Annotated in this window: 98 protein-coding genes, 11 tRNA genes, 1 rRNA gene, 1 pseudogene and 1 riboswitch (1 of these 112 cut by a window edge); of the genes and pseudogenes, 76 read left to right on the top strand and 35 right to left on the bottom strand. The window is 41.2% G+C overall.

Annotation, left to right across the window (positions count from 1 at the left end; all coding sequences use genetic code 11):
- Positions 1 to 117: 117 nt before the first annotated feature.
- The 4 genes from N1I86_RS07590 to N1I86_RS07575 all read left to right on the top strand — a co-directional run bounded on the left by N1I86_RS07590 (position 118) and on the right by N1I86_RS07575 (position 6441).
- Entirely contained in the window at positions 118 to 2040 is a 1923-nt protein-coding gene (locus tag N1I86_RS07590; RefSeq protein ID WP_341095782.1) for a S8 family peptidase, read from the top strand.
- A gap of 234 nt (positions 2041 to 2274) precedes the next feature.
- A complete protein-coding gene (locus N1I86_RS07585; RefSeq protein ID WP_341095780.1) occupies positions 2275 to 3267 on the top strand; it encodes a C40 family peptidase in 993 nt (330 codons plus the stop codon).
- 273 nt (positions 3268 to 3540) lie between these two features.
- Positions 3541 to 5577, top strand: coding sequence for an S-layer homology domain-containing protein (locus N1I86_RS07580; protein ID WP_341095778.1), 2037 nt, complete (start codon positions 3541 to 3543; stop codon positions 5575 to 5577).
- Positions 5578 to 5787: 210 nt separating this feature from the next.
- Positions 5788 to 6441 (top strand): carboxymuconolactone decarboxylase family protein, encoded by a 654-nt coding sequence (locus N1I86_RS07575; RefSeq protein ID WP_327796681.1) that lies wholly within the window; start codon positions 5788 to 5790, stop codon positions 6439 to 6441.
- Positions 6442 to 6553: 112 nt separating this feature from the next.
- On the opposite strand, the gene murJ (N1I86_RS07570) is transcribed toward N1I86_RS07575, so the two are convergent.
- On the bottom strand, positions 6554 to 8068 hold the full coding sequence (gene murJ, locus N1I86_RS07570) for a murein biosynthesis integral membrane protein MurJ (RefSeq protein ID WP_341095775.1): 1515 nt from the start codon (positions 8066 to 8068) through the stop codon (positions 6554 to 6556).
- Between the two features lie 195 nt (positions 8069 to 8263).
- Entirely contained in the window at positions 8264 to 9373 is a 1110-nt protein-coding gene (gene csaB, locus N1I86_RS07565; protein WP_341095773.1) for a polysaccharide pyruvyl transferase CsaB, read from the bottom strand.
- A gap of 696 nt (positions 9374 to 10069) precedes the next feature.
- Here csaB and N1I86_RS07560 point away from each other — a divergent pair.
- From N1I86_RS07560 to N1I86_RS07515, 11 genes are all read left to right on the top strand, one after another.
- Positions 10070 to 10363 (top strand): S-layer homology domain-containing protein, encoded by a 294-nt coding sequence (locus tag N1I86_RS07560; RefSeq protein WP_341095771.1) that lies wholly within the window; start codon positions 10070 to 10072, stop codon positions 10361 to 10363.
- Positions 10360 to 13212, top strand: a complete 2853-nt coding sequence (locus N1I86_RS07555) for an S-layer homology domain-containing protein (RefSeq protein WP_341095770.1) — start codon at positions 10360 to 10362, stop codon at positions 13210 to 13212. The genes N1I86_RS07560 and N1I86_RS07555 overlap by 4 nt, the downstream gene beginning before the upstream one ends.
- A gap of 302 nt (positions 13213 to 13514) precedes the next feature.
- Positions 13515 to 15044 (top strand): YifB family Mg chelatase-like AAA ATPase, encoded by a 1530-nt coding sequence (locus N1I86_RS07550; RefSeq protein WP_341095768.1) that lies wholly within the window; start codon positions 13515 to 13517, stop codon positions 15042 to 15044.
- Positions 15045 to 15049: 5 nt separating this feature from the next.
- Positions 15050 to 15598, top strand: coding sequence for a transposase (locus tag N1I86_RS07545; RefSeq protein WP_341095766.1), 549 nt, complete (start codon positions 15050 to 15052; stop codon positions 15596 to 15598).
- Positions 15599 to 15830: 232 nt separating this feature from the next.
- On the top strand, positions 15831 to 16151 hold the full coding sequence (gene tnpA / locus N1I86_RS07540; RefSeq protein WP_003352856.1) for an IS66 family insertion sequence element accessory protein TnpA: 321 nt from the start codon (positions 15831 to 15833) through the stop codon (positions 16149 to 16151).
- Complete coding sequence (gene tnpB, locus N1I86_RS07535) at positions 16145 to 16501, top strand: IS66 family insertion sequence element accessory protein TnpB (protein WP_003352857.1); 357 nt, start codon at positions 16145 to 16147, stop codon at positions 16499 to 16501. Before tnpA ends, tnpB begins: the two co-directional genes overlap by 7 nt.
- A gap of 61 nt (positions 16502 to 16562) precedes the next feature.
- Positions 16563 to 18140 carry an IS66 family transposase gene (tnpC, locus tag N1I86_RS07530; RefSeq protein ID WP_341095296.1) on the top strand — a complete coding sequence of 526 codons (1578 nt, stop codon included), beginning with the start codon at positions 16563 to 16565 and terminating at the stop codon, positions 18138 to 18140.
- A 174-nt stretch (positions 18141 to 18314) separates the two neighbouring features.
- Positions 18315 to 19715, top strand: coding sequence for a hypothetical protein (locus tag N1I86_RS07525; RefSeq protein WP_341095764.1), 1401 nt, complete (start codon positions 18315 to 18317; stop codon positions 19713 to 19715).
- A 109-nt stretch (positions 19716 to 19824) separates the two neighbouring features.
- Entirely contained in the window at positions 19825 to 20058 is a 234-nt protein-coding gene (locus N1I86_RS16725; RefSeq protein ID WP_341288812.1) for a DUF2188 domain-containing protein, read from the top strand.
- Positions 20059 to 20244: 186 nt separating this feature from the next.
- A complete protein-coding gene (locus N1I86_RS07520; protein WP_341095762.1) occupies positions 20245 to 20403 on the top strand; it encodes a hypothetical protein in 159 nt (52 codons plus the stop codon).
- Positions 20404 to 20437: 34 nt separating this feature from the next.
- Positions 20438 to 20626, top strand: coding sequence for a hypothetical protein (locus N1I86_RS07515; protein ID WP_341095760.1), 189 nt, complete (start codon positions 20438 to 20440; stop codon positions 20624 to 20626).
- Positions 20627 to 20714: 88 nt separating this feature from the next.
- On the opposite strand, the gene N1I86_RS07510 is transcribed toward N1I86_RS07515, so the two are convergent.
- Together N1I86_RS07510 and N1I86_RS07505 are read right to left on the bottom strand one after the other, a co-directional pair.
- Positions 20715 to 21760, bottom strand: a protein-coding gene (locus N1I86_RS07510) for an IS630-like element ISBs2 family transposase (protein ID WP_076611651.1) whose coding sequence is annotated in 2 segments (ribosomal slippage) — positions 20715 to 21254 and positions 21257 to 21760 — 1044 coding nt in all. Because the reading frame shifts where the segments join, the coding sequence is not laid out codon by codon here.
- A 123-nt stretch (positions 21761 to 21883) separates the two neighbouring features.
- A complete protein-coding gene (locus N1I86_RS07505) occupies positions 21884 to 23065 on the bottom strand; it encodes an IS701 family transposase (RefSeq protein WP_003353085.1) in 1182 nt (393 codons plus the stop codon).
- Between the two features lie 756 nt (positions 23066 to 23821).
- Here N1I86_RS07505 and N1I86_RS07500 point away from each other — a divergent pair.
- The 6 genes from N1I86_RS07500 to N1I86_RS07475 all read left to right on the top strand — a co-directional run bounded on the left by N1I86_RS07500 (position 23822) and on the right by N1I86_RS07475 (position 30388).
- A complete protein-coding gene (locus tag N1I86_RS07500) occupies positions 23822 to 25141 on the top strand; it encodes an AAA family ATPase (RefSeq protein WP_341095758.1) in 1320 nt (439 codons plus the stop codon).
- Positions 25142 to 25143: 2 nt separating this feature from the next.
- Entirely contained in the window at positions 25144 to 25575 is a 432-nt protein-coding gene (locus N1I86_RS07495) for a hypothetical protein (RefSeq protein WP_341095756.1), read from the top strand.
- Positions 25576 to 26422: 847 nt separating this feature from the next.
- Positions 26423 to 26929: a hypothetical protein gene (locus N1I86_RS07490; RefSeq protein ID WP_341095754.1), complete on the top strand. Its 507-nt coding sequence runs from the start codon at positions 26423 to 26425 to the stop codon at positions 26927 to 26929.
- A gap of 79 nt (positions 26930 to 27008) precedes the next feature.
- Positions 27009 to 27620 (top strand): hypothetical protein, encoded by a 612-nt coding sequence (locus N1I86_RS07485; protein WP_341095752.1) that lies wholly within the window; start codon positions 27009 to 27011, stop codon positions 27618 to 27620.
- A gap of 857 nt (positions 27621 to 28477) precedes the next feature.
- Positions 28478 to 29482 carry a nucleotidyltransferase gene (locus N1I86_RS07480; RefSeq protein WP_341095750.1) on the top strand — a complete coding sequence of 335 codons (1005 nt, stop codon included), beginning with the start codon at positions 28478 to 28480 and terminating at the stop codon, positions 29480 to 29482.
- 6 nt (positions 29483 to 29488) lie between these two features.
- Positions 29489 to 30388 carry an S-4TM family putative pore-forming effector gene (locus tag N1I86_RS07475; protein WP_340436138.1) on the top strand — a complete coding sequence of 300 codons (900 nt, stop codon included), beginning with the start codon at positions 29489 to 29491 and terminating at the stop codon, positions 30386 to 30388.
- A gap of 636 nt (positions 30389 to 31024) precedes the next feature.
- Here N1I86_RS07475 and N1I86_RS07470 read toward each other — a convergent pair.
- The gene (locus N1I86_RS07470; RefSeq protein ID WP_341095748.1) at positions 31025 to 31321 is read right to left on the bottom strand and encodes a hypothetical protein; all 297 of its coding nucleotides are present in this window, start codon (positions 31319 to 31321) and stop codon (positions 31025 to 31027) included.
- A gap of 53 nt (positions 31322 to 31374) precedes the next feature.
- Between N1I86_RS07470 and N1I86_RS07465 the strand changes: the two genes are divergently transcribed.
- The 7 genes from N1I86_RS07465 (at position 31375) to N1I86_RS07435 (ending at position 37271) form a co-directional block, all read left to right on the top strand.
- Entirely contained in the window at positions 31375 to 31650 is a 276-nt protein-coding gene (locus N1I86_RS07465) for a hypothetical protein (protein ID WP_341095747.1), read from the top strand.
- Between the two features lie 522 nt (positions 31651 to 32172).
- Positions 32173 to 33150, top strand: a complete 978-nt coding sequence (locus N1I86_RS07460) for a potassium channel family protein (protein WP_341095744.1) — start codon at positions 32173 to 32175, stop codon at positions 33148 to 33150.
- Positions 33151 to 33354: 204 nt separating this feature from the next.
- Entirely contained in the window at positions 33355 to 34242 is an 888-nt protein-coding gene (locus tag N1I86_RS07455; RefSeq protein ID WP_341095742.1) for a C39 family peptidase, read from the top strand.
- Positions 34243 to 34744: 502 nt separating this feature from the next.
- Positions 34745 to 35314 carry a hypothetical protein gene (locus tag N1I86_RS07450; protein WP_003353007.1) on the top strand — a complete coding sequence of 190 codons (570 nt, stop codon included), beginning with the start codon at positions 34745 to 34747 and terminating at the stop codon, positions 35312 to 35314.
- Complete coding sequence (locus N1I86_RS07445) at positions 35307 to 35768, top strand: protein-export chaperone SecB (RefSeq protein WP_003353006.1); 462 nt, start codon at positions 35307 to 35309, stop codon at positions 35766 to 35768. The genes N1I86_RS07450 and N1I86_RS07445 overlap by 8 nt, the downstream gene beginning before the upstream one ends.
- 1 nt (position 35769) lies before the next feature.
- The gene (locus N1I86_RS07440) at positions 35770 to 36510 is read left to right on the top strand and encodes a hypothetical protein (RefSeq protein WP_341095739.1); all 741 of its coding nucleotides are present in this window, start codon (positions 35770 to 35772) and stop codon (positions 36508 to 36510) included.
- 116 nt (positions 36511 to 36626) lie between these two features.
- The gene (locus tag N1I86_RS07435) at positions 36627 to 37271 is read left to right on the top strand and encodes a Bax inhibitor-1/YccA family protein (protein WP_003353004.1); all 645 of its coding nucleotides are present in this window, start codon (positions 36627 to 36629) and stop codon (positions 37269 to 37271) included.
- 840 nt (positions 37272 to 38111) lie between these two features.
- Here the strand turns inward: N1I86_RS07435 and N1I86_RS07430 are convergent.
- Positions 38112 to 39443, bottom strand: a complete 1332-nt coding sequence (locus tag N1I86_RS07430) for an IS4 family transposase (RefSeq protein ID WP_341094487.1) — start codon at positions 39441 to 39443, stop codon at positions 38112 to 38114.
- A 208-nt stretch (positions 39444 to 39651) separates the two neighbouring features.
- Here N1I86_RS07430 and N1I86_RS07425 point away from each other — a divergent pair, with 208 nt between their 5' ends.
- Positions 39652 to 40299, top strand: coding sequence for a hypothetical protein (locus tag N1I86_RS07425; protein WP_341095737.1), 648 nt, complete (start codon positions 39652 to 39654; stop codon positions 40297 to 40299).
- Positions 40300 to 40453: 154 nt separating this feature from the next.
- On the opposite strand, the gene N1I86_RS07420 is transcribed toward N1I86_RS07425, so the two are convergent.
- Entirely contained in the window at positions 40454 to 41650 is a 1197-nt protein-coding gene (locus tag N1I86_RS07420; RefSeq protein WP_341095734.1) for a hypothetical protein, read from the bottom strand.
- Between the two features lie 87 nt (positions 41651 to 41737).
- Here N1I86_RS07420 and N1I86_RS07415 point away from each other — a divergent pair, with 87 nt between their 5' ends.
- From N1I86_RS07415 to N1I86_RS07400, 4 genes and pseudogenes are all read left to right on the top strand, one after another.
- The gene (locus tag N1I86_RS07415) at positions 41738 to 42424 is read left to right on the top strand and encodes a glycosyltransferase family 2 protein (protein WP_341095732.1); all 687 of its coding nucleotides are present in this window, start codon (positions 41738 to 41740) and stop codon (positions 42422 to 42424) included.
- 15 nt (positions 42425 to 42439) lie between these two features.
- Entirely contained in the window at positions 42440 to 42823 is a 384-nt protein-coding gene (locus tag N1I86_RS07410) for a DUF2304 domain-containing protein (RefSeq protein ID WP_003352999.1), read from the top strand.
- A complete protein-coding gene (locus N1I86_RS07405; RefSeq protein WP_341095730.1) occupies positions 42810 to 43178 on the top strand; it encodes an EamA family transporter in 369 nt (122 codons plus the stop codon). The genes N1I86_RS07410 and N1I86_RS07405 overlap by 14 nt, the downstream gene beginning before the upstream one ends.
- Positions 43179 to 43257: 79 nt before the next feature.
- Positions 43258 to 43532, top strand: a pseudogene (locus N1I86_RS07400) (Bax inhibitor-1 family protein); the annotation flags it as partial.
- A gap of 160 nt (positions 43533 to 43692) precedes the next feature.
- Here N1I86_RS07400 and N1I86_RS07395 read toward each other — a convergent pair.
- From N1I86_RS07395 to murJ (N1I86_RS07375), 5 genes are all read right to left on the bottom strand, one after another.
- Positions 43693 to 44211 (bottom strand): PTS sugar transporter subunit IIA, encoded by a 519-nt coding sequence (locus tag N1I86_RS07395; protein ID WP_048624186.1) that lies wholly within the window; start codon positions 44209 to 44211, stop codon positions 43693 to 43695.
- Positions 44212 to 44326: 115 nt separating this feature from the next.
- Positions 44327 to 45115, bottom strand: a complete 789-nt coding sequence (locus N1I86_RS07390; RefSeq protein WP_003352996.1) for a MurR/RpiR family transcriptional regulator — start codon at positions 45113 to 45115, stop codon at positions 44327 to 44329.
- 110 nt (positions 45116 to 45225) lie between these two features.
- Positions 45226 to 46560: a 6-phospho-alpha-glucosidase gene (locus N1I86_RS07385; protein WP_341095727.1), complete on the bottom strand. Its 1335-nt coding sequence runs from the start codon at positions 46558 to 46560 to the stop codon at positions 45226 to 45228.
- Positions 46561 to 46787: 227 nt separating this feature from the next.
- Positions 46788 to 48383: an alpha-glucoside-specific PTS transporter subunit IIBC gene (locus N1I86_RS07380; RefSeq protein WP_341095725.1), complete on the bottom strand. Its 1596-nt coding sequence runs from the start codon at positions 48381 to 48383 to the stop codon at positions 46788 to 46790.
- Positions 48384 to 48855: 472 nt separating this feature from the next.
- Positions 48856 to 50373, bottom strand: a complete 1518-nt coding sequence (gene murJ, locus N1I86_RS07375) for a murein biosynthesis integral membrane protein MurJ (protein ID WP_341095724.1) — start codon at positions 50371 to 50373, stop codon at positions 48856 to 48858.
- A 565-nt stretch (positions 50374 to 50938) separates the two neighbouring features.
- On the opposite strand from murJ (N1I86_RS07375), the gene N1I86_RS07370 reads away from it, so the two are divergent.
- The 5 genes from N1I86_RS07370 (at position 50939) to N1I86_RS07350 (ending at position 57588) form a co-directional block, all read left to right on the top strand.
- Positions 50939 to 52222, top strand: coding sequence for a nucleotide sugar dehydrogenase (locus N1I86_RS07370; RefSeq protein WP_003352990.1), 1284 nt, complete (start codon positions 50939 to 50941; stop codon positions 52220 to 52222).
- 16 nt (positions 52223 to 52238) lie between these two features.
- On the top strand, positions 52239 to 52955 hold the full coding sequence (locus tag N1I86_RS07365; RefSeq protein ID WP_048624553.1) for a WecB/TagA/CpsF family glycosyltransferase: 717 nt from the start codon (positions 52239 to 52241) through the stop codon (positions 52953 to 52955).
- Between the two features lie 55 nt (positions 52956 to 53010).
- Positions 53011 to 54108 carry a glycosyltransferase family 4 protein gene (locus N1I86_RS07360; RefSeq protein ID WP_341095723.1) on the top strand — a complete coding sequence of 366 codons (1098 nt, stop codon included), beginning with the start codon at positions 53011 to 53013 and terminating at the stop codon, positions 54106 to 54108.
- 367 nt (positions 54109 to 54475) lie between these two features.
- Positions 54476 to 55933: an O-antigen ligase family protein gene (locus tag N1I86_RS07355; protein WP_341095722.1), complete on the top strand. Its 1458-nt coding sequence runs from the start codon at positions 54476 to 54478 to the stop codon at positions 55931 to 55933.
- Positions 55934 to 56421: 488 nt separating this feature from the next.
- A complete protein-coding gene (locus N1I86_RS07350) occupies positions 56422 to 57588 on the top strand; it encodes a glycosyltransferase family 4 protein (protein WP_003352984.1) in 1167 nt (388 codons plus the stop codon).
- 245 nt (positions 57589 to 57833) lie between these two features.
- Here the strand turns inward: N1I86_RS07350 and N1I86_RS07345 are convergent, their stop codons facing one another.
- Positions 57834 to 58946, bottom strand: a complete 1113-nt coding sequence (locus N1I86_RS07345) for an RNA-guided endonuclease TnpB family protein (RefSeq protein WP_003353982.1) — start codon at positions 58944 to 58946, stop codon at positions 57834 to 57836.
- A gap of 87 nt (positions 58947 to 59033) precedes the next feature.
- On the opposite strand from N1I86_RS07345, the gene N1I86_RS07340 reads away from it, so the two are divergent.
- The gene (locus N1I86_RS07340; RefSeq protein WP_003352379.1) at positions 59034 to 59174 is read left to right on the top strand and encodes a ribbon-helix-helix protein, CopG family; all 141 of its coding nucleotides are present in this window, start codon (positions 59034 to 59036) and stop codon (positions 59172 to 59174) included.
- A gap of 133 nt (positions 59175 to 59307) precedes the next feature.
- Here N1I86_RS07340 and N1I86_RS07335 read toward each other — a convergent pair whose 3' ends face one another.
- From N1I86_RS07335 to N1I86_RS07325, 3 genes are read right to left on the bottom strand one after another with little or no spacing between them, the layout of a single operon-like run.
- Positions 59308 to 60399 carry a glycoside hydrolase family 3 N-terminal domain-containing protein gene (locus N1I86_RS07335; RefSeq protein WP_341095720.1) on the bottom strand — a complete coding sequence of 364 codons (1092 nt, stop codon included), beginning with the start codon at positions 60397 to 60399 and terminating at the stop codon, positions 59308 to 59310.
- Positions 60387 to 60644 carry a hypothetical protein gene (locus tag N1I86_RS07330; RefSeq protein ID WP_341095718.1) on the bottom strand — a complete coding sequence of 86 codons (258 nt, stop codon included), beginning with the start codon at positions 60642 to 60644 and terminating at the stop codon, positions 60387 to 60389. The genes N1I86_RS07335 and N1I86_RS07330 overlap by 13 nt, the downstream gene beginning before the upstream one ends.
- Positions 60644 to 62050: a zinc ribbon domain-containing protein gene (locus N1I86_RS07325; protein ID WP_004439492.1), complete on the bottom strand. Its 1407-nt coding sequence runs from the start codon at positions 62048 to 62050 to the stop codon at positions 60644 to 60646. The genes N1I86_RS07330 and N1I86_RS07325 overlap by 1 nt, the downstream gene beginning before the upstream one ends.
- Positions 62051 to 62237: 187 nt before the next feature.
- On the opposite strand from N1I86_RS07325, the gene N1I86_RS07320 reads away from it, so the two are divergent.
- The 5 genes from N1I86_RS07320 (at position 62238) to N1I86_RS07300 (ending at position 66610) form a co-directional block, all read left to right on the top strand.
- Positions 62238 to 62726 (top strand): zinc ribbon domain-containing protein, encoded by a 489-nt coding sequence (locus N1I86_RS07320; RefSeq protein WP_004439489.1) that lies wholly within the window; start codon positions 62238 to 62240, stop codon positions 62724 to 62726.
- A 14-nt stretch (positions 62727 to 62740) separates the two neighbouring features.
- Entirely contained in the window at positions 62741 to 64231 is a 1491-nt protein-coding gene (locus tag N1I86_RS07315; RefSeq protein ID WP_341095712.1) for a zinc ribbon domain-containing protein, read from the top strand.
- Between the two features lie 336 nt (positions 64232 to 64567).
- On the top strand, positions 64568 to 64702 hold the full coding sequence (locus tag N1I86_RS07310) for a hypothetical protein (protein ID WP_004439483.1): 135 nt from the start codon (positions 64568 to 64570) through the stop codon (positions 64700 to 64702).
- A gap of 311 nt (positions 64703 to 65013) precedes the next feature.
- Positions 65014 to 66231 (top strand): ammonium transporter, encoded by a 1218-nt coding sequence (locus N1I86_RS07305; protein ID WP_004439481.1) that lies wholly within the window; start codon positions 65014 to 65016, stop codon positions 66229 to 66231.
- Between the two features lie 25 nt (positions 66232 to 66256).
- Positions 66257 to 66610 (top strand): P-II family nitrogen regulator, encoded by a 354-nt coding sequence (locus N1I86_RS07300; protein WP_040341414.1) that lies wholly within the window; start codon positions 66257 to 66259, stop codon positions 66608 to 66610.
- 162 nt (positions 66611 to 66772) lie between these two features.
- On the opposite strand, the gene N1I86_RS07295 is transcribed toward N1I86_RS07300, so the two are convergent.
- Entirely contained in the window at positions 66773 to 68104 is a 1332-nt protein-coding gene (locus N1I86_RS07295) for an IS4 family transposase (protein WP_341094487.1), read from the bottom strand.
- A gap of 234 nt (positions 68105 to 68338) precedes the next feature.
- Entirely contained in the window at positions 68339 to 68827 is a 489-nt protein-coding gene (locus tag N1I86_RS07290) for a C40 family peptidase (RefSeq protein ID WP_004439475.1), read from the bottom strand.
- A gap of 364 nt (positions 68828 to 69191) precedes the next feature.
- Here N1I86_RS07290 and N1I86_RS07285 point away from each other — a divergent pair, with 364 nt between their 5' ends.
- Both N1I86_RS07285 and N1I86_RS07280 read left to right on the top strand, forming a co-directional pair.
- The gene (locus N1I86_RS07285) at positions 69192 to 72401 is read left to right on the top strand and encodes an efflux RND transporter permease subunit (RefSeq protein WP_341095709.1); all 3210 of its coding nucleotides are present in this window, start codon (positions 69192 to 69194) and stop codon (positions 72399 to 72401) included.
- A gap of 482 nt (positions 72402 to 72883) precedes the next feature.
- On the top strand, positions 72884 to 74671 hold the full coding sequence (locus N1I86_RS07280) for a M3 family oligoendopeptidase (protein ID WP_341095707.1): 1788 nt from the start codon (positions 72884 to 72886) through the stop codon (positions 74669 to 74671).
- Between the two features lie 104 nt (positions 74672 to 74775).
- Here N1I86_RS07280 and N1I86_RS07275 read toward each other — a convergent pair whose 3' ends face one another.
- The 6 genes from N1I86_RS07275 to N1I86_RS07250 all read right to left on the bottom strand — a co-directional run bounded on the left by N1I86_RS07275 (position 74776) and on the right by N1I86_RS07250 (position 80219).
- On the bottom strand, positions 74776 to 74970 hold the full coding sequence (locus N1I86_RS07275; RefSeq protein ID WP_004439467.1) for a YbdD/YjiX family protein: 195 nt from the start codon (positions 74968 to 74970) through the stop codon (positions 74776 to 74778).
- A 4-nt stretch (positions 74971 to 74974) separates the two neighbouring features.
- Positions 74975 to 77050: a carbon starvation CstA family protein gene (locus N1I86_RS07270; protein WP_341095705.1), complete on the bottom strand. Its 2076-nt coding sequence runs from the start codon at positions 77048 to 77050 to the stop codon at positions 74975 to 74977.
- Between the two features lie 361 nt (positions 77051 to 77411).
- The gene (locus tag N1I86_RS07265; RefSeq protein ID WP_341095703.1) at positions 77412 to 78161 is read right to left on the bottom strand and encodes an ABC transporter ATP-binding protein; all 750 of its coding nucleotides are present in this window, start codon (positions 78159 to 78161) and stop codon (positions 77412 to 77414) included.
- Entirely contained in the window at positions 78158 to 78925 is a 768-nt protein-coding gene (locus N1I86_RS07260; RefSeq protein WP_341095701.1) for an ABC transporter permease, read from the bottom strand. The genes N1I86_RS07265 and N1I86_RS07260 overlap by 4 nt, the downstream gene beginning before the upstream one ends.
- Positions 78922 to 79212, bottom strand: a complete 291-nt coding sequence (locus N1I86_RS07255) for an MTH1187 family thiamine-binding protein (RefSeq protein ID WP_004439438.1) — start codon at positions 79210 to 79212, stop codon at positions 78922 to 78924. The genes N1I86_RS07260 and N1I86_RS07255 overlap by 4 nt, the downstream gene beginning before the upstream one ends.
- Positions 79209 to 80219: an ABC transporter substrate-binding protein gene (locus N1I86_RS07250; RefSeq protein ID WP_341095699.1), complete on the bottom strand. Its 1011-nt coding sequence runs from the start codon at positions 80217 to 80219 to the stop codon at positions 79209 to 79211. The genes N1I86_RS07255 and N1I86_RS07250 overlap by 4 nt, the downstream gene beginning before the upstream one ends.
- A gap of 139 nt (positions 80220 to 80358) precedes the next feature.
- A riboswitch (TPP riboswitch) is annotated at positions 80359 to 80468 on the bottom strand.
- Between the two features lie 226 nt (positions 80469 to 80694).
- Here N1I86_RS07250 and N1I86_RS07245 point away from each other — a divergent pair.
- The 3 genes from N1I86_RS07245 to N1I86_RS07235 all read left to right on the top strand — a co-directional run bounded on the left by N1I86_RS07245 (position 80695) and on the right by N1I86_RS07235 (position 81384).
- Complete coding sequence (locus N1I86_RS07245) at positions 80695 to 80910, top strand: DUF1659 domain-containing protein (RefSeq protein ID WP_004439433.1); 216 nt, start codon at positions 80695 to 80697, stop codon at positions 80908 to 80910.
- A gap of 21 nt (positions 80911 to 80931) precedes the next feature.
- Positions 80932 to 81150 (top strand): DUF2922 domain-containing protein, encoded by a 219-nt coding sequence (locus N1I86_RS07240; protein WP_004439431.1) that lies wholly within the window; start codon positions 80932 to 80934, stop codon positions 81148 to 81150.
- Between the two features lie 90 nt (positions 81151 to 81240).
- Positions 81241 to 81384, top strand: coding sequence for a YvrJ family protein (locus N1I86_RS07235; protein WP_004439428.1), 144 nt, complete (start codon positions 81241 to 81243; stop codon positions 81382 to 81384).
- 147 nt (positions 81385 to 81531) lie between these two features.
- Here N1I86_RS07235 and N1I86_RS07230 read toward each other — a convergent pair whose 3' ends face one another.
- Together N1I86_RS07230 and N1I86_RS07225 are read right to left on the bottom strand one after the other, a co-directional pair.
- On the bottom strand, positions 81532 to 82812 hold the full coding sequence (locus tag N1I86_RS07230; RefSeq protein ID WP_341095698.1) for an ArsB/NhaD family transporter: 1281 nt from the start codon (positions 82810 to 82812) through the stop codon (positions 81532 to 81534).
- Positions 82813 to 82998: 186 nt separating this feature from the next.
- Positions 82999 to 84333 (bottom strand): hemolysin family protein, encoded by a 1335-nt coding sequence (locus N1I86_RS07225; protein WP_040341409.1) that lies wholly within the window; start codon positions 84331 to 84333, stop codon positions 82999 to 83001.
- A gap of 448 nt (positions 84334 to 84781) precedes the next feature.
- Here N1I86_RS07225 and N1I86_RS07220 point away from each other — a divergent pair, with 448 nt between their 5' ends.
- Positions 84782 to 85351, top strand: a complete 570-nt coding sequence (locus tag N1I86_RS07220; RefSeq protein WP_004439420.1) for an FAD-dependent oxidoreductase — start codon at positions 84782 to 84784, stop codon at positions 85349 to 85351.
- A gap of 32 nt (positions 85352 to 85383) precedes the next feature.
- Here N1I86_RS07220 and N1I86_RS07215 read toward each other — a convergent pair whose 3' ends face one another.
- Together N1I86_RS07215 and cls are read right to left on the bottom strand one after the other, a co-directional pair.
- Positions 85384 to 85566: an SE1832 family protein gene (locus tag N1I86_RS07215; RefSeq protein WP_004439417.1), complete on the bottom strand. Its 183-nt coding sequence runs from the start codon at positions 85564 to 85566 to the stop codon at positions 85384 to 85386.
- A gap of 129 nt (positions 85567 to 85695) precedes the next feature.
- The gene (cls, locus tag N1I86_RS07210) at positions 85696 to 87147 is read right to left on the bottom strand and encodes a cardiolipin synthase (RefSeq protein ID WP_341095695.1); all 1452 of its coding nucleotides are present in this window, start codon (positions 87145 to 87147) and stop codon (positions 85696 to 85698) included.
- Between the two features lie 391 nt (positions 87148 to 87538).
- Here cls and N1I86_RS07205 point away from each other — a divergent pair, with 391 nt between their 5' ends.
- Positions 87539 to 87682 carry an Lmo0850 family protein gene (locus N1I86_RS07205; protein ID WP_004439410.1) on the top strand — a complete coding sequence of 48 codons (144 nt, stop codon included), beginning with the start codon at positions 87539 to 87541 and terminating at the stop codon, positions 87680 to 87682.
- 151 nt (positions 87683 to 87833) lie between these two features.
- Here N1I86_RS07205 and N1I86_RS07200 read toward each other — a convergent pair whose 3' ends face one another.
- The 3 genes from N1I86_RS07200 to mgtE all read right to left on the bottom strand — a co-directional run bounded on the left by N1I86_RS07200 (position 87834) and on the right by mgtE (position 92620).
- Positions 87834 to 89192, bottom strand: a complete 1359-nt coding sequence (locus tag N1I86_RS07200; RefSeq protein WP_004439407.1) for a hemolysin family protein — start codon at positions 89190 to 89192, stop codon at positions 87834 to 87836.
- 461 nt (positions 89193 to 89653) lie between these two features.
- A complete protein-coding gene (locus tag N1I86_RS07195; RefSeq protein ID WP_341095692.1) occupies positions 89654 to 90967 on the bottom strand; it encodes a hemolysin family protein in 1314 nt (437 codons plus the stop codon).
- A gap of 294 nt (positions 90968 to 91261) precedes the next feature.
- A complete protein-coding gene (gene mgtE / locus N1I86_RS07190; protein WP_341095689.1) occupies positions 91262 to 92620 on the bottom strand; it encodes a magnesium transporter in 1359 nt (452 codons plus the stop codon).
- A gap of 295 nt (positions 92621 to 92915) precedes the next feature.
- Between mgtE and N1I86_RS07185 the strand changes: the two genes are divergently transcribed.
- Complete coding sequence (locus N1I86_RS07185) at positions 92916 to 93689, top strand: hypothetical protein (protein ID WP_004439400.1); 774 nt, start codon at positions 92916 to 92918, stop codon at positions 93687 to 93689.
- A gap of 210 nt (positions 93690 to 93899) precedes the next feature.
- On the opposite strand, the gene N1I86_RS07180 is transcribed toward N1I86_RS07185, so the two are convergent.
- Both N1I86_RS07180 and N1I86_RS07175 read right to left on the bottom strand, forming a co-directional pair.
- A protein-coding gene (locus N1I86_RS07180) for an IS630-like element ISBs2 family transposase (RefSeq protein WP_076611651.1) occupies positions 93900 to 94945 on the bottom strand; the annotation gives its coding sequence in 2 pieces (ribosomal slippage) (positions 93900 to 94439 and positions 94442 to 94945; 1044 coding nt in all).
- A gap of 213 nt (positions 94946 to 95158) precedes the next feature.
- A complete protein-coding gene (locus N1I86_RS07175; protein WP_341095687.1) occupies positions 95159 to 96328 on the bottom strand; it encodes an MFS transporter in 1170 nt (389 codons plus the stop codon).
- 801 nt (positions 96329 to 97129) lie between these two features.
- Between N1I86_RS07175 and N1I86_RS07170 the strand changes: the two genes are divergently transcribed.
- From N1I86_RS07170 to N1I86_RS07160, 3 genes are all read left to right on the top strand, one after another.
- The gene (locus N1I86_RS07170) at positions 97130 to 98197 is read left to right on the top strand and encodes a D-alanine--D-alanine ligase (protein ID WP_341095685.1); all 1068 of its coding nucleotides are present in this window, start codon (positions 97130 to 97132) and stop codon (positions 98195 to 98197) included.
- Between the two features lie 62 nt (positions 98198 to 98259).
- On the top strand, positions 98260 to 99633 hold the full coding sequence (locus N1I86_RS07165) for a UDP-N-acetylmuramoyl-tripeptide--D-alanyl-D-alanine ligase (RefSeq protein ID WP_341095683.1): 1374 nt from the start codon (positions 98260 to 98262) through the stop codon (positions 99631 to 99633).
- Positions 99634 to 100365: 732 nt separating this feature from the next.
- On the top strand, positions 100366 to 101787 hold the full coding sequence (locus N1I86_RS07160) for a DEAD/DEAH box helicase (RefSeq protein ID WP_004439389.1): 1422 nt from the start codon (positions 100366 to 100368) through the stop codon (positions 101785 to 101787).
- 92 nt (positions 101788 to 101879) lie between these two features.
- Here N1I86_RS07160 and N1I86_RS07155 read toward each other — a convergent pair whose 3' ends face one another.
- Positions 101880 to 102473 carry a rhomboid family intramembrane serine protease gene (locus N1I86_RS07155; protein ID WP_341095681.1) on the bottom strand — a complete coding sequence of 198 codons (594 nt, stop codon included), beginning with the start codon at positions 102471 to 102473 and terminating at the stop codon, positions 101880 to 101882.
- Positions 102474 to 102623: 150 nt separating this feature from the next.
- Between N1I86_RS07155 and acpS the strand changes: the two genes are divergently transcribed.
- The 8 genes from acpS to N1I86_RS07115 all read left to right on the top strand — a co-directional run bounded on the left by acpS (position 102624) and on the right by N1I86_RS07115 (position 111682).
- Complete coding sequence (gene acpS, locus N1I86_RS07150; protein ID WP_004439383.1) at positions 102624 to 102989, top strand: holo-ACP synthase; 366 nt, start codon at positions 102624 to 102626, stop codon at positions 102987 to 102989.
- Positions 102990 to 103170: 181 nt separating this feature from the next.
- Positions 103171 to 104181, top strand: coding sequence for a LolA family protein (locus N1I86_RS07145; RefSeq protein ID WP_341095678.1), 1011 nt, complete (start codon positions 103171 to 103173; stop codon positions 104179 to 104181).
- A 175-nt stretch (positions 104182 to 104356) separates the two neighbouring features.
- Positions 104357 to 105532 (top strand): alanine racemase, encoded by a 1176-nt coding sequence (gene alr / locus N1I86_RS07140; RefSeq protein ID WP_341095676.1) that lies wholly within the window; start codon positions 104357 to 104359, stop codon positions 105530 to 105532.
- Positions 105533 to 105699: 167 nt separating this feature from the next.
- On the top strand, positions 105700 to 105981 hold the full coding sequence (locus tag N1I86_RS07135) for a CopG family ribbon-helix-helix protein (RefSeq protein ID WP_004439375.1): 282 nt from the start codon (positions 105700 to 105702) through the stop codon (positions 105979 to 105981).
- A 4-nt stretch (positions 105982 to 105985) separates the two neighbouring features.
- A complete protein-coding gene (gene ndoA, locus N1I86_RS07130) occupies positions 105986 to 106336 on the top strand; it encodes a type II toxin-antitoxin system endoribonuclease NdoA (protein WP_004439372.1) in 351 nt (116 codons plus the stop codon).
- A 1353-nt stretch (positions 106337 to 107689) separates the two neighbouring features.
- Positions 107690 to 108160, top strand: coding sequence for an anti-sigma B factor RsbW (rsbW, locus tag N1I86_RS07125; RefSeq protein WP_341095673.1), 471 nt, complete (start codon positions 107690 to 107692; stop codon positions 108158 to 108160).
- On the top strand, positions 108138 to 108929 hold the full coding sequence (sigB, locus tag N1I86_RS07120) for an RNA polymerase sigma factor SigB (protein ID WP_341095671.1): 792 nt from the start codon (positions 108138 to 108140) through the stop codon (positions 108927 to 108929). The genes rsbW and sigB overlap by 23 nt, the downstream gene beginning before the upstream one ends.
- A gap of 599 nt (positions 108930 to 109528) precedes the next feature.
- Entirely contained in the window at positions 109529 to 111682 is a 2154-nt protein-coding gene (locus tag N1I86_RS07115) for a Tex family protein (protein ID WP_445662275.1), read from the top strand.
- A gap of 43 nt (positions 111683 to 111725) precedes the next feature.
- On the opposite strand, the gene cmpA is transcribed toward N1I86_RS07115, so the two are convergent.
- Positions 111726 to 111866, bottom strand: coding sequence for a cortex morphogenetic protein CmpA (cmpA, locus tag N1I86_RS07110; RefSeq protein WP_147542788.1), 141 nt, complete (start codon positions 111864 to 111866; stop codon positions 111726 to 111728).
- A 287-nt stretch (positions 111867 to 112153) separates the two neighbouring features.
- Between cmpA and N1I86_RS07105 the strand changes: the two genes are divergently transcribed.
- The 13 genes from N1I86_RS07105 to N1I86_RS07045 form a co-directional block, all read left to right on the top strand.
- Positions 112154 to 112627, top strand: a complete 474-nt coding sequence (locus tag N1I86_RS07105) for a SprT family protein (RefSeq protein ID WP_004439361.1) — start codon at positions 112154 to 112156, stop codon at positions 112625 to 112627.
- 267 nt (positions 112628 to 112894) lie between these two features.
- Positions 112895 to 112969: transfer RNA gene (locus N1I86_RS07100), tRNA-Asn, on the top strand.
- Between the two features lie 9 nt (positions 112970 to 112978).
- Positions 112979 to 113071: transfer RNA gene (locus N1I86_RS07095), tRNA-Ser, on the top strand.
- A gap of 4 nt (positions 113072 to 113075) precedes the next feature.
- Positions 113076 to 113147: transfer RNA gene (locus tag N1I86_RS07090), tRNA-Glu, on the top strand.
- A gap of 46 nt (positions 113148 to 113193) precedes the next feature.
- A tRNA-Asp gene (locus N1I86_RS07085) sits at positions 113194 to 113269 on the top strand.
- A gap of 8 nt (positions 113270 to 113277) precedes the next feature.
- Positions 113278 to 113352, top strand: a tRNA-Gln gene (locus N1I86_RS07080).
- Positions 113353 to 113362: 10 nt separating this feature from the next.
- Positions 113363 to 113435: transfer RNA gene (locus N1I86_RS07075), tRNA-Lys, on the top strand.
- Positions 113436 to 113441: 6 nt separating this feature from the next.
- A tRNA-Leu gene (locus N1I86_RS07070) sits at positions 113442 to 113526 on the top strand.
- Between the two features lie 56 nt (positions 113527 to 113582).
- Positions 113583 to 113665, top strand: a tRNA-Leu gene (locus N1I86_RS07065).
- A gap of 9 nt (positions 113666 to 113674) precedes the next feature.
- Positions 113675 to 113751, top strand: a tRNA-Arg gene (locus tag N1I86_RS07060).
- Positions 113752 to 113773: 22 nt separating this feature from the next.
- A tRNA-Pro gene (locus tag N1I86_RS07055) sits at positions 113774 to 113847 on the top strand.
- A gap of 9 nt (positions 113848 to 113856) precedes the next feature.
- Positions 113857 to 113930, top strand: a tRNA-Gly gene (locus tag N1I86_RS07050).
- Positions 113931 to 114011: 81 nt separating this feature from the next.
- Positions 114012 to 115343, top strand: a 16S ribosomal RNA gene (locus N1I86_RS07045) (it continues 223 nt past the right edge of the window).

The following is a 115343-nucleotide window of genomic DNA, read 5'->3' as shown; positions in this document are numbered from 1 at the left end:
CTAACCAAGGAATCGGGTTCATGTCTTCTTTTTTGTTTGGTTGTAAATTTATGTTAGCGAATTTGCTCATCTACAGTATAATAAAGAAAAAGTTTAAGAGAAAGGGTAGGCTGCTGGATGAAAAACACGAAATGGCTATTTTTTTTCTTATTTTTGCTGGTCATTTTGCCTTTCAAAGCATATGGTGCGGAATCGGATGAATATATGATTCTCTTTCGCCACCACGTAGATGCTGGGATTTTGAAAAAATACAATATTCATGCACAGAAAAAATATGATACCATCCCCACTGTTTTAGCCGAACTGGATAAGAGCCAAGTCGACAAATTGCGCAATGAACCGGAGATCGCCAAAGTTCAAGCCAATAAGACATATAAGGTTCAGAGCCAAATAGAAACGTGGGGCTATAAAAAAATTTACGAGGACAGCCAATATCGATCTCCTTTTACGGGAAAAGGGGTGAAAGTGGCTGTTATCGATACGGGTATAGCGACGAACCATCCTGATTTGAAGGTGAAAGGAGGAACATGCGTCATCCGCTCCGACTGCGGCAAAGGATATAACGACGACAACGGCCACGGAACCCATGTAGCGGGAATCATCGGTGCTTTAGACAACGGCGTCGGTATTGTTGGAGTCGCACCGGATGCGGATCTTTACGCGGTCAAAGCTTTTGACAAATTTGGAGAAGGGTCGACCAGTTCGATTACGGCAGGGGTGGATTGGGCCATTCAGCATCATATGGACATTATCAATTTAAGCGTGACGACCGTATCCGACGACCCGGTGTTAAAGAGTGCTTTGGATAAAGCGTATAACGCCGGTATTCTGATTACGGCGGCAGCCGGAAATGACGGGGATTCGGTCGGATCGAAAAATACCATTCTCTATCCCGCCAAATACAGCAGTGTCATTGCGGTCGGCAGCGTCGATAGCCGCTTGCAGCGTTTGCCTTTCTCGGCGACGGGGCCGGAGCTTGAAATTGTCGCTCCCGGACAGTATGTGTTCAGCACCTTTCCGATCAATCTGGATACAACCGACGGCAAAAAGGACGGTTATACGGCCTTGTCAGGAACATCGATGGCTACCCCATTTGTCACAGGGGTGCTGGCAGAGCTGAAACAGCAGTATAAAGACAAATCGGCAGCGGAAATCCGCAAAATACTCGATCAAAACGCCAAAGATTTGGGGAAATCCGGAAAGGATTCGCTTTACGGCTACGGATTGGTGCAAATTAAAACGTTCCAACCTACGCTGTCATCCGATATGGCCGTCAAGGCAGTAAAGGCCGACAACGGCCTCGTGGAGTTCCAGATCGATAAGCCCGATTCCATTCAAAAAATCTACGTGAAAAGAATAGGAGGAATGGAGGGCGACATTACAAAACAAATAACCGGCAGCATTTGGGATGATTATGTGCCGGCCGGAACTTATTATTATTTCTTTACATTGACGGACTCCCAAGGCCGCGAGTACCAGACACAAGTGAAAGTGACGATGAGCAAACCGCAGATCGAAGATGTCTCTGCCTACGACTGGTTCAGTGAAAAAATGCTTTATCTCTATCATCGCTCCATTTTAAAGGGCGATCACAGCGGCCAATATCTATGGCCGACGAAGAACATTTCAAGAGGCGAGGCAGTGGCGCTTGTCGGCCGGGCGCTTGGATTGGACGGAACGAAAAGAAATACCGCTTTTAAAGACGTTCCGAAAGATTATTATGCTTCAGGATATATTCAGAGTGCTTTAGAGCAAGGAATCATTAAAGGCTACCGCAACGGCACTTTTCATCCAACGGAACCTGTAACAAGGGCCGAAATGGCGGTTTTGATCAGCCATGCCTATCGTCTGACGGATAACGGAACCAATCATTTTCAAGATGTTACAACAGGCATGACAGGTTACAAAGAGATCAATGCTCTGGCGGATGCCGGCATTACCAGCGGCTATTCTAACCATACTTTTGCACCGTATAAACCGATTTCCAGAGCCGAGTTTTCCGTCTTTTTAGCCAAAGCGGAAAACCCGCTTTTCCGATAATCCTACTCCTCATAAATAGAAAGCTGGAAAGCCCGACTCTTTTCGAGCGTTTTCGAAGAGAGCGGGCTTTTTGTTTGCAAAAAAAGAGAGACTTTGATGATTTTGGATAATTTAACAGAAATCATGCTGGAAAATGGCTAAATTTGTTACATAAATGTAATATTGCAGCAAAAAAACTGTCTTATTATTCTGATAGACTATTATTTGGAAAAATAAGAATAATGAGGAGTGACCATGAAAACAGGAGGGAAACTGATCAAAATAGTCTTTTTTGCTTTTGTTTTATTGCTTGCATTTCCGTTTAAGCAAGCATTTGCCGCTTCTTTTACAGGATATCAAGTAGTAGATTATGCAAAAAATTTTTTAGGAGTACGATATGTCTACGGGGGAACGACTCCTAACGGCTTCGATTGCTCAGGATATACATCGTATGTATATAAACATTTTGGCATTTCGCTTCCACGCACATCGGGAGGCCAATTTTCGACCGGAAAAATCGTATCTAAATCTTCTTTGCTGCCGGGAGACTTAGTGTTTTTCAAAAATACATATCAATCAGGCATTTCCCATGTCGGAATCTATGTCGGCGATAACAAGTTCATTAACGCGGCATCATCCGGCGTGGAAATAGACTCTCTCAGCAATTCTTATTGGAGCAGCAAATATGCGGGGGCCAAGCGGGTGCTGTCTCAGCCGGTAGGAACCCTTTTCAAAGATCTTGGCGATACCCATCCGGCGTTGGTTGCCATTAAAGAATTGAACAGTGAAGGGATTATCAAAGGATATTCCAATGGACTTTACCATCCAGACGATGAAGTTACACGCGGACAAGCAGCTGCTATCATCAATCGAGCGCTTCATTTAGCGGCGCCGTCATCCGCAAGTTTTAAAGATGTATCTTCTTCTAATCCGTTTGCAAAAGATATTGCCGCCATTGAAAAGGCCGGCATTATTAACGGCTACAGCGACGGTACTTTCAGACCTTATGATCCGATGACAAGAGCGCAGATGGCTGTGATTGTGACAAAAGCCTTTAAAAAGAATGTGGCATCCGTGTCATCATCCCAACCCGCTTATCAGGATGTTCCATCCAGTTATTGGGCTTTTGCCGAAATTAACACTATCCACAATATTGATAAAACAACGGTCTATCAAACGAGCAAATACCGCGCCGGCGACGAAACGACCAGAGCAGATTTTGCAGCGGCGATTTACAATGCCAAATAAGGAAATAGACAATCGAGGCCATAAAGAATGGTTTCGATTTCTTTTTACCCATTTATCGGTGAGGGGTCGTCGGTCGGGAAGTTCGTCCTCTTTGATGAGAGGGAAACGTACGGACAGGATCGCTTTCGATCTTGACCTGCTTGCTGCGTGAAAGCAGATTTCGGGAGAATCTGAAATCAGTGGAAAAGCTTCTATATAAAGGAACCAGCTGTGATGAATTATATTTCGCACAGTTTTATATATAAAAAGATTACTAGTGTAGGAGGAAACTAGATGAAAATGCGAAGACGCATGCTGTTTGTAATGATGTTTCTCCTTATTTTTTCGGTTGCGGTCCCGCCTCAGCCGTCCAGAGCGGCGAGCGATGACATTTCGGGGATTACGCTGGAAAAGGAAATGAGAGATTTAATTGCCAGAGGGATCATTTCCGGTTATGGAAACGGCAGCTACAAGCCGGGCCAAAAGGTGACAAGGGGAGAATTTGCCAAGTTTATAGCGAGTGCGCTGAATCTCGATATGACCAATACGTCCAATGTCTTTAAAGACGTATCTCCTAATTCGGCATTGGCGCCGGGCATTAATGCGGCTGCCAAAGTGAACATTATCAAAGGAAGAACTGACGGAACCTTTCATCCGGACGATACCATTACGCGTAAAGATATGGCGCTCATGATTAAAAGAGCCATTCAATATTTGAATGTCCCTTTGGAAACGGGAAGCACGAAATTCACGGACATTTCCAATTTGAATGATGAATACAAAACAGCGATTGCCGAAATAGCTCAAGCCAATATAATCCACGGCTATCAAATAAATGGACAATTGAAATTTCAACCTAATAATGAAGCCACAAGAGCGGAAGCGGCAGCTTTTATCAGTCGGATGCTGGCCTTTGTAGAACAGTATAATAACAAACCGGCTCCTGTTAAAAATCCTTATGAAACGGCTGTCGTCTCCAATCATGAAGTCAAGCCGACCGGAAATTCTTACAAAACGTTTAACGATGCGAAAAACACCGTGGATGCCGGTCAATCGGACGCTGTCACTTATAACGGCCGAGTCGTGTATATGAAAAGCGGGATTGTCGTACCTGACAGATCTACTTTGAAGGATGTAATCAAGTTTTATTCTGATTCTAATTTAAAAAATAAATATACTTATGTTTCACCATTAGCTACATATTCCTCTGAAATGAAATATATCACTTCCACCGAGAAATACGTCAAAGTGGAAGCAGGAGGCAAACAATTATACGTTTCTCCACAAGATGTCCTTTTGGAGCCGGACGGCGCGGCGCCGGGGCAAAACTACTATCAAGCACAAAACGGAGAGCTGGTCCATTATTTGTACGTCGACACAGGGAATAGCAGCTACTACACATCTTATACAGTCGGAAAAGCGCCTAGCTTTTTAAAGGAAGGGCAGCCTTATTACAGCTGGGACGGCTATACGTTTTATGATGCCAATCATCGAAAAGTCGGAACGGCCTACCAATATTTTCAATTTTTATCGGCGAGAACTCCGACAAGCTATACCGCTGCACAGCTGGATCAAGCGATTATGACCAAATTGGCGGAACTGGAAAAACTGTATCAACAAAATCCAGACAAATACGCCAAATATAAAGATGCGACGAAAAGAAGCAAGCTGATCGGCCTCGGCAGCCATTTGAAACAAGTAGAATCAGAGAAACATATTAATGCGTTGTTAATTCTAGGATTGGCGTTTAACGAAAGCGATTATGGATTAAGCCCAAAAGTTCAACAAAAAAACAATTTATTCGGCTATGGTGCCGTCGACAGCAATCCGAATCAGGCCGATGTCTTTCCATCACCTAAAGATTGTGTTGATGCGCTGGCGGATAAATTCAATTACACGTATCTCGCTGTTAATAACAAAAAAACTCCCCCAGGTGTAGATGGTTGGGCAGCAAACGGTGCTGTTCCGGGCAACAAGGGAACGGGCTTTAATGTCAAATATGCTTCTGATATGTTCTGGGGCGAGAAACTGGCCCGCCATATGTATAGCATCGATAAAATGCTCGGCGGCAAGGACTTCGGGAAATATTCAATCGGTTTGACGGATGGCTATGATCCAAATGACGGATTAAATGTCCGATCCCAACCGAAAGTTTCTTCCAGCACGCTGTTATTTGAATACAATAAACTGGGAATGCCGGTGACAATTATCGGAACATCCGGCTCTTGGTATAAAATCTATTCCGATGTATTGGATTATGCAAAACAATATAAAGACGGCGTCTATGTTTCCGGCGCTTACGTCGATATTCTACCGATTGCCGGGAAATAATGCCCCATCTTGAAGCTGACCCGATATTCGAGGGTCAGCTTTTTTGTGCGCTTTTGGCGAGTGCGGACGGAAAGCTTGAAGGTCAAGGGTTCATAAGACATTGACTTTCTGGCAGCGGAGAGAAATGAAATCTACAGGCATATTCATATTCTTTTTTAAATATGTCGACTATAATAAAGGCTAGTAATGGAAAACAAGGGGGGATTAAGGATGTCGCTTTATGAAAAAGGAACATTGCGTCATCTTGCCAAATTAAATGAATGGACGCCGGAACAGGCGCAAGCATTTGATCAATTTAACAGTGCGGTCTTTGAAGAAGGGGCGCTGTCTCTGAAGGAAAAAGAAATCATTGCGGTGGCAGTGGCATATGCGACAAAATGTCCTTATTGCTTAGATATTCATACGAAAAAAGCAAAACAAGCAGGGGCTTCTTTGCAAGAATTGGCCGAAGCAGGCTTTGTTTCTGCTGCATTGGAAGCCGGCGGAGCCGTGGCGCACAGCTCTCATATGCAAGCAGCTTTAGATGAAGAACAAGATGATATTTTGTATAAGAGATCAAACCGAAATAAAGTAGGAAACTTGAGCAAGTGGGCAGGCAAAGGTTTTAAAGCTTATCAACAGTTCAGCGCCGCTGCTTTAAAATCGGGCAAACTGTCTGCGCAATTGAAAGAATTGATTGCCGTAGCGGTTGCTCATATTACGGAATGTCCTTATTGCATCGATGTGCATTCCAAAAATGCTGAAAAAGCAGGCGCAACGAAAGAACAGCTTTCCGAAGCCATCCTTGTTGCGGCTGCCGTAGCGGCCGGCGGCGCTTATACTCATATCGCCAATATGATCGAAAGCTATGGTGCTGAAGAATAAAATCTTAAAAGCAGAAAAAGGCTGTCCCCGAAGCCGATGAACGGATGGGACAGCCTTCTTTCTTAGGGCGGAAGTTCTACTAAACAAACAGTTCGATGCTGATTTTCGCCAGCTACGACCGCATTTTTCTTTTCACGATGCCCACGAGTTGGTGATAGCCTTCTCGGTAGAATACATACAATCCGACTATGTAAAGAACGGCTCCAAGTATGCCAAGGATGGCCAGCTGCCAAAGCGAGTAGAGATGATCGATCGGTACATAGAGCTTGAACAAGTACAGCGGCACGATCATGACGACTGTTGGCAGCAATACTTTTCCGAACAGGACAAAGAGCCTCCGCTTTTCGCCGGGTTCAAAATCTTTGTACATGAAAGCGGCGGTAGCAACCAAGTAATAAACGGACACAATCGAATTGGTCAATGCTAAGCCCGGATAGCCGAATGGCTTGATAAACAGCCAGTTTAAAATCGCATTTAATGCGATAGTCGTCACGCTGATTCGGAATACGATCGCAGTTTTTCCCCGAGCGTACATTGACTTCGATACAATATATTGCAGACCTTGCGTCACGATGGTTGGCAAATAGTACACGAGCGCCAGATAGGTTTGATACGTGTCCGCGGCCGTAAATTTGCCGCGTTCAAAAATAAACGCAATCGTTTCCCGTCCTGCCACGATCAGCCATGCGGTGATGGGCATTAAAGTTAAAAGCGACAGCTGCATTCCTAAGAAAAACGTGTCTTGGAATTTTTTTTGATTATCCAGCTGTTCAGATAACAGCGTAAAAATAATCACCGCAATCGATGTCGCATAGACGGTTTGGGGGATGGAGGTAATGAGCGAAGCGTCGTTTAAATAGGTGACGGCTCCCTTAATGTCAGACGCAAACGCCTTATTGACGAACACGTTAATTTGTCCCACAACCGAATTCAACAAGGAGGGAACGAGCAGCACAAGAAAAGTCTTGCGAAATTCGTGTTCGATTTTCCAAACCGGCCTCCAGCGGTACCCTGTCCGAAACAAATAGGCCAGCTGAAGAATCGTTCCTAAAATCGTTCCGAAAATAAACCCGTAGGCAAGACTGTTAATTCCCCATTTTTCTGAAAACAAAAAGGCAAAGGCGACGCCCATGATCGTTTGCAGCAGTTTGGCGATTTGTGACGGAACGAACACCCTTCGGCCCTGCAAATAGGAATCCAATATTCCGCTCAGCGCAATAAAGCTCATAAACAGGAAGAAAAATTGGGTAACGGCAATCGCCGTTTCTTTCGTTCGCGGCTTCATGTCCCCGTAAATCCAAGGGACAAAGTCGGGAACGAAGAAATAGCCGGTCACGGTGACCACAAGGAAAATGAGCACCGTCCAGTTCATCACTCCGTTCGCGTTTCGTTCCGCCTGCTTTGGCTGTTCTTTCAGCTGCTGGACGTACATAGGAAGGAACACATTATTGAATCCGCCCGAAATCATGGCGAGCGCCAACGTAATAAACGAAAACGCAAGCAAATACCCGTCTGTATATTGGCTGACCCCAAACTGGTGGGCGATGATGCTCTCCCGGACAAAACCGGACAGCTTCACCACCACAGCCAGTATCGTCAGCCAAATGGCTGTTTTTTTCAATGACATGAATGACACCTCTTAAGTAAGGAAACGTGCAGAAGAGCTTGCATCTGCACGTTTCGGAGTGGACTGGTAAACTAAAACTTCAGTCAGTGGCGATTTTTCTCATCCACAATGATCGCTTGTTGGACCAACCGGACATCAGGAACGGTGATCCCGCAGGACTTTTTTCTGTCCGATACGGTCTTGAAAAAGAGACTGCTACTGGCCAAAACGTTCCTTCAGCAAATCGATATTTTTCATTGCTTCGCTGCGCATTTCTGCGGCATTCTCACGGATCATCTCTTTCAGTTCTTCCTGGCGCCGCAATACTTCCCGGGCATTATCCGCCAGTTTTTCCGGATCCAAGTTTTCAAGTGTGAAGGAATAATCCCACATCCCGGAACGCTTCAGTAAACTTTCGACCTTTTTGTCATAGCTGATCCCGATATGGGGAACACCTGCCAAACAGGAAAAAATCAAGCAATGCAGACGCAGTCCGATCGTCATTTCGCAAGCTGAGATAAAATTCAAATACTGATTAGGGGTAAAGTCGGGTCCAAGCAGAAGGCTTTGATTACGATGTTTCATCTGCTGCCGGACTTTTTCAGAGGCCCGGACGTCATAATGCCCTTCCATCGGGACGAAGACAGGAGTGACGCCTTCGGATTCGATCAGGCTATCCAGCGCTTGGGCGATATGCCCGTAATAAGACGTATCTCCGAACCAAGGGCGGACACTGACCGCGACCAATCGCTCCCCGCCTTTTAACGGCAAGCTGTCCAAACAGGCGCTGTCCTCCTTTTGGTGAAAGGCAAAGACGATATCTGCCGTAACCACTGATTCCGGCCTATTAACACCGAGTTTGTGGAGAAGCTCCTTTGAGAATGGATCTCTTACTGTGATGAAATCGGCCATATTGGCAAAGACTTTCATGAGAATTTTTCCCCATGTCGTATTGACGGGACCAATGCCCTGGGAGAAAAACATGACTTTTGCTCCGCACAACTTGGCTAAAAACACGATCAATAAATAATAAGGAAGCGGTCCGAACAAAAATTTCGTCGGATACGTGTCCTGAAGGAGACCGCCGCCTCCGGAAATCAATAAATCCGCCTTCTTTAAAGCTTGTACTTTTTGTTTATTTTCACGGCGCCACCCGCGGTACACGGACCGGACATTGTGGCGTTTTGCCGTTTTCTCCGGGGAAAAGGAAAAAACGGTGATATCCACCTCGTCAATCTCGTTGCGCAAGTTATCGAGAATCGCTTCCAATATCGCTTCGTCCCCGGTATTGCCAAGGCCGTAAAAGCCGGAAATAACTACCTTCAATTGGTTTCCTCCTTCTCATTTCCTCCTTCATGCAAGGCTTGATTTTCTCGAACCTTTTTTGTTGTGGAGAATGAGACGTCCTGTCTATTATTCATCATCTGTAAAGAGGAATAAGTAGAAAAAAATAAAAGAGAGAATGACGAAAAACCGCCTTCTCCACCCTTCCCACACTGCCCTTCATTGTATCATTTGCCATAAACACATTCAATGGATACATAAGGACTAGTATAAAATGGAACGAAAATGAGGGAGTGAGAAAGATAGAGAGATTGGATCGTTTATAAAGAATACTTAGAAAGGAAATATACCAATAGTGCTATACATCTCCTCGGGTGACATAATTAACCAAAAAACTTTCTTTTTCAACCAAAAAAGACTATAATTTGGTAATGACATGACAATTCTATCTATCCAATAGTCTATACGATAGTGTTTAAGAGTGATATTAAGAACTATTTACAAATAAGTAAAAAATCATAAAAATCATAAAAAAATCATCGAGTTCATAAAAAACACTTGAAAAAAAGACTTGATTTGATAGAATAAAAGAAGAGTTTAAAACTGCCAATTTGCCCATATTGTTCATTTTTATGGAACAATTGGCTTATGGAAGGTTTAGATGGATTTGGTAAAAACGATTGTGTTTTTTTCAGTCGTTTTCATATGCATTATTACAAAACGGGGAGGAAATAGTGAATGGCTTACCAACCAAAGTCTTATCGCAAATTTGTGGCTACGGCTGCAACAGCAACATTGGTAGCAACGGCTGTAACGCCGGCATTTGCTGCTGAAAATCTTCCATTTAAAGATGTAAACCAAAACTATGCAAAAGCTGTCGGCGAATTGTATAGCAAAGGCATCGTTAATGGAATCAGCAAAACTGAATTCGGTACGTACAAAACTTTGAAACGCGGCGATGCAGCTGTCATCATCGCTAGAGCGTTAGAACTTGACACGAAAATGCTCCGGATGCCGGCTTCAAAGATGTGAACAGCAAGATTAAAGGTGCTGTGAACGCACTTGTGGCTAAAGGAATCATCAGCGGAGTTTCCAAAGATAAATTCAATCCGGATGCTCCACTTACTCGCGGTCAAATGGCGAAAATTTTGGTAAACGCCTTTGATTTGAGCAAATATGCGAAAAAAACACCGTTCACAGATTTAAATTCTACTTTCAAACCTTATGTAGAAGCTCTTTACGGTGCTGGAGTTACAAGTGGTAAAGGTACTACATACGGAACAAACGAAAACATTACCCGAGGCGATTTCGCAAACTTGCTTTATAAAGCAATGGGCGTTAAGCCAGTGGTGGCAGAAAGCATCAAACCTATCGATGACATCACCGTTGACGAAGGAACAAAATTAGAAGACGTTAAACTTCCGGAAAAAGTAACGGTTGTTTACTCTGACAAATCTGAAAAAGAAGCATCCGTAAAATGGGATACTTCTAAAGTGGATACTTCTAAACCAGGTACTTACAAAGTTGAAGGAACAGTTGACGGTACTAAGTTGACAGCTTCTGTTAACGTTGTAGTTAAAGCAGTAGCTCCAAAAGTTGAAAGTGTAAGTGCGATTGGCGCTAAAAAGTTAGAAGTTAAATTCAACAAAGCGGTTGATGATACAAAAGCTAAGTTCGAAGTGAAAAAAGCCGGTATTACTGCTAATATTTCAAAAGTTACTTTTGCAGACGACAAAAAATCTGCAATTCTTGAGTTATCAACTAAGCTTACAAAAGGTGAATATACAGTCAACGTTACAGGATTAGCTGATCAAGCACTTTCTAATTCAGTAACTGTTGATGATGAGCATGTTGCGAAAATTGAAATTCTTTCTGATACTGCTGTAGTTGATGATAATGCACACCCAACAAAGGCTACAGTTGCTTATAAAGTAGAAAACCAATATGGTGAAGATATTACGAAAACAACATCTCTACAAACAAATGATAATGGTAAGATCTCTTTAGCTAATGGGGTAGCTACAATCACTTTAGGTGAAAATGCTAAAGTAGGTGATAAAGTACCTTTAACTTTAATTGATGTGGATACTGCAACATCAGCTTCAAAAGTATTAACGTTATCTTCAGCGGCTACTGTTTCAGATGTAGCTATTTCAGGAATTTATAATAAAGACGGTAAGACTTTAAACGAAGATTCAGATTTGTCAAAAGATGATTTTTATCTACTTGTAGATGTTAAAGATCAATATGGTAACACTATTACAGACCCTACTAAAGCGCCTGAAGGTCTAATTAAATCTCAGTCAAATCCTACTGTAGTTGGTACTGCAGGAACAGGTAACAATGTATCTTTCACTAGCCTTAAAATTAATGGTGAAACAAAGCTCGGTCTAAAGCTAACTGGACCTGTTAAAGCTGGTGATAACAAAGTTACATTGATTTCAACTACAAGTGGTAAAACTGCTACTTATGATATTTCAGTTTCAGAAACAACTCGTACAGATGCCGTTACTTTATCTCAACCTTCGTTAGCGGTAGCTAAAGAAGATGTATTGGTTCCAGTGTCTGTATTTGATAAACAAGGAAAAGCAGTTACAGATACTAAAATATTAAATGATTCTACTAAAGGTGTAGCAATTTTTTTAAATGGTCAAGATTTACCTAAACCATTTGTTACTCAAGATAATGCAGTTTACGTAAAAATACCAAAAGATATATTAAAATCTGATGGTATCTATTCATTAGTTGCACAGTCTTCTACATTTAAGGTATCAACTTTGACTTTAAATGTTAAGAAAGCTGCTGTTCCTACTGTAATTCGCGGAGTAAATAGTGACTTCAGTACAACATTACTAAAAACTACTACTAAAAACATTTCAGTAGATGATTTAGTAGTAGAAGATCAATATGGTAGAGTAATGAGTGCTGATGATGTAAAAGCATATTTAAATAACAATAATGCTAAAATTGTTGTTAAAGATACTGATTCAACTTCTTCTTCGGCTATAGAAGTAAAAAACTCGGATATTACTGCTAACACATCAGCGAAAATTAATGATGTAAATAAAGGAAATGAAAAATTACAGTTTGTTCTAAACGATGGTAAGAATGATATTCCAAGCAGTACAGCAGATGTGACTTTCCGAGTTACTGATGGTACAGAATATGCATCATATACTGTAGAAGATATTGGAACTGTTTATCATGAGGCTGGAGCAAAAGCTTATGATGCTGCTGCCTATGACAAAGAAATCAAAGTATATGGTGTACTTCCTGATGGTAGCAAAGTACAACTAGATCCTACAAAAGATTTCACAGTTACTTCTAGTAATGTAGATGTTGAAAACGATGCAGCCGATGGAACCATTGATGCAGGTGATACGTTAAATTTAACATATGCGAAAGACGCTAATGAGGTAGTAGTACCTGTAACTATTACAATTAATGCTAATGGACAAGAAATTAAGAAAGATGTAACTTTCTCTAAAGTGGCTCCTAAAGTGCAATCTGTAGCAGTTGTGAAGGGGAATACTACAAAGTCTTCACCAGTTTCTACTGTATCAATTGATAATAAAAATGACTTTTCAGTGGCTTCTTTAACTACTGGCTCAGCTTCTAGCTACAATATTGTTGTAACAGATCAATATGGAGTTAAAACGTTAGCTACTAAAGCAACTGGTGCTGTTACATTCCCTGATACTACATCGGTAGGTCAACCAAATGTAACTATCATTCCTGTTAAGGGTACATTGGATATTACAAATAATGGTACTAAGTTTGCAACAGTTAAAAGCGATTCATTAACTTCAGGAAAAGAGTTTGATGTTAAATTAACTTATGCTGGTGGCGCAACTACTACTGTACACGTAGTCGTACAATAAAATGGATGCGTGTCTATCATTCCCCTTTTTATATAAGAGTGATAGGTTAGAAGGAAAGCTCTGTAGAGAGAAATCTCTGCAGAGCTTTTCTTTTTGGTTCTATACTAAATGTTGGGTTTAAGGGTCGCGTGCCTGTCACGCCCCGAAGTATGTCGAAAAGCTCTGCGGAGAGAAATCTCTGCGGGGGTCGCGTGCCTGTCACGCCCCGAAGTATGTCGAAAGATTAAGAATTGAAAAAGAAAAGAAGAAGGAATAGAATAGTAAACGAGAACTAATGTTCTGTTTTAAGGAGGGATGAATGAGTGACAGTTAAGATTTCAAGTATTGGATTAAGGGGATTAGAAGGGTATCGTGTGCAGGTGGAGGTGAAGGAGGTGCCGGGGCTTGCGGCGATGGTGATTGTTGGGTTGCCGGATGCATCTGTGAAAGAAGCGAAGGAACGTGTTCTTGCGTCGCTTTATTCTTTTGGCTGTGGTGTTTTAGACAGGAAAATCATTGTTCATTTGTCTCCACCAGAGCGGAAGAAGCATAGCCCAATGTTTGATTTGGCGATGGCGATCGGGATTTTAAAGGCGAAAGGTCAGATCAAAGAGCCCATTTCTACGGATGATGCGTTTTTAGGAGCTTTATCGTTAGATGGAACGGTTCAGCCGATAGATGGCATGCTTCCTGCTGTATTAGCGGCAAAGAAGCTTGGTTTCAAAAGAATTTATCTCCCCTATGATTCCACACTTCCTCTTCATCATTTGAAAGATTTCAATTGTGTGTTTGTGCAGACGTTAGAAGAAACCGTTCAATGGCTGCAAGGACAACATGTTCTTCCATTATCTCCACAACAAATGACTCCCGAACATTTTCATTCCCCGTTAAAGAATGATCGAGATTTTCAACATATTATTGGTCATCATCAAGCAAAGCGAGCATTAGAAATCGCTGCGGCAGGCGGGCATAATGTGTTGATGATTGGACCGCCCGGCTGTGGGAAAAGTTTATTAGCGGAAACGTTTCCTACGATTTTGCCGGGGCTTTCCAATGATGCGCAGTTAGAGGTAATCAGTTTGTATCAGCTGGCAGGAGAACCATGTATGAATGGAGGGTATCCACCATTTCGGCATCCTCATCATTCTGCCTCGTCTGTTGCCCTTATTGGCGGCGGTTCTCATCCGAAACCGGGAGAAGTATCGCTAGCCCATCGCGGTGTTTTGTTTCTCGATGAAATGGCGGAATTTACAAAAAAGACATTGGATATGCTTCGCCAACCGTTAGAAACCGGAAAAGTGACGATTAGCCGTGCTCATTCGACGGTGACTTATCCTGCTGACTTTCTTTTAGTTGGGGCGATGAATCCGTGCCCGTGTGGATATTTAGGTTCAAGAATGCGTTATTGTACCTGTACGTCAAAACAAATCCAAGCCTATCGAAATCGTGTGTCAGGACCGATTTATGACCGAATGGATGTTTTATTATCATTGGAAGTCATTGATTTTACAAAAGAAACGAAGATTTCGGAGTCTTCGGAAACAATAAGAAACAGAGTAGAAGAAGCACGAAGAAAGCAATATGAACGTTACGGGGAAGAAATGACGAATGGGCGTGTTCCCTTTGAATTATTAATGGAAAAAAGTCCGCTCACCAAAGGGCAACGGCAGCTGTTACAACAATGGGCATCTCAGCATCAATGGAGCAATCGTGCGCAAACGAAAATCATTCGTTTAGCGAGAACGATTTCTGATTTAACAGGCGCAAAAGAGATCACAGATGAATCGCTTTGGGAAGCGATGACGCTACGACGACTAAAAACATATACGAAGCAACAAGTAAGAGCGAGGTAAAAAGGATGGGACGGCAAAAGCGGATCTGGGTGCCTCATCGGTTTTATCACATCGTTTGCCGCGGAAATCGGCGTGATCCTCTATTTAAGGAAACAAATGATTTTCTCGCGTTTCTTCATATCCTCCAACAGCTTCATGAAAGAATCCCTTTTGAAATAGCCGCATATTGTCTTATGACGAATCATTTTCATTTACAGCTACGTTCACAACATGAGTCAATTTCTAAAGTCATGGCACTCATGAACAAACGGTACGCTAATTATTATAATACTCGCTATTGTTTGACGGGGCATGTATTTGAAAAGCGTTACTTTAGTAAATTAATTGACGATGACAACGGAATGTTGGAAGTGAGTCGATATATTCATCTTAATCCTGTAGAAGCCCATATGGTGCACGCCCCAGAACATTATCGCTGGAGCAGTTTCTATTTGTACATGTATCCAAGATCCCTACCACCCCCATTTATGAATATTGCCGCATTATTAGATTACTTTTCGGGAACAAAAACAGAACAGAAGAAAAAATATGTTGAATTTGTGAGAGCCGGATAGATGCACTGCCACGCTGCGAAGTTTATCGAAAGATTGATAGGATAAAATAGAAAGAGAACTGCACTATAACGCTGGTCGGCTCTCCTTCTTTTATTTTTATAATGACAATGCTTTTATAAGAAGCGCCAATGGTTACTTCCTTTTGAATGTAAGCGTCAAATCTTGGACACCTTCTTGATGTGCTAATTTCATGAGATAATCTCCTCAAGATGAAATTGAAGGAGGTTTTTTTATGCCTAAGAATCCTGAATTACGAAAGGTTTGGGAACAACGAATCGCTGACTATCGTAAAAGCGGTCAAACTCAAGTAAACTGGTGCAAGGAAAATCAATGGAGTATTCACCAGTTTAAATACTGGTTAAGAAAAATTGAAAATCCAATAAAAAATCAAGGAAAGTCTACAAAATGGGCATCCGTTACCCTAGAAGATCATTCACAAACAGTTGAAAATTCATTACGGATTGAAATTAGTGGGATTTCAATTGAAGTAAAACCTGGTTTCGATCCGGCCTTTCTTTCAGAAGTGGTTAGGACGTTGAAATCAACATGTTAGTTGGTACAAGAGCTGAACGAGTTTACTTGGCAAAAGGAAGTACTGATTTGAGAAAATCCATTGATGGATTAGCTGCTTTGGTGAAAGAGGGATTTGATTTAGATCCCTTTTCATCAAGCTATTTTGTGTTCTGTAATCGAAAGCGAGATAAATTAAAAATTCTTCACTGGGACTATAATGGTTTTTGGCTTTATTATCGTCGATTGGAAAAAGGAAAATTTCAATGGCCAAATGAAAATGACACTGGAACGATACAAATTAGTTATCGGCAATTACGCTGGTTATTGGATGGTCTTGCAATGGAGCAAAAGAAAGCACACCCAGAAGTAAAGGCTAGAACAGTTATATGAATTTTTTACTTTTAACAAAAACCTTGGAGGAAAATAGCTAAAACCGTCGAATTATTACTACATGATGAAAAATTTAAAGAATCCTACCCAAAACCCATTTGAATTAATTGAAAAACTTCAACAGCAAATCGTTGAATTGACGGCGAAATTACGATGGTATGAAGAACAGTATCGTCTTAGTCAAAAACGAAAATTTGGCTCTTCAAGCGAAAAAACAAATCCTAATCAATTAGAACTACCTTTATTCAATGAAGCAGAGGTAGAGTCTAATGTAAAAGCCGAAGAGCCAACTGTTGAAACAATTACATATCGTCGTAAAAAGAAACGTGGTCAACGTCAAGCTACGTTTGAAAACCTGCCTATGGAAACGATTGAATATCGTTTACCCGAAGAAGAGCAGGTCTGTTCGTGTTGCGGTGAAAAAACACACGAAATGAGCACAGAAGTACGACAAGAATTAGTGATTATTCCGGCTCAAGTCAAAGTTTTAAAACACGTTCGATATGTCTATGGATGCCGTCATTGTGAGCGTAATGAAATAGAGACACCAATCGTTACAGCACCTGCCCCAAAATCTGTGTATCCAAAAAGTTTAGCTTCACCGTCAAGCATGGCATATATTATGAATCAAAAATATGTAGAGGGGCTACCTCTATATCGCCAAGAACAACAGTTCAAACGATTAGGTGTGATCTTATCCAGGCAAACCATGGCCAATTGGATGCTTTATGGTGCCGAAAAATGGCTTGCGCCAATTTATCAACGAATGAAAGAGCATCTCCTCTCTAAAGACATTCTACATGCGGATGAAACAACTGTTCAGGTTTTACATGAACCTGGAAGGTCAAGTACATCGAAATCTTACATGTGGCTTTATCGGACTGGAAGAGAGGATCCACCACTTGTCCTTTATGACTATCAGGAAACTAGAGCAGGAGAACATGCCAAAGAATTCCTAAAAGGGTTTAAAGGATACCTGCATGTCGATGGATATGCAGGATACCATAAGGTATCCGGCGTAACATTAGTTGGATGTTGGGCTCATGCCCGCAGAAAGTTCGATGAGGCTTTAAACGTACTTCCTGAATCCAAACGTCATTCAGCAGTCACAGCTCGGGAAGGACTCAATTTCTGTAATCAGCTATTTGCCATCGAGCGTGATTTGAAAGAATGTACACCAGAAGAACGATATAAAAAACGACTTAAACACAGCCAACCATTGTTGGAGGCTTTTTCAGCATGGCTAAAAACAGAGAAAAGCAATGTTTTACCAAAGAGTCTATTAGGTCAAGCCATTACATACTGCCTCAACCAATGGGAAAAACTCGTGGCATTTTTAGAGGATGGACGTTTAGAAATCGATAATAATCGAAGTGAACGATCCATTAAACCATTTGTGATCGGTAGGAAGAACTGGATTTTTAGCAATACTCCGAAAGGAGCTAAGGCCAGCTCAATCATTTACAGTATTGTGGAGACAGCAAAAGAGAATAAATTAAATCCATTTTATTATCTTCGCTACTTATTTGAAAAGCTTCCCAATATGGATATAAGCAATATGGATGAGCTTGATCAACTACTTCCTTGGTCCAAAACAATTCCTTTGAATTGTCGGGTTTTTAATAACTTATCACAATAATAGTATTTAATCCCTATCATTAAAAGGTGGGGATTATTTTACGCTTACCTAAACCAATTTGGTCAAAAATTCAGCAGCAATTCAACAGCTTATAAGTATGAGTCTCTTGATCCAACTGTACTAGTTGTAAACTCTTCAACTGGTGAGATTACTCCAATTTCAGCTGGAACAGGTGTGAAAATCACTAGCGGTAATTTCAGCAAAGTAATCACTGTTGAAGTAAAAGCAGCTTCAGAGTTAAAAGAATTAGCTGTTTCTACAGATAATGTAAGCTTGTCTGATAAGTCTCCTGATCAAGCAATTACAGTAACAGCTAAAGACCAATACGGTGACTCATTTAACGTTACAGGAATAACTATCGAGAAAAACGACCCTAACGGAGTAATTAATCTAAGCAGTACAACTGTTAATAGCGGCTCTTCTTTCAGAATCACTCCTGTTGCAGGTAAAGAAGGTACTGCTACAATTACACTCAAAAAAGGTACTGTAACAAAAACTATTAACGTTACGGTTACAAAAGCAGACTCTACAGTTGCTGGTTATAAAGCGGTAATCGCTTCTGACTCAGTATCTAAAGACTTTGAAATTGATAAAGCGAAAACTTCTGGTACAGACCAAGATAACACTGTGAAATTAGAATTATATGCAGTTGATGCAAACGGTAATATTGTAAGCAGCACTCCAGTAAACGCAACATGGAAAGTTAAAGACTACACTAATGGCTTTGTAACAATTAGCGGAGATACTGCAACTGCTGATGGTATTACTGACAATGCAGTGGCTAACGTAACTGTAGCTGCTCAAAAAGCGGGTACTGTAACACTTGTTCCAGTTGTTGGTGGTTTAGAGCTTTCACCTGTTACAATTACTGTTAAAGATTCAACTGTAAACTTAGCTTCTGTTGCAGTAAAACGTACAACAGTAAACGTAAATCAATCAGCAGGAGATGCTTGGTCAGCAGTTCTTGGTAACCTTGAAGGTACTGGTACTGATGGAAAAGCTAAATCTGTAGATCCATCTGATATTAAAGCTGTTTACAGCTCTGATACTTCTGTAGTAGCTAATGCTAACCTTTCAGCTACGCCAACTATGACAGTTTCTAAAGCTGGTAGAACAACTGTAACTGTAGTATTCAATGATGAATTGAAATTAAATCCAGTTGCATTTACTTTAAATGTAGTAGATGATGTGGCTCCTGCTAAGGATAAAACAAATTCTGTTACTGTTTCAAATGCAGCAGCCGGAAATCCTGGAGCGTATGATGCAGGCGATGTAATTACTATTAAATTCAGTGAAGAAGTAAGTGTTACTGAAGTTGTCAAACTTTCTAACTGGACAGTTACTGGTACTTCAAAAGGTGATCTAGGTGACTCTACAATTACTGCTGTTGATTCAGATGGTGACAACTACGCTGATACATTTACTATTACTTTGAAAAATGGTACCAGTGCTTTAGCTTTAGATAAAAATGGCGCTAATGATCTCAAGATTGCAAAAGATAAAGTAGTTGACAGAGCAGGTAATGCTGCAACTGCTGATATCACATTTGATTTACCAGACATCGGCAACGAATGAGATAGGTGCCGGTCACCATTCGAAGTATATCAAAATATGTCGAAAGCTCTGCAGAGAGAAATCTCTGCGGGGATTTTCTTAGAATGTTAATTTTAGGGGTTGTTGAGAAATCAGCCGAACAGTTTATCACGTTACCTATTCAAATGAATTAGAAAAATGGAAAGTGATAAAGGAAAATTCGAGTAGAGTATCAAGTTACCATGATACCAAATCGGCTGCAATCGAAGAAGCAAAGCGGTTGGCGAAAAAGAATATACCTAGCCAAGTGAAAGTTCATAATAAAGATGGTACGATTAGTGATGAATGGACATATGGGGATGACCCATTTCCACCAAGAGGCTGACATTCAGGGACACAGGGACAGGTTTTTCGTCCCAGAACTAAGGATACTTCCAGAAATAAGCAGAAGGTAAAGGGCTTTGGCTCTTTCTCATCTATTAAAATTGAATGAGAGTAGTAGAAACCACAACATGACAAAACTTCTAAAGAAATTGTCGTGTTGTGGTTTTTTTTTGAGGAGGGAAATATAATGTCTAATCCTAAAGCGCCTTACTATTACAAGAAATCTAGCGACACATATCATTGGGAATTATCATGCTCGAAAAACGGTTATCCTGGAGCAGGATGGGAGAAAACAAATACAAAACCGACTGACAAAGAACAGTGTAACGAATGTAAGGCAAAATAAGTTATTTTTCAACCATAAGAAAGGAAGGATGTAAATGGCAAAAACCTTTACAGATATTAACGGAATGATTGTTACAATAGAACCTCGTGAAACTCGATATTATACTGATGAAGATATTGTTTCAGGGGAGGTGTCTCGGTATATAATCGAGGTAAGTGAAATACCTTATGAAGTTGATAAAATTACATATACAAAAGTAAAGGAATTTGTTGAAAATTATTAGGGACAGTTCTAATGGCTCATTCAAGGAAGATATCAAATTTTTATAATAGACTGTAGATGAGCATTTTTATATAAGTTGAATTAAAGATTTACAACTGAACACACAAACGATCGATCGTTTGTTCTGGTTTCTGGTTGATTCGCTGAATAAAGGCTTGGACATTCTTTCTAATTTCTTGCACACTCGAATAGAACACGTTGTAAATCACGTCTGATTTCAGCCATTTCCATAGCCCTTCAATCAAGTTCAATTGCGGACTGTATGGTGGCAAAAAGACGAGCTCTAACCGATCTTCGTGTTCTTTTAAAAATGGCTGAATGAGTTTGGCATGGTGAATTCGAGCGTTATCTAAAATCATCACTATTTTGCCTGTGGGATAGCGTTCTAACACAAGTTGAAGAAATCGAAGAAATGTTTCCGCGTCATAGCATTCTTCTTCGATGCAAAACACTTCCCCTGTTTCGTAGTTCAACGTGCCAATCAGCTTCAGCCCTTGATGTTTTCCAAACGTCGGAATGATTCGTTGTTTTCCTTTGACAAACCATGTTTTTTGAATCGCTTGGTAATCACGAATCATCGACTCATCTTGAAAGAGGACATGGGCGATGTTCCCATCTACCAGTTTTTTTTTACTTCAGGGAAGGTGATTTCGACGAATTCTTTTTGTTTCTCTTCATCGGCATTGGCTAGTGTATAGGTCGGTTTCGTATAGCTTAGCCCTAACCGATGCAGAATGTCACTTGTTCCGCGAAGCGTGTATGTTGGCCCCCACTTTTGTTGAATGAGTTCAGCGATTATCGCAAGCGTCCAATTATATTTTGCTTCGAATCCCACATCTACGGGGAGCTGATGTTCAATGATCAAAGCCAGCTCTTTTTCCTGCTCAGGGGTCAATCGACGTGGGGCGCCAGGTGAGTATTTCATCTCCAGTCCATCAAGACCGCGCTGGGCGTAGGCATGAATATAGTTATAAATAGTTTTCTTGGATCGACCAATAATCGTTGCGATTTCTCCTTTGGTATATCCCTGCAAATGAAGATAAATCGCTTGGTAGCGTTCATATGCTCGTTTACTTTTTGCTTCTTTCATGGCAGTGGACAACTTTTCGATCTCGTCTTTGTGATTTGGCATCATATTTTCTCTCCGTTCCCCTATTTTCTCTTTGTATTTATTCGCCGTGGAACGGGAGAAAACCTTTATTTCAATTTATATATTAACAATGATTACCATACGAAAAAGAGACAAACGGGGTACCCCTTATGCCACGTGGAGCTGTTTTTTCACGGCATCAATGGGAATATTTTGTTTTGCTGCACGATAAATGAACTCCACGAGGCTATGTCCTTTTCTCTTGCGCAGGAGATCGAGCCCATCCGAAACATCACTGTTCGACTCGAACATGCTGTACACATACGCAAGTTGCACCAAGATCCAATACCGTTTCACCGCCCGACGCCCGCGAACGCGGTATCCATCGAGTTTCAGCTGGTCTTTCGCTTGACGGAAAAAACATTCGATCGACCAACGCTCGGCATAGTAGCACAAGATGTCTTCATCGCTTAGCTCGCGATCGGTGCTCAAGACGCAATGAAGATGTTTCGGTGTCATCGGCTGATCGGCTTTCCATGCGAGCAGCACCACGGCATCCTTGAGACCGTTCAGAGCACCTTCGTAGCGATACACCCGATAACGCTCTTTTCCCACCGTGACGAGGCGGGTATCCCGTGGCTCCATAGATTTGGCAAATTCCTTTGCTTGAATGGCCGTCCCTTTTGGATAGAGAATCCGATTCGTCTTGAGCATCGCGATGACGTGGAACCCTTTTTTCAAGCAGGCTCCCACGAGGGTTTTCGATGGATACCAAGAGTCCATGAGCACATAAACGGGTCGACTCACATCCAACGAAGAAAGCATCTCGATCGCGAGTTCCCCTTTGCTTTTCCCCGCCGTCTTGTCGTAGAGGCGAAAGGCAAAAGGAAACGCTTGGGTCATCGTATGAACCATGAGCCAAACGAGAGAATGTCCCCAGATCGACTTTTTCTCTGCGTGAGAATAGTGCCAATCACACCCTTGAATGGCGTGTGTTGCCCGTGACGAGGGCTTCGTTTTTTGGCAAATCGTATCATCGATCGAAACAAAAATGGGTTGATTCTCTCGTTTCGAGCTGCGTTCGACACGATGAAGCACCCACTGCTGGAGTTTGCGAAGCAACGTCTCTTCTTCCCATGGGCTTTTCGTGAAAAAATGGCTGAGTGTCGTGCGATGGTTCGGATGAAAACTCCCGTGATGTAGATCGGTCAGTGTTCCCGAAAAGCCCTTTGTAATCATCGCATCCACGATATGAACGAGATGCTTCATGACAGGTTTTGAGAAATAAAGTGCCAACCCCAACATCGTCAAAAACTTGTGGATTCCTAGGTGATGTGCTAATCTATTCATGAGACATGAACCCCCTTGTGAGTAGTTGTGGCACATCTATTCTAACCAAGGAATCGGGTTCATGTCTTCTTTTTTGTTTGGTTGTAAATTTATGTTAGCGAATTTGCTCATCTACAGTAATAGAGTCATTTAGAAGAAAACTGGTGTTTATTGCATAATAAAAGTGCAGACTAGTGCAACGAATTTGTACAGAGTCTAGCACTTTTTTAGTGCAATAAAAAAAGGCTCTATAATATTGATTCTTAAAAAAATGGTGTTACCCCAGATAGAAATCCTAAAATAAACCGTAAGCCCGAAATCAAACAACGCCTATAAATCAATGACACCTTCCTGTAAGATGAAAGTAACAATTACAGAGGAGGTGTTCTTTTTTTGGCAACGGAAAAACTCAATATCGTGCCTGTAAAATTAGAGTCCAAATCTGATCCGACTCCATCCCCAGCAAGTCGTGGACCACTCAGACCAATATGCGTCATTCAATCCAATCAGTGTAAAATCTCCTTCTACCCTGGTGTCAAACTGTTTATGGCAAACTAAAAATGGTTCTTACGTTCTTTTGGTGAAAAGTCGAGATAATTGAGAATGAGAAGCTAAAAAATTCTATTTGCACACTGATTTTCTCAATTACTCCCTCCCTATCACCAAGATTGCGTAAGAGCCATTTTCTACTTGCCAAAAACAAAATTAGTTTTCGAAAAAAAGTTGATGTGGTTATAATGTAAATAGCTAAGATTGTCTTTTTAGGAGTTGAATTGGATGCCGAAAATTACTATAGAAAATTTTGGCCCTGTTACTTTCTTTGATGAAGAAATTGCCGACTTGACGATTCTTATTGGGCCACAAGCAAGCGGTAAAAGCACCATAAGCAAATTAATTTTTTTCTTTCGTTCTATTCCTGATGAATGGATTAAGTATTTACTTTCAACGGAGAACATGAGTATAAGTAAGCGAGCTCCCTTTTTTGAATTTAACAAGCAGCTTAGATATAAATTTGTAGGTTATTTTGGCACGACTAAACATATGAAACCGTTTCATATTCAGTATGAGTACAGTACTGGTAAATCGATTCGCCTTTATTTAGAAGACGGATATGTGCAAATTAATTTTAGTGAAAAACTAAAGAATGAACTTTTTGATACTTTTCAAAAAGTTGTTCATCTAAAAAAAGAAATACAAAATGAAGAACAATCATTTGTCGATTCTTGGGACGTATCATATTGGAAAGCAAAGCAAAAAAGTTTGCTTGAAAAAACAAGACAGGCTATTTATTCTGCTTTTGAAGATTCTAAAACAGCCATATTTATTCCGGCGGGACGAAGCTTGGTCGCTACTTTATCTGATCAGCTGCAAGATATTAACTCTCGACAGCTCGATTTATTAACAGAGGGGTTCATCGACCGAATTAATTTATTGAAGAAGAATTTTTCTCAATCATTCGAGGAAATTGTGCAAGATAAGAAAAAATTTTCAATCGAAAAAATTGATTTTGAATCCATTCATTTGGCGATCGATATCATTCAACAAATTATGAAAGGAAAATATGTATTTACAGATCAGGGTGAAAAAATCTTCTTTAATGATAAGGAATATACAAAATTGAAATTTTCATCTTCTGGTCAGCAGGAAGTAGTATGGATTTTACTATTAATCTTTACAGTTATCCTAGAACGGTTAAATGTATTCATGGTAATTGAAGAACCCGAGGCACATTTATATCCAACTGCTCAAAAAGACATTGCAGCTCTGTTTTCACTCTTATTAAATTCGTCGAACAATACATTGGTGATCACTACCCATAGTCCATATATTTTATCCGCATTTAATATATATTTGTATGCGGCTCAAATTAGTGAAAAGCTAGATAAATCCCAACGTTCTATCGTCGATAAGAAACTGCGAATTCCTTCTGAAAAACTTAAAGCTTATATGGTTGAACGGGTGGGAGAAACATTTAATTACCGGAGTATTGTAGATCATGAGTTAGGGTTAATTAAGCCAGAAGAGATTGACGAAGCATCCTATATCATTAACCGCTTATTAGATGAACTAATGGAAGTAGAGGGGTTGGGGGATTAAGAATGTCTGTTCAAACATGGGAGCGATGTCTGAAATACTGTGATCGCAGAAATGTGGCAAAGGTAGAAGAAAATGGAAAGATGATACAATTTATAAACAATCAAAAAAAGAAAATAGCATTGTATCGGGTTGATGGCTGCATTCTCGACGAAGGCATCAAATGTGATTTCTTATTTTTAGTTGCCGAGGATAAAAAGGCGTTCTTTATCGAATTAAAAGGGTCGGATATAGAGAAAGCTGTTCAGCAAATTTTAAAGACAGTCGAGCAGTTGCAGTCATCGCTCCCAAAATATATGTTAGATGCGAGAATTATTACAACAAGGGTAAGAACACCGGCTTTAAAATCTACATATATCATGAAACTAGAGAAGATGTTACGGCAAACAGGGGGAAAACTAAATATTAAAGCCAAATTTGATGAAGTAATCGTTTAGGTTTCGCATCTGTACAGGGGACTACCATGTGTGTCCAGATTTATAAAAGCATAAGACTGTTGTGGACATGCCTCTGGCGCTGCCGTTATTAAAAGCAACTCGAATTATAGACCCTTCTTTGTTATGATTTTTCTATTTCCCACTATATCCGCAATAAGGAGAGCCGTTCACTTTTTACAGCGACGAGTTCTCCTTTTCTTTTATCCTATTAATCTTTTTGAAGCATGCTAGCCACCGATTGAACCGAAACGCCTTATTTTCATAAGTGTTGCTGCTCGCTTATTCATTTAAAAAAATCCAGAATCGGATGGTATGCCCCGTCGGCAGAAAAATGAAAAAACAATCCAAGATTGTTATTCAAGGCTGTTTACGCTTTTGGAACGTTTCAAACATACCGGCAAAATTATCCTTGAGTAATCAGCCGATAGCTATTTGGTCAGAGGAGGTATTCCTGCAATCAAGAAAATGAGATGGGAAACGCCTGAGCGCATTCTATAATTGCAGCGGTTCCCTGGAGAGCATTCTCCAAGGAATTTGTTTTTTAACATGTTCATTGAGAAGTCTCCCACCACTAAGCGAAGTGGAGGTGGGAGCGGTTCATTGGGGTGTATGACATGGCACGAAATCAAACGTAAAGCAGCTGGAATACTTGCTCGATTTTTACATGCTGCTTAATCAGCTAGACATTGAGGAGAATGCATCTATATTATTTGGCCTTGCTTTCAGCATTTCTTATGGATAGGCATGGTTGAGTGCCTGTTTCTTGCTGGCGCATTGATCATCATATTTAATCTTTTGGAATCCAAAGGGTGATAGAGGGTTGACATCGCATAAAAGGATATATATAATGAACTTAAAATATCATTTGGAATCCAAAGGAGTGTCTACGATGGTTCATGTGTTTCAAATTAAAACAAAACCGCATGGTATTCAACGGTATGAGGAATTTATTCGTGATAACAAAATCGGGATTGGCTGGCCAGGCATTGGGGATTTAAGAAATGTAAAGAAAGAAGAAGTACGGGAGCGGTTGCGTAAGACGTATCGTTATTCAGGGGCGCGTCTTGGGAATGTGCTTGGAGCTGTTTGGGCTTTTATTGATACGATGAAAGACGGTGATCTTGTTATAGTGCGTAATGGCCGTGTTTTAAGCATCGGGATGATTGGTCCTTATCATTACGTTAAGCATCTCGATAATCAAACGGATGGTTTTTGTCATCAACGATCGGTTGAGTGGAGAGTCATCGATGAGCCGGTTTCTTTGTATAATGAGAAAGTGCGTGAGACAATTAACCATCGTGGAATTGTGACAAAATGTAAATATGATGTACATGAGCTGGAATTGGGATTTTAAATGATTTAAAGTGCAGGCTAAACACTTACACAACGAATCTAACAGTCGATAAATCCATATTTCTAGAGGGGGAAAAGAAATGAACTTATTTCAAATGAAAAGTCGGCCTCATGGAATCGAGCGTCTACCTTTATTTTTAGAACAAGGATTTGTAGCAATTGGCTGGCCGGGCATAGGTTCTCTAGAAAATGTAGATGTTGCAGAAATTGAAGAGCGGCTGGCTAAAAAATATCCTGATTATGTTGGGCAAAAAATGGCGTATTATAAGGGAATTGTTAACGCCTTTGCCAATACGATGAAGGCGGGCGATCTTGTCATGATTGCTGAAGGTGATTTTGTCCACATTGGACGGTTAGGAGATTATATATATAAACAAGAGTATGATAACGATCGAGACGGCATGTGTCACCAACGTCCAGTAGATTGGATCACCACTGTGAAGCGGAGTTCTTTAAATGATAAAGTACAGGAACTTTTACGGAATCGCGCTACTGTAACGAAGTTCAAATATCCTATTAAAATGGCGGAACTTGAACCGCTGTTATATGGCGAGGAGGATATTCAAGATTCGGGCAATCGCCAAGAACTGGTGGAAAAAGCATGGAAGGTGCTTGAAGAGGAAATTCAGTCGGATGATCCGATTGTTCGCATTAAAGCAGCTGCTGCCATATTAGGAGTCACTAAAAGATAGGAATGGTGTACCTTCTGAAATCTAACGAAAAGCCGAGCGGAATTTCTCTCCGTTTGGCTTTTCTTGGTGCGCCTGGCATGGGTGTAATCTATAGGGTGAAAGTCCCGAACTGTGAAGGCAGAATTAACAGTTAGCTTAACGCAAGGGTGTCCGTGGTGACGCGGAATCTGAAGGAAGCGAGCGGCAAACTTTAAGGTCTCTCGGAACACGAACTTCATATAAGGCTAGGTATCATTGGATGAGTTTGCCAAACAAAACAAAGTCCTTTCTGCCAAAGGTGGTACAGAGTAAATGAAGCAGATAGATGGAAGGAAAGATTACATTCTTACCCAGGGAGGTCTGATGGGTACGTGAAGTACACTTCATAACCTACTTAGTGATAAGTAGCTGAACCATCAGAAGTCAGCAGAGGTCATCGTATTAGTTGGTCTAGAACAACTAAAGGACCGAACAATGAAGAGAGAATAGCCCTTGGCATTCATTGAGTCATGCTGAACACAGAAAACGTAGTACATCACTTGAGGGAGGAAGCGGTGAATCCCGTGGGAGACCTCTTGGAGGGTGGAGTGACCACTGGCATAAAGAGAACAGCTATTCACGGAAGTTATAAAAACTTGCGTCAATGATCTTAATTGAACCGCCGTATACGGAACCGTACGTACGGTGGTGTGAGAGGACGGGAGTTAATCGCTCCCTCCTACTCGATTCAGATTCCAATAACGATACTTTGTACCTACATTATACATAATATAGTAAAAAATCTTATAAATTATGAACTTTAAATTGGAATAGTGTATAATATTGTTAAAGAATTAATGGAACGTTATGGGATTATATGAATTTTAAGGGGTGAAAATATGGCGGCAACTGTAAATAATGCATTTAAAGAGTTTATGCGAGATAAGGTCAACTTGGATCCGGACAAAACAAAAACTGCAAGAAAAAGCAGGGACAATCTTATAGATAATATACATAGTTTGGGTTCTAATGAAGATTTTTTCAATTTATATCATGACATTGATATTGCATTTGGCTCATTTGCAAGAAAAACAAAAATAAGACCCTTAGATGATATTGATATAATGATTGGGATTAACGGTGACGGTAGCACTTATTATGATTCAGGCTATGAGGTTAAAATTTATGTAAATGATGATAATTCTCCACAAAAGAGTTGTTGCAATGACAATACTAACATACTCAATTCAACAAAAGTTATTAACAAATTTATAAAAGAACTTAAAAATTTAAACGATTATAAGAAAGCGGAGACCCATAAGAATGGTGCGGCAGCCACCCTTCAACTAAAATCTTATGAATGGAATTTTGATATTGTACCATGTTTTCGAACAACTAAAGAATCTGATGGCCGAGATTATTATTTAATACCAGATGGAAAGGGAAATTGGCAAAAAACAGATCCACGCAAAGATAGGGATAAAGTAACTACTTTGAACCAAAAACATAATGGATTAATGTTAGAGACTATAAGATTGGTAAAGTATTGGAATAGAAGACCTACAATGCCATTGATGCCATCTTATGTATTAGAATGTTTATTACTACAATATTTTGATAGCGTAGATAGTGTAAGTGATTATATTGATTTAAGATTTAGAGATGTTTTATATTATATCAAAGATAACATTTGGTATTCCATTAATGATCCAAAAGAAATTCAAGGAGATTTAAACACACTTACATATGATGAAAAACTGAAAATTTCAAACAAAGCAGAAAGTGATTATGAAAAAGCAAAAGAAGCGATTTCTGCAGAAATAGATGATAAAGATCATGAGAAAGCCATTAAAAAATGGGCTGAAATATTCGGAAGCGAATTTCCAGAATATAGCGAGGATTAGATGGATATGGATAGTAGTAATGATATTAATATAAAGCAAAACACCGAAGAAATTCTTTTATATTTGTTTGCCCAGAGGAAATTGTACTCATTGAGTAAAAGAGCACTTCATATAATGTTTTTTGTTAATCTTATTTTTTATGTTTTAGGATTAATCAATACGATTCAGAGCAATAATTATTTTAAAGCGATATATGTTATTTGGGGGGTAACTTTTTGTATATTATATATTAGAGAAGGTGAAAGAATAAATACTGCTGCTACAATGCAGGAACTTATAGACAGAAAATTATATGGGTTCGATACATACGCTCCTTTTCTGAAAGTGACGAGCCTGCATAAAATAGCATTGGAATTAAAAACAAAGTTTCCAAAAGAGTTTATTGAACAAACAAGTCGTAATGGGCAGCAAAAAGGGGTTAAGGATTGGTATTCAGATGTATCAGGAGTTTCTATTGAAAAAGCAATTATACTTTGTCAAATAGAAAATAGTGATTGGGAAACTCAACTAAGAATGAAGTATCAAAAACTAAATATATTATTGCTTGTAATTTTGCTATCAGTATATGTTGTTATTTTTTGGAATAATAGTGTAGAAAATTTAATAATAAAACTATACCCCATATTAACAATTGTAGTAGATAGACTTTCTTATATATATAAGAACTATAAAAACATTAAAAGTAGTAAAGATATTAACGATAGCCTATATCAAATTTATGAAAACATTGAGGAATTCACCAAAGAAGACATTTTAAATAAAGCCAAAGAGATTCAACATTGTATTTATGAAAGAAGAAAAAACTTTTCTCCCATTCCCAATTTATTCTATCACCTAAATAGGGAGAAGTATCAAAGTTATTCGAACCAGTATATTTTGGATCTAAAGGAAAAACTAAAAAAGTAGGCCATGGTAATGTTCATACTACACTTCTTTATTTAAATCCGAGTAGAGAATCAATGAGAAATAAAATTAACCAATTAAATTAAATATCGTGCCAGTCAAATTGGAATCCGAATCCGATTCAACTCCCCCCCCAACAAGTCGTGGCCCACTCAGACCAGTATGCGTCATTCAAGACAACCATTGCAAAATCACCTTCTACCCCGGTGTCAAACCTCAATTACTTCAAGCTGTTATCAAGGAGTTGAATCGAAATGATTCATGATTTTATAAAATGCAAAAATGCTAACACTACATAACTTCTAAACAAATTTTAATGTAACGGAGTAGGTTCTTGTTACAAGAATAAATTGTCCGACGTTATTTTCAACGATAAAAGTTTATATAATCACATTTTCATTCGGCTATGTCTGACGTAAAATAAGAAATATTCTTTTTTTACGATTTGTCTGACATTGTTAACTGAATAATGTCTTTAATGGTTGATAAATAAGCTTTTTGTTAGGAAGATTACGTCATAAAAATTTTCATTGTAATGATTTTAGTAGTGATACTTTTATTTGAAACGAAAGACGTTTTATTTTCTTCTTAATAAAAATATTCCCATTTTGGGGATTTTTAAATATTGTATGTGGATTGTTAGTGAGTTTCGTATGTCAGCCAATCAACCAATTTCCAACTACGGCTGTTTTCGGTGATTGTTAATCCGTGCATTTGAAACGCTGAGAGGATTTCTTCTCTGTAGTTTAGCCAATGTCGATTCATGAAGTTTTTGATTGCTGTTGAGTTTGTTATTTTGCCGACTGGCTGGGGTAAAATGATATCTTCTTTTTTAATAATTTCTACTAATTTATTTGCATACATTATCGCTTTTTCTTTTACTTTGTCGCTATCTATTACTGTTCTGCTATCAAAATGGAACGTCACTTTATTCATTCCGCATCGTTCAAAGAGACCTTTCAACTCATATAGAAAATGAAGTTGCTTTGTTGCAATATAGATGTTTACCTTTTTCGTTTTTGGCTCATTCAAATTTCGGATATTGCTGGGTTGATCGTTCTAAAAAATCCAACGAATATGTTCTGCAAAATGTAGAGAGCATCAGTGCAGTTGTGGAAGAAACAGCGGCAGGAAGTGAAGAAATCTCTGCCTCCACTCAGGAACAGAAAAATTCCATTAGTAAAATGGTGGAAAAAGTGTCTTCGTTAAGAGAACTGACCGAATCCTTAAATGCAACGATGTCTCAATTTAAACTGAAAGAATAGCAGATTGGGTGCCGGACGTCTGCACCCGATCGTGATTGAACAAAACATGTCGAAGAAAAGATCTACTGAAAGGTCTCTCACGAGGCTTTTCTTTTTTTAGTTTCTTAGCGGAATGGATCTTCCTCCGTTTTTTGTTTGCAACATCGTTCCGGCTGCCGCCTGGCTAATTGGCAAGAAAGGTGATAAAACTTCATTCATTTTGATAGAAGTGATTTATAATATGTATGAAAGATTAGGTATTTTAAGAAAAATATACAAAATCCGACATCCTCAAGGAAATGCAAGAGTGGATAAATGGAAATCTTTTGCTGTTTGCGGCAAGGATTGAACCGATGTTGATTTCGAAGTTGGATACATAAGCAGGGCACATTATTCATTTCTTACAGCGCGAAGCCGCAAGAGAATCAATCCGCTGCAATACTTTTTCTCGCTAAGCTGTTTGCGATGAAAAAGAGGCGATACAACGAAGAAGAACTGAGAAATGAAGCAATATAAGACATGATTTTTGCGATAGGAGGAAAAATGAATATTCGCAAGCTGATTATTCCCATTTCTTGTCTTGCACTTACGCTTATTATTGGTACATTCGGCTATATGTGGACAGAGCACCTGTCTTTTTTTGATGCGGTATGGCTGACGGTTGTTTCTGTGCTGACGATCGGCTACGGGGATATGACACCGGCGACGATTCAAGGGAAGATTTTTACCCTGATTATTATTCCGGTTGCGATTGGGATTGTGACGTATATTTTGGCCCGATTTGCTAGTGCGGTGATTGACGGGAAATGGGCGGATGAGGTGAAACGAAGAAAAATGAACCATAAGATTGATCAACTGGAACATCATATTATTGTATGCGGTTTGGGAAGAGTCGGCAAACAAGTGGTTGCTCAATTAAAACGGGAACATCAGCCGATTGTAGCGGTGGAAAAAAACGAGCAAATATTAGAAAAAACAGAAGATCTTCTTTATGTGAACGGAGATGCCACCGATGATGATGTTCTCATCGCGGCCGGCATTGAACGGGCTTCTTGTATTGTCATCACGCTGCCAAGCGATACCGATAACGTGTTTATTACGCTCACGGCACGAGGAATCAATCCGAATATCCTCATTGTAACGAGGGCGGAGAAAGAAGAGGCGGAAAAAAAGTTATACAGTGCCGGTGCGGATAAAGTGATTAACACCTCCAGCATCGGCGGAAAACGAATGGCGATGTCCGTATTGAAACCGGTCAGCATGGAATTAGTGGATACCCTTTTGCAAGATTCAGAAGGAGCCTATAATGTGGAAGAAATCGTGCTGAGAGAAGATTCCAAACTGGTCAATCAAACGTTAAAGCAATCGAAACTCCGTCAAGTGTGCGGGGTCACCATTGTGGCCATCAAGCGGGGAAATACGATCATCAGCAACCCGAAACCAGATGAACAACTGTTGGCCAATGATTTATTGATTGTCTTTGGCAGAGAGGATCAGCTGCGGAAATTCGAACAATTGTGATGCGACCTTATCACCCGCCGGAATTTTTCCGCGTATGTGCTCTTAATAATTGAAGTTGTTACGTTAAACCGTTCACTTTATTGTGTTTGGACTCTCGCTTGACGGTTCGGCATTCATGGAACTGACCCCTGAAAAAGAATGGAGTAGATTCTTGAACAAAGGCAGACAATAAAGAGGAAGAGTTAGATAAGGAGAGAATTGTTTTTGAAAAAAATCATTTTATTCAGTGCTTTCTTTCTTATTTGTTTGGGGTGGACAGATCAAACGAATGCGAAAACCATTTTAAATGCACCCTATATTCAGCAAATGCCCCAATTGCCTCGCGGCTGTGAGGTCACATCTCTGGCGATGCTTTTGCAGCACGCAGGAGTGAAAGTGGACAAAATGACATTGGCCAAGCAAGTGGAAAAAGTTCCTTTTCGTCAAAACGGCCTCTACGGCAATCCGTACGAAGGATTTGTCGGAAATATGTACACGTTCACACAAAGCGGCTACGGGGTCTATTATCCCCTCATTTATGAATTGGCTCAAAAATATATACACGATCGGGCTGTCAATTTATCGAATAAAGATCTAAAGACGATTTATCAATTTATCGATCGCGGTGCCCCGGTTTGGGTCATTGTCAATTCGAAATTTAAAAAGCTCCCTTCTTCTGAGTTTCGTATTTGGAATACTAGAAAAGGCAAAGTTGCCATTACCTATCGGGAACATTCCGTTCTTATAACGGGGTATGACGATCGTTATATCTATATCAATGATCCTCTGTACCATCGCAAAAATCGTGCGGTCAACAGGAAAAGCTTCGAAGCGGCCTGGATACAAATGGGCAGACAAGCGATCAGTTATCTGCCAAAACCGAATTGGAAGAAAGAGTTGAAAAATGGACAGATAGGGAAAGTGACGATTTTAAAACCGATACAGCTCCAAAGCAAGAATGAAGCAGGTCAGCTCAAGTTCGTCCGAATGCTTTACCCATATGAGACCTATCGAGTGTACAGCTACAGCAAAGACAACGGAGGAATGTACCAAGTAGGAAATAATCTTTATGTCAAAGCGTTGCAAGGATATGTTCTATATGAAACGCCTTAGTATGTGTGCCTGTTGTGCTTCGTAAAGTATGCTGAAAAGCTCTGTTTAGGCACTGGTATGTCCTCATTGATCCAGATAATGGCACTATGAAAAATGGATTAGGTCTATTGTCCTTCCGATACAAAAAGTCCTGTAGAAGCTTCTACAGGTTTTTTTCTTGTATTTGAAAGTTTATTTTGTAAGGACAAAAGTAAAGAAGTTTGTTTTTTGAATTTTCTTTCTACAATTTTAAATAGAATAGGAATAACAACCAAATGGAAAAGGAGCGGTTTTATGGCAGTATCCTGTATAGAAGATACGTATAGAGGTCACAATGATAAAAAAGATCCTATTTATTCATCGTTATTATTATGCATGCGTAGGGTAGAGCGAAAAAGGATCTCAAATTTAGCATTTCTTTATCGAGTTTTTGTCGAAAAATTTTTACGATATTTTTAGTATCGTTTTGGGCGTATATTCTATATAATAAAGTTAAACAGCACGTTCGGAAGGAGGAAGGACTATGAACGTCAATGTTTGGGAGTTCATGGGAATTCAAAGGACGGATCAAACTGAATCTGATCGATTGTTGACTTTCATTATGAATAGTATGATCAGCAGTTTATTTCATTGTATGAAATGGTCACCTGCTAATTTTGTTTCGTTCCCCCAAATGGTAAAATACGGAATTGATCTTGACGATGAAAATTCGTATTTTTGGGACTGGATGAATGAGTACGGTATAGGCTATGTAAAAAACATTGGAAAAACGACGTTACCGGATACAGAGGAAATATTAAACTTTTTAACATATAGACAGATGCTTTTAGAGATGGACATTGAAAATGAAATCCATTCTAATCTGTTATTGTCTATTTCTGAATTACTTACAGCACTAAATGAATTTATAACGGGTTGTATGGAATCGTCTGCCACTGATTTAGTAGATGTTTTTGAAGAAACCGTTTTTTTTAATAATAGGCTGAAATCTGATTCGGATCATATAGAATGGGAATTTATATTAAGCTCTGCTGTAAATCAGCAGGGCTTTTGTTATAATTATACAAAAAAAGGAGTGGATATTATTGGATAATCAACAGGCTTACGAGTTGTATACATTGGCTAAAACAAAAATTCAGTTAATAGAAGCAAGTCTTGAATCTGTACATATAGACAAGATGAAACCGTTTAAAAAGGGGAAATATGTAAATGAAATTGTTTTAGGAAAGCGCTTAGAACCAATTAGTGAAAAAGAAGTTAACACTTTTTTAAAAACCGTTGTGAATAGTAGGGAAGAGGGTAGTGGTGATATAGTATTAAAAATCGAAATTGTATACAAAGGACGTTTTAAGGCTAATACTTCTGCTTCAACAGAAAAATTAGAATACTGGACAGATATACAAACGGTTCCACAGTTATTGCCATATACTCGTAGTTTAATAACTTCTTTAACTTCTCATATGCTAATCGCACCAATTGTGTTACCAACGATGGATATCTTGGAATCAATGAAACTGAATCATGAAAATCAATCGGTCGGTGAGTAAATTGAATGCTTTGATGCGAATACAATTCTGCCATTCAGATTATCCATACCCTAATCTTGAACCAACGGCAAAAAAGATTGCCGAATTTTTATTTACTTATAGAAGTCAATTTAGGCCTTTTTGTGAGTTTATGAGGATCAGCAGTACATGGACGCTTGATAATTATAAAACAAAACTCCAAAGATGGTCTCAAGCCATAGCTCCTAATCGCAAAAAAGCAGCTCCAGATACTTTACAATTGATTAATTTAACTCATGAATTCTTTTCAGTGTGCCAAAATGAAGAAGATCGAAAAAAAATGCGCGGGCTAGTTCCGGAAAAGTTATTTGAAAAAGTCTTTAGTTTAAGGCACAGTGGTAAAAAAGGTGTTTTTGGATATGGGGTAATGGTAGTGGTTGATGGCAAACCGGTAAAATATATTCCGTCGTTTTCTTATAAAAAAGAAGATGACAGCGATGTTTATCGGCAAACGGTCGATGCTGGATTTTGGGATGGAGAAGTGGGAGAGTTTGCAGAGGTTAAATTCAGCCCAGAAGCCTTCCATACGAAAGACATTAAATATTTACAGTTACTAGCAAATGAGTTAAATACTGCAGGTCTCAATTATTCGATATTGTTGGTATCTTTTGATAATAAAGAATTAATACGCTTTAAGTTACAGCGTCTAGGTTTATGGAAAAAGGAGCATTCATTTTATTTAATTGGACGAGATGAGTTATTCCAATGGGGGATGAATTCTTAAAAGATGACTATAATGGAAAATAAAAATAAAGTGTAGATAGTAGAGATTCATCTTTTATACAAAGAATGGAAATAATATAGGAACAAAAGTATAATATAAGAAAGGAGGGATGTTTGATGATAGATGTTGTTCAAGTAAACCGAAGATCGATGTTTCAAAAAGTTCTTGTGACGTTTGTGATTTCTTTATTATTCGCAACGGTCGGTATGTATGCAGGGAAATTTGTTCCTCCGGTATTGATGTTTCCGTTGGCCGTAGCGGAATTTGTCATGATTTTCGCAGCGTTTTTGTTAAGAAGAAGCAAAAGCGTCGGCTATACGTTTGTTTATGTTTTTACCTTCCTTTCCGGAATCACCACTTATCCGATCGTGAGCCATTATATTTCCGCAGCTGGTGCGCAAGTTGTTTTGATGGCTTTTGGTTCGACATTCGGGATATTTGCCGTCATGGGCTTGATCGGGGCCGTCACTAAAAAAGATTTATCGTTCTTGAGCACCATTTTGTTTGTCGCCTTATTAGCGTTAGTGTTCATTAGTATCTTTAATATTTTTAGCCCGTTAACTTCCGGTGGAATGCTCGCATACTCGGTCATCGGGTCCATCGTTTTCTCTCTTTATATACTTTTTGATTTCAACCAAATGAAACACCATCACATTACGGAAGAAATGGTTCCGTTATTAACATTATCTCTGTATTTGGATTTCATTAACTTATTTATCAATATTCTTCAAATCCTCGGCATTTGGCAAAGCAAAGATTAGGCTGCTTTCGCGGCCTGCAATATGTCAAAAGCTCTACAGAGAAATCTCTGTGGGGCTTTTCCTTTATGTGCGCCCGGCATGTACATGAACTATAGGGTGTAAGTCCCGACCCCCGAAGACAGAAGTAGAGGTTAGCCAAGAGCAAGGGTGTCCGTGGTGACGCGGAATCTGAAGGAAGCTGGAGGCAAAACACCGGACCGAGGAACACGAACCTCATATAAGGCTAGGTATGATGGAGTGAGTTTGCATAACAAAACAAAGCTCTTTCTGTCGAAGGTCATATCGAGTAAATGAGGCGGATAGATGGTGTGAAAGTGCATGTACTTACCCGGGGAGGTCTGGCGGATATGTGAAGTACTCTTCATAACCTACTTAGTGATAAGTAGCTGAACCGTCAGAAGTCAGCAGAGGTCATAGTATTAGTTGGTCTAGAACAACTAAGAAGGACCGAACAATTAAGAGAGAATAGCCCTTGGTATTCAGTGAGTCATGATGAACACAGAAAACGTAGTACCTCACTTGAGGGAGGAAGCGGTGAATCCCGTGGGAGACCTCTTGGAGGGTGGAGTGACCACTGGCATAAAGAGAACAGCTATTCACGGAAGTTATAAAGACTTGCGTCAATGATCTTAATTGAACCGCCGTATACGGAACCGTACGTACGGTGGTGTGAGAGGACGGGGGTTAATCACCATACCCGTCAAGTTAGCGGTATAAAATTTTTTAGGATGATACGCATGTTCGAAAAATCAATCAAAGGATGAAGAGAAAACCAAATGCTGGGCATGCCAAATAACCCTCAAGAAGAGGGTTATTTGGCAATTATATCCATGACCCACACTACCATATCCCCAATTTCTTTAAAAGATCCGATACCGTTTCCTCTCCTTTCCTTCGGTCTTTCCTCGCGTGTTTCCTTAACAGAGACAGGAGAGATGGAAGGGCGGTTTCCATCGCTTGGGGATGCAAAAGAAACCGATGCCAATACGATTGGAGGATATTAAGCGCTTTCCATTCACTGATCTCGATTCCCTCCCGTTGATGCCAATACCTTCGGGCTTGGAACAGAAGAGTCTGCGTGACTAAAATGGCAATCAATGTCCCATATAAGTGGCATTCGAATCGTTCCTTCTTCATCTTTTTGACACGGTCAAGATCAAATAAGGATTTCCAGCCCTTAAATAACAGCTCCACTTGCCAGCGCAGCGAATACAGCTCATAAACTTGTTGCGCATCAAACGATTCTTGTGGTAAATTGGTCAGTAAGATGTGATATTTCTTTTGTTCAAGGGTTTGGCGTGACAGCGCCTTCCCTTTCTTTTTTTCCTTTTTCCGCACGTACGCCAGCCGTTTTTCCCATTCTTCCGCCGTGAGACGGCGAAAAATCAGACGCGGAACATACAGGCGTTGGTGTCCGATATACACGTGTTCCACTTCCACGGCTTCCCCCTCGCCCAATCGATTTCCTATCGATTCCCAATCCCATTCGTGCCACTCCCCGTCCTGCTTGATATAGACTTTGATATCGGAACGCAACCGGGTAATATAATAAGCACCTCGAGCATCAATCTCCGCCAGCGTGGCGAGTGAAAAAAACCCCAGATCCCGAATGCAAAGGTCATTCGGTAAAATCGTGTGCTGGGTATGATAAGCAAAACGGGCATCGGAATCATTGGCCTGTTGGACGCACAGCTGAAGACAGGTTCCCGATAACAGCTCATACTCAAATTGGATTTTGGCGCCAGATGAAACCGAACCTTGATAGTCCTCACCATAGTCGGTCGGAAGTAAAAAACTGGTAGAGTCTAAGATCCGCAGACGGGTGAAACAAGCGCGATACGTTTCGGTGATGGAAGAGAGTGCCGGACGTTGATGCATCAGGAGAGTAAAAAAGACCTCTTTTAAAAACGCCACGGCACGAGGCGTAAACCGCTGATTCAGTCCTTCATTCGAGAGAGAGCAATCATGCCAGAGCGCCAAATCGGCACACAACCGCTGAAGCGACTGACAGGCGAGCGATCCGTCTCCCCAAGCACATAGCGTCAGAAAGGCTTCCGCTGTTAATGAACGCTGCCGCTGAATGAATCCGACTTTCCGTGCCAGACGAGTCAGTTCTTCATAGGAGAAGAGTTGACGAATCGTTTTTATCCATGCCTTCATCTTTTTTTCCATCAAAAAATAATCCTTTCCAACGATGATTTTCGTTAGAAAGGATACCATGTTTTTGGCGCTGAAAAAAGATCAAATTCTTAACTTGATGGCTATGGGGTTAATCACCCCCTCCTACTCGATTCGCGTTCGCTGATATGACGCAAGGTTTAAAAGGAAGTATGGTCATAATAAAGAGATCCTGAAATTTCTAATAAGGAAAGGTGCGGAAATGAGAAAAGATCGTTTTTTCTCCCATCAGCTGGTTCAATCGTATCTTGATGATGTGTGCAAAAGGCTGCATGATTTGCCTCCAGGTGTAAAACACCCCTTTATTCAAAAGGTTCGTTCTGATTTATATGAAAAGGCATTGGAAAAAGAAAAGAAAGGGGTTAGTCCGGAAGAAATTCCTCAGAGTGTGTTAATGGAATTTTTGTCTCCGAATGAATTGGCGGCTGATCTTTTAAAAGAGTATGATAGGGAAGATTTGAATCATCATGTCATAAAGCTCAGCTACTCCACCGTGTTAGCCACAGGTTCTTTTGGGGCTCTTTCGGTGCCCATTTTGTTAGGGTTCATCAATGTTTCTGCCATTTTGCCTTTTGTGATCGGATTTATTATAGGGAATATCTATCTCCTATTCGGAAAGTTCACGTGGAATAGAACCCTTCTCTCTCATTTTCAAAAAACGATGAGATTCATCCCTTGGATGTTTGTGCTGCCTTTTGTTCTCTTTGCGGTCCGCACCATGATCGTCCGACAAATCGATCTGTTTTCTTTCTATTATTTAGTGGGGTATCTTGTCGTGTCTATTTTATATATTCGATTTCTTAAAATGTTGCCCAAACATCAAGAAACCAACAAGGATTTATCGCTGTAAACCAATCATATTGCGGGCATCTAAAGGACTTTGCAAATTTATATTATTCAAAAAATTATGATGTTTAGAAATCGGATCGTATACACCTGGCCGCTCCGGTTCCTCTCATCGCTATATGGATGGAGTGAGGGCCAGGTGTTGATCGGTATTCTCATTATTTCCCGCGGAATAACTGTCTTGGCAAAAGAGAAGAGAGAAAGTAGCCGCCAAAGAGCAGATAGACCGGAATAATCGGAACGCGGTAGCGTTGTCCACCGACGAGTAGACCGAGGGAAGTCAAAACGGCAAATCCCAGTATAAATAAGATCAGAAATAAAATTTCCAGCCGCATTTTCTTTTCTTTCCATAAACTCCAGATGATTCCGGCTATGCTGATGAAGAGAGTCATCCAATCGAGGGCGTCAATCCCTTGGAAGAACAGGCCGGTTTTCAGCACAAGCCGTTTGATCGTTTCGCCGGGGTAAGAGAGCATGTAATGAACGGCTTTTTCTTTTAACAACTCGCTTTTTTCTGATAAGCTCAATCGGCTGTATGAAAAATACTCAGGCTCTACAAATTGGTCGACGATGGTCGTTGCAAAGAACGCCACTTTCGTATGAGGATTATTGGCGATATATAGATTTTGCCCGCTATAGTTTTCCAAAAGCACAAATTTCCCGTGAAGAGACCAGTTGTGAAGCCCATTGGCGGCTAAACAAACAACGGGAATCAAAAAGGCGAGAATCGTCGCGGCTCGCAATTTTTTTGTCCGCCAATATAGGAGCCATAACAGGCCGAGCAGCAAAAACACATACATAAGATGAGGCCGGAATAATAAGCTAGTCGACAAAAGCGCTACGGACGTTATCAGCCATTTTGTTTTCTTTTCGTCGCGAATAAAGCGCAAGATGCTGTATAGGATCAAGAGAATAAACGTAATAAAAAGCGTTTCTGTCAGCAAATATTGCGGACCGTTCAACAACAAGACAGGATGAACAGCATACAGAAGCCCGGCCGCCATGCCCGATTTGAAACGGTGAAACAATTGTTCTCCCAAAAAGGCAAGAAGGACGCCGTTGAATCCGTAAACGACATACTGAAAAAGAATAAAAAGTTTAGCGCTGTGGAAAAACGCAAACGGCACTAAAAAAATGGAGAACAGCGGGGGCACAATAATGTCCTCTTTGCGGACGGTGTTGATCATCCCGTTTCCCTTGACGAAATTTTCGGCTATATTAAAATAAAGCTGACCATCCGGAGTAATGCGAAAGAATTGTTTTCCGGTTTGATATAAATAAAAAAGTAGTATTGCTTCTGTAAGAAGAAACAAGAATACATAACCGATTATGTTTCGTTTATGAATCGTTGGCATATGGAGATCCTTTCTATTGTCATTTTTCATTTGCATTATATCATGAAAATTCTGCTTTGAATTTACAGAGCCGGAGGATTTTGTCTTATGGAAAAAATCTTGATCATCATCCCTGCCTACAACGAAGAGGACACGATACACCATACTGTAAACCGGCTTCGAAACTCCTGCAGCTATGATTTTATTGTCGTGAATGATGGGTCCACCGATCGGACGGAAGAAATTTTAAACGAACATCAAATTCCCCATATCAGTCTGGCGGCGAATCTTGGAATCGGCGGAGCGATGCAAACCGGCTATATTTATGCGTACAGGAACGGATACGATTATGCGATCCAATTGGATGCCGACGGCCAACATGATCCGAAAGACTTGGAAAAATTAGTGCAGGCCATCACCGGCTCCGATTACGATATGGTCATCGGGTCTCGATTTGTGGAAAAAACCGGGTATAAAGGCAGTTGGATCAGGAGATTGGGCATTTATTATTTTTATTATATGTTAAAATGGATTGCTCACATTAAAGTAACCGATCCGACATCGGGCTACCGCATTGTCAACCGCAAAGTAATGAAAGAGTTTGTCCGCCACTATCCGGTTGACTATCCGGAAGTGGAAGTATTGGTGAAATTGGCGCACCGGCATTTCAAAATAAAAGAGATTAAAGTGGAAATGAATGAACGGCAAGGCGGACGATCTTCCATTACACCGTTTCGATCCATTTACTATATGTTAAAAGTCACGTTTTTTTCTTTAATTCGATCGGTTTTTTAAAGGAGCGTTATGTATATGGGGTTTGTGCAAATCATTTCGATTGTCATGGCCATGTTGTTTTTCGTGCAAGTCGTGTGGCTGACTTCCAAAAATAAACTGCAGGATCAGCAGGCGTTCCTTTGGCTGGTTTTGTCTGTTGCGGCGATCTTGATTGCATGTTTGCTTCCGGTTTTAAATCGATTGGCACGGGCCGTTGGCATTTCGTATATGCCGTCTTTTATTTTTGTGGCGGCTTTTTTCGTCGTGCTGACTTTGCTGATGTATCATACGATTGTTTTATCCAAACAGCAGGCAAAGTTGACCAAAGTCATTCAAGAACTGGCCTATGTAGAAAAAGAACTGGAAGATCTGAAACATTCGCTCAGAGCGGAAAAGGAGGAACGCCATGACGCCGATTAATTTTGTGCTGATATTGGTCAACACTCTCATATTGGTGAGCGGACAATTTTTATGGAAATACGGGATGATGAAAAGCGGCCAAAGTTTTTCCTCTCTTTTGGGGATTTTGAAGCTGCTGCTATCGCCGTATATATTGACCGGTTTGATTTTGTACGGGGCTGCTACGGTGTTGTGGCTGTTTATTTTATCGAAAGTTCCGTTAAGCGTGGCGTACCCGATCCAATCGCTTGCCTACGTGTTTGCATTGTTTGGGGCCTATTTCTTATTCGGAGAAACGTTGACAAGTTGGAAAATAGCAGGCGTGCTGCTCATTGTGGCAGGCGTAGCCATGATTAGCGTTCATAGCGGAAGATAACCAAGAAAAAGACGAGGGAGCAGCTCCTCGTCTTTTGTCTTTTGGATGAATCTTAATAGTGTCCTGAAAAGCAAGTGAGTTTTTGGGCACCATTTTATTTGTCGCCTTATTAGCGTTAGTGTTCATTAGCATTTTTAATATTTTTAGCCCGTTAACTTCCGGTGGAATGCTCGCAAGTCGGTCATCGGGTCCATCGTTTTCTCTCTTTATATACTTTTTGATTTCAACCAAATGAAACACCGTCACATTACGGAAGAAATGGTTCCGGCATTAACATTATCTCTGTCTTTGGATTTCATTAACTTATTTATCAATATTCTTCAAATCCTCGGTATTTGGGGAAGAGACGATTAAGACCGGTCAAGAAACTTGTCAAAGCCCGGCAGAGATTTCTCCGCCGGGCTTTTCTTTGTTGTACTAAACATTTTGATATTCGCCATTGGTCCATTCTGCCATGCGTTTATTTGGTTTTCGTTGTGATAGCCGTATGGGTAAGTCGCCATATTGTATCGTATTAAAGAGATTCTTTTTCCCACATTTTCACATGACATGTCAGCAAAATTTCTCCTTTTGTTACGACGTGATGAGCGGCGTATTCCAAACTTTCCACTTTTTCAAGTATGTTTGTAATGATCACAGGAGTTACTATTTCTTTATTCTTTCTTTCTAAATACTCCAAATCCACCTTTAATAAAGGCTCTCCGGTTTTTACGATTTGTCCATTTTGAACGAATACTTCAAATCCTTCTCCATTTAATTCTACTGTATCTAAGCCAATATGTATAAGGATTTCCAATCCTTTATCTGAGAGGAGACCTATGGCGTGTTTTGTAGGGAAGATTTTCACGATTTTCCCATTGGTTGGAGAAACCACTTTTCCGCTACTTGGGATAATGGCTAAACCGTCACCCATCATTTTTTGAGCAAACACAGGGTCAGGGACGTGCTCTAATGGTATCACTTCTCCGCTTAGTGGAGAATATAATTCTTCAATCACTTTTTTGGCTCTTTTACGAAATACATTTTTTAACATGTCTCAACCCATCTTTCGTGAATAGTTTGAGTAAGATAGAATAACATAACATGAAAAGGGGAGATTACCGTATTCCAAAAAGTCTTAGAAGAATGCCTTTGAGTTTGAGTGCTTTTCAATGAATGGATCCTTGTTCATCGTTTTGATCACTTTCTTTTTGTTTCATAAAATCTACATAATGGTGAAAAAGCATTTCACCAACAATAAAGAAAGAAGAAAACGTATTCAGTTTTGTTCCATCCTTTAGTTCGTTGCATGAACTATAGGCATATAAATTGTATGGAGTCATTCTTGCCAATCGATTGTTTTTTAAATTCGTGACGGAAATAAACGGGATTCCTTTTGCGACTAACGATTGAACGGCTGGAAAAATGGATGGAGTGTCACCAGAAAACGAAATGATGATGATCAAATCGTTCAATGTTAAATCTTTGATGATCATTTCAAACTCAGTTTGTGATTGGATCACATGGAAATATTTCTGCACGGGAAGAAACATTCGTTGTAAATCGAAAGCACAATTTAATTGAGCGGTTCCTGTTCCGTAAACAAATATTTTTTCAGTATGATAGATCAAACGGCATATTTCGGAAAAATCTGTATTCTTCACATATTTTAATGTTTCAAGAATATCGTTTCTTAAAATTTCCACTCCACTTTTGTGGATATTCGGATCTTTTTGGTCTTGCCATTTCAAAAATACTCGAAACTCGCTATATCCGCTAAAGCCTAGTTTTTGTGCTAATCGTAAAATGGATGAGCGAGAAACATTACATTTCTCTGCTAAACTATTGATTCCTAATTCATAGCAGGAGCTTTTGTTGTTTAAAATATATTTTAAAATATGAAGGTCATTATCATGGAGTTGGTTATAATGCTTATTGATCAACTCTTCAATTTTCATTTTTTAATCCCTCCTCTTGAAATAGTTTACCAAAAATTTCAAAAAAGAGGGGTGAAACAAAAAGTACAAATGGATGTCTGTACTTTTTGTTTCGTTTATTTGATCTCATGTTACACTGTGACTTCTTCTTTATGCAGTTCAGGCCAATACTCTTTATTCGCTTCCATTAATTCATCCAATATTTCCTTCGCCACCTTAGCGCTAGGAACAGTTTTGGATAAAGTTAAGGCCTGCCATAATTTTTGATAAGATTTTGTGATCCACGCTTCCACTACTAATTTTTCAACAGAGACTTGTTGTTCCATTAATCCTTTTTGAAATTGTGGTATTTCGCCGATGGACAGCGGTTCAGGACCGTTGCTGCCTACGATACAAGGAATTTCAACCATGGCGGTTGGATCGAAATTGGAAATAGCTCCTTTGTTTTCAACAATTAATAACATTCTTTCATGTGTGTTATAAGCAATGGCACGGGCTAAATCCACAATATAGGAGGCATGTTCATCCACATGAAGGGCGCATCCTTCAGTTGATTGATTTTCAATGACTTTTTGGCACTCTGAAAATACGAATTTTTCACGGCCATCCATCACTTCATTGGCTCTTGTATAATTCGGATTAGAATGTTCTACTACGTAATCTGGATATAGATAATATTTTAAGTATGTGTTTGGCAAAGTGTCCGGATCCACAGCGAAAACATCACGCGCTTTTAAGAACGTATCATTCCAGCTGGTCTCCGCATCATCATTTTTTACAACATATCCGTATTTTGCGACATGTTCTTTTAACTTAGGCATTAAATCATATCCATCTTTATCGCGAATATCCGTCCACCATCCAAAATGGTTTAAACCATAATATCGAACGGTCATTTCTTTACGAGAAGATAACCCCAAAATTTGTGCCATTCGATTTTCGATACCTACAGGCATATCGCATATATTTAACACTTTTGAGTTGGGACGTAAACGTCGGGTGGCTTCTGCTACAATGGCTGCCGGGTTGGAGTAATTGAGCATCCATGCATTGGGAGAATATTTTTCCGTATAATCAATTAACTCTAACACTCCGCCGATTGAACGCATGCCATATGCAATTCCACCTGGTCCGCATGTTTCTTGCCCTACCACTCCATATTTCAATGGAATTTTTTCATCTAATTCCCTCATGGCATATTTTCCTACTCGAATATGAGCCATGACAAAATCGACATCTGTAAATGCTTCTTCAGGATCTGTAGTAGCAATAAATTGAATATCTGGGGCCTTTTCTCTTAAAATAACTTCACAGGCTCCGGCTATGATATCTTGGCGTTCTTTATCATTGTCATAAAATTTTAATTTACGGATCGGAAATTGGTCTAAATGATCTAATAGCATTAATACAATCCCGGCTGTAAAAGTGCTTCCTCCACCAGCAATAACAATAGAAAATTTTTTCATTTTTCTTCCTCCTTCTCGTAGTGAACGCTTACATTCTTCTTATATCAAATAAAAAATTGCCAAACAATACCAATCGATCATTCTGTCCCTTATCACACTTTTTGTTCTTTTTCACATGAGGTAAACATTTTCTCAAACAGATAATTTTTAATATTTTGTATTTTTGAATTTCTGTTGAGCCGAAAAGGATACGCCCCTTTAAGAAACGATCGTTTTCGTAATGAAGATCATCCAGTTTTGCTGCTTTCTTCAGCTAATATTTTTTCAAATTGTTCTCGTACTTGAGGAACGGATAAACCCACAATGACTTGAATGGCTTTTCCGTTACGAACGATACCATGTGCTCCAGCGGATTTGAATACACTATCCGTTGTGATTTTTGATTCGTCTTTCACACTTACGCGAAGACGTGTGGCACAATTTGTAACCTCCACAATATTTTCCGGGCCGCCTAGTGCTTCTAAATATTGGGCTGCTTGGGCTGCATATTCGTTGGCTACTAGATCACCGCTTTGCTTTTTCGCCTTGTAATCAGCTTTTGTATACAATCTAGTTTCTGTTACATCATCTTTTTCGCGTCCTGGAGTCGGAATATTAAATTTCAGAATTAAATATCGGAAAACAAAGAAATAAATAGCTGTAAAAGCTAAACCAATTCCCCATTGTGTTAAATACGTTGTACTATGATACTTAAATAATGGAATCCAGTTTGAACTAGCTATCTCAAGCAGTCCTCCCCCCATATTTCCGACAACACCAAATGCATACATAGTGGCGGACATAGTAGCCGCAAGCACAGCATGTACGGCAAATAACCAAGGAGCAATAAATAAAAATGTAAACTCGATGGGCTCAGTAATGCCTGCAATAATGGAAGTTAAAGTGGCAGATAGTAAAAGTCCGAAAATTTGTTTTCTTTTTTCGGGTTTTGCAGTCACATACATAGCGGCTGCGATACCTGGTATACCAAAGATTTTAGACATGCCATGTAGAGAGAATCCTCCTTGTGGGAACAGCTCTTTCAGCGAGTGGGCAGATGTTGCGTAATCTTGCAGATGCTCGATCCAATGTTTGGCGATTCCTCCTTCCGTAACGGCAGGGCCATAAATAAAAGGACCGTAAATAAAATGATGCAAACCGGTTGGGATCAGAATGCGCTCTAAGAAGGTATATAACCACACCCCAAATACTCCGGAACTTGATAAAAATCCTTGTAAAGAGGCAACGCCATGTTGAACCATGGGCCAAGCATAGCAAGTAATTAAAGAAACGGGAAGCATGAGAAAAAAGGCAACAATGACAACAAAAGAGGATCCTTGGAAAATCCCGAGAAAGTCAGGCAATTTCGTATCAAAAAAACGATTATGCAGGAAAACCACGATAGAAGAAATAGCGATTGCCCCAATGATGTTTGTATCTAAGGTTTTAATCCCGGCAATCATTGTCAAACCGTTGAAGCCATTGATTTCTTGGTGAAAATCCACCCCAAACTGATCTCCCCAAATAGTTAAGATTGCGCTAATAAAATAGTTAAAGGTTAAATAGGTAACAAGAGCTTCCATACATGCTCGTGCATGCGCTTTTTTGGCTAAACCAATTGGGATTCCTATGACAAATAATAACGGCATTTGCCGAAAAACGGTCCAACCTCCTTCTTCCACGACAGTCCAGATTTTAGACCACATGCTATGCGGATCGGCGATGGATCCCATGATGTCGGGATTTTTAAACAATGTCGCCAACCCTACAAGTATTCCGGCAAATGGAAAAAGCAGCACCGGAACAAACATAGCCCCGCCAAAACGCTGGATTTTTTGCATCATACCCATTCACTCCTTTTTCCTATTTTCATAATCTAAAAAGAGCAAAAACAAGGATGGCCACCATTCGAAGATGCATCTTATAACAATCGAAAGCGCTTTCTTTATTTTTATAACACATGCTTTTTTTCTTTCACAATATTGGGACAGAAAACTGTTCGTAATCACTTTCATTGTTCGTTTTCTCAAAATGAGGGAAATTTCTCAATCGACTTAATCGATCACTATATGGATGGAAGTTTGGCTTTATTCTTGCAGACAAGCAAATGATTTCTTCTTCGGAGAAACGTTGACAAGTTGGAAAATAGCAGGCGTGCTGCTCATTGTGGCAGGCGTAGCCATGATTAGCGTTCATAGCGGAAGATAACCAAGAAAAAGACGAGGGAGCAGCTCCTCGTCTTTTGTCTTTTGGATGAATCTTAATAGAGTCCTGAAAAGCAACGGATCACACCGCTTATGCTTGTCCCGTTTCCGTTTAAACGGCACGTTTTTTTCTTTTTAAGAAATTCAGCATTTGGTAGAAACCTTCCCGATAAAACAGATACAGCCCTGCGACGTAAAAGACGACTCCGAGCGGCACCAAAATCAGGATCTGCCATAAAGGATAAAGATGATAAAGCGGCAGCGTTTCCTTTATGGCGATCAGTACGACCGACATCACAATAGTCGGCGGTAAAGCTTTTACGATCAATCGAAATAGCCGCACTTTTTGGGACGGATGAAAATCCTTATAAATCACAATGGCCGTGACGATCAAGTAATAGAAGGAAACGATGGAACTGGATAAAGCAAGCCCTTTATATCCTAATGGTTTGATTAAAATCCAGTCCAACAGTGCGTTCAGCAGGATCGTCGTAACGGTCACTCTGAAAATGATTTTTGTTTTCCCCAAGGCGTACATGGCTTTAGAGACGATATATTGCATGCCTTGCGTGACAATAATGGGCAGAAAGCAAACAAGCGCCATATAAGTGTAGTGCGTGTCCACCGCTGTAAATTTTCCTCTTTGGAATAAAAAAGCGATTGCTTCTTGTCCGACTAAATAAATTCCTGCCGTAATGGGCAATAGGGTAACCAGAGAAATTTGCATTCCTGTATAAAAAATATCTTGAAACTTTTCCGGATCATCCAATTGTTCGGATAAAAGCGTAAAGATAATCGCCGCAATCGAAGTGGCGTAAATATTATGCGGGACGGATGTCATAAGCGATGCGTAATTTAAATAAGTAGCCGCCCCCGGAATGCTGGAAGCAAACGCCTTATCGACAAACAGATTGGTTTGGCTGACAACCGAGTTTAACAGCGAAGGGATCAAAAGCACCAGAAACGTTTTCCGAAATGTCGCGTCTACATGAAGAGTAGGCTGCCAACGGAATCCCGTTCGATACAGATAGCTGAATTGGATGACCACGCCGATGAAAGTTCCGATGATAAACCCGTAAGCTAAACTGTTAATTCCCCAATAGCTGGAAAACACCAGAGCGAAAAGCGCACTGGTCAACGGCTGGACAAGCTTGGCGAATTGTGAAGGGACGAACACCCGATGCGCCTGTAAATAGGAATCTAAAATTCCGCTTAATGCCACTAAACTCATAAATAAAAAGAAAAATTGAGTGATAGCCACAGCGACTTTTTCTGTCTGTGGTGCCATGTGGCCATAAATGAACGGCACGATGTCAGGAACAAAGAAATAGCCGATCACTGTAATCACGAGGAAAAGCAGAACCGTAAAATTCATGACGCCATTCGCATTTCGTTCCGTTTGTTTAGCGTTCATTTTGAAATGGCTGACATACAACGGCAAAAAAACATTGTTAAAACCGCCGGAAATCATGTCCATTGCCAGGCTGATAAAGGAGAAAGCAAGAATATAACCGTCCGTCAGATGACTGACTCCAAATTCCCGCGCAATAATGCTTTCTCTCAGGAATCCCGACAGTTTAACAATGAAAGCTAAAATAGTCAGCCAAATGGCTGTTTTTTTCAAGGACATAACGAGACACCTCTTCAAAATAAAATGCAACAGCCTTCCGGAAAGGCAGCCGTTCTACAAGTAACGACTGTTGGAAGAGTTCATATGTTCATATGTCATATAATTGGGAACAGCGCAATCTATTTCCAATAAATGATGGAACGTCGGTCCTGCCCACTTTTCGATCCAATCAATCCACCTAGAAAAGCCGCCTCGCAGTAAACACGATCTCGTGTTTTTGCAACGCGGCGGGGAACGGTTGATTTTGGTTATGATGGAGAACAGTCTTCATCCTTTATGACGAGGAAAATTTTCCTGCAAGGTGGATGGAACCCCAACAATTTCACAAGGTATACAAATTTTAAATTCTATAAATGATTTATAATGATAGAGTCAAATAATGGATAATTGGAATCCGTTCAAGATGGTTTATATTTTATCATTAGCCTTATGAACATTCAATGTAAATAGTGCAAAGTATCAGTGAATTTGCTATACTATTTGAGTTGAATACTATGCTTATAAATTTTGCGATTAAAAACAAATTTTTTGTTTTTCAATATCATCATAAAGAGAGGTCTTTCACATGCAAAAAATATGCGTAATGGGATTAGGATACATCGGACTTCCTACTTCTGCAGTTTTTGCGCAGGCAGGCTTTGATGTCGTAGGTGTAGACGTAAACGAAAAAGTGGTGGAAACGTTAAATAGCGGCGGGATCCATATAGAAGAAAACGGTTTGGAAGATGTCGTCAAAGAAGTGGTGAAAAAAGGAAAATTGCGCGCATCTACACAACCGGAAGAAGCGGATGTGTTTATCATTTCCGTCCCGACTCCTATTCATCAAGACGAAACCGCGGATGTAAGTTATGTGATCAGTGCGACGAAGATGATCCTCCCTTATTTGCGCAAAGGCAATATCGTCATTGTGGAATCGACCATTCCGCCAAGAACGATGGATGATATTGTCGCTCCTTTGATCGAACAGGCAGGATTGGATCCAAGAAAAGACGTGTATGTTGCCCACTGTCCGGAACGGGTGCTTCCTGGCCGAATTTTAATCGAGTTGGTGGAAAATACTCGTATTGTCGGAGGGCTGACGCCGGAAGCAGCGAAAAAAGCGGCAGATGTATATCGGAAAGTCGTGACAAAAGGCGAAGTCATTGAAACCGAAGCGTTGACGGCGGAAATGTCGAAACTGATGGAAAATACGTTCCGTGATGTCAATATCGCCCTTGCCAATGAGTTGGCCAAAATCTCCAACCGACTTGGAGTGGATGCTCATAAAGTAATTGAACTGGCCAATAAGCATCCGCGTGTCAACTTGCATCATCCTGGTCCGGGCGTAGGCGGCCATTGCTTGGCAGTAGACCCTTATTTTATCGTAGAAAAGGCGCCGGAAGAAGCGAACTTAATCAAGTTGTCTCGAGATATCAATAACTCCATGCCTGATTTTGTCGTAGAGCAAGTAGAGAAATTGACGGCGGAATTGGCGAAACCGACGATTGCTCTTTGTGGACTGACTTACAAAGGCAACATTGACGATATCCGCGAAAGTCCGGCTCTTGAAGTAGTAGAAAAACTGATGCAAAATCCGCGCTATGAAATCCGGATTCACGATCCGCACGTTCAACCGGATCAAGTGCCATTTACGCTGCTTCCGTTTGAAGAAGCGATTCAAGATGCTCATCTTGTTGTGATTTTAGCGGATCACAATGAATTCAAACAGCTGGATCCTGCCGTATTAAAACAACGTATGAAAACGCCGGTAGTGTTTGATACGAAAAATTGCACGAATCTAAAAGACGCTGAGGGGATCACCCTTCATCGAATCGGCGATTTGACCAAATTAAAAGCAATTCAGGAATAAAGCAGGGATGTCAAAAATGGAAAAGGAACAATATTTAGGCGTCTCCGTTTCATCATTGACTTATGAGGAAATCATTGCCGACATTAAAAAGCGGATTGCCGCTGGGAAAAAATCGACCGTTATTGCTGTCAATCCGGAAAAAGTGATGGCGGCGAACCGCGACCCGCTTGTAAAAGAATTAATCAATGAATCCACTTACCAAATACCCGACGGAGTTGGCATGATTATTGCTTCCAAGTTAAAAGGTGGAAAAATTCGCGAACGGGTGACAGGTGTTGATATGATGGGGCGGCTTCTTCGATTTGCCGCAGAGGAAGGGCACGGTGTATTTTTGTACGGTGCCAAAGAGGAAGTTGTCTCAAAAGCAAAAGAAAATTTGGAACGGCAAATTCCCGGTCTGATCATTTCCGGCTATGAAAACGGCTATGTTCAAGACCAATCAGCTCTTATTCAAAAAATCAACGATTCCAAAGCTGTCCTTTTGTTCGTCGCTTTAGGAAGCCCGAAACAGGAATTGTGGATAAGAGAACATATGAATGAGCTGAAGCATGTGAAAGTGTTTCAAGGAGTGGGCGGCAGCTTTGATGTCTATTCCGGGATGGTCAAACGGGCCCCGGCCTTTTTCCGAAAAGCAGGCTTGGAATGGCTGTATCGGTTAATAAAAGAACCAAAGCGGATAAAGCGTCAAATGGCGTTGCCGAAATTTGTCCTGAAAGTATTGGCCAGTCGTTGAAGAGGAAGATGGCTGGCCTTTTAAAAAGCAGAAAGCGCCACTTGGAGGGGTTCGGATGAAAGTACTCCATGTTATCAGCGGAGGAGAAACCGGGGGATCACGCAAGCATGTGATTACCCTTTTAAAACAATTTGCAAAGAATGAAGTCGTCTTGGCCGTCTTCCAAGAAGGAGCTTTGTCGAAAGAAGCCCGGGAAAACGGCATTCATGTCGAAGTGTTTCAGCAAACTTCCCGCTATGACCTTTCTGTTTTAAAAAAACTGGCCCGATATATTCGGCAAGAACGGTTTGATTTGCTGCACACTCATGGCCCTCGCGCCAATCTATTCGGTCTTTATTTAAAGAAAAAAACCAAAATTTGCTGGGTGACGACGATTCACAGCGATCCATCCCTCGATTTTATGAAAGCAGGAGTGAAAGGAAAAATTTTCACGGCGCTGCATCTTTATGCCGTGAAAAAGATGGATCATTACTTTGCGGTGTCTGAGCGGTTTAAGAAAAATTTAATGGCCGCCGGCATTCGTGGAGATCACATTACCACTATTTACAATGGCATTCATTTTACAGAAGAAAAAGCAGTTCCGGTGCCCAGAGCCGAACTTGGGGCGGACAAGGATGACGTCTTGTTTGTCATGGTGGCGCGTCTGCATCCGATTAAAGGCCATGAAATCGTATTGGAAGCTCTTCAAAAGTTGGAAAACTCACAGGTAAAAGTGCTCTTTGTCGGCGACGGTCCGATTCGAAGCGAGTTGGAACAAGCCGTCGACCGACGTGGCCTTTCCGGTCAAGTTCACTTTCTCGGCTTTCGAAAAGATGTTGAAGAAATTTATGCGGCGTCGGATGTGGCTCTGTTGGCGTCCTATAGCGAAAGTTTTCCTTTGGCACTGCTGGAAGCGGCCAATCAACACTTGCCCGTCATCACCACCGATGTGGGAGGAGTAAATGAGTTAATCACGAACGAAAAAACCGGTTGGATTGTGCCGACTGGTGATGCCGATCTTTACAGTCAAGCAATGGAGGAAGCGATTTTCCGCAAGCAAAGAGGGGAGTTGGCGAAGATGGGCGATGACCTTTACCAACATGCCTCACGACATTTTTCCTTGACGAATTTGTACGAAATGATTCGAAATACATATGAACGTTTGCTGTCTTAACAGTCGAAAGTGACATGCTGATAGGACATATGGTGTGAGGGTCTGATCCCTCCATGCTTTGTGAATCGATCAGGGGATAAATGATGTTGTTATCCTGTTTTAGCATGGTGGATCCGGCCCTTTCCAGTTGAAGAAGCGCTCCTTTTAGATCCAAAAGTCTAGCAGGAAAGAATGATCGTAAAAGGGATTCCCGTTTTCCGTAACGGAGCGTAAATCATCATTCATTCCAGTCGCTTGTGTCGTTGACGACCATCTTAGGAATCATTTATAATCGGAAAAGTAGTGTTTGCGAAAAATTGCGTTTTTCCTTAATATTTCGACAAACATTGCGTGTCGAAAAAATAGAGTAAAAGGAAGGTTCAAATAGATGGCTGGTTTTCGAGAGAAGTATCAATACATCCTTGTTATGGCTTTATTTGTTTTGGTGGCACTCTTTTTTCCAAACAGTATGATCGGTTTGGCCGTTTCGCTCATAGTAGCTGCGCTGGCGTTTATTCGGCCGAAAGACGGTCTGTTGTTTTTGCTCATCTACTTTCCAACAAGGGCGTTTTTAATAGAGATAAATCCCTCTTTGAAAATAGCCGGTGATTTAATCGCCATTGCTGCCTTTTTAAGAGCGGTTTGGGATCAACGAAACGATTGGAAAAAGATGTTCCAATTTTCGCTGTTTGAATGGGGATTCTTTTTGTTCATTCTTATAGGTTGTGTGTCCGCGCTTATCACGGGGGTTTCCGTAGGGGCTATTATTTTTCAAGTTCGGGCTTTTGTGATTACATACTTGATTTTCTATACAGTGAAGCGGCTGTCGATTGAAAAAGAAGATATTCACCGCTTTTTATGGATTACTTTTACTATGTCTATGATTCTCTCCGTTCAAGGAATTGTCGAAAAAGTATCATTGCGGACTTTGTTGATGCCGGAAACATGGGTGGAGCGTTATATTTCACCGACAAACCGGCAGCGCATTTACGGGTTGATTAACAATCCAAATGTTTTGGCTGTTTACTTAACGCTCGCCTTTATTTGCACGCTATATTTATCAACCCTTGTTTCCAAAAGAACGAAGCTGTTTCTCCTTATTGGTTCAGTTGTGATGATGGGTGTTTGGATTTTGACGTATTCAAGAGGAACGGCTATTGGCCTTGCCGTCGGCTTGATCACCTATTTGGCTTTGTCGAGAAATTGGAAAACCGTTGTGAAAGCTTTGCTGATCATCGTGCTGAGTGTAATAGTGATCAGTATTCCGGTGACAAAAGCGACGGAATTCGTCCAGAATATGAACGTGTTGAAAGAAAAGCCGATTGCGGCGCCTGATCAGCAAGGAGATGAATCACACGCGGAAAAACGGCTGAAAGAGACGTTTGAAGGCAGTACGATCGAGCAAAGTAAAAATACCGGCCGCTTGTTCATTGTCAGAAAGGGTCTGCAAATATTTAAAGACCATCCTGTTATTGGTTCCGGATTTTCGACATTTGGCGATTCAGCGTCAAAATCGTATTCATCGCCGATTTATAAACATTATGGGATCAACTTGAATATTTATTCGGATAATCAATATATTCAAGTAATTGCCGAAACAGGGGTGCTTGGCGTTGTTGGCTTTGCCGTTTTCCTGCTGGGAATGCTGGCTTTTCTCTGGAAAAACAGACATACGGCTTCCCCGTACGCCGATGCGCTTATTTCGATATTAATTGCCGTTTATGTTTGCGGACTGCTTTATAATATTTGGGAAGACAAAACGTTCACCGCCTATTTCTATATGATCCTTGGAGGAGTGGCTTCTATGGCGGCAGAAACGTTTGGGCGCCCCTTAAGATTTAAATGAGAAACGTATCAGCAAAAATTTTTGTGAAAAAAGGAGAGTATATGGCTGGCGGCCTGCTCTCCTTTTTTGTTTATATCCGTTCTTGGTTTTGGCGGAATTCGATCTGTTCCTTCGTTTTCTTCCGGTGCAGAGGGACAACTTTTCTCTTTTTCTGTATCGCTTGCGATACTATTTTCTGCTAAACTCTTATATGTAAGGTGGATAAGCGAATGGCCGGCGCTTTTTGAGTATTCGGTTTTTCTTTCAGACGTGCACTCGTTTGTTTATATCCGCCTACAAGAGAGAAAGGTGATATAGGGGAAACGTGGATAAAGAAAGTGCTGCCCTAATGATGTATCACGTAGACACGGATGAATGATCTTTCTTTGTTGTGCAAGCAAGAAGAAGGAAAAAGCATGAAAGCACAGTCATAAAGGATCACCCGTGCGATAGCTGAGAAACGATGGAATGAAAGATTCATTTTATTGATAAATAAGAGGAGGCAAATCATGAAAATTTTACTCGCCACGGCTTATGATTATCCTCATGCGGGAGGGCTGTCCACTCATGTGACGACATTGAAAGCAGGACTTGAGGAGCTTGGCCATCAAGTGGACATCCTTTCCTTTTCGGATGTGCCTGCATGGAAGCGGAAAGCGCTGGCGCAAGGACCGAGCTTCTTATTAAATAAGTTCAAAAAAGGGAAAGGAATTGTATGGTCTCATAAGATGAGGCGCAAGTTTCTTCAAGGGTTGATCGAAGCCAATAAACAAAAAGGATATGACCTTATCAATGCTCAAGATCCTTTTACTGTATTAGCCGCATTGGCGACAGGTATTCCGACAGTGGCCACTGTTCACGGCTATATGACGTTTGAGTCCATCAGCAAGGGATCGTTGCTGGAAAACAGTCCGGAAGAAGAATACATGAAGGATATTGAAGTACAAGCCTATCGAGGTGCGAGAAAAGTCATCACGGTTGATCAGCGCTTGAAGGAGTATGTCAAAGAAGTTTCCGGAATCGACGCCACCGCGGTGCGGAATTTCATTGATATTCATCAATTTAAGCCGAATAAAGAGAAAAAACATGAATATAGAAAGAAATATGGTTTGTCGGCGGATGACCGTGTTTTATTTGTGCCTCGCCGGCTGACAAGAAAAAATGGGGTTATTTATCCAGCCTTGGCGCTTCCTGAAGTATTGAAAGAATTTCCTCAAACCAAGCTGATTTATGCCGGCAGCGGAGAAGCGTTGGATGAATTGAAAGAGATTGTGGAAGAAAACCGTCTCAACGATCATGTTGTCTTTTTGGGAGCCATTCCGCACGATCAAATTAAGGAGTTTTATGCCCTTTCTGATGTCGTATTAGTTCCTAGCGTCCACTCTGCAGGGGTAGAAGAGGCTACTTCCATTTCTGCTTTAGAGGCGATGGGATCCGGCTCTCCTCTTATCGCCAGCGCGGTTGGCGGTTTAAAAGAAATTGTCAACCACCAAGAAGACGGCTTGCTCGTGGAGGAGAAAAACATCAAAGAACTAGTCGAGTCTATTGTTTACTTATTCCAACATCCTGAAAAAGGAGAGGAATTCGCAGCCAAAGCCCGTCAAAAAATCGAGTCGGAATACTCCCATATCTCCGCAGCGAAAAAATATGAATCGGTGTATTTAAAAGCCCTTTAAGATTGGATGATATGGAAATAACAAAGCGGTCCCTGTCAACGTGGGGACCGCTTGCAACATCAAGACCGATAACCCGATTAAGAGTTTTCGGGCCGATCAATTTTAACTTCCAAAACCCGCAGCAAGTGAACTACCCTCCACTTATCAACCTTACGGTTTGATTGAAGTGGGGGCTTCTCGGGTAATCCCGTCTAATGACAGAAAATTGACCGAGCTAACCCTCTCGTTCCGAAAGTTATTATTCTTTATGCTAATAAGCGTAATCCCTCATTTTTGATATTGATTGCTGAATTGTGATCGCGATCTAATACAAAGCCGCAAGAACATTTATATACACGTTCAGATAATGGCATTTCTTTTTCCTTGCCGCAACATGAACACTTCTTAGTGGAGGGAAACCACTTATCAATTTTCACAAGTTGTTTCCCCTGTTCTTTTAGCTTATACGCTAAGAAAGTAGTGAACATCCCCCAGCCGTTATCATGAACGCTTTTTCCAAAGTTGAGGGCTTGAGACATGCCTTTCATGTCTAAGTCCTCAATAATCACAGCGTCATAGTTTGTTGCTAATTCTTTTGACTTATGATGAAGAAAGTTTCTGCGCTGATTCGCTGTCTTTTCATGTAGCTTAGCCACTTTCAGGTGTTGTTTTTCCCATCTTGCAGAACCTTTCTTTCTTCGAGAAAGAATTCGTTGTGCTTTTGCTAATTTATCTAAGGCTTGCCGATAGTAACGTGGGTAATTGGCTTTCTTACCCTGTTCACTCTCGACATATAGACCATCCATAGCAAAATCCAAACCAACAACTTTCTGTATTTTAACTGGACGAATATCTTTCTCATATTCTGTCAAAATTGAAATGTAGTATTTGCCTGTCTTTGTTTTAGAAATAGTGCAAGATTTGATTTTATAATCAGCAGGTATCTCTCTATGCTGTTTCATTTTTATTGGCTTTTTGATTTTTGGCAGTTTGATATGACCATTTTCTAGCTTAATATTTCCGTTGACCATATTAGTTGTATAGGATTGTTTTGCTTTACGATTTTTGAACTTTGGAAAATCCGCATTTCCTTCAAAGAAATTCTTATAAGCAGTCTGTAAGTTCATTTGTGCATTTGCCAAAGCTAAAGAATCCACTTCTTTTAGGAATGGAAATTCACTTTTATATTTTGCAGGGGTCGGAAACTTTTGCTTTTTAAGCAATTCTTTATCATCCTTGAACTTTTCATACGTTTCTTTGCGTTCAGCTAACATCTTATTGTAGACAAAGCGAACACAACCAAATGTCTTAGCTAATAATGCGGATTGTTCTTTGTTTGGTAACAAACGAAACTTGAAAGCTTTGTTTTGCTTGGCCATATCAATTCACCTCACTTTGTGCGGAAAAATTTCGTATATATTGATTATACCGTAAAAAATCCGTACAATCAATATGAGGTGATAATCATGAGAGAAGAGAAAGAACGTGTAGAAATTCGTATGCCTAAGACGATATTAGAAAAATTGGAGCAATATCAAAAAGAAAATGGGATTCCAACTAGAACAGCCGCAATCTTAGAATTGTTGAGAAAGGGATTGGAAAAATAACTTTGGCTAAAGCCAACCGAAATTCATCTCCCACCTACTCATTGGTGCTATTCGCACCTTCACATTCCTAGAGGATGGGAGACTTCTTTCGGAAAGACGTTAAAAGGATAATGGTTCTCCTTTTTGTTCTTGGCTATTGTTGTTTCGTTTTTTCTTCAGACAATCCGTGATTTTGTTTGTATTGTTGAATGATAAGGGCATGTTGTTGGCTGCCGACTATTTGATCTGCTTTATTCGCATCCACTATTGGTTGGTCAATGGTGGAAAGCTTAAATAGCAGTATTCGTTTGACGGCCTCGTCAATGCGTGATGGCTTCACTTCTCCCTTGTGAACCGCCTCTATAATCCCGTTATACACTTCCAATTGGTGCTCATACTCATGACAGACAAGGAGAAGATCTGCTCCGGCATTTAAGGCATCTTTTCCTAAGTCTTTGTATGAGTAGTATTTATTGACTGCGCCCATTTCTAAATCATCGGTGACGACGATTCCTTTGTATCCAAGCTTGTTTCTCAACAGCTTTTGAATAATAATCGACGATAAGCTTGCCGGTTTTTTTGCGTCGTAGGCAGGATATTTTAAGTGTGTCACCATAACAAAGAAGTTTTGCGGATCCGTTTCCTGGATGATCCTTTTAAATGGGTAAATATCCGAGTTTTCCAAGTCGAGTTGATTGGCTTTAACGCTTGACGTATCAATATGCGGATCGATTGAACTGCGTCCGTTTCCCGGAAAGTGTTTTAAGACGCCGGTAATATGGGAATCGTTTAATCCTTTTAACACCATTGTTCCTTTTTCATAAACGTTTTCGGGCTGGCTGCCAAGCGAGCGGCTATCTTTCGCCGACAAATCCAAAACGGGAGCGAAATTGATTGAAATACCCATAGACGCTAATTCTTCGCCATTGAGTTTAGCGATCGAATAAACTTCTTGTGGTGAAGCGTATTTTCCTAATTCCTGTTGGGAAGGGATAGGCGATACATGATTTCTCATGCGCAGAATATCCCCGCCTTCTTGGTCCACTCCAATCATTAACGGAATGGAAAAAGGGCTGGATTTAAGAGCAGACTGCTGCAACGAATTGGACAATTCTGCTGTTTGTTTTGCCGATTTCATGTTTCGATCATAATAGATAACACCGCCGATATATTTGTGTTCAATCAGATCGGTAATTTCCTTGTTTGGAACAGGGTTTTTAAACCCTACCCCATTTACATTACACAAAATTCTTGACGGTACCTTTCGTTCAGGTCTTGAATTTTATCGATTTTTTTCTTGGCCTCCATTTGGGCATTCGCTGTTTTCAGCCGCTCTTGTTCTTGATCAACTCGCTTTTCTTTGTTGTTTTGTTCGTTTGTTTCAGAGGCCAGTTTAGCCGGGTTGGGAACAGATTGAAAATGCCAAACAGCCAATGCACATGCAGCTGCGATGACGGCGCAAAGAATATAAAGAGTCTTTTTCTTTTGCATTATTCTATAACCTCTGAGTTTATTTTTTTAATGGCAGGAGAGTCTAACTTCCATTGATCTCCTTCTTTCACCATGCCCCATGTTCCCTCCCACTCTTGTTTCAGTGTACCTGTTTCTTTGGAATCGTATGAAGTAAGGTGGAAGGAGACGGTTGCCCGATTGCTGTCTGAATAGACGACTGAAAAAGAATCAACATCGTTTTGATAATTGTCTTTTATTCCGTTTACCCAATCATCATAGTTTCTTTTTTGTTTCTGTCTAGCGGAAAACAAATCAAAGGCTTTTTCATATTCGTGGCTGGAAATATACGCATAATGGGACATTAAAACGTCTTCCAACTCATTAGCAGTATTTGTACTATCCGTAAAGCTATCCATATCGTCTGCATCTTCGGCGAGAGGAAGATTGTCGAAATGGAGATCTACTTCTTGATCAGGTTCATGAATGGCCACTTCATTGCTTTTGAACGTTCCGGCAGGCAATTTTAATTTTGCGGAAATTTTCGTTGAACCATCCGTTTCCACGGGGCCGAACTCATCTATATCTCCCACTCGCTTGCCGGTGCTTTTTCCATTCACATAAACAACAGCATCATCATAGTCAGAATATATCGTGACGTGATCCCCTGTCAGATCCAGATCAGCGTATAAATTATGATCGGTTGCATCCGTTTTCGGATCGAGCTCTTTTTTGTCGGAAACATTGGCGTATTTTCCCTCATAAAAAGCTTTGACCGTATGTTCCGAAGGCAGGAAGGGGCCGAAAGTTCGTTCTTTATCTTTTTCGATGTAACCCATTTTTTTGTTGTCAATGTATAAAAGAGAATGATTTCGGTTAACCGTTACTTTAATAAAAAACGGATGAGGAACAATTTTGTATTGGTCAATCAGATTCCATTTTTTATCTGATTTTTCGATGCTGACAAATGGTTCATCTTCTGGTTTTACAACTTCGACCCCGTTTTCCAAAAGACGAGCATCATTCCTCAGCTTTTTGATCATGCTCGTATACTCATCCGGATTTTTCTTTAAATACTGAATGAATTGTTTGGCTCCCTCTTCGTCAACTTTCATTTCTGTTTGGCCTGAATTGAACAGGTTGGCAAGTTCTTTGGCATTTCCCTGTTCGACTGTTTTATTGAAATGATCCACTAATTTGGACGGTTTATGGTTCGATTCCGCTATTTTGTAAGCAAAAAAAGCGGCTGCCAATACAATCACAGATATGGACAAAATGATTTTGCTTTTCTTAGAAATTCCTTTTCCTGAAAATGATTTCAATCTACGGCTCGGGCTTGGTGTTTCCGGCCCGACAGGCTCAGAGTTTTCTACTGCGGCGCCACAATGAGTGCAGAATCCTTGCCCTTGCTTTAATTTTTGGCCGCATTGCTTGCAATAAATTTCCAAATAAGCCCCCTCCTTTTTAAAATAAACCATGACAATCGGACTATTAATATATTACTTGAACAAGATAAAGTTCACAATGTTTTCTGGAAATGAAGTTATATTTATCCAGATTCATAAGCCTATAGTTATATACAATAATGGATCTATATGATAAATTTGTAATATCTGACCATAAGGAGGTATGGAAATGGGCGAATTGCAAACTAGAATTGGAGGGGGTTTGTTTAAGATCAAAGGTGGTCTTGAGCAAGGTAAGCAGAAGGTCCTATTGACCCAGGAAATCCTCCAGCACAAAAAAGTGATCGAAGAAGCCGGAGCCAAGCGGGCAGATTTTATTCTCCAGCTAGGGGAAGAGGTTTATAGAAAAATGAGATCCGGCGAATGGGAGCATAAAGAGTGGAGTGAGAGAATAGCTGAGATTGCTGGGCTTGATCAAACCATTTATAGGGCCAAACAAGAATTACAAAGACTGAATCAAAAGTTTGGATCTGATAATGTTTGCCGGCAATGCGGGGCTCAAGTGACCCCTTTGGACAAGTTTTGCGGCTCCTGCGGTGCGAAGGTAGTTCGGGAAGAAGACGTAAAAGAGCCCGAAACAGTGGCTTGCTCTTTGTGTGGTGAACAAGTTCCTGTATCCGCCCAATTTTGCAAATGTTGTGGGACAAAAATGCATTGACAGGAGGTGGAGCAATGTATTGTAAATCATGTGGTGCGGAAAATAGTGATTCCAGTAATTACTGTTGGCAAGATGGTGCGTATTTAGCTGGAGATGGAAGAGCGTATCAACTGCTAACGCCGAAAAATGAAAGTGTCTATTGTTCGAATTGCGGTGAAAAAGTGGCGGAAACGGACAATTATTGCCAATCCTGCGGCAAGGAGTTATTTCTTTATAAGGGTACTGAACGGGAAAAGCAAATAAAACCTGCTGTTTCATTGGGATTTCCTGCTTTTCAATTTTCGTATTTAAAAAAAGCCTTTATTCCGTCTATTAGCGCTTTTATACTCATGTTAATTCTTAATGCTGCGTTATTTCTTTTTGAGCAGCACAAGTTTGATGACCTGATCCAAAACATAAGCGAAAACAATCAATATTTTAATTTTGTAGAGGATCTTTCTCGTGAAGTAAACACCGATTTATATCCATTAAGTCATCCAATAGGATTGACCGATGTCGTGATGTTTACTCATTTGGTGGAGCCTACCTTTCACTTTAGCGTCAATGGATCTGCAGGTTATGGAGACACAGGTTCAATGAAGGGAACATTACATATTGATACGTTGTTTTTATTATTGATTTTTATTCCGATTTTTTCCTCGTTTTGCATCGGGGTTTTCAAGGGACGGAAGCAACGGACTGATAGCTTTTATGAGCAAATCTATACAGCTGCAGCCATTGGATTGATTTACGGTATATTTTTAAGCGTGTTTTCTCTTTTTAGCGGTTTTTCATTTGATCGATCTTTTGCAAGTCAATATTATAAAATTCATTTGGACTTTCATACTTCTTATTCATTTATTCAATGCTTTTTTACGGGTGGCTTCATAGCAGCGATCTTTAGTTTGATCGGCATGTTATTTGCCAGAGATTACCGCCATTTTACCAGCCATTTAATCGGGAATGTATCATTTGGACATGCCATTCACCAAGGGTTTTCAACGTTTATTCGCGGACTCGTCAGTGTGATGGCGGTCACCGTTATCGTTGTTTTGATCCAAGTAAACAAGTGGAAGGAAAATTTAGCGCTCCTTTTAGATGTCTCTGGTATGGATAAAATGACGGAAAATACGTCTATGTTTGCCACATTAGTCGGAACGCAGCTAGGGGCGTTCATTTGGAACTTATTGCATTTATCACCGCTCACTAATCATTGGAAATGGGAAGACAGCGAGGGGGAACTTACATATTCCTTGTTTTCCGGTTTAAATAGCTCACATCCGGAATTCCTTCCATCGGATGCGGATTTGATGAATTTACTGGATCCTCCCATTTATTTAAAACTTGCGGTTTTAATCCCCATTTTCTTGTGTCTTTTCGCCGGCTATCGGCTAACGATGAAAAATGGATTATCCTTTAAGGAAATCGCAGTTTTTAGTTTGACTTACAGTTTTTTATGCTTTGTTTGGCCGGAATTTCTAATTGGACTGTGGGAACCACTTTCTTTTCATCTGATAATAATTTAGAACAGTCCTTTCATTTTTCTTTAGGATTTCATTTGTTTGGGGTCTTTATTCGCAGTTTGCTTTTTTCTTATCTGTTTGCCGTTTTGGGAGGCTATTTGGCCAAAAAGAGACACATCGTGAACTGAGTTGAGACAGAATAAAGAAAGTAAGCGTTGAGACAAAACTCGCTTGTAAGCTGGTCTCTGGAACGGAAAATACTTTTTTCGGAAAATCCCGGAGAAAGATCACTGACTCTGGCGCCATGAGGCAGTTGTTTCTTATTTGCGAACGATCGATTAAAAAACTTCTGCGGCGGGAAGAGTATAAGATAGAACACGGAAAATGGGGAGTGATAAGATGAAGAAATTAGCGTGGACAACGTTGGCTCTGGGAGCTGCCTATTTGCTTCGAAATAAAGAATCCCGCCAAAAACTCATGCGCCAGTTTCAAGGGCTTAATCCTAATTCTGGAAACAGCCGTAATGCTCGATAAAAGAGAACTCTTCCCTTCATTGGGAAGGGTTCTTTTTTTGTCCAAAATAAAAGGCGGTTTTTGAAGATTGTTCATATAGTTCTTTCTTGTTTTTCGGGATGGTCACTAGGTAAAAAGAAGCAGTATTGAAGGTCGCAACACACATAGGATTTATTTTATGTAAGAAAAGCTAACGATGTGACTGATTTGAATACAGATTTTTCGGATTTTTTTTAATTTATAGTCTTGATTCAATGAGAATAACGTATTATGATAATAATACAGACATAATATGATAGAAAATATAACATAATAAAAAGGGGAGATGGGAAATGGATATCGCCACTTCTGCATTTATGTTTCTTGCTACGCTTCTTGTTTGGATTATGACACCTGGAATTGCATTATTTTACGGTGGAATGGTGAAAAGCAAGAATGTTTTAAGTACAACGATGCAAAGTTTCAGCTCTATCGCCATTGTTTCGATCATTTGGATTATAGCGGGTTATTCACTTGCTTTTTCCACTGGCGGAAATGCTCTTATCGGAAATTTAGATTGGGCGGGTCTGAAAGGAGTCTCTTTTAAGCCGAACCCGGATTATAGTTCTGATATTCCACATAATCTTTTTATGATGTTTCAGCTCACGTTTGCCATTTTGACAGTAGCGATTATTACAGGGGCTTTTGCGGAAAGGATGCGCTTCTCTTCTTATCTTATATTCATTACTTTATGGTCTTTGTTCGTTTATTCGCCTGTCGCTCATTGGGTGTGGGGCGTCGGCGGTTGGCTTCGCGAATTAGGTGTTCTTGATTTCGCCGGCGGGAATGTCGTTCATATTTCTTCAGGAGTCACAGGCCTTGTGCTGGCTATTGTATTAGGCAAACGTAAAGATGCGCAGAATACGACACCGCATAATTTGCCGCTTACCATTATGGGGGGAGCGCTCGTTTGGCTTGGCTGGTACGGTTTTAATGTCGGCAGTGCTTTGACCCTTAACGATGTAGCAATGATCGCTTTTATTAATACGAATACAGCGGCAGCTGCTGGTATTATTGGATGGGTAGTAGTGGAATGGCTGGTGAATAAAAAGCCGACGATGCTTGGAGCCGTTTCTGGCGCCATTGCTGGACTCGTTGCCATCACGCCCGCTTGCGGATTCGTAACACCGTTCGCTTCGATCATCATAGGACTTGTTGGAGGAGCCATTTGTTTCTGGGGAGTTTCTTACTTAAAAGCAAAGTTAGGCTATGACGATGCTCTTGATGCATTCGGCTTACACGGAATCGGCGGTACTTGGGGAGGAATTGCTACCGGTTTGTTTTCCACCGTTTCTGTCAACTCTGCGGGGGTCAACGGATTGTTTTACGGCGGTGCCAGCTTGCTTTGGAAGCAGCTTGTAGCCATTGGCGCGACATATGTATTTGTTGCACTTGTTTCTTTTATCATTATTAAGGCAATCGGATTGGTCTTGCCGATTCGAGTGAACGAGGAAGAAGAAACGGTTGGGCTGGATATTACCATTCACGGTGAAAAGGCGTATCACGACTAATTTTTATAGGGGTGTGGTGTTTGTTATGAGTGATGTATTGACGAAAATCGAAATCATTACCCGTCCTACCAAATTTGACGAATTGAGACAGGCTTTGGCCAAAATAGGCGTCAGCGGCATTACCGTAACCAATGCGCTTGGGTGCGGATTTCAAAAAGGGTTTACCGAGCTGTACCGCGGCAAGAAAAAAGAAGTTGACATGCACGAACGAATTAAAGTAGAAATTGTCGTATGCGAGGTGCCTGTCCAACAAGTCGTAGATACAGCCAGAAGTGTTTTGAATACCGGCAAACCAGGCGATGGAAAAATTTTCATCCACGAATTGGCCGACGCCATCAAAATACGAACAGGAGACACAGGCTGCGCCGCACTCAATTAAAGGGGCCTGACCCCCATACCCGTCAAGTTAGCGGTATAAAATTTTTTAGGATGATACGCATGTTCGAAAAATCAATCAAAGGATGAAGAGAAAACCAAATGCTGGGCATGCCAAATAACCCTCAAGAAGAGGGTTATTTGGCAATTATATCCATGACCCACACTACCATATCCCCAATTTCTTTAAAAGATCCGATACCGTTTCCTCTCCTTTCCTTCGGTCTTTCCTCGCGTGTTTCCTTAACAGAGACAGGAGAGATGGAAGGGCGGTTTCCATCGCTTGGGGATGCAAAAGAAACCGATGCCAATACGATTGGAGGATATTAAGCGCTTTCCATTCACTGATCTCGATTCCCTCCCGTTGATGCCAATACCTTCGGGCTTGGAACAGAAGAGTCTGCGTGACTAAAATGGCAATCAATGTCCCATATAAGTGGCATTCGAATCGTTCCTTCTTCATCTTTTTGACACGGTCAAGATCAAATAAGGATTTCCAGCCCTTAAATAACAGCTCCACTTGCCAGCGCAGCGAATACAGCTCATAAACTTGTTGCGCATCAAACGATTCTTGTGGTAAATTGGTCAGTAAGATGTGATATTTCTTTTGTTCAAGGGTTTGGCGTGACAGCGCCTTCCCTTTCTTTTTTTCCTTTTTCCGCACGTACGCCAGCCGTTTTTCCCATTCTTCCGCCGTGAGACGGCGAAAAATCAGACGCGGAACATACAGGCGTTGGTGTCCGATATACACGTGTTCCACTTCCACGGCTTCCCCCTCGCCCAATCGATTTCCTATCGATTCCCAATCCCATTCGTGCCACTCCCCGTCCTGCTTGATATAGACTTTGATATCGGAACGCAACCGGGTAATATAATAAGCACCTCGAGCATCAATCTCCGCCAGCGTGGCGAGTGAAAAAAACCCCAGATCCCGAATGCAAAGGTCATTCGGTAAAATCGTGTGCTGGGTATGATAAGCAAAACGGGCATCGGAATCATTGGCCTGTTGGACGCACAGCTGAAGACAGGTTCCCGATAACAGCTCATACTCAAATTGGATTTTGGCGCCAGATGAAACCGAACCTTGATAGTCCTCACCATAGTCGGTCGGAAGTAAAAAACTGGTAGAGTCTAAGATCCGCAGACGGGTGAAACAAGCGCGATACGTTTCGGTGATGGAAGAGAGTGCCGGACGTTGATGCATCAGGAGAGTAAAAAAGACCTCTTTTAAAAACGCCACGGCACGAGGCGTAAACCGCTGATTCAGTCCTTCATTCGAGAGAGAGCAATCATGCCAGAGCGCCAAATCGGCACACAACCGCTGAAGCGACTGACAGGCGAGCGATCCGTCTCCCCAAGCACATAGCGTCAGAAAGGCTTCCGCTGTTAATGAACGCTGCCGCTGAATGAATCCGACTTTCCGTGCCAGACGAGTCAGTTCTTCATAGGAGAAGAGTTGACGAATCGTTTTTATCCATGCCTTCATCTTTTTTTCCATCAAAAAATAATCCTTTCCAACGATGATTTTCGTTAGAAAGGATACCATGTTTTTGGCGCTGAAAAAAGATCAAATTCTTAACTTGATGGCTATGGGGCCTGACCCCCATGGTGCATTAAAGTATTAATGTATAGAAGTTTTGGTTGAGTTGGTTGGATGTTCATCTTGCTTTTGGTTTGAACGTTTTGTCATAAACAAACAGGGACCAGATGTGTGATTCCGGTCCCTGTTTGTTTATTTTTGTGAAAGTATTCTAGCTCCGGATGCAAAATACGGTTTCCAATATTTTGCTCCGAGAGGTTGGATTTTTACGCCTTTGCTTGTTGCGGCGATAAATTGACTATTACCTAAATAAATTCCAACGAAAGAAACTTTTTTGCCGTCCAGTTTGAAGAATACAAGATCGCCAGGCTGGAGGTGATTATAGTCTACCTTTTGGCCTTGTTTAAATTGATCAGCCACTGTGCGCGGTAATTTCACATTTGCTGATTTTAAGTAAACATATTGTACAAAACCGGATGCATCAAATCCTTTTTCGCTTGTACCACCGTATTTATAAGGTTTTCCAACCAGTGTTTTGGCGTAAGCGGCAACTTTATCCCCTTTTACAGGAGCTGCAGCTTCTGCTTTGCTTGACAGAGGCGCCAAAAGGAAAGATACGGCCAGAGTCAAAGCGGCTGCAAGAGAAAACGCCCATTTAGATTTTGAAAGAACTGGAACCATCGTTATATTCAACCTCCTTAGGAAATCATGTACTCTAACGATTTTTATTATATTTATCTTTTTACAAAATTGCAATATAAATGTAATAAAAGTAATAAAAAAACCAAAACATTCCTTTAAACATCCTTAATCGTGAATGGAAGAATCGAAAAGTGACAGATCAATAGAGATCAAATGAGAGATGCCATTCATACAGTTTTATTTCAAATATATGGAAAGAAAAATGGAGATGATTTCATTTTAATCTTAAGGAATTATTCCTAATTCTACCTTTCTATTCGTTGACGAATAGACATTAATCCAATTATGATAGTGTTAATATGAATAATGGATCATATATTATCCTAATAAAGGGGAAGAATCGATGAACAAAATTATTCACTTTGTGTTGAAGAACAAATTGGCAGTTTGGCTCATGACCATCATCGTGACGGTAGCAGGTCTGTATGCCGGACTAACGATGAAATTAGAAACCATTCCGAATATTAATACGCCTATTCTAACGGTAACGACCGCTTATCCAGGTGCAACCCCTGAAGAAGTGACTGAAAAAGTAACCAAGCCGATCGAGCAAGCACTTCAAAATTTAGACGGGGTGAACGTTGTCAGTTCTTCTTCCTTCGCAAATGCATCTTCTGTCCAAGTGGAGTATACATATGAGAAAAATATGGATGATGCTAAGAGAGAGGCGGAACAAGCCCTTTCTGATGTGCAGCTTCCTGATGGCGTCAAAAAACCTGACATCAAAAAGCTGAGCATCAATGAAATTCCTATTCTTTCGTTAAGCTTATCGAGTGACAAAGAATCGTTGTCGCAATTAACGAAAAAAGTACAAGAAGATATTGTGCCGAAGCTTGAAAGAATCGACGGAGTCGCGAATGTGCAAATAAGCGGACAACAAGTAGATCAAGTCCAAATCGACTTTAAACAGGAAAAACTGAAAAAGTACGGTTTGGATGAAGAATCCGTTCAAAACTTTATTAAAGGCTCCAATGTCTCTCTTCCTCTAGGATTATATACGTTTCATAACAGCGAAAAATCGGTCAAAGTAGACGGAAATATTTCCACCATTAAAGATTTAAAAAACATGGAAATTCCGATTGGACTATCGGCAGGAGCATCTATGGGAACCGGACAATCTTCCCAAGTTCAGCCGAGTTCATCTCAAAGCGGATTGCAAGGCGCCGGGCAACAGTCAACCGCCGTCCGAGGACCGCAGCAAGGAAATGTTTCGTCGGCCGGTATTCCGACCGTGAAATTATCGGATATAGCTGATATCAAGCTAGTCGGAAAAGCGGAATCTTTTTCCCGCACAAACGGGAAAGAGTCGATCGGACTGGAAATTGTGAAAGCGGCCAATGCCAATACGGTGGATGTGGCGAATGCCGTTAAAGATAAAATGAATGAAATCAAAGGGAAAAACAAAGATCTTCACGTTATTACGGCAATGGATCAGGCTAAGCCTATAGAAGAGTCTGTGCATACAATGCTCAATAAAGCTGTTTTCGGGGCCGTCTTTGCGGTGCTTATAATTCTTTTATTCTTGCGAAATATTAAATCGACGCTCATTGCCGTTATTTCCATCCCGTTGTCTCTAGTCATCTCTTTGTTTGTTTTGAAACAAATGAATATCACACTCAACATGATGACTCTCGGGGCGATGACGGTAGCCATTGGACGGGTAGTGGATGATTCGATCGTTGTCATTGAAAATATTTACCGGAGAATGTCCTTAAAAGAAGAAATATTGAAAGGAAAAGAGCTAATCCGGGAAGCAACGAAAGAGATGTTTATTCCTATCATGTCATCCACCATTGTTACGATTGCGGTATTTCTGCCTCTCGCTCTTGTTAAAGGAATGATTGGCGAGCTGTTTTTGCCTTTTGCATTGGCGATCGTGTTCTCGCTGCTGGCTTCTTTGCTGGTTGCCATTACCATCGTGCCAATGATGGCGAGCATATTGTTTAAAAAAGGAATTCATCGTCCAGAACAGCTAAAGTCAGGACAACCTAATAAATTATCGTCCTTCTATAAACGGGTATTAAATTGGGTGTTAAATCATAAGTTTATTTCATCGGCAGCAGCCATTTTACTGTTGATCGGAAGTTTATGCTTGATCCCGGCCATCGGTGTCAGCTTCCTTCCAAATATGGGGGACAAAATGGTGGTGGCCACATACACGCCGGCTCCGGGCGAGACGTTTGCAGACGTCAAAAAAGTGTCGCTTAAGGCAGAGGATTATTTACGCGGTCGAAAAGGAGCGGAAATCGTTCAGTTTTCAGTGGGCAGCGATAATCCGATGAATCCGGGACAAAGCAACAGTGCCATTTTCTTTGTTCAATACGACAAAGACACAAAAAATTTTGATAAAGAACCGGATCGAGTGATTAAACACCTGCAAACTTTAGGTGGAAAAGGGGAATGGAGCACCCAAGATTTCTCAGCGAGCGCAGGCAATAATGAAGTAACGGTGTATGTTTACGGAAATGATATGAAAGAGATTACCCCTGTAGTCGATCAAATAGAAAAGAAAATGAAAGAGCAAGGGGATTTTAAAGACGTGGAGGCAAGTACGGCTAAAACGTACGATGAATATGTGCTCGCAGTAAACCAACAGAAATTAAGTCAATTAGGGCTGACAGCCAGCCAAATTGCGATGGCTCTGAATCAACAGAGCGATCAGCCGGCTTTAACCACTGTTAAAGAAAAGGGTCAAGAGCTCAATGTTTATGTGGAAAACAACAAGAAAAACTATCAATCTGTTCAAGATTTAACGAATCAAACAGTACAATCACCGCTCGGAATGGACGTTCCAATCAAACAACTCGTCAATGTGAAAGAAGGAAAAACATCCGATACGGTCACGCGTCGAGATGGACGTTATTCTGTTCAGGTGAGCGGAAAAGTGAAAGAGGACGATATCTCTAAAGCTTCCGTGAATCTGCAAAAAGGACTTGATCAAATTCATCACCCGACAAGCGTTGATATCTCAATGGGCGGGGTGACAGAGGATGTAAAAGATTCGTTTACGAAGCTTGGATTGGCAATGGCTGCGGCGATTGCGATTGTGTATCTTGTTCTTGTGATCACTTTTGGTCAAGGTTGGGCGCCGTTTGTGATTTTATTCTCGCTGCCATTTGCGATCATTGGCGCTTTAGTGGCATTGTTCATTGCGGGACAAACCATCAGCGTTTCAACAATGATAGGTGCGCTGATGCTGATCGGAATTGTAGTAACGAACGCCATTGTTTTGATTGACCGAGTGATTCATAAAGAACGGGAAGGGCTCAGCACCAGGGAAGCGCTGCTGGAGGCGGGCGCGACTCGTATCCGTCCGATTTTAATGACAGCAATCGCTACGATTGGTGCATTAATTCCTCTCGCGATCGGTATGGAAGGAAGCGGATTGATCTCTAAAGATCTCGGCGTCACCGTCATTGGCGGATTGACAAGTTCGACGTTGCTGACATTGCTCATTGTTCCAATCGTCTATGAGTGGATGAGCAAATTGAGAAGAAAACGTTTTTTCAAACGTAAAAAGTCCGTCACTTCTGAGCAGATCGACCACGCATAAAATCGCTGATTCGAAAGGAGGTCTAGCGCCATTGGGCAGCTAGGCCTCTTTTTTTACTGGAAATTTTCTCTATACTGAATAGCCGCAATGGGATTTAAAAGGATGTTGAAGACTTTTTATGCCAAACTTGAGGATGATCCTATCAGTTTTCAAGAGAATTTGTGAGCGATCAGTGATGAATGAGAACTCTTTTTTCTCAAATGAAAAGATACTGAGATTTGATCGATCTTCCATCGCTGTGGATATCATGAACCGCAGAGCAGGAAGATCCTTTTTTGTGATGATGGATAAAGTGTCTCCGGAATGAATTTGATCGATTCTTCTGACGAAACGGATGCACGGCCATCTGCTGTTTAATTGCTTTATGAACGGTTGAATGTATCCTTGGAAAGTGCATCCATTTTTGAGTACAAGAGAGGAATTTTTTTCATAAAAGGTGAATAATAATAAAGAATGTGGATTGACTAAGAGGAGGATAGGCAATGACAAATACATCTTATTCTGATGTATGGGATTTGAACTCTATATTTCCGGGCGGAAGTGAATCGCCTGATTTTCGTCTATTTTTAGACGACTTAAAAGGGAAAGTGAACAAATTTTCTGATATGGTTTCTAACGGTCAGCCGTTGAAATCAGTGAATGAAAGCGAGAAAACTTCCTTTCTAAAATACATAGAATCTATCAAAAGTATATTGGTGGATTTGGAGGAAGCGGAATCTTTTATCAGCTGCTTGGAAGCTGAAAATACATCCGATCCGAAAGCCGGAGCTTTGCGAAACGAACTAACATCCCTTGCTGCCGAGTACCAAACAAGCTTTGTGTTGTTTCAGCAGATTCTCAGCCAAACAAAAGAGGATGTTTGGACACGGTTGGTTCAAGACGAATCTTTAAAAGAAATCGAATTTGTGCTGAATGAATGGCGCGAAGAAGCCCGTGAAAAGCTTTCAACAAAAGAAGAGGCTTTAATCGAGGCTCTTGCGGTTGACGGCTATCATGGCTGGGGACAGATGTACGATTCAATGGTCGGCGGCATGGAAGTGACAGTGGGGGGAAAGACGCTTTCGATCGGCCAGGCCAATAATCTGTTCTCTGAGCCGGACCGCAGCCTCAGAAAAGAAGCGTTTGAAAAGCTGGAAAAAGCATGGGAAGAAAAAGAAGGATTATTCGCTGATATTTTGAATCATTTGGCCGGATTTCGTTTAAATGTTTATCGAAAAAGAGGATGGGAGTCGTTCCTGAAAGAGCCTTTAGAGGGGAATCGCATGTCGAAAGCAACACTCGATGCGATGTGGAAGGCCATTGCGAAACATAAAGAACCATTTGTCCGCTACTTGCGTCGGAAAGCGGAACTTCTTGGAGAGGAAAAGATCGCTTGGTATGACCTTGAAGCGCCTATTGCTTCTACAGCAGAGAAACGATCTTATTCTGAAGGGGCCGCTTTTATCATTCGCCATTTTGCGAAATTCGGACCGAAGCTTTCGGCATTTGCCAAGCACGCATTGGAGTCTTCTTGGATTGAAGCGGAAGATCGGCCCGGAAAACGTCCGGGAGGATTTTGCACCACTTTCCCGAAAACGGAAGAATCGCGCATTTTTATGACGTATTCTGGCACTCTTGAAAGTGTAGCGACCCTTGCTCATGAATTGGGACATGCTTTTCACTCCGATGTCCTGCGGCCGCTCAATATTTTAAATCGCCAGTATGCCATGAATGTAGCAGAAACGGCTTCTACTCTTGCCGAAATGATTGTCTCTGATGCCGCCTTGCAAGAAGCGGAAACGAAACAAGAAAAAATCGCTTTGCTGGAAGATAAAGTTCAGCGCAGCGTTTCCTTGCTCATGAATATACATGCTCGCTTTCTGTTTGAAACTCGCTTTTATGAAGAACGCCAAAAAGGAGTCTTATCCGCGGAAAGATTAAATGCTTTGATGGAGGAGGCGCAGCAGGAAGCGTTCGGCGGCGCTCTCGGTGTGACCCATCCGCATTTTTGGGCTTCCAAGCTTCATTTTTATTTAACGGATGTACCTTTTTACAATTTTCCGTATACATTTGGCTATTTATTGGCCTTAAACATTTACGCGAGGGCTTTGGAAGAAGGGGCGGAGTATGAAGAAAAATATATCGCTCTGCTTCGTGATACAGCGGTTATGAAAGTCGAAGATTTAATCAAAAAGCATTTAGGAGAAGATCCGACAAAAGAAGAATTTTGGGAAAAGGGGATCCGCCTCTGCATTCAAGACGTCCAAGATTTTTTGCAGTTTATAGAATAAAAAAGAGGGCCCCGTCCGCTGAACTACACCTCCAATTGTTCGTTGTGTCCAACAATTGGGGTGCAGTTCACGCTTTAACGGCAACGGGGTCCTTTCTAAACAAGTCAGCAGCAGCGATTCACTTTGCCGCTTTCATATCGTTCTTTCAAGGCAAACAGATAATATTCTTTTTCAGACATTATCGGTTTGTCAGGATGCGCCTTTTGGTGATGCTCCAAGTACAATTCGTAGTTAGGAAGTCCAAAAATCGTTTTGATGTTGCATCTTGTTTTTTTGATCCATGTCCTTACTTTTTCCAAAATGTTAACCTCCGATCGAAGTGTTCGAATATTTGGATTGAACAAACGGAGCTTCTCTCAATTCAATCTTTTGCTTTTTGATGATAATGCTGTACCATACCCGGATGGAATCAAGAATCAATAGAATGACGATAGCGATAAAGATTGCTGTAATGACAGCATCTAGCCGGTCGTTAAATACAATCTGCTTCATGACATCCATATTGGGGGCAGGTGCCAGTACTTGACCTGCATCAATGGCTTTTTGATAAATTTTTGCGTGCGCCAAAAAGCCGATAGCCGGTACAGATGAGAACAGCTTCATGAAGGCAGCAGCCAATGTGGTGACGCATAAGAAAACGAAAGGCACGATTGTGACCCAGCTGTATTTGGCTTTGCCCATTTTAATAATTAACGTAGTTCCCACGGCCAGCGCGATCGCAGCAAGCATTTGGTTGGAAATTCCAAACAGCGCCCAAAGCGAGTTGATTCCTCCGAATGGGTCGATCGCTCCTTGATACGTAATATAAGCCCAACAGAGCGTAATCAGTGCGGATGCAATGATATTGTACAAATAATGATCAGTTCGCCCGAATGGTTTATAAAAGTTGCCGATAAAATCTTGCAGCATGAAACGACCGATTCTCGTTCCTGCGTCAATGGTCGTTAAAATGAAAACCGCTTCAAACAGAATGGCAAAGTGATACCAGAATGCTTTAGCCCCTGAAAGGAAATTCGTAAAAATTTCGGCCATTCCCACGGCCAGCGTCGGCGCTCCTCCGGTACGAGACATAATCGTCGCTTCTCCAATTTCTTTAGCCGCATTCGTAATTTCATCGGGGGTGATTTGGAATCCCCATGAAGAGATGACAGATGCGGCGTGAGCAGCGTCAGTTCCGATCACCGAAGCCGGAGCGTTCATGGCAAAATATAGTCCCGGATGGATAGCGCAGGCGGCGATCAAGGCCATAATGGCGACCCCTGATTCCATCAGCATGGCTCCGTATCCGATGGTGCGTGCATGGGATTCCTTTTCAATCATTTTAGGCGTCGTTCCCGAAGCAACGAGAGCGTGAAATCCGGAAACCGCCCCGCAGGCGATGGTAATAAATAAGAACGGGAACAAATTACCGGCAAAGACCGGACCTGAGCCGTCAATAAAACGGGACACCTTTGGCATTTGCAAATCAGGAAGAACGACAATGATACCGACAGCCAACAGTACGATGACTCCGATTTTCAGGAAAGAACTCAAATAGTCCCGTGGCGCCAACAGCAGCCATACAGGCAAAATGGAAGCGATAAAACCGTAAATCCCAATCATGATGGCAAGTTGAGGCGCTGTAAACGTAAACATTTTGGCTAAAACAGGAGACTCAGCCACAAACTGACCGCCCCAAAGCGCCAACATTAACAGAACGATTCCGAGCAGCGATCCTTCCAGCACTCGTCCCGGACGGAAGAAGCGCATGTAGAGACCCATCAAAATGGCGATTGGAATCGTGGAAGCAATAGTGAAGACTCCCCAAGGAGAATTGACAAGCGATTTCACGACAACTAATGCCAGAACGGCGATGAGAATGATCATAATGGCAATAACGCCGATAGAAGCAATTAGCCCCCCAAAAGGACCTACCTCTTCTTTGGCAATTTGTCCAAGCGATTTTCCGTCACGACGCATGGACCCCATCAAAATCACGGCATCTTGGACAGCACCACCGAGCACGACACCGATAATAATCCAAAGCATCCCCGGCAAATATCCCATTTGAGCTGCCAAAATCGGACCTACAAGAGGACCGGCCCCTGCAATAGCTGCAAAATGGTGGCCAAACAGCACCCACTTGTTGGTCGGAACAAAATCTTTTCCATCGTTGTGAATTTCAGCAGGAGTTGCCCGCTGATCATTCAGCGCAAAGATTTTATTGGCAATAAATTTACTGTAAAAACGATAAGCTACGGCGTAGCAGGATACTGCGGCTACTACTATCCAAGCGGCGGAAACGGTTTCATTATTGGCCAGCGCGAGAATGGCTAGCGCCGATGCGCCTAAAATGGAAACAGCCGTCCAAATGATAATAGAAATAATTCCGTTTTTCATAGAAGTACCTCCCTGTAGAAAGAAAATAATTTAAATATTCAATTTTAAATATATTCTAACTTTTTCACTTCTTTTCTTCCAGATAAATTTTTCATTTTTTCAAGTTTTTTTGATTCTGTTCTATAACAGTTCCATATTATGTAATATTAGGAAAATAGTTCTTTGGATAGATAGATCAAAAGGCGAGGAAATTCGTTTTCACCATGACCTGTCGAAATAATTGGAAAAATTTGATTTGTTTCCTTCATCAAATGCTGCCATTCACCATGGTCTTAAAAAACGAGAACAGCCATACAGGCTGTCCTCGTTTGGATAGCAATGCTCGGCACTTTTATGAAAGGACTCTCCGTCCATCGAGATCTCAAAATCCGGTCGTCTTTTCGCCTCGAAGAATTTCATAAATGTTTCTTTTCCAATCAAAAAATTCACTTTCCAAAAAAAGCGATGGCTGACGCGGTCTTGAAAATGGCACGGATATATCTGCCAGCATCCGTGCCGGCCGTTCGGAAAATATCAGAATTCGGTCCGATAAAAAAAGCGCTTCTTCAATATTATGAGTGATAAACAAAACCGTTCTTCGGTATTGCTCCCAAATCGACATCAACCACTTTTGCATTTCCAAGCGCGTAAATTCATCTAAAGCCGAAAAGGGTTCGTCTAAACACATAAGCGATTGCGGACTGATCAAAGCGCGCAAAAAAGAAGCTCTTTGCTGCATTCCACCGGATAGTTGATGGGGGTAGGATTTCTCGTGGCCTTCAAGACCGGCTGCCGCCAGCATGCTTCTAGCTTTTTCTACCTCTCTTTTTCCTGTCAGCTCTTGTCCAAGAAGCACATTATCCAGCAAGTTTCTCCATGGAAGGAGAGAAGGATGTTGAGGCATAAAGCTTACGTGTCCTTTTTGACCGGTGATGTTTTTTCCGTCCAACACAATCTCTCCGCTGTCTGGCACGATAATGCCTCCGATTAAATGAAAGAGAGTGCTTTTCCCGCTTCCCGAGGGCCCTAATATGGATACAAATTCCCCTTTTTGGAGGGAAAAGGAGAGATCCTGGATAACCGGCTTGTCTTCAAAGCTTTTATATACATGTTTCACTTCCAAGTGGGTCATCTTTTATCGTCTCCTTTCGGCTGCCATTTCATCAGCCTCTTTTCCAACAGGACGATGGCAAGAAAGAAGAGGAGGCTCAATGCCATAATAACAAATATCGCGACAAACACTTTTTCCGTTTGAAAAGAGGAGGAAGCAATCGTCATGAAGACGCCGATTCCTTCTTGAGCGCCGATCCATTCCGAAACTACTGCTCCCATTACGCTGTAGGCAGCGGAAATTTTTAATCCGGAAAAAATGGACGGAAGGCTTCCGGGAAGCTCCAGTTTTAAAAATAATTGCGATTTCGTAGCACCGGCCATTTCCATATAATACCTCAGTTCATGCGGCACTTGCCGGAAACCGTCCAGGGCAGCGACGGCCACTGGGAAAAAGCAAAAGAGAGTAATTATAATGATTTTCGGAAGAATTCCAAACCCGAACCAGATCACGAGCAAAGGCGCCAATACAATAATCGGGATATTTTGAGACAAAATCAGAAACGGATATACCGCTTCCTTAAGTTTTGGCAGCAAATGAAGACAAACGGCAGCTAAAAAGCCAAACCCGCAGCCGATCAAATAGCCGGTTAACGATAGTTTTACAGTAGCGATAAAATGCGGAAGAAAATCCGGAAAAACTTTCACTCCAGTTTTGACAATGGCGGAAGGGGCGGGCAGCAGCCAGTTGGGAATATTCACGAGCCGGGTTATCGTTTCCCAGACAGCTAAGAAAAGGAGGAAGATCGCAACAGAGCGACCTCCCTTTGAAAAAATGCGTTTCATCGATATTTCTCCGTCAATTCATCCATGGTTATCCCATCTGGCCGAAATAAAATTTTCACCTGTGAAATGACGCTTGGACATCCTGCTTCCACCATTTTTTCATTCATTTTTTGAATGATGGGAAGTAAATCTTCCAAGTTTCCTTCCATTGTCGTTTCCAGCGGATGGACTTCATATTTCACTCCTGAGTCGGCTATCACTTCTATCGCTTGATCCACATAAGGGATTACGTCTTCTCCATTTTGAGTATGAGGAATGATCTGAATACTGACTAATGAATTGCTCATTTTTCTCCTCCTTTTGCATCTGGCAAGAATTGATTCGTGAAGGCTTTTTGGACGTCAATTCGCTTGTCTAATACGTGATGGTCGTACATCCAATCAGTGTAGTTTTCCCAAACTTCTTTCTTTTGCTCTCCCCAGCGCGGGGCATTATCTTGATATCTTGGGGAAAGCCATTCTTGGCTCTTCATGACGAGCTTTTTATCCAAATCGGGAGCTCCTTTTAACAACAAATTGGCCGCTTCTTTTGGATGGTCGATGGCATACGTATAGCCTTCAGAAACAGCAGCCATAAATTTTTTGACGATATCGGGCTGGGTTTGAATCAGTTTTTCGTTCGTGATGATGACAGGGGTGTAGTAATCTAGTTTTTTGGAAAAATCCTTCAAATACAACATGTTGAGTTTTTCCCCTTTTAATTCGGCGTCGATTCCTTCCCATCCGTAAAAAATCCAGGCAAAGTCAACATCCCGTTTTACAGCGGTTAAAAAGTCGGTATTACCGATATTGAGAAATTTCACTTTGTTAACATCAGCTTTTTGCAGCTGCATGATCGATTGTATAACCGCTTTTTCAACAGGAGATCCCCAGCTGCCGTATGTTTTTCCTTCAAAGTCTTTCGGTGATTGGATATGCTTTGCTACAGGAGAAGCAAATCCGGATGTATTATGCTGGATCACAGCTGCGATGGATACGAGCGGAATCCCTTGTGCACGCGCTTGTGTTACCTCTTCTTGCGAGCTGATCCCAAATTGAGCTTTTCCGGAAGCTACCAGTTGATTCGGTCCGCTTTCTCCCGGCTGCAAAATCGTGACATCAAGACCGTGCTTTTGGAAAAATCCTTTTTCTTTCGCCACGTAAAGACCGGTGTGGTTGGTGTTGGGCGTCCAGTCAAGTACAACAGACACTTTTTTTACATCTTTCGTGTCTTTGGCTGTTTGATCTTTTCCCCCTTGTTGGCCACAGCCGGCAAGAAGAAAAACAGCCGACAGAGCAAGAAGCCATTTTTTCATTTTTGTTCCTCCTAATCTATTTTTTAAGATGTTGAACCGCAATCAGGCAAAAGTCAATCTTATCATGGAGGCAAATGGGAACAAAAGAAAAGCGTCCGGGTTGATCCCGAACGCCATATTTTCAAACAAGAAAAAACCGCCTGTTTGAGAATATGTTCCCTACGCTGGCATCAACCAGATCAGGTTCGAAGGGTCAGCATCTAGCGGATGCTTTCTCAGCCGGCACTACCGGCTCCCCTACAAATTCTCATCTTGGACCTATCAGCGCAAGATTCAACTTTCCGCTGATTGTGGTTACGTTATTCCATTTTCTATTTTTTAGTATGACTGAAAAATCTTTTCCTGACAAGGGGTTTAAACAGAAGAGTGCATATGCCGCGTTTTGAGTTTTCAGAGTTTTAGAGAGATAGAGTTACTTGCACGGTGTCTTGTCCGGTCATTTTTTTCTATATAAGGAGTGAAAGGAGGGGAGAACATGGCAGAAGCTAATTTGAAAGCATCGAGTTTGCGATTGGTGTTCGATTATGGTTTGGATGAAAAAGGAAAGCCGGTTTATAAAGCGAAGACTTTTTCCAACATCCGGTTGGAAGCGACACCGGATCAGTTGAGCCAAGCTGCCAATGCTTTAGGTTCGTTGTCGGATAAGCCGCTTGTGAGAGTCGAACGCAGTGATCAGTCGGACATTTTGTAATGAATGAAGGAGGGGAGAAATATGGCTAAAACGCTTGAACTGCAGTTTAAAACGGAACTTGGGAAAACAGCGTCCATTACGGTGGACAGTCCGAAAGAAACGCTCAGTCCTGCAGAGATGAAAATGGCCATGACCAGCATCATCGCGGCTAACATTTTCCAAACGCCAAACGGTTCATTGGTTGGAATCCAAGGTGCGCGGTTGGTAGAACGTAATACTACTGACTATTCACTTGAGTAATTTCCGGTCCATCCATGATGAATGATCCCGTATGATAGGTTCATGCGGGATCATTCTTTCCGAACATTGACGAAGAATAGGAGGGGGAAAATGGAACAATTACTTTCATTCATCCAAGATGTAGGGTTTCCGATCGTGGTGACATTTTATCTGTTGTATCGTGTGGAGACGAAGCTGGATGACGTTATCCATTCGATTCAAACCCTCCCCGAACGGATGCGGATGAAAGCCTAGCCTTAAACCGATTCCATTCCAATGGCAGAGCCCTGCGCCTTTGAATCTATTGGTAGAGGCCGGGGCTTTTGTCTTTCAACGACATCAAAAGAGACAACAGAACCCTCCTGTTTTGATAGGAAAAGATGTGCCGGCTTCTCTTTCGGTCTACCATAAATAACGAAGATAAATATAGACGCTTGAGATAAGAATCGAAATAAGCATAAGCGGAAATCCGATTTTTAAAAACGAAGTGAAGGTGATTTTGACGCCTAGTTGGGCGGCAAGACCGGCTACGATTAAGTTGGCGCTGGCGCCGATCAACGTACCATTTCCGCCAAGACAGGCACCAAGAGATAAACTCCACCACAGCGGTTCGAGATTCTTAATTCCCAAATCGCCCATCGTTTGGACAAGCGGGATCATGGTGGAAACGAAAGGAATATTATCGACAAACGCCGAAACAATCGCGCTTAGCCATAAAATCAAAAACGATGCGATCGTCACATTCCCGCCGGTTATTTCTATCGCCTTTTTGCCGAGTGCGGAAATAAGTCCTGTTTCGACCAGCCCGCCCACAATGACAAACAGTCCTATAAAGAAGAAAAGGGTTGTCCACTCCACCTTTTTCAAAGCTGATTCCAAATATTCTCCTCCCGTCCATAACAACAGTATGAAAGCTCCTAACAGAGCGATCACGGCTGTTTCAACATGCAGAAGCGGATGGAAAAAAAAGCCGACAATCGTGATAAGCAGGACGGACAAACATTTTTTCAAAAGTACGGCATTGGTTATTTCTTTTTTTTCATCCAAAGCGAGCAGCTTTTCTTTGAGAACTGCCGAGGTGGTGAGCTGTTTTCGAAACAAAAAGGCGAGAATGGCGATCGTAACGAGCAACACAAGGAAACAGACGGGGGCCAAGTTATTCATAAAGGACAGAAAGGTTAATTCCTTAACGGCGCTTCCGATCATCATGTTCGGCGGATCGCCGATTAATGTGGCGGTTCCGCCGATGTTGGAAGCGAACACTTCTCCTAATAAATAAGGAACCGGGTTGATTTTCAAGCGGTTCGTAATATTGAAAGTCATCGGCACGATTAAAAGCACCGTTGTCACATTGTCCAAGAATGCGGAACCGAAAGCTGTAATCAAGGAAAGGATAATAAGCAATTTGATTGGATCTGCCTTCACTTTTTTGGCCGACCAAATGGCAATGTAATGGAACAAGCCTGTCTCTGAGGCAATCGATACTATGACCATCATGCCAATCAACAATCCGATCGTATTAAAATCAATATGATCAATGGCCTGCTCCTGTGTCAATACGCCAAATACAATCATCAACAATCCACCGATTATAGCAACAATGGTTCGATGAAATTTTTCTAGAATAATAATAATATAGGTAATGATAAAGATGCTCAATGCAATGATAGCTGCTTGGCTCAACGTATATCCCACCTATTCAACCACTCTTCAAAATTCTTTCCATAATAAAAATACTACTCCTATGCATTTGAAAATACAATTCATTTTGTACAGAAATTTTCTGTTTTTTAAAAAAATAGGACTTCATCGTGTCTATGTATACATAAAGAGGTCCTGACCCAAAGGCAGAACCTTTCTCTATATGACTTATGAAAAATCTTCCGTTTGATGATCCGGTTCGTCCGTTTTTTTCGTGATTAAAATTTTATCTACACGGACATCGTCCATATCGATGACTTCCAGTGTCAAATGTTCAATATCGATTTTATCTTTGACGGCGGGAATTTTTCCTAAATAAAGAATCATAAAACCGCCGATCGTATGATAGGAGATTTTGGATTCAATATCAGGAAGCTCTTCGATATCAAAATACCGTTTAAAATCTTCTATGCTGACAAGCCCGTCAGCAAGCCAAGTATGGTCATCCCGTTCTATAATTTTCGGTTCATCGGGGTCGTCTTCCCCGGGAATATCCCCAATCAGTTCCTCCATAATGTCATGGAGAGTGATCAGCCCTTCAATTCCTCCGTATTCATCTATGACGATCGCCTCGTTGCGGCCTTCTTTTTTCATCGCTTCCAAGGCATGATACACTTTCATTGGTTCTGGGAGGAAAAGAGCGGGCCTTAATATGCTATGTAAATCAATCGGTTCTTGGATCAAGCTTTGAGTGAGCAAATCTTTCGTGTGGATCATTCCGGCAAAGTTATCTAAATCTCCGTTTCCAGCCGGATAAATGGAATGGCCTCCTTCGATGATTTTTCTCAAATTGATTTCTAACGGATCTTCCAAGTCGATCCAAGTCAACTGAGTGCGGGGCGTGAAAATATCATTTAAACGCAAATCGCCTAAATTAAATACTTGCTCCACAATTTCATGTTCTACTTCTTCTACGATTCCGCTTGATACACCTTGTTCAATCATGTGCCGAATTTCCTCTTCCGTAACCGAACGGGTCGGCATCAATTGAATGTGAAACATCTTTAGAACAAAACGAGACAGAAAAGTAAAACAGCGCACAATCGGTTTGGTTATTAGTGCTAGCCAATACATTCCGTTGGCAAGAGCAATGGCCGTTTTTTCAGGATGATTTAATGCGACTCTTTTCGGAACCATTTCTCCGAAAATAATGGTCAGCAATGCAATCAAAACGATCACGAGAACATAACTGATGAGATCGATATATGGCATAGACGGGAAAACGGCGAAAAGCCAGCGAGAAAGCTCTTCAGCAATGGATACGCTGCTAATGGCGCCAATCATCATCCCAATCAAGGTCAGACAAATTTGAATCGAAGATAACAGCTGATTTGGTTCTTTTGCTATCCGAAAGGCCCTCTTCGCTTTTTTTGCACCTGATTTCGCTTTTTCTTCCAATTCCGATTTGCGTAAAGCGACAATGGCCGTTTCCATCATGGACAAAATTCCGTTCATGAAAATGAGCAACACAATGATGATCATGGAAGTCCATATCCTATCCAACGTGTATTCACCTTTCTTTTAGTAAGAAATACAAGGTCTACTTTGAACATACACAAACTTTTCCAAAAAGTACAATAGAAAGATTATTCAGTGTGGACCATCCAACTTGCTGTAGAACGATTATTGTCATAAATATTGGCTCTGACAGCAGGGGATCATGTTTGGAGAAAGCAATGGTGAAACATCTATAACCAACGATTTTATGCTGCTTGGCTCCAACATCTTCTCGTTGATTTCCGTAAAAGTAAGCGATTGATGATAGTAAAAGTCCATAAGTGTTTATTTCATTAGTATGGAATTTTCGACTGCAAACAAAACATTCCACACCCATTTTCCCGAAAAAAAACGGAATCGTTTTCGTTCGGATGAAAAGTTTAGAAATTTTGAAAAATACCACCGGCAATGTCATAATAAAAATGGAGGAATGAAAGGAAAAGGGGATGAAAACATGTTTGAAATTGCCATTATCGGCGGAGGCCCTGCCGGCGGAAGTGCGGCTCTTTTTACCAGCAAAGCCGGAAAAAGGACGTTGGTTATTGATAACGGGAAAAGTGTAACCAAAAGAGCGTGGATTGAAAACCATTACGGTGTTGCGGAAATAACGGGACCGGATTTAGTAGAAATCGGTCGAAAACAATCAGAAAAATTTGGTGCGGAATGGGTGGAAGCGGAAGTAACAGACGTGAAGAAAACAGACAATGGTTTTGAAATTGTGACAGAGAAAGGCCGCTACGAAGCGAAACAATTGATTATTGCTACCGGAATGCTGACGAAGATTGCCGAAACGCTTGGATTAAAGGTGAAAGCAGGAACGGAACCGCGCGTCAAACAGATCATTGAGACGGACGGTCAAGGGCGGACTAGCATGGAAGGTGTCTGGGCAGCCGGAGTTGCGGCAGGGACAAGCGTTCATACAATTATCACTGCAGGCGACGGAGCTAATGTGGCGATTAATGTCTTGAGCGAGATGAACGGCGAGCGCTATGTCGACCACGATGTATTAAAATCGTCGAAATAAAAAAGTTGACTCCACTAGAGGTCAACTTTTTGTCATTCTTCGCATTTTAACAACTGTTCATTCAAATATTTAAGCTGGTCTTCCATTTGTTTTAACATCTTTTCCGCATTGGAGACGCTTTGGCCTGTAGATTCCAGTTTTTCTATATCGCCTTGAATGCGGATATAATCCATCTTGATTTCTTTTATGGCATATTCAATGTCGGCCCGTTTCAATGTCGCCCCTCCCGATCAATCGTTATTCCCATTATATAGAAATTGAGATGAGATTGCTATCTTTATTTTTTTATCAAATAGGCCAAACACGGCAGAGATGGAAGCGGACGACAACAGAAAACAACAGCCTTATAAAATGGGTGAGAGCAGGCGCGAAATCGATTCTTTAAAGCGAATTCTGAGAGGACGTAATTGATAACGATCCATCGTTAATTCTTGGCATTTCGTTAAATCTTGCTTGAAAAATTCCGATAGGTTTTGAGCTGTTTCTTCATGATAAATAAAGGCATTGACTTCGAAATTTAACCGGAAACTTCGGACGTCAATGTTCGCTGTTCCAACGGAGCTGATCTTTTCGTCTACGATAATCGTTTTAGCATGAATAAAGCCATTTTCGTAAATGTAGACTTTTGCTCCAACTTTCAATAGCTCCCCGATATAAGAAAGGGTCGCCCAATAAACAAAAATATGGTCAGGTTTGTTAGGAATCATGATGCGAACGTCTTTGCCAGACAAAGCGGCGATTCTAAGAGCGTCGAGTAAACTGGCATCAGGAATAAAATAAGGAGTCTGAATGTAGATTGATTTTTCGGCATTGGAAATCATTTTGATATAGCCGTTTTTAATGGCTTCCCATTCCGAATCAGGACCGCTTGTCACGATTTGAATGGGGATTTGTCCGGCCGGACGGGATTCCGGAAAATACCGGTCTGAATATTGGATATCGTAGCGTGTCGGCGCCGCTTGATTCCAATCCAGGATGAAGCGTGTTTGAATCGCATGAACTGCTTTTCCGGTAATTCGTAAATGTGTGTCACGCCAGTAGCCAAATTTGGGATTCAATCCTAAGTATTCATCCCCCACGTTAAACCCGCCGACATACCCAATTTTCCCATCGATGATGACCAATTTTCTATGATTGCGGTAATTTAATCGTAAATTAATTAAAGGTATGCGGGACGGGAAAAACACTTCCACTCGGCCTCCGGCGGCTATTAAATGACGGAATGATCTTTTCGACAACCGCCTAGACCCCATTGCATCATAAAGAATTCTAACTTCGACTCCTTCTTTCGCTTTTTTTGTTAAAAGCTGAATCAGCTGTTTTCCGATGTGATCGGCACGGAAAATGTAATATTGAAGATGAATGTGGTCTTTTGCTTTGGCGATGTCTTTTAGTAATGCCTCAAATTTTTCTTGGCCGTCAACAAATATGTCTATATCGTTGTCTTGAGTGAGCACCGCGTCATTGTTGATAAGATGCATGTAAATTAAATCGCGGTTTTTTGCGGCATGTGGATCGCGAAAATCAAATCGGTCTTCTTTTAAAGCAGCGATTTGCTGGTCAATCATTTTTTCTATCCCGATTTTTTTAATATCATCCCAATCAAACAATCGGCGTCTTGTTAAATTTTGTCCGAAGATTAAGTAGAGAATAAATCCTACGTGAGGGATAAAAAACAATACTAACAGCCACCCCCACGTAGCGCTTGGTTCCTTCCTTTCCAAGAAAATAATGACGCCAGCAAAAAGGATATTCAGAAGAAACAAGAGAATTAATAAAATTGCCAATATTTCCATATTCATCCCCGCCAACTTCCAGCTATTGAATTGGTTATTCTTCATCCCTGTTTTAAATGGAAATAGCAGCATCCATCTTGTATAAAGAAGGGGACACTTTATACTTAGCATATTTTATCAGTATATTCCTTTGTTTGCTATAACGATACCTTATTTTTCTTTTTGTTTAGGAAAGGATTCGATGATTTTTCATTAAATGATAAGAATTTATTAAGGAAACTGTACTATCATGGTTTGCAAGAGGACCGCCGTTTTAAATGCAAGGATGGAGGAGGGATGATGGGCTGTTAAGAAGAGGAGATAAAGGTCAATATTTTTTCAAAAAAAGATGAAACTGTTTGCCGTTTGATTCGTAGAAAAAGTATAAACTTCAAAAGAAGAGGTGTCTGTTGTGGTGAAGGACAGTGAGCGGATCGCAAGAGTAATCAACCAGCTTTCCAGTTTGGGCGTTAAAGTAACGAAAACGAAGTCTCGCTTGGATTTGTTCCGAGCTCTACAAGGATATAAAGATATCAGAGGAATTGTAAAGTTGTAAAGGTGTTTACATAGTTTAGTATGCGCGTATAAAAAATCCACCTTATGATTGAATGGTATGTTGAAGGTCGTTCGTTGCCTGAGAATTCAGGGTAAAGACACCGTAAGAATCGTGAAAAAGGCGCCGGGATGAATTCCTGGCGCCTTTTTCGTTAAGAGATGGCTTCATTTTCCGCGAGCGAAATTTGTTTGGTCGGTGCTATTTGCTCTTCAGGTGATTCCTTTCTTAGAACTTCAATATATTTGATATGGTGATCCTCCATATCTAAAATACGAAATTCATAGTTTTCATAAAAAATAACATCCCCTTGGCTGGCATCATAGTTTTTCGTCAAAACCCAGCCGCCAATCGTGTCGACATCTTCTTCTTCAATTTCTAGTCCAAGCAGATCATTTACTTCGCTGACCAGCACCTTCGCATCCAATATAAAATGATGCTCGTTGATCTTCCGAATCAAGGGAACTTCATCCAAATCAAATTCGTCGCGAATTTCGCCGACAATTTCCTCAAGAATATCTTCTACCGTAACCAAACCCGCCGTTCCTCCGTACTCATCCATTAAAACGGCCATATGGATTTGTTCCTTTTGCATTTTGATTAACAAATCATGAATAGGAATGGTATCGATCACTCTTATAATGGGGCGGACATAGGATTCGAGCGTTTGTTGGATGTTTTCTTGGTTTTGCACGTAATCTGTAAGGATTTCTTTTAAGTTTACTAATCCGATAATGTGGTCTTTATCCCCATCAATAATAGGGTAACGGGTAAATTTTTCTTCTTTGACGGTCTTTATAAAGGATTCTATTGTTTCATCTTTGGAAAGAGAAATGATTTCGGTACGGGGAACCATTATCTCTTTTGCAATTCGATCACCGAATTCAAAAATGTTGTTGACATATTTATATTCGGACTGGTTGATTTCGCCGCTTTTATAGCTTTCAGAAAGAAGAATGCGCAGTTCTTCTTCCGAATGGGCCAGTTCACTTTCTGATGTCGGATTTAAACCAAAGATTCTCGTTACGAGTCGGGATGAACCGTTTAACAACCATATAAATGGGAACATGATCCGATAAAACCAAATGAGCGGCTGCGCCACAAATAGAGTGATAGCTTCTGCTTTTTGAATGGCGAATGACTTTGGCGCTAATTCTCCTACCACTACGTGGATGAAGGTAATCAGAGCAAAAGCAATTCCCACTGACAAAATGTGTTGAACGGAATCGGCTAAATTCATGCTTTCAAATATCGGGTGAAGCATGCGGCCTACAGCAGGTTCGCCTAACCATCCAAGCCCAAGTGCGGTAATCGTAATTCCCAATTGGCAAGCCGACAAATATTCATCCAGGTGCGTAATGAGAGTTTTGGCGGCAACGGCTCGTTTGCTGCCTTCCTCAATCAATTGGTCGATCCGCGAGCTTCTAATCTTTACAATGGCAAATTCAGAAGCTACGAAAAACGCCGTTATTGCAATTAACATAACGACAAGAACCAGACTAAATATGTCCAAATAAATTTCCTTATCTCGCTAAGATGGCGAGTAAGGAGTCACCTCCTAAAGTATTTGAATGGCTTTATTGTTATATTTTTTCTTTATTGTGAATAACTAATAGTTCTTAAGTCGAAAGAAACAGGTGAACGGACGTCAAGAAAAAAAGCATCAATGTCCCATTTTATCACCCCAAATTCGTGTTTAAATTAACAATATTATAAAAAATACTTGAACTCCCGTCAATTGGAGGCTTTATTTCCCTATTTTATGGCGGGGAAAATGGTTTTATTCTAAGTCATCTTAAGATGGTTTTCAAGATTTATACACTTTTATCTAAAAAAGTATTGGAGTCTTTTTGAAAACAGGGGATTATCGCCTATGAACTCATTGGAGAGAGGAGAATGGTGAAATGAGCGACTTTAAGCATCTTCGCCTTTGAAAGGATGGGGAGGCATGGATGCTTAAAGTCTGATGAAAAGTTAAACCCTTGAGGGAGCGGTGCTGACTTTAGAAATTTCTACATACAAAATATGGTGTCCGTCCATTTCTGCAATCTTAAATTGGTACGGAAGATATTCAATAATATCTCCTTCGGCTAAATCATATTTTTGTGTGAGGAGCCATCCTCCGATAGTATCAACATCTTCTTCATCCAAAGCGGTTCCGAGAAGATCGTTCACGTCTTCAATCAGCACTTTGGCATCTAAGAGGTAATGGTTATCTCCAATTTTGCGGATAAGAGGAACCTCGTCTGTATCAAACTCGTCCCGAATTTCGCCTACGATTTCTTCCAGGATATCTTCAACCGTTACAATTCCGGCAGTGCCGCCGTATTCATCCAGAAGGACGGCCATATGCGTCCTTTCCTTTTGCATTTTTACCAAAAGGCTCTGAACAGGGATCGTTTCTATGACGCGGATGATCGGCTTGACATAGTGTATAAGCGGCTTTTTCTTATTGTTTAAATTAGACACACAGTCTGTCAATACTTCCTTCATGTTAATCATGCCGATAATGTTATCTTTGTCTCCGTCCGTAATCGGATATCGGGTATACTTTTCCGCTAAAACCGTTTCTAAAATATCCTCTAACGTATCGGATTGATCAAAACTGACAATTTCCATCCGCGGCACCATAATTTCTTTTGCCAGGCGGTTGTCGAATTCAAAAATTTTATTGACATATCGGTATTCCGATTGGTTGATTTCACCGCTTTTATAGCTTTCTGACAAAATGATCCGCAATTCATCTTCAGAGTGAGCGATGTCGGTTTCGGTCGCAGGCTTTAAACCAAATAAATGAGTAACAAGCCGTGCGGATTGATTTAATACCCATATAAAAGGGAACATCACCCGATAAAAACCGATCAATGGCTTTGCAATCGCCAGCGTAATCGCTTCGGCTTTTTGAATGGCTACTGATTTAGGAGCAAGTTCTCCTAAAACCACGCTTAAAAACGTGATAACGGAAAAAGAAATCAAAAACGAAAGCACATGAGCGATGTTGTTTGGCAAATGCATCGCGCGGAACAATGGATGGATGAGAGCCTTTACTGTAGGCTCTCCAAGCCAACCAAGTCCTAAAGAGGTAATGGTAATCCCTAATTGAGTGGCGGATAAATAGGAATCCATATGGGTAATAATACGTTTTACGGCCACTGCTTTGTTGTTTCCTTCTGATACGAGTTGATCAATTCTAGAGGATCGCACTTTTACGATGGAAAATTCTGCTACTACGAAAAACGCTGCGAAAGCGATTAGCGCAAGAATAGCTATGATTTTGACAGTAATCAAAGCGTGAGGCTAGTTCCTGAGGGCGATCCACCTCTTGAATCTTAGCGTTCCGATCCAACGGAAGCCATTAACAAAGGGAAGATCGGCTCTTTTTGAAAATAGCCTCCCACACCTCCTATAATAATTTTCATGTCTATATCTATTGTCCTATTGTATCATAATTCCGATTTAGATCAGCAGTGAGAGCACCAAATTGGTAAACTCCATCGATTAATGGAAAAATATAGAGTAACGAGAGCTTTATATAAAGGTTCTCTTTATCTTTCCCAAATAGCAAACTTTCACACCTGTTTATTAAATTAACCGATCCAGGAACCAGGAAGCGATCGTAAAATAAATGAGAAGTGAAAAAATATCGTTAATGGTCGTAATCAGCGGACCGGATGCTACTGCCGGGTCAACTTTTAATTTGTATAAGATCAGAGGGATCACCGTTCCGGCCAAAGTTCCAATGATGAGCGTGAGAAGAATGGAGAGGCTGACCACCAATCCGAGAATGGCGCTTCCTTGCCAGAAAAAAGCGATCGCAAACAAAAGAATAGAACAAATCGCACCGATAATGACGCCGACAACGAATTCACGTCCGACTAATTTTAAAGCTGTTTTCATATTAATGTCTTTAGAAGCAAGGCCCCTCACCACCACTGCCAATGATTGTGTTCCTGTGTTTCCGGTCATGCCTGCAATCATAGGCATGAAAAAAGCTAAAGCGACTACTTTTTGCAATGTTGCTTGGAATCCTGAAATGATGCTTCCGGAAACGAGGCCGATAAACAGCAGCAAGATCAGCCATGGAAGCCGTCGAAAGGCCGCTACAGGCGCTTTTGTATCAAAATCGATCGCTTTCCCTGAAGCGGAAAGTTTTTCGATGTCTTCATTCGCTTCTTGTATGACAACGTCGATAATGTCGTCGAACGTGACGATTCCTTGCAAAACCCCTTCTTCGTCGACAACCGGTATCGCCAAAAAGTCGTAACGTTCAATGACCCTGGCAATTTCTTCTTGGTCGGTTAGAACGGATACTGAAATGACACGCTCATACATGATATCCTTGATTTTGGCGTTTATATCAGCGAGAAGAAGATCGCGGTAGGAAACAACGCCCACCAGTTTTCGGTTTTCATCAATTACGTATAAATAGTTGATGGTTTCAGCATATTCTGCAAACGTCTTTAACTTATCTACGGCTTCTCTCACCGTATAATAATTGCGAATCCATACGAAACGGTTCGTCATGAGACGGCCGGCCGTTTCAGAAGGATAATTCATCATGTTTTTAATGATGGTGGACTCTTCTTTTTTCATTCCGGACAAAAACGATTTGATTCTTTCGGGAGACATGTCGTCGAGCAAGGACGCAAGGTCGTCGTTGTCCATATCGTCTAAGACCTTTCGTGATTTTTCTCTCCCGAGCTTTTTCAAAACTTCAAGCTGTTCTTCATGACCCAGCTCTTGAATCATATCGGTTAGGACGGGAATGTTTAGCTGTAAAAGAAAACGCAGTTTATGTTTTTCCGGTAAATTTTTATAGATCGTAGCCATATCGTAGGGATGCAATTCTTCCAAAAGCTTTTGAAAGTCTGTTTTTTTCCCTTCTTTTAAGGCTTTAATGACAAGAAGCGTCATTTGATCTTCTGTCAAATTTTGAATCACCGTCATTCCCTCCTTTAATGGGCTAAGTCCTTATTATAAATCGAAACATAAAAAATGGAGTCGTATGTTTTGGAATTCCCGGCTCTTTCTGTTCTCCGGCGTGATGAAATGAGGAGGAAGAATGGCCTATATTCCAAATCACGATAGAAATAGAATAAATCTAATGACAGAACGAATTTTTATTGCTTCAATCATATTTTATCATACGTCTTTTCACCTAGTTTTGCTAAAATAGTAATGAGAATATGTGTATCGGATGGAAAAAGGAGATTGGGAAGATTCGGAGGTCATAAGATTGAGAAATCATGGGATTATGAAGGAGCTTATTTATATTCATTTAAATGCGGTTCATCAATATACGATGTCATATGGAATTGAGTTCCGCGAGTTTGTAAAATGTCTCCCCAAGGAACTGAATAATGTTTTGCTTTTGAAGCATAACTTTGACTACAGCGATTTTAACATGCACACTCTTTTAGATTATGTGGAAAAAGACAATTTGGATCGGCTGCTGAAAGAAGATGTGTATGAATATGGCGACTTTTGCTGGCTTGACTTTGAAGACACGGACGGGCTGAATGAATTGGAGGGGCAGGAAATCGCCGAGCTCCTTTATTTAGGGCACAGCAAACAGCATTTAAGCGATCCTTTTTACAGCAAACTGAATAACCGCTACGTATATTTATCCCATGATGATGGCTGGTTCAATAAAACCTATTATCGATTTTTAACCGATTTTTATTATATGCTCGGACATGTGATTGCTTTGAAAATGAGCCATATAAGAGGAGAAAAGGGGCTGTTTAATCTGAAAAGAGGGAGAGAATTTCCTTCGGTTCCGAGGGATGTGATCGCTTCCTTCAAAGACAAGATGAAAGAAGGCATGGTCATCTCCATATCTAGAGCGAATCAAACTCGACATAAAATTGAAATTCCCGTTTGGGTCATAGGGGATTATATCAATATGGATGAAATGGTGGATGACTATTTGGATAAAACGGGAGAGACTCCGGACGGGCAGCTAGTCTATGATAAAAAAATGCGGGAATGGAGCGCTTTATTTAAATAGAGAAGCCGACAAAACAAACGAAGGAACTCTGTATACCAGACGAAGGTTAAGCAGCACTTGGCTTGCGATCTTTGTGAACCACCATGGCCAAATGATGTTTTGGCCAAGACAGTAGAGCAATAGAATGGTGAAAGCCAATACTGGAAAGAGCTCCGAATTCTCCTTAAGACGAAAAAAGATCTGAACTGCTATATAAGTTGAATTAAAGATTTACAACTGAACACACAAACGATCGATCGTTTGTTCTGGTTTCTGGTTGATTCGCTGAATAAAGGCTTGGACATTCTTTCTAATTTCTTGCACACTCGAATAGAACACGTTGTAAATCACGTCTGATTTCAGCCATTTCCATAGCCCTTCAATCAAGTTCAATTGCGGACTGTATGGTGGCAAAAAGACGAGCTCTAACCGATCTTCGTGTTCTTTTAAAAATGGCTGAATGAGTTTGGCATGGTGAATTCGAGCGTTATCTAAAATCATCACTATTTTGCCTGTGGGATAGCGTTCTAACACAAGTTGAAGAAATCGAAGAAATGTTTCCGCGTCATAGCATTCTTCTTCGATGCAAAACACTTCCCCTGTTTCGTAGTTCAACGTGCCAATCAGCTTCAGCCCTTGATGTTTTCCAAACGTCGGAATGATTCGTTGTTTTCCTTTGACAAACCATGTTTTTTGAATCGCTTGGTAATCACGAATCATCGACTCATCTTGAAAGAGGACATGGGCGATGTTCCCATCTACCAGTTTTTTTTTACTTCAGGGAAGGTGATTTCGACGAATTCTTTTTGTTTCTCTTCATCGGCATTGGCTAGTGTATAGGTCGGTTTCGTATAGCTTAGCCCTAACCGATGCAGAATGTCACTTGTTCCGCGAAGCGTGTATGTTGGCCCCCACTTTTGTTGAATGAGTTCAGCGATTATCGCAAGCGTCCAATTATATTTTGCTTCGAATCCCACATCTACGGGGAGCTGATGTTCAATGATCAAAGCCAGCTCTTTTTCCTGCTCAGGGGTCAATCGACGTGGGGCGCCAGGTGAGTATTTCATCTCCAGTCCATCAAGACCGCGCTGGGCGTAGGCATGAATATAGTTATAAATAGTTTTCTTGGATCGACCAATAATCGTTGCGATTTCTCCTTTGGTATATCCCTGCAAATGAAGATAAATCGCTTGGTAGCGTTCATATGCTCGTTTACTTTTTGCTTCTTTCATGGCAGTGGACAACTTTTCGATCTCGTCTTTGTGATTTGGCATCATATTTTCTCTCCGTTCCCCTATTTTCTCTTTGTATTTATTCGCCGTGGAACGGGAGAAAACCTTTATTTCAATTTATATAGTATTTTCTGACGGAAAAATAGGCGTTCTCCTAAATGAGTGTAAAAGCCTCTTACAAAGACTGTAAGAGGCTTTTATAGCAGATCCTTTTTCGGTGGAGTTTTCGTATACACTAAGCAACGCATGCAAACTTGATTATTTGGCGATGGTTTTGCGGACAGAAACATTTGCTGGCTTAGGCTTAATCATCATCAACAAGATGGAAATAATCGAAAGGGTACAGGCAATGATAAATGGCGTGTGGGCGGAAATGGATTCTCCTAAAAATCCTGACAACACAGGAGCAACGGCTGCCCCGATCCAGCGGATGCAATTGTAAGTACCGGATGTAACCCCACGTTCATAAGGAGATACTTCCACCACGTAGCTTGTAAACAAGGCGTTGTTTAACCCGCATGCTAAACCGGAGACGATGACGGTGGCAATCAATGCGATGCTGGAATGCACAAAGAATAAGGCCCCGACTAACATTGCAAAAACAAGTAAACTAAACGGCAAAATTTGTTTTGGAGAATATTTTTCTTCTAATTTGTGAGCTAAACCGGCAGATCCGTATGCAAGGAAAAGCCCCCATCCACAAAACACCAAGCCGATTTGAATGGCTGAAAGTCCAAGAGTAAGCGGCGTATAAGCCAGAACAACGAAAAATCCATAATAATAGAGCATTCCCGAAAGCGAGGCAATCAAAAAAGGCGGGAACGTAAACAAGTTTTTTAGGTCTTTCAATCCGGCCGGTTTACGCGTTTGTTTAGACGACGGTTCAAATACAAAGAACGCCACTAGCAGAAATGCAGTAAAAATCAGAATGCCGGTCGCAATGAAAGGAAACCGCCAGGAAAAATCCCCAAGCAGACCGCCCACTAAAGGACCGCCGGCCATACCTAAACCGATGGCGGCCTCATATAAACCAACCGCTTTTTGGGCATCGTCGGACAGAGCGATTAATAATGTCATAGCGGTAGCGAAAAACATCGAATTGCCGAGTCCCCAGCCGCCTCGGAAAATGGACAATTCCGGGATATTTTGGGAAAGCCCGCATAACAACGAAAAAATCGTTACCACGATAAGACCAGCAACCATAAGCCTTTTATCTCCGGCGCGGCTGGCCAAAATGCCGGCAGGAATCATCATAACGGACATGATGAAAATATAGGCGGTAAACAGCATTTCTACTTGCCAATGAGAAGCCCCGATTTGCTCGGCAATCACCGGCAGGATTGGGTCCACAACTCCTATCCCCATAAACGCTAAAAATGACGCAAATACGGTAATCAATCGCGCGCGTGCAAAATTTCTTTCTACCATGAAAAATCCTTCCTTTCTGTATTGGTTTAAAACGATGGACCAATCAAAATCAGGCTCGTTTTTAGGTCGACTCACTCGTTCGGTCGCTCGTTTTTCGTTGAGAGTGGCCAGACGTTTGCACTTGCATGTTCCATCGTTTTTTGAAGCGAAACGCATGCGGGAAAAAAGCAAGCCTTCTTTTTTGATGAAAAACAAACAGTTTCTTTTTTCACGTCCTTTCCGGCGCCGGAATGATGTTGCCCAAGTTCGTTTTATGCCGTTTATTCCTTGTATAAAATAATATATTCAGCCATTATGGTATCAATTTACATTTAACGTTAACGTCAAGGTTAGATTTTGTCAATGATTAAAAAAATCAAAAGGCTTATTTGTTTCCATTATTTTTGCATTCATGGGCTGTTCTTTTTAAGGCTGGCGTTTTTATAATGCGAATATAAGAATAAAAACGATCTCCATTTTCTAATCTATTTTCGGATTGACCCTTGATTTCCGGTTTCTTGTGGAAAAAGCAATGGGGAGCTTTTAAAGAAATTTTTTCCATAAGATGGACGTTTCAGGAAAGTGAGGCGGACCATTCCAATTGGAACCTTTCTGCTTCTTTAGTAAACAGGAAATCTTGAATAAAGAACGAAAAGCCATGTATTATCCAGATTTTCTTAAAATTTCATAGTGTGATTGCATATAATCATATGAAGAAACGTTTTTCCGGCATGTAAAGAAATGATAAAATAGAAATGTTATTCAATGAACAGGAATAGAATGATTTTTCTTAATGAAAATCAACAATATTGGAGGTTCGTGATGAAAACGAAAGTTTGTTTATTATATGGCGGGAAATCAGCAGAACATGAAGTTTCCCTTCAGACGGCCAAAGCAGTGACGGAAGCGTTGGATTTGGAAAAATTCGACGTGTATCCGGTTCATATAAATAAAGAAGGACAATGGATTAAAGGACCGAAATTGGAAAGACCGGCAGAAAGTGTGGAAGATTTGCAGTTTTCGCCTCAAAACCAAGAGTCCACTCATCCGTTAGCGGCTTTCCTGGAAGGCGGTGAAGAGTTTGATGTGGTCTTCCCGCTTTTGCATGGACCAAATGGTGAAGACGGCACAGTTCAAGGGATGCTTGAACTTTTAAACATTCCTTATGTCGGAAATGGAGTCTTAGCCTCGGCGGCGGGAATGGACAAAGTGATCATGAAACATATATTTGCAGAAGCAGGCCTTGCCCAAGTCGATTATGTTTGGTTTACGCGCAGCCATTGGGAAAAAAATCAAGAAGTAACATACGAATTAACGGAAAAAGAAATCGGCTATCCTTGTTTTGTGAAACCGGCCAACCTCGGTTCCAGCGTGGGAATTAACAAATGTTCCAATCGAGATGAATTGGAAAAGGCCTTTAAGGAAGCTTTTCAATATGACCGTAAAATCATTGTGGAACAGGGAGTAAAAGCGAGAGAAATAGAAATGGGAGTGCTCGGGAACGATGATCCGAAATGTTCCGTACCGGGAGAAATCGTTCCTAAAAAGGAATTTTATGATTATAAAGCGAAATATCAAGATAATAGTACGCAATTGATTATACCGGCAGAAATTTCTGAGAAAGTTAAGGCAGAGATGGAGCAAATAGCGATCAAAGCTTTCCAAGCTTTAGATTGTTCCGGACTGGTTCGTGCCGATTTCTTTTTGACAGAAGACGGCCGAGTTCTGATTAATGAGGTCAATACGATGCCGGGATTTACCCCCGTCAGCATGTTTCCGCTTCTTTGGAAACATAGCGGTTTAGATTACCCTCAGCTGATTGAAACATTAATTGATTTGGCCATAAAAAGGCATGAGGAAAAACAAAAGATCAAATACACAGTTTCATAGAGTGGACGCGGTTTTTCAAAATGCCGCGTCTGTTTATTCCGAGGAAGAAAAGGTGAAGGGAAATGATTGTCAAAACGATTCAACAAGTTGCTGAAATGATGGGAGCACCATATGAACTTTCCCATAAAGACATTGTGATTCAAGGAGTGAGTATTGATTCCCGAAAAATCGAAAAAGGGAATTTGTTTGTCCCTTTAAAGGGAGACCATACGGATGGGCACCGTTACGTCGAAACAGCGTTTCAAAACGGGGCAGCTGCTTCCCTTTGGCAAAAAGATGTTCCCAATCCACCGGAACATTTCCCGATCATTATGGTGGACGATACATTGGAAGCGCTCCAACGTCTTGCCAAAGCATATCGTGATGAACTGTCGATCAAAGTGGTAGGTGTAACCGGAAGCAACGGAAAAACGACTACAAAGGATATCATCAGCAACCTTTTGTCGAGTCGATACCGCGTTCAAAAAACGGAAGGAAACTACAATAATCATATCGGATTGCCTTTGACGCTGCTTTCCTTAAAACAAGATACAGAAGCAGCGATTTTAGAGATGGGAATGAGTTCAAAAGGGGAAATTGATTTTTTGACGCGGATGGCTCGACCGGATATAGCCGTTATTACCAATATTGGAGAAGCTCATCTGTTAGATTTAGGTTCAAGAGAAGCGATCGCAGAAGCAAAATTTGAAATTATTAACGGCTTAGACAAAAATGGTGTGCTTGTTTACCACGGCGATGAACCGCTTTTGGAGCGACTAGTCCAAAATACGCCTCATTTGACGGTGAAAACGTTTGGCGAATCGGCAAAAAATGATTTATACCCGACGAAAATCCGTCAGACCAATGAGGGAAGCCAGTTTTCCATTAATACAGAACCGGAACGAGAATTCTTTCTTTCAGTGCTCGGTAAGCATAATGTGTTTAATGCATTGGCTGCTATTCTCGTTGCTCGTGAATTGGGGATCTCTTACGATGAGATTGAAGACGGCTTAAAAAAGATCGAATTAACTAAAATGAGATTGGAACTTGTAGAGGGAAGCAAAGGAGAAAAAATTATCAATGATGCATATAATGCAAGTCCTACCTCGGTAAGAGCAGCGATTGATTTGGTTTCCGAACTTCAAGGCTACGAACGGAAAATTTTAGTTCTGGGCGATATGCTTGAACTCGGTCCGAAAGAAAAGCAATACCATGAAGAGATTGGAAAAGAAATCAATCCACATGCTATTGACTATGTGTTCACCATTGGTGAATTAGGCCAATATATTGCGAAAGGTGCGAAAACCGTATTGCCGGAACACCGCGTTTTCGCTTTTATGGAAAAAGAGAAACTCGTGGAAAAGCTGAAATCCTTGTTAACGGGAAATGAACTGATTTTAGTGAAGGCATCACGAGGTATGAAATTGGAAGAGGTCGTCCATCTTTTACAAGCGTAATGCTGTTTTTCGATGAAAACGGAACGCTTTTATTTGCTTTACGGAATAAAGTCCTTGCTTTTTTCCACTAAGAAGGATAAAGTTATCAGGATGATGGAATTGAATTTTATTCAATGAAATGGTACGATTACCGTAAATTGTTTATTACGCTTTCATGGGCAGCCCCTGCCCATGAGGCCAGGCATAAAATGTAGTTGCACGTCAGTTGCCTGCAAAAGGCCGATTGTTTCAGCGAAAAAGGCTGCCGCTAGTGGGAGTTTCACTTTGTTATTCATCTTTCATATCAATCCGCCAAAGGGGTCGGCATACAAACGGGAGGCCTCCTTTCATTTCCACCATTAAGAGGGTTAGCGATTGTGTACTTCTAGACTATAATGGAAAGTTCAAGCTCATTGTTTTTCGATATCTTTACTCGTATCCGTGTGTAGGAAACTGAGTTAGCGGATAAAAGTGACGCTAAATATCGCTCTTCAGTGGGAAGAGTATTTTTTTGTTTAAGGTGTTTTATTCATGTTTTTTTGAAAAACTAATATTAAGACCGTTTCATGTGATTGAAACTTCCATATTTTTTCTTGATTGACTGTTCTCATCCATATCATTTTCATCAAAAGGAAAAATATAAATAAAAGGAATTTATCGTGAAACAATGAAGGCCTTTTTGAAAAGTAAGACGAAAAAAACTGCATATTGTGTAACAAACATTTATTTAGGTTTAAGAAGGAGAAGAGAGAATTGACAAAATTTGTAGAATTAGGTTTGAGTCCAGCTCTATTGAAATCGATTGACCAACTGGGTTTCGAGGAGGCGACTCCGATCCAAGCGGCCACGATTCCAAAAAGCTTAGACGGAAAGGATTTGATCGGACAAGCTCAAACGGGTACAGGGAAAACCGCCGCTTTCGGTATTCCGTTAATGGAAAAAATCGATACGAAAAATCATCATATTCAAGGAATGATCATAGCCCCTACACGGGAATTGGCCATCCAAGTATCAGAGGAATTATATAAGATCGGCTATCATAAACGGGTGCGCATTCTTGCAGTGTACGGCGGCCAAGATATTCAAAGACAAATCCGCGCTTTGAAAAAACAGCCGCATGTGATTGTGGGGACTCCGGGAAGAATTCTTGATCACATCAATAGACAGACATTAAAATTAGACCATCTTCATACGCTCGTTCTTGACGAAGCGGATGAAATGCTCAATATGGGTTTTATTCAAGATATTGAAACCATTCTTTCCCATATGCCGAAAGAGCGGCAAACCCTTCTTTTTTCTGCAACAATGCCGGAACCGATCCGTGCTATTGCCGAAAAATTTATGAAAAATCCGGAATTAGTTCAAGTGAAAGCAAAAGAAATGACGGTTCCGCAAATTGAACAATATTTTATCAAGATTCAAGAAAGAGAAAAATTTGACGTTCTTTCCCGGCTTCTGGACGTACAATCTCCTGAGCTTGCGATTGTATTCGGCAGAACGAAGCGTAGAGTGGATGAATTGACAAGGGCGCTTACTTTGCGCGGGTATTCTGCTGAAGGGATTCACGGGGACCTAAGCCAAATGAAGCGTTTGAACGTCCTGAAAAAGTTTAAAGAAGGAAAAGTCGATGTTCTTGTGGCGACCGACGTCGCGGCACGGGGATTGGATATTTCCGGGGTTACTCATGTTTATAACTATGATATTCCGCAAGATCCGGAAAGCTATGTTCACCGTATTGGCAGGACCGGACGAGCCGGAAAAGAAGGAATTGCCATTACGTTCGTATCCCCTAGGGAAATGGGCTATTTAAGAGAAGTAGAACGAACGACGAAAAAACGGATGACGCCGATGCAGCCGCCGACATGGACGGAAGCGCTCATCGGACAACAAAAAGCAGCCGTGAATGAAATTGAGACATGCTTAAATAATGAAAATTTAGAGGACTATCAAGAATTAGCGAACGAGTTGCTGGCACAGTTCCCGCCAAGTCAAGTGGTGGCCGCTGCCCTTAAACTCCTTACAAAAGAACCGAACCGCACTCCTGTCCATATTACGGAGGAAGGGCCGCTGCCAATGAAAAAAGAGAGCAGACGTTCTTTTAATAAAACACAAGGAAATCAACGCAAAAATCAAAGATCGCGCGTGAGCCGAAGAAAATCCGTTCCAAAAGCATAGGAATTCCTATGCTTTTTTGTTTGCAAATATCTGGAGCGAGAAATGCGAAAACGGCTGGTTGCTTTCCGCCATTTTCGTTCTTAATAGGATGATCATTCAACAAGGAGTTTCTTTCGATACAGGATGCCCATGAAGAATCCGCAAGCAAAACCTGCCAGGTGGGAAACGATATTCACTTCGGTTTGAATAAACGTCATCAATAGAGCGATGAGTACAACCGGAAAAATGATTTTTTGATGATGATCGGCTAGCAAAGGGGGCTTCACCAGCAAGAAAGCGGCAAAGGACCCGAATAACCCGAAAATGGCTCCGCTTGAACCGATATGAGTGTAGGTTAAAGGCATAAATAGATAGGTGGCGGCATTTGCGAAAATCCCGGATAATAAGTAGAGTAATAAAAACTTGATTTTTTTTAACATGATCTCTAAAGGAGCGAATAAAACCAGCGTGATCGTGTTGAAGAAAAAATGGGAGAATCCTCTATGAATGAAAATGGAGGAAATGAGTCGCCACCATTCTCCATTCGCAATCGCAATATTGGTTCCGGAAAAAGATTGGTAGAAAGCGACAGCAGGGAAAAAAGGAATCCATGTCGCCAAATAAAGTAGAGTCTGAATACCGGCTAATGTGGAAACGCAAGGATAATAACGGATAAAATCTGCCATTCGTTCACCGCGCTGAAACATGGACTTCACCTCTGGTTAAGGGAATGATGAAGTTGGGGCAACAACGAAATGCTTTTCGATCCTGCGTTCCAAAAGCATTTCGATGCAAGATTCCCACATGCTACCTCCATTTATATGCGGCCGGAAATCATTTAGAAGGGACGAACTGTGATGATTATTGGCATTGGTTTAGATATTGTGGAAATGGAAAGGATTGAAACGCTGATTCGTCGTCAACCGAAATTTCCATGTAGAATACTGACTGCAAATGAAATGAATATATTTCAATCTTTATCGCCAAAACGGCAAGCTGAATATTTGGCAGGGCGATTTGCGGCAAAAGAAGCTTTTTCCAAGGCCTACGGAACGGGAATCGGAAAAGAGTTGACGTTTCACGACATCGAAATTCAATATAATGAGAACGGAAAACCGATGATCGTCAAGCCTTTTAAAGAAGGAGTTCATTTAACTATTACGCATAGCCGGGAATTTGCTGCTGCTCAAGTGATCATCGAAAAAATGGGAAAAGATTTTTAAAGTACATATTCCCTATGGTTGTCTCATATATTGGATAACAGCAGGAGAGACAAGATTGAAAAGCCGAGATTGCAGGCAACAGCGCTGGACGAAAGAGGCATAAGTGCCTGTTCATCTTAGGTTATTGAACATCTTCTCTCTCCCTTTCATGTTTAAATGAGACAAAGGGGAAGTGAAAAGAATGAAAAAGAATGTGGCGCTCTTATTCATTGGCTTATTGACAATGATTGTTCTCGCTGCCTGCGGTTCTAAGACAAAAGAGGAGGTTGTTTCCGATCTAAATGAAAAAATCGGCAAATTAAAAGGGTATAAAGCAGAAGCGCAAATGACCTTAAAAGTGGGAGAAGAAAAACAAACCTATAATGTGGAAGTATGGAATAAAGAACATCAATATTACCGGGTAGAACTAAAGGCGGCCAAAAGAGACCAGAGCCAAATGATTTTGCGAAATGATACCGGTGTGTACGTATTAACTCCTGCCCTTAATAAAAGCTTTCGATTCCAAAGTGATTGGCCTAAGAACAGCAGTCAAGCATACTTATATGAGTCGTTAGTGAAAGACATTTTAGAAGATAAAGAGGCGAATTTTAAAGAAACGAAAAACCACTATGTATTTGAAACCAAAACCCGCTATCAAAACAAGCAAATCCTTCCTTACCAAGAAATCGTTTTTAACAAAAAAGACTTAACACCTGTCTCCGTAAAAGTAATGGACACCGACCACAATCCATTAGTCATCGTCAAATTCAAAAATATGGATCTACATGCCAATTTTGATTCGTCGTCCTTTGATATGAAAAAGAATATGACAGGAGCTCAGCTTGAAGTACCGGTTGCTGCAAACTCGGGTGATCAAGATTTTTCCGTTCAATATCCTCTTGCTGATTTAGAAGGAACAAAGCTGGTGGAAGAAAATGAGTTGTCATCTGATAATGGGAAACGGGTTGTTCTTACCTATGGCGGGAAAAAATCGTTTACGATTGTTCAAGAAAAAGCTCACGCTGTTGAGGCTTCCGAACCAATTGATTTGGATGGTGAAGTGGCGGATCTTGGCTTTGCCATCGGGTCCATAACGGATCACTCGCTCTCTTGGACGTATCAAGGGGTTGACTATACGTTGGCATCGAAGAACCTCACGAAGCAAGAAATGATCAGAATTGCGAGTTCCATGCAAGGAAATCCCGAAAAATAAGAGGGAATACTTTTTAATTGGTAATTTTACCCTATTTAAACAACGGAAACTCATATGATACAGAAAAGGCTGGCTCAAAAGTCATTTTACTTTTAGGCCAGTTCTTTTTTTGCATTTAAAAATTCGACAATATTTGTCATAATGAAGGGGAGTTTAGTGGAAAGAAGGGTCATGAGTGGATACATCTCAGTTTTACAGGGATACATGGGTTGAAATTAATTTGGATCACATTGCTTATAATGTAAAAGAGGCTTTGCAACTTTTGCCGTCTACAACGGATTTATTTGCCGTGGTAAAAGCCAATGCATACGGTCACGGTGATGTTCAAGTTGCCAACACCGCTATAAAGGCGGGAGCCAAAGGTTTGGCTGTGGCCTTTTTAGATGAAGCTTTGAAATTAAGGAATGCCGGAATCGAAGTGCCGATTTTAGTATTAGGAGCTTCCAGGCCGGAAGACGCCAAGTTGGCAGCAGATCATCGTATTTCGTTGACGGTGTTTCAGGAAGAATGGTTGGAAAGAGCGGAACCATTTTTGAATGGCTCCTCGTTAAATGTGCATATGAAAGTAGATACAGGAATGGGCCGAATTGGTGTAAGGACCGAAAAAGAGTTGAAAGCATTGGAAAAACGAATTATGCGTTCCTCTGCCTTTCGATTAGAAGGGATTTTCACTCATTTTGCGACAGCCGACGAAGTAGATACAGATTATTTCCGGAAACAATTTGAAAAATTTCAAGTGATGGTGCAACTTCTGGAACAAAAACCAAAATATATTCATTGCGCGAATAGTGCAGCTACTTTAAGGTTTAAAGAAACATCTCATGCTTTTAATCTCGTTCGCTATGGAATTTCGATGTATGGGCTGTCGCCTTCTGCCGACATCCAATCCCTTCTTCCTTTTGAATTAAAACCGGCATTATCTCTGCATACAAAAATTGTTCATGTGAAAAAGGTGAAGAAGGGAGAAAGAATCAGCTACGGGGGTGTATATGGAGCAAAGGAAGATGAATGGATCGCTACTTTGCCAATCGGCTATGCAGACGGCTGGATTCGCAAGCTTCAAGGCCAAGAAGTGCTGGTTGGCGGAAAAAGAGCTCCTATCGTAGGACGAATTTGCATGGATCAATGCATGATCCGCTTAGATGAGGAAGTGCCCGTAGGAACGGAAGTCGTTTTGATCGGTAAACAAGGCCGGGATGAAATCACGATGGATGAAATTGCGGCAAAGCTTGAAACGATTCATTATGAAATTGGTTGTATGATTTCCCATCGCGTTCCCCGTGTCTATATAGAATCCGGAAAGATTGTGGACGTTTCCAACCCGCTTTTGTCTTCTCACCGGAAAATGTAAGCAGTGAATTTTTTTCTTTGTCAATATAAATGCATAATTTTCGTGTTTTTATGACGATAATAGGTGAAGAATTCATAATTTATCTTTTCGGGCGGCTCAATTGATGGTATCATGGATTTGGTAGTGTAAAGAGACGGTTATTGCAGTGAACGGTGGAGGTGTAGTTCGTGTCTGAATCCAGCACAACGACAGAAATCTTAATTCGATTGCCGCAGCAATTTTTAAACGAATTAGACGGATTTGCTGAGCAGGAAAATGTGAATCGCAATGAATTTATTTATCGCGCCACAAAAGCGTATCTTCGAGAACGCAAAAAGCGTCAAATAAGGGAAACGATGAGACGAGGCTATATGGAGATGGCAAAAATCAATCTTGCTATTGCCTCCGAGGCTATTCAAGCGGAATATGAGGCAGAGAATACGGTAGAACGATTAGTAAGTGGGGGCTAATCCTTTGATTGTTAAGCGTGGTGATGTGTATTTTGCAGACCTTTCCCCTGTTGTCGGCTCGGAGCAAGGCGGAGTGCGTCCAGTACTAGTCCTTCAAAACGACATAGGGAACCGGTTTAGTCCAACTGTAATTGTTGCTGCTATCACAGCGCAAATCCAAAAAGCCAAACTGCCTACACACGTAGAAATTGACGCAAAGCGATATGGTTTTGAGCGGGATTCCGTTATCTTGCTGGAACAAATACGCACAATTGACAAACAACGCTTAACGGATAAAATTTCCCATTTAGATGAAGAAATGATGGAAAAAGTGGACGAAGCCTTGCAAATCAGTTTAGGTCTAATAGACTTTTAAATGAACGCTCCTTGGTTGTCTAAAGGGGCGTTATTATTTACTCACATTTAAAAACGTTTGCGGTTGCGTGTAAATGCAAATAAAGCCGTTTATTTTTCGGAAAGTCTATTTTAATAAATGGGCTCTTATCTTTAGAGAAAAAAGATTTTCTCTTTGGACTGCCTATCTGCTTCAAAAATCTTCACCTTAACCTTCGTGTAGGTGTGTGATTGCCGTCAAGCAAAGCATCTCTGCGGATTTGCAAGGATAGTATTCAACATAAACCCGCCTTTTACTTCCGTTTGTTTTGATCTATTTACCCGATGCACGCATTTCAGTCAGCCTTGTTTGAAAAAGGAAAACCGTTATTCTGAAAATTAGAAATATGACTGAGAATAGTTTATGATTGACTAAAGTGGTTTACATGACAGAAATCAGCAAACTTTCAATAGTACTAAAATGACTCGTTTTATGTTTATAAGCGGATGTAATTATCCGAAAATATAGAAAATTTTAGATAAAATGAAGTGGGGGATTCTCTATTTGTGTTGGAATTTTAGGGTGGGAGAGAAATGGTTTTTCGTTTTTAAACACTTCAAGGAGGAATGATATGAACGTCTTTTATAAGAATTTCATATTATCCATCGTATTATATTTTGTTTTAGTTATTTTTGATTATGTTGAAAATCATACATTCAATTGGACTGAAAACATGATACAATCTTTGTTTTTCGTTGTATTTTTTAGATTGTTTGTGTGGTTATTAGACGGGAAAAAGAATAAAAAAATAAAACCTGACCTCTTAAAAATTAAGGGATCAAGGTTTTTATTTTTACCCCCGTATGCTGTGTGCCTCATCATTACATTTCATCAAATAGTACGCAAGTTGGGCCGCAATAGATACAGCCTTTTAAACACCCAGTTTTGCAGCTGCCTAACACAGGTTATAGGACTAACTGATAGAAATTCTCCAATTCGGTTTTTGGTTTTTTATTGAGACAGGCGTCTACCTTGGCAACCAGTTATACCATTCATTGTACTTCGATCATTTTATATCTAAACCTATGAGATATAGCCGAATAAAGAACGGTATGGAAAAATAGCAGCGATTAAGAAAAGATTGCGTTTTCCATGAGTTAAGAAAATTACGATTCTTATGCGGAGGAAAAGGAGAATTAGGTAGTTGTGGATTGGTTCGACTTGAAATAATTGGATAGTACAGGCCTCGAAGTATTTGTTATTCTTTTTACAAATGGCAGATTCATAAGAAATTTTATTGAATGAGGCTTACAGAACGATTCAATAGATGATTTGACATCATCAGATTTTGTGGATATCTTGAACATTTAACAAGAAAGCAGAGGATGGAGTGTCATGGGGCAGCCTTTTGATTATATCGAGATGAAAATACCTGCCAAGCCGGAGTATATAGGAGTAATCCGTTTAACGCTATCTGGGATCGCAAGTCGAATGGGTTTTATGTATGAGGCTATTGAGGACTTGAAAATTGTTGTCAGCGAAGCGATTCTCAATGCAATACCGTATGCGTACCAAGAACAAGGAAAAGGAGAAATGGTCATTGGATTTTCTCTATATCATGATCGATTGGAATTAATGGTGGCCTATAGAGGTCAAAGTTTCCAATCATCTGATTTGAAAAAGGAGATGTGCCATCTTGAACAAAGGGAAGGAGAATTTTTTCGTGAAGGAGGATTAGGATTATATTTGATTGAAACGCTTATGGATGATGTGAAAATCCATCACCAAGAAGGGGTATCCGTCTTTATGACAAAACACCTTAAAAGAGAGCAGGTGGAAAGGGATGCGAAAACCATCTCAACCTAATGAATGTCCTTTTAAACAAAAGGTTATGAAATGGATCGAAGAGTTTCAGCGTCATAAATGCCAAGAATCGCAGGAAAAAATCGTGACGCATTATCATCATTTGGTTGAATCGATTGCACGAAAGTATTCCAAGGGAAAATCTTACCATGAGGACATCGTACAAGTTGGAATGATCGGGCTTTTAGGGGCCGTCCGCCGCTATGACCGATCTTTTGGCAAAAGCTTTGAAGCATTTGCAATACCGACGATTGTCGGTGAGATCAAAAGATATTTGCGCGATAAGACATGGAGTGTTCATGTTCCCCGCAGAATTAAAGAACTAGGTCCTAAAATACAGTCAACAGTCGAAAAATTGACGTGTGAAATGCAAAGATCACCTCAAGTAAAGGAAATCGCTGCTTACTTGGATATCACGGAAGAAGAGGTACTGGAAGCAATGGAAATGGTGAAAGGCTACCAGACGTTATCCGTTGATCATACGATTGAAGCCGATTCTGAAGGCGGCACCATGACATTGCTTGATATGGTGGGGAATGAGGAAAAAGGATATGAAAAAGTGGATCAGCGCCTCGACTTGGAAAAGGTCCTTCCTGTACTGAACGAGAGAGAATGGAAAATTATTCAGTATACGTATTTGGAAAATATGAGCCAGAAAGATGCAGGCGAAAAGCTGGGAATTTCCCAAATGCATGTGTCCCGTCTTCAACGTCGCGCCGTTCAAAAATTAAAAAAAGCCATTCGATCCGAAACGATGAATTCGGAAAAATGAAACCGATCCATAATTGGTGTGTCATTTGCTGCTTCCCAATCTCTTAAAAAATTGGGCATAGACAGTTTTTTTGAACATAGAGATTGGTGAAACCAAAAAAGCATAATTTTTCGTTTGAAACCAATGATAAGAAAGTATTTTTTGAGAGGAATTAGCAGTTTGGTTGATTTTTTCTAAAAAAGAATGACGATGGCGATCACGGGCGAGAAGGGTTCTCTCGTCATTTTTTTGGAAAAAATTGAATCAATGAGCTGCCAGAGTCCCAACCAACCCCCTACTTTCTTCCTCATTCCGTCTCACCTTATCTGCTAAAGAGGAAATTATGATAAAATGGGAGAACACATATATGATCAATCGAATGTCTATGAGAGCATGTATTAGCTCAACCTGAGGGTTGTTGAATCATCCGACTAGAGGGCAGCTTAATCACTCAACGGATAAGAAGAAGCTTTTGCTGCTCATCGATAGTGTATCGATTGAAAAGGACTTCCTCGATTCTCCATTTGGAAGACTTTTTTGCTTTTTCTAGAAGTTTAGGAAAAGGAGTGAACTCCGTTTTGAACGGAACGAATATGATTGAACAATCGACTGACAGAGAAATGAATTTACTAAAAAAGATAGCTGAAGAACAATCACTAAAATGGAAACAAGTACAAACGGTTATTTCCATGTTGGAAGAGGGCAATACAGTCCCGTTTATCGCTCGTTACCGAAAAGAAGCAACCGGAGCGCTCGACGAAGTTCAAATTCGTTCGATTATGGAAAGATGGGACTACCTTCAGAACTTGGAGAAACGAAAAGAAGAAGTTTTGCGCAGCATTGAAGGACAAGGCAAGCTGACGGAAGAATTGCAGCAAAAGATTTTAGCTGCTGATAAACTGCAAGAGGTAGAAGACTATTACCGCCCGTATAAACAAAAAAGACGGACAAAAGCGACCATTGCCAAGGAAAAAGGACTGGAACCTTTCGCTCTTTGGCTACTAAGTTTCCCGGTGACGGGGTCTGTTGAAGAAGAAGCAACGAACTATTTATCAGACGAAAAAGAACTTTTCTCGATAGAAGAAGTCATCCAAGGCGCCAAAGACATTATCGCGGAAATGATCTCGGATGATGCTTCTATAAGAGACTGGATTCGAAAAGAAACATTTCGAAATGGAACGTTAAAGTGTACGGTGAAAGATGCGGAAAAAGATGAAAAAAAGGTTTATGAAATGTACTACGAATATGAAGAACCGGTCATTAAAGCAGCTTCCCACCGTGTATTGGCCGTGAACCGCGGAGAAAAAGAAGAGATTTTGCGGGTGTCGATTCAAACAGATGCGGAAAACATTTTACGCTTTTTGCAGAAAAAGGTCATTCAAAATAAGGAAAGTATATCTGCCCGTTTTGTTCAAGAAGCGCTGGAAGACAGCTACAAACGGCTCATACAACCTTCTATCGAGAGGGAAATTCGCAATCAGTTGACGGAAAAAGCGGAAGACAGGGCGATCCATATTTTTTCAGAAAATCTGAAAAGGTTGTTAATGCAACCACCTTTAAAAGGAAAAACCGTTCTTGGAGTGGATCCGGCTTATCGTACGGGATGCAAACTGGCCGTAGTCGATGAAACGGGAAAAGTGCTTCATATCGGAGTGATTTATCCTCATCCTCCGAAAGCAAAGAAAGAAGAAGCGAAACGCCTTTTTATTGATCTCTTGGAACGTTTTCCAATTGAAGTAGTAGCCATTGGCAATGGAACGGCTTCTCGGGAAACAGAACAATTTGTGGCGGACATTTTAAAAAATATGAAAAAAGATATTTTTTACCTCATTGTAAACGAGGCCGGCGCGAGTGTTTACTCTGCTTCTGATTTGGCACGCGAGGAGTTTCCCGATCTTCAAGTGGAGGAAAGAAGCGCCGTATCGATAGCCAGAAGGCTTCAAGATCCTTTGGCGGAACTAGTCAAAATCGACCCGAAATCCATTGGTGTAGGACAATATCAGCACGATGTTTCACAGAAAAAATTGCAGGAATCCCTTAATTTTGTGGTGGAGACGGTTGTGAATTCAGTGGGGGTAAATGTCAACACGGCTTCAGCCTCTTTGCTTCAATATGTTTCTGGACTTTCTAAATCCGTTGCCAACAATATTGTGAAGTATAGAAATGAAAATGGCCGGTTTACTAATCGGATGCAGCTAAAAGACATTCCGAGGTTAGGAGCAAAAACGTTTGAACAGTCTATTGGCTTTTTAAGAATTTTAGATGGGGAAGAGCCATTGGACCGGACTCCTATTCATCCGGAAAGCTATCCGCAAGTCCGCCAATTGCTTGAGAAACTAGGATTTACGACAGCTGATCTTGGCACGTCTGAATTGCGGGAAGCGTTGGAACGGCTTTCCATTAAAGATGCAGCTGAATCGTTAGGCATCGGTGAACTGACTCTGAAAGACATTGTCGATGCTCTTATTCAACCGGAAAGAGATCCTCGTGATGAACTGCCTAAACCGCTTTTAAAGAAAGATATTTTGAAAATGGAAGACCTCAAACCGGGCATGGAGCTCGAGGGAACAGTTCGCAATGTAGTAGACTTTGGAGCTTTTGTGGACATCGGAGTGAAGGAAGATGGACTTGTTCATATTTCCAAAATGAAAAAAGAGTTTGTGAAACATCCTCTCGATGTAGTGTCAGTGGGCGACTTGGTTACTGTCTGGGTCGATCAGGTTGACTTAAATAAAGGAAGAGTTTCATTAACGATGATTGCTCCTAATGAGTAGACATGCACCAGAGTGCATTATCGCAGTGTGGGATGTCATCAGTCTATACTGACTTGAGCGGTTTTACGTTTTGCTTCAATTCTCTTTCCGTGTAAAAAAACCAGCATTGGTTCAATAACTTGATTTGGCTTCGGTCTTTTTGCAAAAACGCCATTCGCATTTGATTTTTTAGCCAATTAGGCATATCAAACCCTCCCAGTGTTGATAATCAACCGTCTAAACGGGCCGCAGGACTCTAGCTTTGAAGGCAGGTGCTGCGGCTTTCTTGATGCCATAAGCACAGGATTCTTTTGCGGTCGAAGGATGAGCACGTTTTTTTACCGAGTGGCACGAAATACAGTTTGTATGATGCGATCAAACGAAGGCGCCGGATGTTGTGACAGAATATGCCAAGCTTAAAATCAAAAGAAAAATCCGAATACTAATAAGTATGCTGAATAGGTTTGTCAAGTTTCCAGAGGGGTGTTGAGGTTGGATAACAAAGAATTGCAGTCTCTAGTAGAGACTATTTCGCAACAATGGTTTGGTAAAGCATTTACTCATAAAGCGCTTTTTAACCCGAGGCTTAGAACTACCGGCGGAAGGTATTTGTTGAATTCTCACAATATAGAGGTGAATAAGAAGCATTATGAAGAGTATGGCTTAGAAGAATTAATAGGAATTATAAAGCACGAGCTTTGCCATTATCATTTACATCTAGAGGGGAAGGGCTACCGTCATCGTGACAGGGATTTTAAAGAATTAATGCATCGCGTGAAAGCGCCTCGTTTTTGTTCCACCTTGACCACTGTTCAGAAAAAGCGCTCGACAAAACAATATATTTATCAATGTCAATCGTGCAAACAAATTTTCAAGCGTATGAGAAGGGTGGATACTAAGAAATTTGTTTGCGGAAAATGTAAAGGGCGACTCTCTTTAATGGAAAGTCATTTTGTAAGGCATTAAACAGAAGACGACTTTCCATTGACTGTTCAAAAGTTTTTTATATCATTTTTGTTATTTTGAAATAACCTGAGGCGGGAATGGAGACAGTAAGTGACAGGGTGTAATGGAACCAACATAAAATTTGTTGCAAAGTGATGGTGGGATCGTAAATAGAATGCCCATTTGAAGAACATGGTAATAAAAAAATTTTTCATTTTATGCTTGACTTGTTAAATATAGGTCATTATAATATGAAGAGTCGACAAGCTAATAAGTTATTTCAATTGTTCCGCAGTAGCTCAGTGGTAGAGCAATCGGCTGTTAACCGATCGGTCGTAGGTTCGAATCCTACCTGCGGAGCCACTTTATGAAGGAGAAGTACTCAAGTGGCTGAAGAGGACGGTTTGCTAAACCGTTAGGTCGCAGATATGTGGCGCGCGGGTTCGAATCCCGCCTTCTCCGCCACCGTGGCCCGTTGGTCAAGTGGTTAAGACACCGCCCTTTCACGGCGGTAACACGGGTTCGAATCCCGTACGGGTCACTTCCATCTATAATCGGCAACAGTTGGACTGGCTGTTGCTATCTATGGTCCCGTAGTGTAGCGGTTATCACGCCTGCCTGTCACGCAGGAGATCGCGGGTTCGAATCCCGTCGGGACCGCCATTGTTTGTTGGGCTATAGCCAAGCGGTAAGGCAACGGACTTTGACTCCGTGATGCGCTGGTTCGAATCCAGCTAGCCCAGCCAACTTATAAATGAGCCATTAGCTCAGTCGGTAGAGCATCTGACTTTTAATCAGAGGGTCGTAGGTTCGAATCCTCCATGGCTCACATTTTGCGGGTGTGGCGGAATTGGCAGACGCACCAGACTTAGGATCTGGCGCCTTCGGGCGTGGGGGTTCGACTCCCTTCACCCGCACCAAAAAAATTATTGACTTATTCTAAAAAAATAGTATAATAAGAAACGTTCTTTAAAATGCGGTCGTGGCGGAATGGCAGACGCGCTAGGTTGAGGGCCTAGTGGGGGCGACCCCGTGGAGGTTCGAGTCCTCTCGACCGCATCGGCAAATGCGCCCATAGCTCAATTGGATAGAGCGTCTGACTACGGATCAGAAGGTTAGGGGTTCGACTCCTCTTGGGCGCGCCATGTACAATTAAAAATGTCGCATCGGGAAGTAGCTCAGCTTGGTAGAGCACATGGTTTGGGACCATGGGGTCGCAGGTTCGAATCCTGTCTTCCCGATTTGGAGATGCGGGTGTAGTTTAGTGGTAAAACCACAGCCTTCCAAGCTGTTGTCGTGGGTTCGATTCCCATCACCCGCTCCAATACAATAGATGGATCCTTGAAAACTGAACAAAACGAAGCGTAAACCAATGTTTCAATTGAAACAAGCCAAGTCAAATTTCTTTTTGGAGAGTTTGATCCTGGCTCAGGACGAACGCTGGCGGCGTGCCTAATACATGCAAGTCGAGCGGACTTTCAAGAAGCTTGCTTTTTGAAAGTTAGCGGCGGACGGGTGAGTAACACGTGGGCAACCTGCCTGCAAGACGGGGATAACTCCGGGAAACCGGGGCTAATACCGGATAATATCTTCCTTCGCATGAAGGAAGGTTGAAAGGCGGCGCAAGCTGCCGCTTGCAGATGGGCCCGCGGCGCATTAGCTAGTTGGTGAGGTAACGGCTCACCAAGGCGACGATGCGTAGCCGACCTGAGAGGGTGATCGGCCACACTGGGACTGAGACACGGCCCAGACTCCTACGGGAGGCAGCAGTAGGGAATCTTCCGCAATGGACGAAAGTCTGACGGAGCAACGCCGCGTGAGCGAAGAAGGTCTTCGGATCGTAAAGCTCTGTTGTCAGGGAAGAACAAGTACCGTTCGAACAGGGCGGTACCTTGACGGTACCTGACCAGAAAGCCACGGCTAACTACGTGCCAGCAGCCGCGGTAATACGTAGGTGGCAAGCGTTGTCCGGAATTATTGGGCGTAAAGCGCGCGCAGGCGGTCTCTTAAGTCTGATGTGAAAGCCCACGGCTCAACCGTGGAGGGTCATTGGAAACTGGGAGACTTGAGTGCAGAAGAGGAGAGCGGAATTCCACGTGTAGCGGTGAAATGCGTAGAGATGTGGAGGAACACCAGTGGCGAAGGCGGCTCTCTGGTCTGTAACTGACGCTGAGGCGCGAAAGCGTGGGGAGCGAACAGGATTAGATACCCTGGTAGTCCACGCCGTAAACGATGAGTGCTAAGTGTTAGAGGGCTTCCACCCTTTAGTGCTGCAGCTAACGCATTAAGCACTCCGCCTGGGGAGTACGGCCGCAAGGCTGAAACTCAAAGGAATTGACGGGGGCCCGCACAAGCGGTGGAGCATGTGGTTTAATTCGAAGCAACGCGAAGAACCTTACCAGGTCTTGACATCCTTCGCTACCTCTAGAGATAGAGGGTTCCCCTTCGGGGGACGGAGTGACAGGTGGTGCATGGTTGTCGTCAGCTCGTGTCGTGAGATGTTGGGTTAAGTCCCGCAACGAGCGCAACCCTTGACCTTAGTTGCCAGCATTCAGTTGGGCACTCTAAGGTGACTGCCGGTGACAAACCGGAGGAAGGTGGGGATGACGTCAAATCATCATGCCCCTTATGACCTGGGCTACACACGTGCTACAATGGATGGTACAAAGGGTCGCGAAACCGCGAGGTGGAGCCAATCCCAAAAAACCATTCTCAGTTCGGATTGCAGGCTGCAACT

This window comes from Bacillus sp. FSL W8-0116 (genome assembly GCF_038003825.1).
Lineage (GTDB): Bacteria > Bacillota > Bacilli > Bacillales > DSM-4216 > Bacillus_O > Bacillus_O smithii.
The sequence above is the reverse complement of the archived record's forward strand: the minus strand, read 5'-3'. Positions and strand labels throughout refer to the sequence as shown.

Coding starts and splice junctions, on each gene's coding strand:
- N1I86_RS07235 (WP_004439428.1), top strand. CDS start 81,241: ATGGAACAATTACTTTCATTCATCCAAGATGTAGGGTTTCCGATCGTG.
- tnpB (WP_003352857.1), top strand. CDS start 16,145: ATGTTAGTTGGTACAAGAGCTGAACGAGTTTACTTGGCAAAAGGAAGT.
- N1I86_RS07380 (WP_341095725.1), bottom strand. CDS start 48,383: ATGATGCAAAAAATCCAGCGTTTTGGCGGGGCTATGTTTGTTCCGGTG.
- N1I86_RS07385 (WP_341095727.1), bottom strand. CDS start 46,560: ATGAAAAAATTTTCTATTGTTATTGCTGGTGGAGGAAGCACTTTTACA.
- N1I86_RS07585 (WP_341095780.1), top strand. CDS start 2,275: ATGAAAACAGGAGGGAAACTGATCAAAATAGTCTTTTTTGCTTTTGTT.
- N1I86_RS07520 (WP_341095762.1), top strand. CDS start 20,245: ATGTCTAATCCTAAAGCGCCTTACTATTACAAGAAATCTAGCGACACA.
- N1I86_RS07500 (WP_341095758.1), top strand. CDS start 23,822: ATGCCGAAAATTACTATAGAAAATTTTGGCCCTGTTACTTTCTTTGAT.
- N1I86_RS07390 (WP_003352996.1), bottom strand. CDS start 45,115: ATGAAAATTGAAGAGTTGATCAATAAGCATTATAACCAACTCCATGAT.
- N1I86_RS07405 (WP_341095730.1), top strand. CDS start 42,810: ATGACGCCGATTAATTTTGTGCTGATATTGGTCAACACTCTCATATTG.
- N1I86_RS07370 (WP_003352990.1), top strand. CDS start 50,939: ATGCAAAAAATATGCGTAATGGGATTAGGATACATCGGACTTCCTACT.
- N1I86_RS07260 (WP_341095701.1), bottom strand. CDS start 78,925: ATGAAACGCATTTTTTCAAAGGGAGGTCGCTCTGTTGCGATCTTCCTC.
- N1I86_RS07250 (WP_341095699.1), bottom strand. CDS start 80,219: ATGAAAAAATGGCTTCTTGCTCTGTCGGCTGTTTTTCTTCTTGCCGGC.
- N1I86_RS07305 (WP_004439481.1), top strand. CDS start 65,014: ATGGATATCGCCACTTCTGCATTTATGTTTCTTGCTACGCTTCTTGTT.
- N1I86_RS07285 (WP_341095709.1), top strand. CDS start 69,192: ATGAACAAAATTATTCACTTTGTGTTGAAGAACAAATTGGCAGTTTGG.
- N1I86_RS07560 (WP_341095771.1), top strand. CDS start 10,070: ATGGCTTACCAACCAAAGTCTTATCGCAAATTTGTGGCTACGGCTGCA.
- tnpA (WP_003352856.1), top strand. CDS start 15,831: ATGCCTAAGAATCCTGAATTACGAAAGGTTTGGGAACAACGAATCGCT.
- N1I86_RS07420 (WP_341095734.1), bottom strand. CDS start 41,650: ATGCCAACGATTCATAAACGAAACATAATCGGTTATGTATTCTTGTTT.
- N1I86_RS07485 (WP_341095752.1), top strand. CDS start 27,009: ATGAACTTATTTCAAATGAAAAGTCGGCCTCATGGAATCGAGCGTCTA.
- N1I86_RS07355 (WP_341095722.1), top strand. CDS start 54,476: ATGGCTGGTTTTCGAGAGAAGTATCAATACATCCTTGTTATGGCTTTA.
- N1I86_RS07295 (WP_341094487.1), bottom strand. CDS start 68,104: ATGGAAAAAAAGATGAAGGCATGGATAAAAACGATTCGTCAACTCTTC.
- N1I86_RS07155 (WP_341095681.1), bottom strand. CDS start 102,473: ATGTTTCAGCGCGGTGAACGAATGGCAGATTTTATCCGTTATTATCCT.
- N1I86_RS07320 (WP_004439489.1), top strand. CDS start 62,238: ATGGGCGAATTGCAAACTAGAATTGGAGGGGGTTTGTTTAAGATCAAA.
- N1I86_RS07345 (WP_003353982.1), bottom strand. CDS start 58,946: ATGGCCAAGCAAAACAAAGCTTTCAAGTTTCGTTTGTTACCAAACAAA.
- sigB (WP_341095671.1), top strand. CDS start 108,138: ATGCGAAAACCATCTCAACCTAATGAATGTCCTTTTAAACAAAAGGTT.
- murJ (WP_341095775.1), bottom strand. CDS start 8,068: ATGTCATTGAAAAAAACAGCCATTTGGCTGACGATACTGGCTGTGGTG.
- N1I86_RS07280 (WP_341095707.1), top strand. CDS start 72,884: ATGACAAATACATCTTATTCTGATGTATGGGATTTGAACTCTATATTT.
- N1I86_RS07435 (WP_003353004.1), top strand. CDS start 36,627: ATGATAGATGTTGTTCAAGTAAACCGAAGATCGATGTTTCAAAAAGTT.
- N1I86_RS07410 (WP_003352999.1), top strand. CDS start 42,440: ATGGGGTTTGTGCAAATCATTTCGATTGTCATGGCCATGTTGTTTTTC.
- N1I86_RS07220 (WP_004439420.1), top strand. CDS start 84,782: ATGTTTGAAATTGCCATTATCGGCGGAGGCCCTGCCGGCGGAAGTGCG.
- N1I86_RS07590 (WP_341095782.1), top strand. CDS start 118: ATGAAAAACACGAAATGGCTATTTTTTTTCTTATTTTTGCTGGTCATT.
- N1I86_RS07290 (WP_004439475.1), bottom strand. CDS start 68,827: ATGGTTCCAGTTCTTTCAAAATCTAAATGGGCGTTTTCTCTTGCAGCC.
- cmpA (WP_147542788.1), bottom strand. CDS start 111,866: ATGCCTAATTGGCTAAAAAATCAAATGCGAATGGCGTTTTTGCAAAAA.
- N1I86_RS07575 (WP_327796681.1), top strand. CDS start 5,788: ATGTCGCTTTATGAAAAAGGAACATTGCGTCATCTTGCCAAATTAAAT.
- N1I86_RS07170 (WP_341095685.1), top strand. CDS start 97,130: ATGAAAACGAAAGTTTGTTTATTATATGGCGGGAAATCAGCAGAACAT.
- N1I86_RS07490 (WP_341095754.1), top strand. CDS start 26,423: ATGAACTTAAAATATCATTTGGAATCCAAAGGAGTGTCTACGATGGTT.
- N1I86_RS07545 (WP_341095766.1), top strand. CDS start 15,050: ATGGGACGGCAAAAGCGGATCTGGGTGCCTCATCGGTTTTATCACATC.
- N1I86_RS07580 (WP_341095778.1), top strand. CDS start 3,541: ATGAAAATGCGAAGACGCATGCTGTTTGTAATGATGTTTCTCCTTATT.
- N1I86_RS07270 (WP_341095705.1), bottom strand. CDS start 77,050: ATGAAAAACGGAATTATTTCTATTATCATTTGGACGGCTGTTTCCATT.
- N1I86_RS07505 (WP_003353085.1), bottom strand. CDS start 23,065: ATGAATAGATTAGCACATCACCTAGGAATCCACAAGTTTTTGACGATG.
- N1I86_RS07315 (WP_341095712.1), top strand. CDS start 62,741: ATGTATTGTAAATCATGTGGTGCGGAAAATAGTGATTCCAGTAATTAC.
- cls (WP_341095695.1), bottom strand. CDS start 87,147: ATGGAAATATTGGCAATTTTATTAATTCTCTTGTTTCTTCTGAATATC.
- N1I86_RS07310 (WP_004439483.1), top strand. CDS start 64,568: ATGAAGAAATTAGCGTGGACAACGTTGGCTCTGGGAGCTGCCTATTTG.
- N1I86_RS07175 (WP_341095687.1), bottom strand. CDS start 96,328: ATGGTAGAAAGAAATTTTGCACGCGCGCGATTGATTACCGTATTTGCG.
- N1I86_RS07265 (WP_341095703.1), bottom strand. CDS start 78,161: ATGACCCACTTGGAAGTGAAACATGTATATAAAAGCTTTGAAGACAAG.
- N1I86_RS07430 (WP_341094487.1), bottom strand. CDS start 39,443: ATGGAAAAAAAGATGAAGGCATGGATAAAAACGATTCGTCAACTCTTC.
- N1I86_RS07415 (WP_341095732.1), top strand. CDS start 41,738: ATGGAAAAAATCTTGATCATCATCCCTGCCTACAACGAAGAGGACACG.
- rsbW (WP_341095673.1), top strand. CDS start 107,690: ATGGGGCAGCCTTTTGATTATATCGAGATGAAAATACCTGCCAAGCCG.
- N1I86_RS07360 (WP_341095723.1), top strand. CDS start 53,011: ATGAAAGTACTCCATGTTATCAGCGGAGGAGAAACCGGGGGATCACGC.
- N1I86_RS07300 (WP_040341414.1), top strand. CDS start 66,257: ATGAGTGATGTATTGACGAAAATCGAAATCATTACCCGTCCTACCAAA.
- acpS (WP_004439383.1), top strand. CDS start 102,624: ATGATTATTGGCATTGGTTTAGATATTGTGGAAATGGAAAGGATTGAA.
- N1I86_RS07495 (WP_341095756.1), top strand. CDS start 25,144: ATGTCTGTTCAAACATGGGAGCGATGTCTGAAATACTGTGATCGCAGA.
- N1I86_RS07165 (WP_341095683.1), top strand. CDS start 98,260: ATGATTGTCAAAACGATTCAACAAGTTGCTGAAATGATGGGAGCACCA.
- N1I86_RS07350 (WP_003352984.1), top strand. CDS start 56,422: ATGAAAATTTTACTCGCCACGGCTTATGATTATCCTCATGCGGGAGGG.
- murJ (WP_341095724.1), bottom strand. CDS start 50,373: ATGTCCTTGAAAAAAACAGCCATTTGGCTGACTATTTTAGCTTTCATT.
- N1I86_RS07255 (WP_004439438.1), bottom strand. CDS start 79,212: ATGAGCAATTCATTAGTCAGTATTCAGATCATTCCTCATACTCAAAAT.
- N1I86_RS07475 (WP_340436138.1), top strand. CDS start 29,489: ATGGATAGTAGTAATGATATTAATATAAAGCAAAACACCGAAGAAATT.
- N1I86_RS07425 (WP_341095737.1), top strand. CDS start 39,652: ATGAGAAAAGATCGTTTTTTCTCCCATCAGCTGGTTCAATCGTATCTT.
- N1I86_RS07470 (WP_341095748.1), bottom strand. CDS start 31,321: ATGAATAAAGTGACGTTCCATTTTGATAGCAGAACAGTAATAGATAGC.
- N1I86_RS07115 (WP_445662275.1), top strand. CDS start 109,529: ATGAATTTACTAAAAAAGATAGCTGAAGAACAATCACTAAAATGGAAA.
- N1I86_RS07245 (WP_004439433.1), top strand. CDS start 80,695: ATGGCAGAAGCTAATTTGAAAGCATCGAGTTTGCGATTGGTGTTCGAT.
- N1I86_RS07480 (WP_341095750.1), top strand. CDS start 28,478: ATGGCGGCAACTGTAAATAATGCATTTAAAGAGTTTATGCGAGATAAG.
- N1I86_RS07460 (WP_341095744.1), top strand. CDS start 32,173: ATGAATATTCGCAAGCTGATTATTCCCATTTCTTGTCTTGCACTTACG.
- N1I86_RS07450 (WP_003353007.1), top strand. CDS start 34,745: ATGAACGTCAATGTTTGGGAGTTCATGGGAATTCAAAGGACGGATCAA.
- N1I86_RS07515 (WP_341095760.1), top strand. CDS start 20,438: ATGGCAAAAACCTTTACAGATATTAACGGAATGATTGTTACAATAGAA.
- N1I86_RS07330 (WP_341095718.1), bottom strand. CDS start 60,644: ATGCAAAAGAAAAAGACTCTTTATATTCTTTGCGCCGTCATCGCAGCT.
- N1I86_RS07365 (WP_048624553.1), top strand. CDS start 52,239: ATGGAAAAGGAACAATATTTAGGCGTCTCCGTTTCATCATTGACTTAT.
- N1I86_RS07240 (WP_004439431.1), top strand. CDS start 80,932: ATGGCTAAAACGCTTGAACTGCAGTTTAAAACGGAACTTGGGAAAACA.
- N1I86_RS07395 (WP_048624186.1), bottom strand. CDS start 44,211: ATGTTAAAAAATGTATTTCGTAAAAGAGCCAAAAAAGTGATTGAAGAA.
- N1I86_RS07340 (WP_003352379.1), top strand. CDS start 59,034: ATGAGAGAAGAGAAAGAACGTGTAGAAATTCGTATGCCTAAGACGATA.
- tnpC (WP_341095296.1), top strand. CDS start 16,563: ATGATGAAAAATTTAAAGAATCCTACCCAAAACCCATTTGAATTAATT.
- N1I86_RS07145 (WP_341095678.1), top strand. CDS start 103,171: ATGAAAAAGAATGTGGCGCTCTTATTCATTGGCTTATTGACAATGATT.